Annotated in this window: 99 protein-coding genes, 1 tRNA gene and 1 riboswitch (1 of these 101 running past the window's edge); of the genes, 55 read left to right on the top strand and 45 right to left on the bottom strand. The window is 33.5% G+C overall.

All coding sequences use genetic code 11. The annotated features are described in order from the left end of the window. Positions 1 to 2,116, bottom strand: partial view of a PAS domain S-box protein gene (locus tag ACEN2F_RS00500; RefSeq protein ID WP_441734652.1) — the 5' portion only. 728 nt of this gene lie to the left of the window's left edge; only the first 2,116 of its 2,844 coding nucleotides appear in the window; it begins with the start codon at positions 2,114 to 2,116; its stop codon lies off the left edge, out of view. A 356-nt stretch (positions 2,117 to 2,472) separates the two neighbouring features. Between ACEN2F_RS00500 and ACEN2F_RS00495 the strand changes: the two genes are divergently transcribed. The 6 genes from ACEN2F_RS00495 (at position 2,473) to ACEN2F_RS00470 (ending at position 7,012) form a co-directional block, all read left to right on the top strand. Beyond that, positions 2,473 to 2,622, top strand: coding sequence for a hypothetical protein (locus ACEN2F_RS00495; RefSeq protein ID WP_441734650.1), 150 nt, complete (start codon positions 2,473 to 2,475; stop codon positions 2,620 to 2,622). Positions 2,623 to 2,637: 15 nt separating this feature from the next. After that, positions 2,638 to 2,880 (top strand): hypothetical protein, encoded by a 243-nt coding sequence (locus ACEN2F_RS00490; protein ID WP_441734648.1) that lies wholly within the window; start codon positions 2,638 to 2,640, stop codon positions 2,878 to 2,880. Between the two features lie 17 nt (positions 2,881 to 2,897). After that, entirely contained in the window at positions 2,898 to 3,281 is a 384-nt protein-coding gene (locus ACEN2F_RS00485) for a YchJ family protein (protein ID WP_441734645.1), read from the top strand. A 108-nt stretch (positions 3,282 to 3,389) separates the two neighbouring features. Next, entirely contained in the window at positions 3,390 to 4,508 is a 1,119-nt protein-coding gene (locus tag ACEN2F_RS00480; protein WP_441734643.1) for a vWA domain-containing protein, read from the top strand. A 145-nt stretch (positions 4,509 to 4,653) separates the two neighbouring features. Further along, positions 4,654 to 6,111: a magnesium chelatase gene (locus ACEN2F_RS00475; protein ID WP_441734641.1), complete on the top strand. Its 1,458-nt coding sequence runs from the start codon at positions 4,654 to 4,656 to the stop codon at positions 6,109 to 6,111. A gap of 307 nt (positions 6,112 to 6,418) precedes the next feature. Further along, positions 6,419 to 7,012, top strand: coding sequence for a 2OG-Fe(II) oxygenase (locus tag ACEN2F_RS00470; RefSeq protein WP_441734639.1), 594 nt, complete (start codon positions 6,419 to 6,421; stop codon positions 7,010 to 7,012). Positions 7,013 to 7,021: 9 nt separating this feature from the next. Here ACEN2F_RS00470 and ACEN2F_RS00465 read toward each other — a convergent pair whose 3' ends face one another. Further along, positions 7,022 to 8,017 carry a metal-dependent hydrolase gene (locus ACEN2F_RS00465; protein WP_441734637.1) on the bottom strand — a complete coding sequence of 332 codons (996 nt, stop codon included), beginning with the start codon at positions 8,015 to 8,017 and terminating at the stop codon, positions 7,022 to 7,024. 421 nt (positions 8,018 to 8,438) lie between these two features. On the opposite strand from ACEN2F_RS00465, the gene ACEN2F_RS00460 reads away from it, so the two are divergent. Continuing rightward, complete coding sequence (locus tag ACEN2F_RS00460) at positions 8,439 to 9,293, top strand: EamA family transporter (RefSeq protein WP_441734634.1); 855 nt, start codon at positions 8,439 to 8,441, stop codon at positions 9,291 to 9,293. Positions 9,294 to 9,426: 133 nt separating this feature from the next. Here the strand turns inward: ACEN2F_RS00460 and ACEN2F_RS00455 are convergent, their stop codons facing one another. Both ACEN2F_RS00455 and ACEN2F_RS00450 read right to left on the bottom strand, forming a co-directional pair. Beyond that, positions 9,427 to 10,578: a saccharopine dehydrogenase family protein gene (locus ACEN2F_RS00455; protein WP_441734632.1), complete on the bottom strand. Its 1,152-nt coding sequence runs from the start codon at positions 10,576 to 10,578 to the stop codon at positions 9,427 to 9,429. A 447-nt stretch (positions 10,579 to 11,025) separates the two neighbouring features. Next, the gene (locus ACEN2F_RS00450) at positions 11,026 to 12,198 is read right to left on the bottom strand and encodes a sodium:proton antiporter (protein WP_441734630.1); all 1,173 of its coding nucleotides are present in this window, start codon (positions 12,196 to 12,198) and stop codon (positions 11,026 to 11,028) included. A gap of 758 nt (positions 12,199 to 12,956) precedes the next feature. Here ACEN2F_RS00450 and ACEN2F_RS00445 point away from each other — a divergent pair. The 7 genes from ACEN2F_RS00445 (at position 12,957) to ACEN2F_RS00415 (ending at position 23,923) form a co-directional block, all read left to right on the top strand. Continuing rightward, positions 12,957 to 13,934 carry a FecR family protein gene (locus ACEN2F_RS00445; RefSeq protein WP_441734627.1) on the top strand — a complete coding sequence of 326 codons (978 nt, stop codon included), beginning with the start codon at positions 12,957 to 12,959 and terminating at the stop codon, positions 13,932 to 13,934. Continuing rightward, positions 13,924 to 14,532, top strand: a complete 609-nt coding sequence (locus ACEN2F_RS00440) for an RNA polymerase sigma factor (RefSeq protein WP_441734625.1) — start codon at positions 13,924 to 13,926, stop codon at positions 14,530 to 14,532. Before ACEN2F_RS00445 ends, ACEN2F_RS00440 begins: the two co-directional genes overlap by 11 nt. Positions 14,533 to 14,617: 85 nt before the next feature. After that, the gene (locus ACEN2F_RS00435; protein WP_441734622.1) at positions 14,618 to 18,007 is read left to right on the top strand and encodes a SusC/RagA family TonB-linked outer membrane protein; all 3,390 of its coding nucleotides are present in this window, start codon (positions 14,618 to 14,620) and stop codon (positions 18,005 to 18,007) included. Between the two features lie 11 nt (positions 18,008 to 18,018). Continuing rightward, entirely contained in the window at positions 18,019 to 19,683 is a 1,665-nt protein-coding gene (locus ACEN2F_RS00430) for a RagB/SusD family nutrient uptake outer membrane protein (protein ID WP_441735910.1), read from the top strand. 57 nt (positions 19,684 to 19,740) lie between these two features. Then, positions 19,741 to 21,003 carry a YdcF family protein gene (locus ACEN2F_RS00425; RefSeq protein ID WP_441734620.1) on the top strand — a complete coding sequence of 421 codons (1,263 nt, stop codon included), beginning with the start codon at positions 19,741 to 19,743 and terminating at the stop codon, positions 21,001 to 21,003. Positions 21,004 to 21,012: 9 nt separating this feature from the next. Continuing rightward, the gene (locus ACEN2F_RS00420) at positions 21,013 to 23,091 is read left to right on the top strand and encodes a glycoside hydrolase domain-containing protein (protein WP_441734618.1); all 2,079 of its coding nucleotides are present in this window, start codon (positions 21,013 to 21,015) and stop codon (positions 23,089 to 23,091) included. A 280-nt stretch (positions 23,092 to 23,371) separates the two neighbouring features. Further along, positions 23,372 to 23,923 (top strand): DUF1697 domain-containing protein, encoded by a 552-nt coding sequence (locus tag ACEN2F_RS00415; protein WP_441734617.1) that lies wholly within the window; start codon positions 23,372 to 23,374, stop codon positions 23,921 to 23,923. Between the two features lie 396 nt (positions 23,924 to 24,319). On the opposite strand, the gene ACEN2F_RS00410 is transcribed toward ACEN2F_RS00415, so the two are convergent. Further along, on the bottom strand, positions 24,320 to 25,066 hold the full coding sequence (locus ACEN2F_RS00410) for a diphthine--ammonia ligase (protein ID WP_441734615.1): 747 nt from the start codon (positions 25,064 to 25,066) through the stop codon (positions 24,320 to 24,322). Between the two features lie 103 nt (positions 25,067 to 25,169). Between ACEN2F_RS00410 and ACEN2F_RS00405 the strand changes: the two genes are divergently transcribed. Next, positions 25,170 to 27,233 carry a M1 family metallopeptidase gene (locus ACEN2F_RS00405; protein WP_441734612.1) on the top strand — a complete coding sequence of 688 codons (2,064 nt, stop codon included), beginning with the start codon at positions 25,170 to 25,172 and terminating at the stop codon, positions 27,231 to 27,233. Positions 27,234 to 27,332: 99 nt separating this feature from the next. On the opposite strand, the gene ACEN2F_RS00400 is transcribed toward ACEN2F_RS00405, so the two are convergent. Then, complete coding sequence (locus ACEN2F_RS00400) at positions 27,333 to 27,854, bottom strand: DUF7935 family protein (protein WP_441734610.1); 522 nt, start codon at positions 27,852 to 27,854, stop codon at positions 27,333 to 27,335. 131 nt (positions 27,855 to 27,985) lie between these two features. Here ACEN2F_RS00400 and ACEN2F_RS00395 point away from each other — a divergent pair, with 131 nt between their 5' ends. The 3 genes from ACEN2F_RS00395 (at position 27,986) to ACEN2F_RS00385 (ending at position 32,135) form a co-directional block, all read left to right on the top strand. Continuing rightward, positions 27,986 to 28,750: a sulfite exporter TauE/SafE family protein gene (locus ACEN2F_RS00395; RefSeq protein WP_441735907.1), complete on the top strand. Its 765-nt coding sequence runs from the start codon at positions 27,986 to 27,988 to the stop codon at positions 28,748 to 28,750. A gap of 341 nt (positions 28,751 to 29,091) precedes the next feature. Then, the gene (locus ACEN2F_RS00390) at positions 29,092 to 31,428 is read left to right on the top strand and encodes an ATP-dependent helicase (protein WP_441734608.1); all 2,337 of its coding nucleotides are present in this window, start codon (positions 29,092 to 29,094) and stop codon (positions 31,426 to 31,428) included. A gap of 86 nt (positions 31,429 to 31,514) precedes the next feature. After that, entirely contained in the window at positions 31,515 to 32,135 is a 621-nt protein-coding gene (locus ACEN2F_RS00385; protein ID WP_441734606.1) for an L-threonylcarbamoyladenylate synthase, read from the top strand. Between the two features lie 265 nt (positions 32,136 to 32,400). Here the strand turns inward: ACEN2F_RS00385 and ACEN2F_RS00380 are convergent, their stop codons facing one another. The 3 genes from ACEN2F_RS00380 to ACEN2F_RS00370 are packed head-to-tail and all read right to left on the bottom strand — an operon-like array spanning position 32,401 to position 34,758. Next, positions 32,401 to 33,234 (bottom strand): OmpA/MotB family protein, encoded by an 834-nt coding sequence (locus tag ACEN2F_RS00380; protein ID WP_441734603.1) that lies wholly within the window; start codon positions 33,232 to 33,234, stop codon positions 32,401 to 32,403. A gap of 52 nt (positions 33,235 to 33,286) precedes the next feature. Then, entirely contained in the window at positions 33,287 to 34,291 is a 1,005-nt protein-coding gene (locus ACEN2F_RS00375; protein ID WP_441735904.1) for a glycosyltransferase family 2 protein, read from the bottom strand. A gap of 11 nt (positions 34,292 to 34,302) precedes the next feature. Then, complete coding sequence (locus tag ACEN2F_RS00370; protein ID WP_441734602.1) at positions 34,303 to 34,758, bottom strand: type I restriction enzyme HsdR N-terminal domain-containing protein; 456 nt, start codon at positions 34,756 to 34,758, stop codon at positions 34,303 to 34,305. A gap of 91 nt (positions 34,759 to 34,849) precedes the next feature. Between ACEN2F_RS00370 and holA the strand changes: the two genes are divergently transcribed. From holA to ettA, 3 genes are all read left to right on the top strand, one after another. Further along, entirely contained in the window at positions 34,850 to 35,854 is a 1,005-nt protein-coding gene (holA, locus tag ACEN2F_RS00365) for a DNA polymerase III subunit delta (RefSeq protein WP_441734599.1), read from the top strand. A gap of 75 nt (positions 35,855 to 35,929) precedes the next feature. Beyond that, entirely contained in the window at positions 35,930 to 36,112 is a 183-nt protein-coding gene (locus ACEN2F_RS00360; RefSeq protein ID WP_066081961.1) for a CAL67264 family membrane protein, read from the top strand. A 44-nt stretch (positions 36,113 to 36,156) separates the two neighbouring features. Next, a complete protein-coding gene (gene ettA, locus ACEN2F_RS00355) occupies positions 36,157 to 37,851 on the top strand; it encodes an energy-dependent translational throttle protein EttA (RefSeq protein ID WP_441734597.1) in 1,695 nt (564 codons plus the stop codon). Positions 37,852 to 37,911: 60 nt separating this feature from the next. On the opposite strand, the gene ACEN2F_RS00350 is transcribed toward ettA, so the two are convergent. The 4 genes from ACEN2F_RS00350 to ACEN2F_RS00335 all read right to left on the bottom strand — a co-directional run bounded on the left by ACEN2F_RS00350 (position 37,912) and on the right by ACEN2F_RS00335 (position 41,231). Then, positions 37,912 to 38,037, bottom strand: a complete 126-nt coding sequence (locus tag ACEN2F_RS00350; RefSeq protein ID WP_441734595.1) for a hypothetical protein — start codon at positions 38,035 to 38,037, stop codon at positions 37,912 to 37,914. 76 nt (positions 38,038 to 38,113) lie between these two features. Continuing rightward, entirely contained in the window at positions 38,114 to 38,530 is a 417-nt protein-coding gene (locus tag ACEN2F_RS00345) for a thiol-disulfide oxidoreductase DCC family protein (RefSeq protein WP_441734592.1), read from the bottom strand. Between the two features lie 108 nt (positions 38,531 to 38,638). Further along, positions 38,639 to 39,001, bottom strand: coding sequence for a GIY-YIG nuclease family protein (locus ACEN2F_RS00340; RefSeq protein WP_441734590.1), 363 nt, complete (start codon positions 38,999 to 39,001; stop codon positions 38,639 to 38,641). 64 nt (positions 39,002 to 39,065) lie between these two features. After that, on the bottom strand, positions 39,066 to 41,231 hold the full coding sequence (locus ACEN2F_RS00335) for an endonuclease MutS2 (RefSeq protein ID WP_441734588.1): 2,166 nt from the start codon (positions 41,229 to 41,231) through the stop codon (positions 39,066 to 39,068). Between the two features lie 146 nt (positions 41,232 to 41,377). Between ACEN2F_RS00335 and ung the strand changes: the two genes are divergently transcribed. Further along, positions 41,378 to 42,058 carry a uracil-DNA glycosylase gene (gene ung, locus ACEN2F_RS00330; protein ID WP_441734586.1) on the top strand — a complete coding sequence of 227 codons (681 nt, stop codon included), beginning with the start codon at positions 41,378 to 41,380 and terminating at the stop codon, positions 42,056 to 42,058. A 468-nt stretch (positions 42,059 to 42,526) separates the two neighbouring features. Here the strand turns inward: ung and ACEN2F_RS00325 are convergent, their stop codons facing one another. The 5 genes from ACEN2F_RS00325 to ACEN2F_RS00305 all read right to left on the bottom strand — a co-directional run bounded on the left by ACEN2F_RS00325 (position 42,527) and on the right by ACEN2F_RS00305 (position 46,816). After that, positions 42,527 to 42,901: a DUF4258 domain-containing protein gene (locus ACEN2F_RS00325; protein ID WP_441734584.1), complete on the bottom strand. Its 375-nt coding sequence runs from the start codon at positions 42,899 to 42,901 to the stop codon at positions 42,527 to 42,529. Positions 42,902 to 42,936: 35 nt separating this feature from the next. Further along, positions 42,937 to 44,136 (bottom strand): alanine dehydrogenase, encoded by a 1,200-nt coding sequence (locus tag ACEN2F_RS00320; RefSeq protein WP_441734581.1) that lies wholly within the window; start codon positions 44,134 to 44,136, stop codon positions 42,937 to 42,939. A 94-nt stretch (positions 44,137 to 44,230) separates the two neighbouring features. Next, positions 44,231 to 44,704 (bottom strand): GNAT family N-acetyltransferase, encoded by a 474-nt coding sequence (locus ACEN2F_RS00315; protein ID WP_441734579.1) that lies wholly within the window; start codon positions 44,702 to 44,704, stop codon positions 44,231 to 44,233. An 8-nt stretch (positions 44,705 to 44,712) separates the two neighbouring features. Further along, on the bottom strand, positions 44,713 to 45,120 hold the full coding sequence (gene tsaE / locus ACEN2F_RS00310) for a tRNA (adenosine(37)-N6)-threonylcarbamoyltransferase complex ATPase subunit type 1 TsaE (RefSeq protein ID WP_441734577.1): 408 nt from the start codon (positions 45,118 to 45,120) through the stop codon (positions 44,713 to 44,715). A gap of 142 nt (positions 45,121 to 45,262) precedes the next feature. Continuing rightward, the gene (locus ACEN2F_RS00305; RefSeq protein WP_441734574.1) at positions 45,263 to 46,816 is read right to left on the bottom strand and encodes a PglZ domain-containing protein; all 1,554 of its coding nucleotides are present in this window, start codon (positions 46,814 to 46,816) and stop codon (positions 45,263 to 45,265) included. A gap of 898 nt (positions 46,817 to 47,714) precedes the next feature. On the opposite strand from ACEN2F_RS00305, the gene ACEN2F_RS00300 reads away from it, so the two are divergent. Genes ACEN2F_RS00300 through ACEN2F_RS00290 form a run of 3 tightly spaced genes read left to right on the top strand, consistent with a single transcriptional unit; the run spans position 47,715 to position 48,905 of the window. Beyond that, on the top strand, positions 47,715 to 47,996 hold the full coding sequence (locus ACEN2F_RS00300) for a hypothetical protein (RefSeq protein WP_441734571.1): 282 nt from the start codon (positions 47,715 to 47,717) through the stop codon (positions 47,994 to 47,996). A gap of 18 nt (positions 47,997 to 48,014) precedes the next feature. Then, positions 48,015 to 48,554, top strand: coding sequence for a GNAT family N-acetyltransferase (locus ACEN2F_RS00295; RefSeq protein WP_441734568.1), 540 nt, complete (start codon positions 48,015 to 48,017; stop codon positions 48,552 to 48,554). 24 nt (positions 48,555 to 48,578) lie between these two features. After that, positions 48,579 to 48,905 carry a hypothetical protein gene (locus ACEN2F_RS00290; RefSeq protein ID WP_441734566.1) on the top strand — a complete coding sequence of 109 codons (327 nt, stop codon included), beginning with the start codon at positions 48,579 to 48,581 and terminating at the stop codon, positions 48,903 to 48,905. A 106-nt stretch (positions 48,906 to 49,011) separates the two neighbouring features. On the opposite strand, the gene ACEN2F_RS00285 is transcribed toward ACEN2F_RS00290, so the two are convergent. From ACEN2F_RS00285 to ACEN2F_RS00270, 4 genes are read right to left on the bottom strand one after another with little or no spacing between them, the layout of a single operon-like run. Next, positions 49,012 to 50,424, bottom strand: a complete 1,413-nt coding sequence (locus ACEN2F_RS00285) for an efflux transporter outer membrane subunit (protein ID WP_441734564.1) — start codon at positions 50,422 to 50,424, stop codon at positions 49,012 to 49,014. Then, complete coding sequence (locus tag ACEN2F_RS00280; protein WP_441734561.1) at positions 50,414 to 53,584, bottom strand: efflux RND transporter permease subunit; 3,171 nt, start codon at positions 53,582 to 53,584, stop codon at positions 50,414 to 50,416. The genes ACEN2F_RS00285 and ACEN2F_RS00280 overlap by 11 nt, the downstream gene beginning before the upstream one ends. 33 nt (positions 53,585 to 53,617) lie before the next feature. Next, positions 53,618 to 54,724, bottom strand: a complete 1,107-nt coding sequence (locus ACEN2F_RS00275; protein WP_441734558.1) for an efflux RND transporter periplasmic adaptor subunit — start codon at positions 54,722 to 54,724, stop codon at positions 53,618 to 53,620. Positions 54,725 to 54,747: 23 nt separating this feature from the next. Continuing rightward, positions 54,748 to 55,248, bottom strand: a complete 501-nt coding sequence (locus tag ACEN2F_RS00270) for a GbsR/MarR family transcriptional regulator (protein ID WP_441734555.1) — start codon at positions 55,246 to 55,248, stop codon at positions 54,748 to 54,750. A gap of 240 nt (positions 55,249 to 55,488) precedes the next feature. On the opposite strand from ACEN2F_RS00270, the gene ACEN2F_RS00265 reads away from it, so the two are divergent. The 15 genes from ACEN2F_RS00265 to ACEN2F_RS00195 all read left to right on the top strand — a co-directional run bounded on the left by ACEN2F_RS00265 (position 55,489) and on the right by ACEN2F_RS00195 (position 71,165). Beyond that, entirely contained in the window at positions 55,489 to 56,283 is a 795-nt protein-coding gene (locus ACEN2F_RS00265) for a 3-keto-disaccharide hydrolase (protein ID WP_441734552.1), read from the top strand. A 121-nt stretch (positions 56,284 to 56,404) separates the two neighbouring features. Further along, positions 56,405 to 57,634, top strand: coding sequence for an HD domain-containing protein (locus ACEN2F_RS00260; RefSeq protein WP_441734550.1), 1,230 nt, complete (start codon positions 56,405 to 56,407; stop codon positions 57,632 to 57,634). A gap of 39 nt (positions 57,635 to 57,673) precedes the next feature. Continuing rightward, positions 57,674 to 58,717, top strand: a complete 1,044-nt coding sequence (lpxD, locus tag ACEN2F_RS00255; RefSeq protein ID WP_441734548.1) for a UDP-3-O-(3-hydroxymyristoyl)glucosamine N-acyltransferase — start codon at positions 57,674 to 57,676, stop codon at positions 58,715 to 58,717. Next, positions 58,710 to 60,098 (top strand): bifunctional UDP-3-O-[3-hydroxymyristoyl] N-acetylglucosamine deacetylase/3-hydroxyacyl-ACP dehydratase, encoded by a 1,389-nt coding sequence (locus tag ACEN2F_RS00250; protein ID WP_441735900.1) that lies wholly within the window; start codon positions 58,710 to 58,712, stop codon positions 60,096 to 60,098. The genes lpxD and ACEN2F_RS00250 overlap by 8 nt, the downstream gene beginning before the upstream one ends. A gap of 69 nt (positions 60,099 to 60,167) precedes the next feature. Beyond that, positions 60,168 to 60,953 (top strand): acyl-ACP--UDP-N-acetylglucosamine O-acyltransferase, encoded by a 786-nt coding sequence (gene lpxA, locus ACEN2F_RS00245; RefSeq protein ID WP_126451549.1) that lies wholly within the window; start codon positions 60,168 to 60,170, stop codon positions 60,951 to 60,953. An 86-nt stretch (positions 60,954 to 61,039) separates the two neighbouring features. Beyond that, positions 61,040 to 61,606 (top strand): elongation factor P, encoded by a 567-nt coding sequence (gene efp, locus ACEN2F_RS00240; RefSeq protein WP_441734546.1) that lies wholly within the window; start codon positions 61,040 to 61,042, stop codon positions 61,604 to 61,606. A gap of 69 nt (positions 61,607 to 61,675) precedes the next feature. Then, complete coding sequence (locus ACEN2F_RS00235; protein ID WP_441734544.1) at positions 61,676 to 62,605, top strand: UDP-3-O-(3-hydroxymyristoyl)glucosamine N-acyltransferase; 930 nt, start codon at positions 61,676 to 61,678, stop codon at positions 62,603 to 62,605. Between the two features lies 1 nt (position 62,606). Then, complete coding sequence (locus tag ACEN2F_RS00230) at positions 62,607 to 62,969, top strand: nuclear transport factor 2 family protein (RefSeq protein WP_441734542.1); 363 nt, start codon at positions 62,607 to 62,609, stop codon at positions 62,967 to 62,969. A gap of 95 nt (positions 62,970 to 63,064) precedes the next feature. Beyond that, complete coding sequence (gene sucD, locus ACEN2F_RS00225) at positions 63,065 to 63,937, top strand: succinate--CoA ligase subunit alpha (protein WP_441734539.1); 873 nt, start codon at positions 63,065 to 63,067, stop codon at positions 63,935 to 63,937. 215 nt (positions 63,938 to 64,152) lie between these two features. Then, complete coding sequence (locus tag ACEN2F_RS00220) at positions 64,153 to 64,575, top strand: hypothetical protein (RefSeq protein WP_441734536.1); 423 nt, start codon at positions 64,153 to 64,155, stop codon at positions 64,573 to 64,575. A gap of 127 nt (positions 64,576 to 64,702) precedes the next feature. Beyond that, positions 64,703 to 64,799: riboswitch (SAM-I-IV-variant riboswitch) on the top strand. A 54-nt stretch (positions 64,800 to 64,853) separates the two neighbouring features. Then, on the top strand, positions 64,854 to 66,176 hold the full coding sequence (locus tag ACEN2F_RS00215) for a Na+/H+ antiporter NhaC family protein (protein ID WP_441734534.1): 1,323 nt from the start codon (positions 64,854 to 64,856) through the stop codon (positions 66,174 to 66,176). Between the two features lie 183 nt (positions 66,177 to 66,359). Continuing rightward, complete coding sequence (gene fabG, locus ACEN2F_RS00210; RefSeq protein WP_441734531.1) at positions 66,360 to 67,106, top strand: 3-oxoacyl-[acyl-carrier-protein] reductase; 747 nt, start codon at positions 66,360 to 66,362, stop codon at positions 67,104 to 67,106. 67 nt (positions 67,107 to 67,173) lie between these two features. After that, the gene (locus tag ACEN2F_RS00205; protein WP_441734528.1) at positions 67,174 to 69,201 is read left to right on the top strand and encodes a hypothetical protein; all 2,028 of its coding nucleotides are present in this window, start codon (positions 67,174 to 67,176) and stop codon (positions 69,199 to 69,201) included. A gap of 14 nt (positions 69,202 to 69,215) precedes the next feature. Beyond that, positions 69,216 to 70,112 (top strand): LysR substrate-binding domain-containing protein, encoded by an 897-nt coding sequence (locus ACEN2F_RS00200; RefSeq protein ID WP_441734525.1) that lies wholly within the window; start codon positions 69,216 to 69,218, stop codon positions 70,110 to 70,112. A 96-nt stretch (positions 70,113 to 70,208) separates the two neighbouring features. Continuing rightward, the gene (locus ACEN2F_RS00195) at positions 70,209 to 71,165 is read left to right on the top strand and encodes a YeiH family protein (protein ID WP_441735898.1); all 957 of its coding nucleotides are present in this window, start codon (positions 70,209 to 70,211) and stop codon (positions 71,163 to 71,165) included. Here the strand turns inward: ACEN2F_RS00195 and ACEN2F_RS00190 are convergent. Beyond that, a complete protein-coding gene (locus ACEN2F_RS00190; RefSeq protein WP_441734522.1) occupies positions 71,149 to 71,898 on the bottom strand; it encodes a YoaK family protein in 750 nt (249 codons plus the stop codon). The genes ACEN2F_RS00195 and ACEN2F_RS00190 overlap by 17 nt on opposite strands. 97 nt (positions 71,899 to 71,995) lie before the next feature. Here ACEN2F_RS00190 and ACEN2F_RS00185 point away from each other — a divergent pair, with 97 nt between their 5' ends. Continuing rightward, positions 71,996 to 72,994 (top strand): zinc dependent phospholipase C family protein, encoded by a 999-nt coding sequence (locus ACEN2F_RS00185; RefSeq protein WP_441734520.1) that lies wholly within the window; start codon positions 71,996 to 71,998, stop codon positions 72,992 to 72,994. Between the two features lie 56 nt (positions 72,995 to 73,050). On the opposite strand, the gene ACEN2F_RS00180 is transcribed toward ACEN2F_RS00185, so the two are convergent. After that, positions 73,051 to 75,150, bottom strand: a complete 2,100-nt coding sequence (locus ACEN2F_RS00180) for an LTA synthase family protein (RefSeq protein ID WP_441734517.1) — start codon at positions 75,148 to 75,150, stop codon at positions 73,051 to 73,053. Between the two features lie 361 nt (positions 75,151 to 75,511). Between ACEN2F_RS00180 and kdsB the strand changes: the two genes are divergently transcribed. Beyond that, positions 75,512 to 76,237: a 3-deoxy-manno-octulosonate cytidylyltransferase gene (kdsB, locus tag ACEN2F_RS00175; RefSeq protein ID WP_441734514.1), complete on the top strand. Its 726-nt coding sequence runs from the start codon at positions 75,512 to 75,514 to the stop codon at positions 76,235 to 76,237. Between the two features lies 1 nt (position 76,238). Here the strand turns inward: kdsB and ACEN2F_RS00170 are convergent, their stop codons facing one another. After that, positions 76,239 to 76,949: a potassium channel family protein gene (locus ACEN2F_RS00170; protein ID WP_441734512.1), complete on the bottom strand. Its 711-nt coding sequence runs from the start codon at positions 76,947 to 76,949 to the stop codon at positions 76,239 to 76,241. Positions 76,950 to 77,271: 322 nt separating this feature from the next. Continuing rightward, positions 77,272 to 77,937, bottom strand: a complete 666-nt coding sequence (locus tag ACEN2F_RS00165; protein ID WP_441734509.1) for a spermidine synthase — start codon at positions 77,935 to 77,937, stop codon at positions 77,272 to 77,274. 62 nt (positions 77,938 to 77,999) lie between these two features. Between ACEN2F_RS00165 and ACEN2F_RS00160 the strand changes: the two genes are divergently transcribed. Beyond that, complete coding sequence (locus ACEN2F_RS00160) at positions 78,000 to 78,554, top strand: 1-acyl-sn-glycerol-3-phosphate acyltransferase (RefSeq protein WP_441734506.1); 555 nt, start codon at positions 78,000 to 78,002, stop codon at positions 78,552 to 78,554. Between the two features lie 298 nt (positions 78,555 to 78,852). Here ACEN2F_RS00160 and ACEN2F_RS00155 read toward each other — a convergent pair whose 3' ends face one another. Further along, positions 78,853 to 79,329, bottom strand: a complete 477-nt coding sequence (locus tag ACEN2F_RS00155; protein WP_441734503.1) for a helix-turn-helix transcriptional regulator — start codon at positions 79,327 to 79,329, stop codon at positions 78,853 to 78,855. A 311-nt stretch (positions 79,330 to 79,640) separates the two neighbouring features. Here ACEN2F_RS00155 and ACEN2F_RS00150 point away from each other — a divergent pair, with 311 nt between their 5' ends. The 4 genes from ACEN2F_RS00150 to ACEN2F_RS00135 all read left to right on the top strand — a co-directional run bounded on the left by ACEN2F_RS00150 (position 79,641) and on the right by ACEN2F_RS00135 (position 84,556). Then, entirely contained in the window at positions 79,641 to 80,795 is a 1,155-nt protein-coding gene (locus tag ACEN2F_RS00150; protein WP_441734500.1) for a M14 family metallopeptidase, read from the top strand. Positions 80,796 to 80,872: 77 nt separating this feature from the next. After that, the gene (locus tag ACEN2F_RS00145; protein WP_007139244.1) at positions 80,873 to 81,352 is read left to right on the top strand and encodes an Lrp/AsnC family transcriptional regulator; all 480 of its coding nucleotides are present in this window, start codon (positions 80,873 to 80,875) and stop codon (positions 81,350 to 81,352) included. Between the two features lie 91 nt (positions 81,353 to 81,443). Further along, positions 81,444 to 84,029 carry a phosphoenolpyruvate carboxylase gene (locus ACEN2F_RS00140; protein WP_441734497.1) on the top strand — a complete coding sequence of 862 codons (2,586 nt, stop codon included), beginning with the start codon at positions 81,444 to 81,446 and terminating at the stop codon, positions 84,027 to 84,029. Positions 84,030 to 84,040: 11 nt separating this feature from the next. Next, positions 84,041 to 84,556: a DinB family protein gene (locus ACEN2F_RS00135; RefSeq protein ID WP_441734494.1), complete on the top strand. Its 516-nt coding sequence runs from the start codon at positions 84,041 to 84,043 to the stop codon at positions 84,554 to 84,556. Between the two features lies 1 nt (position 84,557). Here ACEN2F_RS00135 and ACEN2F_RS00130 read toward each other — a convergent pair whose 3' ends face one another. From ACEN2F_RS00130 to aroB, 6 genes are all read right to left on the bottom strand, one after another. Next, complete coding sequence (locus ACEN2F_RS00130; RefSeq protein ID WP_441734491.1) at positions 84,558 to 85,034, bottom strand: DNA-deoxyinosine glycosylase; 477 nt, start codon at positions 85,032 to 85,034, stop codon at positions 84,558 to 84,560. Between the two features lie 9 nt (positions 85,035 to 85,043). Next, positions 85,044 to 87,155 carry a DNA helicase RecQ gene (gene recQ / locus ACEN2F_RS00125; RefSeq protein ID WP_441734488.1) on the bottom strand — a complete coding sequence of 704 codons (2,112 nt, stop codon included), beginning with the start codon at positions 87,153 to 87,155 and terminating at the stop codon, positions 85,044 to 85,046. Positions 87,156 to 87,241: 86 nt separating this feature from the next. Continuing rightward, on the bottom strand, positions 87,242 to 87,640 hold the full coding sequence (locus tag ACEN2F_RS00120; protein WP_441734485.1) for a DNA primase: 399 nt from the start codon (positions 87,638 to 87,640) through the stop codon (positions 87,242 to 87,244). Positions 87,641 to 87,649: 9 nt separating this feature from the next. Beyond that, positions 87,650 to 88,621, bottom strand: coding sequence for a deoxyhypusine synthase family protein (locus ACEN2F_RS00115; protein WP_441734482.1), 972 nt, complete (start codon positions 88,619 to 88,621; stop codon positions 87,650 to 87,652). Positions 88,622 to 88,714: 93 nt separating this feature from the next. After that, complete coding sequence (locus tag ACEN2F_RS00110) at positions 88,715 to 90,115, bottom strand: arginine decarboxylase (RefSeq protein ID WP_441734480.1); 1,401 nt, start codon at positions 90,113 to 90,115, stop codon at positions 88,715 to 88,717. A gap of 287 nt (positions 90,116 to 90,402) precedes the next feature. Next, the gene (gene aroB, locus ACEN2F_RS00105) at positions 90,403 to 91,470 is read right to left on the bottom strand and encodes a 3-dehydroquinate synthase (protein WP_441734477.1); all 1,068 of its coding nucleotides are present in this window, start codon (positions 91,468 to 91,470) and stop codon (positions 90,403 to 90,405) included. A gap of 92 nt (positions 91,471 to 91,562) precedes the next feature. Between aroB and ACEN2F_RS00100 the strand changes: the two genes are divergently transcribed. Then, positions 91,563 to 92,732, top strand: a complete 1,170-nt coding sequence (locus ACEN2F_RS00100) for a proline dehydrogenase family protein (protein ID WP_441734475.1) — start codon at positions 91,563 to 91,565, stop codon at positions 92,730 to 92,732. 90 nt (positions 92,733 to 92,822) lie between these two features. On the opposite strand, the gene ACEN2F_RS00095 is transcribed toward ACEN2F_RS00100, so the two are convergent. Continuing rightward, the gene (locus ACEN2F_RS00095) at positions 92,823 to 94,610 is read right to left on the bottom strand and encodes an ABC transporter ATP-binding protein (protein ID WP_441734473.1); all 1,788 of its coding nucleotides are present in this window, start codon (positions 94,608 to 94,610) and stop codon (positions 92,823 to 92,825) included. A gap of 211 nt (positions 94,611 to 94,821) precedes the next feature. On the opposite strand from ACEN2F_RS00095, the gene ACEN2F_RS00090 reads away from it, so the two are divergent. Next, positions 94,822 to 94,896: transfer RNA gene (locus ACEN2F_RS00090), tRNA-Val, on the top strand. 513 nt (positions 94,897 to 95,409) lie between these two features. Here ACEN2F_RS00090 and ACEN2F_RS00085 read toward each other — a convergent pair. The 9 genes from ACEN2F_RS00085 to ACEN2F_RS00045 all read right to left on the bottom strand — a co-directional run bounded on the left by ACEN2F_RS00085 (position 95,410) and on the right by ACEN2F_RS00045 (position 105,654). After that, entirely contained in the window at positions 95,410 to 96,825 is a 1,416-nt protein-coding gene (locus ACEN2F_RS00085) for an FAD-dependent oxidoreductase (RefSeq protein WP_441735896.1), read from the bottom strand. 362 nt (positions 96,826 to 97,187) lie between these two features. Then, complete coding sequence (locus tag ACEN2F_RS00080) at positions 97,188 to 99,449, bottom strand: acyl-CoA dehydrogenase family protein (RefSeq protein ID WP_441734470.1); 2,262 nt, start codon at positions 99,447 to 99,449, stop codon at positions 97,188 to 97,190. 138 nt (positions 99,450 to 99,587) lie between these two features. Then, positions 99,588 to 100,520, bottom strand: a complete 933-nt coding sequence (locus ACEN2F_RS00075; RefSeq protein WP_441734467.1) for a transglutaminase — start codon at positions 100,518 to 100,520, stop codon at positions 99,588 to 99,590. 21 nt (positions 100,521 to 100,541) lie between these two features. Then, a complete protein-coding gene (locus tag ACEN2F_RS00070) occupies positions 100,542 to 101,393 on the bottom strand; it encodes a substrate-binding domain-containing protein (RefSeq protein ID WP_441734466.1) in 852 nt (283 codons plus the stop codon). Beyond that, complete coding sequence (locus ACEN2F_RS00065) at positions 101,393 to 101,920, bottom strand: GNAT family N-acetyltransferase (RefSeq protein WP_441734464.1); 528 nt, start codon at positions 101,918 to 101,920, stop codon at positions 101,393 to 101,395. Before ACEN2F_RS00065 ends, ACEN2F_RS00070 begins: the two co-directional genes overlap by 1 nt. Positions 101,921 to 102,073: 153 nt before the next feature. Further along, positions 102,074 to 103,198 (bottom strand): SDR family oxidoreductase, encoded by a 1,125-nt coding sequence (locus ACEN2F_RS00060; protein WP_441734462.1) that lies wholly within the window; start codon positions 103,196 to 103,198, stop codon positions 102,074 to 102,076. A gap of 95 nt (positions 103,199 to 103,293) precedes the next feature. Next, the gene (locus tag ACEN2F_RS00055; RefSeq protein ID WP_441734459.1) at positions 103,294 to 104,163 is read right to left on the bottom strand and encodes a nucleoside phosphorylase; all 870 of its coding nucleotides are present in this window, start codon (positions 104,161 to 104,163) and stop codon (positions 103,294 to 103,296) included. A 73-nt stretch (positions 104,164 to 104,236) separates the two neighbouring features. Beyond that, positions 104,237 to 104,566: a translation initiation factor gene (locus tag ACEN2F_RS00050; RefSeq protein ID WP_441734456.1), complete on the bottom strand. Its 330-nt coding sequence runs from the start codon at positions 104,564 to 104,566 to the stop codon at positions 104,237 to 104,239. A 137-nt stretch (positions 104,567 to 104,703) separates the two neighbouring features. Next, positions 104,704 to 105,654 (bottom strand): isopenicillin N synthase family dioxygenase, encoded by a 951-nt coding sequence (locus tag ACEN2F_RS00045; RefSeq protein WP_441734454.1) that lies wholly within the window; start codon positions 105,652 to 105,654, stop codon positions 104,704 to 104,706. A gap of 170 nt (positions 105,655 to 105,824) precedes the next feature. Between ACEN2F_RS00045 and ACEN2F_RS00040 the strand changes: the two genes are divergently transcribed. After that, positions 105,825 to 107,801 carry an alpha-ketoacid dehydrogenase subunit alpha/beta gene (locus tag ACEN2F_RS00040; protein ID WP_441734451.1) on the top strand — a complete coding sequence of 659 codons (1,977 nt, stop codon included), beginning with the start codon at positions 105,825 to 105,827 and terminating at the stop codon, positions 107,799 to 107,801. Positions 107,802 to 108,013: 212 nt separating this feature from the next. Here ACEN2F_RS00040 and ACEN2F_RS00035 read toward each other — a convergent pair whose 3' ends face one another. Next, a complete protein-coding gene (locus tag ACEN2F_RS00035; protein ID WP_441734448.1) occupies positions 108,014 to 108,907 on the bottom strand; it encodes a LysR family transcriptional regulator in 894 nt (297 codons plus the stop codon). A gap of 96 nt (positions 108,908 to 109,003) precedes the next feature. On the opposite strand from ACEN2F_RS00035, the gene ACEN2F_RS00030 reads away from it, so the two are divergent. After that, the gene (locus ACEN2F_RS00030; RefSeq protein WP_441734446.1) at positions 109,004 to 109,597 is read left to right on the top strand and encodes an NAD(P)H-dependent oxidoreductase; all 594 of its coding nucleotides are present in this window, start codon (positions 109,004 to 109,006) and stop codon (positions 109,595 to 109,597) included. A gap of 2 nt (positions 109,598 to 109,599) precedes the next feature. Further along, entirely contained in the window at positions 109,600 to 109,890 is a 291-nt protein-coding gene (locus ACEN2F_RS00025; RefSeq protein WP_441734444.1) for a putative quinol monooxygenase, read from the top strand. A gap of 89 nt (positions 109,891 to 109,979) precedes the next feature. Here the strand turns inward: ACEN2F_RS00025 and ACEN2F_RS00020 are convergent, their stop codons facing one another. After that, positions 109,980 to 111,524 (bottom strand): hypothetical protein, encoded by a 1,545-nt coding sequence (locus ACEN2F_RS00020; protein ID WP_441734441.1) that lies wholly within the window; start codon positions 111,522 to 111,524, stop codon positions 109,980 to 109,982. Between the two features lie 154 nt (positions 111,525 to 111,678). Here ACEN2F_RS00020 and ACEN2F_RS00015 point away from each other — a divergent pair, with 154 nt between their 5' ends. From ACEN2F_RS00015 to ACEN2F_RS00005, 3 genes are all read left to right on the top strand, one after another. Next, complete coding sequence (locus ACEN2F_RS00015) at positions 111,679 to 112,854, top strand: 2-isopropylmalate synthase (RefSeq protein ID WP_441734438.1); 1,176 nt, start codon at positions 111,679 to 111,681, stop codon at positions 112,852 to 112,854. Between the two features lie 38 nt (positions 112,855 to 112,892). After that, positions 112,893 to 114,011 (top strand): 3-isopropylmalate dehydrogenase, encoded by a 1,119-nt coding sequence (gene leuB / locus ACEN2F_RS00010; RefSeq protein ID WP_441734436.1) that lies wholly within the window; start codon positions 112,893 to 112,895, stop codon positions 114,009 to 114,011. A 52-nt stretch (positions 114,012 to 114,063) separates the two neighbouring features. Beyond that, the coding region (locus tag ACEN2F_RS00005; RefSeq protein ID WP_441734433.1) for a dihydroxy-acid dehydratase domain-containing protein at positions 114,064 to 115,343 on the top strand (1,280 nt) is incomplete at its 3' end.

Here is a 115,343-nt window from a genome sequence, read left to right as displayed (position 1 = left end):
CAATCATTATACCGCGTAAATTAGCCACTTTTCCATTTTCAAAAACGATATTTACAATATCTCTCAGCCAGACAATTGAACCATTTTTAGCAATCATCCGATATTCAAAATCATGATCTAAATGTTCTTGTGTATTTAAATTGCAATAATTTATCGTCCATTCACGATCTTCTGGAAAGATGTGGTCCGCCCAAAAAGTCGAGCTGGAGAGCCATTCTTCAGAAGTGTATCCTAATATGTTTTCTACTTTTTGGCTAATGAAATTGAAGGAAAACGTTTGGGCATCGCATTCCCAAACAATTCCATCAATAGTATTTATCAACGATTCTACTTTTTGCTGTGAATTAAAAATTGTTTTTTCATACGTTTTTTGATCTGTAATGTCTTCGGTGGAAACAATGATCCGCCCTAATGTTTTTTCATATCCGCGTATTACATTCCATCGTAAATTTACATCACGGTATTCTCCATCTTTATTTTTAATTATTGTATCAAGAATAAGTTGTTTATTTCCCTGAGTTATGGCTATCATTTGGTTTGTAAAAGCAGTAACAGCATCTTTATCGCTAATTTGCGAAAGTCTGGAAATCAATTCATTTTTTGTTTCAACTTTATAGAGCTTCAAGCACATTGTATTCACATCAATAATTTTTAATAATGGAATACATTTGTGAACCACTTCGGGATTCATTTGTAAATAAAGAGCAACAGTTTCAGCACTTTCATCAATAAGATTTAATGTTTCAAGGTATTTTTTAATTTCAGAAAAATCTTTTTCCAATAACGGAATAGGAGAATCTTCAAACAGGCTTTTAAATCGTGTTTCACTTTTTCTAACCAATTGCTGCGCTTCTTTTTTAACTGAAATATTTTCAACAATAGCAATATTCGTTGTCACTTTTTTATTTTTTTTAAAAAGTGGCGACACCGTAAGATTGACCCAAACCACAGAACCTGATTTGGCGATATAACGTATTTCCATAGAATACGCTGAAATTGTACCATTACGGAGTTTTTCAAAATTCAATATGCTTTGTTCATAATCATCTGGATGTGTTAGTGACAGGAAATTTAGTTGCTTAATTTCTTGTTCAGAGTACTCTAATAACTGACAAAATTGATCGTTAATTTCAATAAAATTACCAGAAAACGAATCAATATGTGCCATGCCTACGGCTGCCTGATCAAAAATAGCTTCAAATTTTACTTCAGAATTTAGTAATTTTGTCGCCTGAATATTCACTAGTGATTGCAATTGCTTTGGTATTTTTAAAAGCATGAATATTAGAATACCAAAAATTGCAGCAAGAACAACTCCAATTATTCCAGGAATTAAAATTTGTGAATACAAGTAATTTTGGCGTTTAGATATGAGGTATAATTTCCAATCTCCATCTGGAATTGATGTTGAAATTGTATAATTTTTTGAAAAATTATTTTTAATTGGCAAGTAGAAAACTTCTTTTTGTTCAGCACTATTAAACTTGGAAAATTGGAAGTAATATTTAGAATCATCTATATCTTTTACACCTGAAGCTTCTAAAAAAGTTTCTAATTTGATGATCACAGCAGAAAATCCCCAAAATTTATTGTTTTGAAAAACAGGAAATCGCCCCACAATTCCCATACCGCCTTGTTTTAATTTCAAAGGCCCGGCAAAATACAATTTTTGGGTTATTATAGATTTTAAGGCTTCTTTTTTTTGATTTGGTGCTGTTAAAACATTTAAATTCAGTGCAGCTTCATTCCCTTTTAAAGGATAAATATACTTAATTATTCCCTTAGGAACCAGCTGAACCGTGCTAATGTTGGTGTTTGTTTCTACTAGCTTTTTACCTACATAATCAAAATTTACGGGAATTCCTTCGTCATTAATCGTGAGAGCCAATGTCAAAGTGGAGGTGTAGCAGTTTTTAAGGGACTGTTCAATATTTTGATGAACAACCTGCAAAATATTATTCATCTCGCGTTGCTCTCCTTCTTTAATCAATTTATATTGTTGCCAAACAATAAAACCCGCAAGATAACTCAAGAAGAGAAACGTGATAAATCCAGTTGTTTTTGGCCTTATTAGAAACCATTTGATGAATTCAGGCTGTTTTTTTTTTAACTTCATATACTGCGTCAGTAGGTTTCGGGCTAAGTTTTATTAAAAAATTAAATATATAAAAAAAAATGCAAATGCATCTTTTTTTTAATTGCCAAGCGCACTTTTAATTTTTGATACTTTTCCGCATAAAATAGGTTCACAGCTTATCTATAATCAGGAATTTATATAATTCCATGCGTAAAGGAGCACAATGAGCGCTAGGTTCCTAGACAAATATAAAGAATGTAAATCCAAAAAGCTGAATTGCAAGCAATACTAAAAAAACTATCAAAGCAAAATAAATTTAGTTTCAATAATTAAGCCGAACTTTGCCAAAGTAATTAAAACAAAGGATTTGATTGATTAAAATTCAAGTAAATAATATGAGTAGAAATAACGATCGAAATATCAAAAAACATAATGATAAGTTACATAAAGCACAAGACAAAGTCAAACAAGCTGAAATGTTACGCAAGGAAAAATTAAAACAAATCACTAAAAAGTTTAACGAAGTGAAAGCTTCAGAAAAATAAAGTAACAGTCAGAAAATGGATAAAAATAAATTTAATGATGTGAAAAGTGGCGTTCAAGAAATAATTGATTTTATTGCTGAAAAGAATGCTAAAGAAGCCAGTAATAAATTGGTAGACGTGAGTGCCGAATTAGATGAATTACTAGATTTTGCAGAAGAAGACGAAGATTTAATGGAAATAAGCCGTTATCAAGTCTTGTTGAATCAGTTACATCAAAGAATAGTGGGGCTTAACGGACAAGCAATGGGGTCAGTTTAACTATTTTTCATAACAAAATGATTTATAACAAATGTTATTGCGGTTCCAATAAAAACTTCCAAAATTGTTGCGAGCCAATTATCAAAGGTATTCAAAAAGCGCTTACAGCTGTATCCTTGATGCGTTCACGATATTCGGCTTATGTAGCGCATCAAGCGGATTATCTGTTAGCAACCACCCATATTTCAGAAAGAAAACAATATTCTAAAGCTGAAATCCTTCTTTGGGCAACCAGCAATCAATGGCTACAATTAGAGATTATAAAATATACAGAAATTACCGTTGAATTCAAGGCGCACTTCTTAGACAGCAACCTTCAAAAACAAATTCATCACGAACTTTCTACTTTCAAATTTGAAAATGAAAGTTGGTTTTACGTAAACGGACAATTTTTCAATTAATTTCTATTTTGTAAGAAAAAAATTAAAAAACAGTGTTGTAGTGTTTTTAACTAAAAATTAATAAACGTTTGTATTCAGTACATTTTTATTGATGTAATTTTATTGTCTATGAAAAATGATAATAAAAAAGGATTTTATTTCAAGCAATACGAAGCGCCTTTTCAGACTCCGTTTGATAAACTCTTTGGTATTTTCAAGGAATTAATCACACATACTTCGGGAGATTTTGATGAAGCAATCGACTGGCTGCGGGAATTAGACAAAGAATATAAACTCACCGATGAACAATATTCTATCGATGATTTTATCGAAGACTTAAAGAAAAAAGGGTACATCCGTGACGAACTCAAAGAAGATGGAACTTCAGGAATTGGTATTACTGCAAAAACAGAACGTGCAATCCGACAACAAGCCCTAGACAACATTTTTGGTAACTTAAAAAAATCAGGCAGCGGGAATCACAAATCTAAACATTCCGGGAACGGCGACGAACATACCGGAGAATTCAGGGAATTTCATTTTGGTGACGGCCTTGAAAGAATCTCTCTAACTGAAAGTTTGCGTAATGCTCAAATCAATAATGGAGTAGCTGATTTTATGTTGACTGAAAATGATCTAGTTGTCGAAGAAACGCAGTATAAATCACAAATGAGTACCGTTTTGATGATTGATATAAGCCACAGTATGATCTTGTATGGCGAAGATAGAATCACGCCTGCCAAGAAAGTTGCTATGGCTCTTGCTGAATTGATCACAACCCGCTATCCTAAAGATACTTTAGATATTTTGGTTTTTGGAAATGATGCTTGGACAATTGCAATTCGGGATTTACCCTATTTAAAAGTAGGACCGTACCACACCAATACCGTCGCCGGTTTACAATTAGCGATGGATATTTTGAGACGAAAACGAAATACCAACAAACAAATTTTCATGATTACCGATGGAAAACCAAGTTGCGTGCGCGAAAAAGATGGTTCCTATTATATGAATAGTAACGGTCTCGACGAATATATTGTAGATAAATGTTACAATCAAGCGCAACAAGCACGAAAATTGCACATTCCAATCACCACTTTTATGATTGCCAATGATCCATATTTGCAAAAATTCGTGAACAAATTTACCGAATCAAATCAAGGAAAAGCGTTCTACACTGGATTGAAAGGTTTGGGTGAAATGATATTTGAAGATTATGAAACTAATCGAAAAAAGAGAATAAAATAGTTTTTGGGCGTTACCACAAGGGTCGGGCTATCCGCTATATCTTTTGTTTCGCTATCGCTTCACAAAAGGATGTCGCTTCTATCCCTAACGCAAACCCTGCTAATATACCATTTACAATTTCAATAATAATTTCAATAAAAAATAAATGAATACTATAAAAACACTAGGCGAATTAAAAAAGTCAGGATATAAAAGCAAAAATATTAAAGATGAATTGCGATCCAACTTAAGAGAAAAAATAAAGTCAGGAAAACCAACTTTTGAAGGAGTATACGGCTTTGAAAACACGGTAATTCCAGAACTAGAACGCGCAATTTTATCGCGTCATAATATTAATTTGTTAGGTCTTCGTGGTCAAGCCAAAACTAGATTGGCGCGTAAAATGATCGAATTGTTAGATGAATACATTCCGTTTGTAACGGGTTCAGAGATTAATGATGATCCTTTGCAACCCATTTCACGATTTGCTAAGGACATTATCGAAACTAAAGGCGACGAAACTCCAATTTCGTGGTTGCACAGAAGCGATCGTTTCTTCGAAAAATTAGCTACGCCAGATGTAACCGTCGCTGATTTAATTGGTGATGTAGATCCCATAAAAGCAGCCAATTTAAAACTATCTTATGCGGATGATCGTGTTATTCATTTTGGTATGATTCCAAGAGCAAATCGTTGTATTTTTGTAATCAATGAATTACCTGATTTACAAGCTAGAATTCAAGTTGCGTTATTTAATATTTTACAGGAAGGTGATATTCAAATTCGTGGTTTCAAGTTGCGTATGCCACTAGATTTACAATTTGTTTTTACAGCTAATCCAGAGGATTATACCAATCGTGGAAGTATTGTAACACCATTGAAAGATAGAATTGGATCCCAAATCTTGACACATTACCCGGAAACCATTAAAATTGCCAGAACAATTACAGAACAAGAAGCAAAACTGGATGCAACACAAAATGATATGGTATATGTCCCTTCATTAGCACGGGATTTATTAGAACAAATCAGTTTTGAAGCGAGAGAAAGTGAGTATATTGACAACAAAAGTGGTGTTAGTGCCAGATTGAGTATCACCGCTTTCGAGAATTTATTAAGTACAGCAGAAAGAAGAGCTTTGAAATCAGGTGCTGAAAAAACAACTTTACGCTTATCTGACTTTATGGGAATTATACCTGCCATAACCGGAAAAGTAGAATTAGTTTACGAAGGAGAGCAGGAGGGAGCCGCCGCTGTAGCACAACATTTATTAGGAGATGCAATACATACGTTCTTCCCAGCATATTTTCCAAAAATTGAAAAACTAGAAAAAGAAGGAACTAAAAATGCCTATACGGATATCATTGAATGGTTTTTTGCCGAGAGCGGTTTTGAATTATTAGACGATTGTTCTGATGAAGAGTATGAAAGAATACTAGGAAGTATTGTTCCGCTTGAAATTTTAATTAAAAAATACCAACCGCAATTAGAAAAAGAAGATAAATTTTTCATGAAAGAATTTATTCTTTGGGCACTAGTAGAATACAAAAAACTAAGTAAAGATCGCTTTTCTGAAGGTTACCAGTTCAAGGATATTTACGGTAGCTTTATTAGTAAATTATAAAAGAATATTTTTTTTATCATATCAGTCATTTAAGAAATTACTCGTTTGTAGTTTCTTAAATGACTTTTTTTTTAATATAACCAGTTATTTACTATTGATTTACAATATCTAAAAAGTACATCAAGAAAGATCCTTTGATATAAAATAATTTGATTGAGAGTCTTAAATTCAAACATTTAAACTGTGTTTTTCTCACTAATGCTGTTAATTTCTCATTTAATTTTTTATTTATTTCAGAATCAGTATTTAACATATTTTATTAGTCTACCTTGGTACGTTAACCGTCTATTCGGTCAATTTAAAAGTAATGGAAAATAGCTTTGAAGAAATAATATCCTCTTATATTGAAAATAAAGTGGGTATATCTGAACATTTTTTAAGTGCTGATTTAGCCACTAATCTAAAACAAAATCTGATTGGTTTGAACCAAAAAAGTTTATTGATTGAAGCTGGAATTGGCAATGCAGAGAAGCTTTCGTATGATGGCGCAATACGAAGCGATTCAATTTATTGGCTGGATAAAAAACACAATAATGTCTTCGAAAATGAATTTTTTACCCAAATAGAAGCTTTTATTATTTATCTAAACCAAAGTTGTTACGCTGGAATCACGGGTTATGAATTTCATTATTCACTATATGAATCTGGTGACTTTTATTTAAAGCATTTAGATCAATTCAAAAATAATCCCAGCCGAAAATATTCAATGATTAGCTACTTGAATAGTAACTGGCAAGAAAGCGATGGCGGCGAATTACTAGTTCATCAAGTAAACAGCAGTCAGAAAATTGCACCTACTCAGGGTAAAACTATTTTTTTTAAAAGTGATGAATTAGTTCATGAGGTTTTAGTGACTCATAACACAAGAATGAGTATTACAGGCTGGCTGAAGAGTGATTGATGTAGTAACTCAATTGCCTTGTATTCGTTTCACTATTTTTTGAAGCAGTCGCTTTCCATCTTTTTTACTTTTTGAGACTTCAACTGCTTTCAATTTTGTGTTATTTGCCATAAATTGATAACTGAAAGCAAATTGCGGATTCTTTGGGCTGTCATTTAACAATCCAAAGCGCAAATCATTGAAATATAGAGTTTTATATTTTTGAGAAATGATGTACCAACCTTCACTGGCTTTTTTTAGTTTCTCAAAATCAGAATTGCCAATTAATTGTGATTCTAAAGTTTTATTTTTGCTGTAAGCAGTGAACGAAATAGGTTGTGTGTCAAAAAGAGAGTAGTCGCTCAACAAATAATTTTCAGTCGTGGCTACGTTAGCATTCCATAAAATAATATTAAAAGCGGTTGGTTTTACTATAATTTCTGAATACTGTATTCTTTGGTTTACCAATGCTTTTTCAAATTGGTTCAACGCATACAATTTTATAAAACAAGACAAAAGCAAATAAGAACTGCTGATCCATAATCCTCTAATTATGTATCTTTTACGAAGCACGATATTTTTTGTTTTCCAGACCATTATTAGAGATATGATGAGCGGAATTGTGTACAGCGGATCAATAACAAAAATGGTTTTAAGTGCAAATCGATGCTCTAAAGGCCATAAAATTTGTGTTCCCCATGACGTAAATAGATCTAATAGCACATGCGTAAACAAACACCAAAAAGACATTACAGTTGCCGGAAAAAATTTGATTTTATCTCTTTCTATTTTTGAAATAATCCAACCTAAAACAGGCGATAAAAATAGAAATAGGAAGAAGGAATGGCTTATGCCACGATGAATTAGAACTGCATCAACAGGATTTAAGAACAGTCCTATGACAACATCTAAATCTGGAATAGTGCCTAAAACAGCACCATAAAAAATTGTTTTATTCCTGATTTTTTTGCCTGAGCATACTTCGGCAACCGCAATTCCTAAAGCAATTTGAGTAAAAGAATCCATCTTACAAAAGTAGTAGAAATCAAAGTAAAACAGGAAAACACTACTACAAATATTTGTTTTGACCACTATTTTATTTTTAATGAGTCAACAAAATAATCTGGTTTTTGCTAGCATTTAACAACTTAAAATTTGAACAATATTTAGTTTTAGTTCGGAGATAAGCAATAAAAATAAAACAATGTTGCATTTTTTTTACCATATAAGTCATATAAGTTTAAGTTTAGATTGTGTTAGCCTTATGTAACTATCACAATCATAAGGTCATTTAAGGTTTAATTCTTACATGACTTATGTGTTAAATATTATTTCACTCCTTTTTTAGTAGGACATTAAATAGGTCCAACTACTTATATTTTTAAAATGAATAAAAAGAGTCTTAAGATTGACAATAAATAGTAATTTTGCCACTTAAAAATTTGCTATGCTCTTTCTGATTTTAAGTATTATTTGTAGTGTTACTGTAGGGGTGTTGTTTAAAATTTCACGCAGTTATGCCGTTAGTTCTATTCAAATTGTTGCTTGGAATTATGTATTTGCGCTTGTTTTTTGTTATTTTTTCTTCAGTCCTGATCTAACTAATTTAGGATCTGTAGCGCCATGGGTAATTTATGTACCAATTGGAATTTTGTTGCCTTCTATTTTTCTTTTTTTGGCAGCATCAATAAAACAGGTGGGGATTGTAAAAACAGATGCGGCCCAGAGACTTTCTCTTTTTATTCCAGTTTTAGCTGCATGGTTATTTTTTAAAGAAGATTTTAATGTATTGAAAATTTCAGCATTAGTCGTAGGATTTCCAGCGTTAGTACTTATTCTTGCAAAACCAGCTCAAAAAACAGAAAACAAATGGATTTATCCTACGGTAGTATTGCTTGGTTTTGGAATTATAGATATTTTGTTTAAACAAATTGCACTATACACTAGTTTGCCGTACACTACTTCATTATTTGTAGTTTTTGGAATTGCTTTAAGTATTATGGTCGGGGCGATGGTATATGATGTGATTGTAAATAAAGTGGCATTGAGTTTTAAGAATATTCTTTTTGGTAGTCTGGTGGGTGTATTTAACTTTGGAAATATTCTTTTTTATCTCAAAGCACATAAAGCTTTTTCTGAAAATCCATCAACAGTATTTGCAGGCATGAACATGGGGGTAATTTTAGTAGGTAGTCTTGTTGGTGTTTTTATTTTTAAAGAAAAACTAACAAAATTAAATTTAATAGGTTTATTTATGGCTCTTATTGCGATTGTATTAATTGTGTTGTCACAAATCCTTTAGAGTAGAGTATTCCGTATGTTGTAATTCAAATTTATTTTTAACGAAAGAGAAACATTCTTCTCTTATTTTGTCATTATACTATCTCCTTTTATTAAAGAAAACCGGAGCTATTTCATGTCTTGGCGCTGGTTTATCATACTTTTAAAACTGTACCGTAAACCGGAATAATATAATTTCCATTCAAAAAAGCAATCGGATCAATTTGACTTTGCAGAATAACACCGCTCAATGACGATTCAAGCAAAAGTTGGGCTGCTTGTACGAGCGGTGCTGCTGTAGTAATTTGAATTGCTCGTAACCGATGTTTTCCTACCATTTGTGGAATAATTCGCTTGGAAATTTCTCGTCTTTGCAAAATTCCAGCTGCATCTTCACCTTCTACGGCTGCGTACAAAATAATTTGGTCGTCTTCAACATGTGGAATACTCGCTTCCATTTCTTTTTGCAGACTCTCAATTGCATTAACTGTATTTGCTGTATTATTAATTTGTTTTTGTACCCACTCATAATGACCGGGATGACGTAATGTTTTATAATCAAGTGAACGTACTTTTCCTGCTAAAGCATCCGGTAAATCAGCAGCACCTCCTGAAGTCAGGTCTTCTTCATACATGATTCCATCAATAATGATGGATGCTCTTTCCGATAATGATGGCAGTTTTATTTTTTTGTAATTCCTTAGTACTATGGTGTTTTTAACATATTCGGTAGCCACACCAATAGGACTCCATGTAAAACCGTAATAATGTGGGGCAACAGCATGCTTGGTTAGCGCTCCTACTTTTAATTCAAGTTTATCCACTTGCTTCACTTCAAAGTCCAAACAAAATTGTTGAAAAAGACCATTAGCGAGCAAATCAATATATCCGGGCGCTAAACCTGTTTGAAGAATAAAACCCGTTTTGGCTTCTTTTGCCAAAGCTATAATCTCTTCGGTTTCTGTTACATATTCCGTAAGATTTGCATAATGTAAATTAAAATCTTTGGCAAACTGCGCAATCCTCGGCGCCTGATCACCCGGCAGACAATCCAGAATAATATCGCCTTGACGTAAAATAATTTTCATATCCTCCGTAATGCCTTTTTCAGCAAGATGAAAATCTTGAATTGATAATGACTTTGTTGTTCCTTCATGAATCCAACTTGCTACTTTTTTTGCTTTTGATTGGGATCTATCGCCAATAAAAAGAGTAGGAGTAATCATACTCCATTCCATTAGTAATAAACCAACAGCTTCTGCAATTCCGCCGGCTCCAGCTATAATAATAGTGTGATGCTTTTTCATATTTTAAAGATAATACTTTTATCAGTTAAAAATTTGAGTAGAGGTATAATTATATTTTTGTAAAACGGAGATTCTCTGCCAAAGATTTTCAGAGATTTTCAACCAATTGATCGTGCAAAATTTTAGTGTTTGAAGGAAAATAAAATCGAGCAAGAATGCCCCTTTTGCACCATATTAAATGAATGTACTTACACACTATATATAGAGTACTATCAGAAGCTATCATCAACAATTACTAGTCATGTAACCAAATTATAAAGTTGAAATAGTAGTCACTGCATTAGGAAGTCTTTACATTTTTTATACAAAACAGCACTATAATTGCAACTTAAAGACTGTTGATGATTATAAATGAACGCTTCTTTTATGTAAAATATAGCTTTAGGTTTTTGTGGTATAAAAATCCAGAACATACCAAAAATTATGTGCCGTAAGGTTACAAAGATATTATTTTTGGGGTTGCGGTTTTGCTACCATTAAACCTGCCATCATCAATACTGCAGTCAAAATAATTACTTGAATAATCAATGATTTATTAACAATCGAGATCTGATGGATCACAGGAATTGACAAAAAAAGTAGTATTGTAATCAATCCTCTTGGAGCCACAAAAAGTAAAGGCTGCATAGGTAATCGAGATAATTTTAGCTGTATTATTCTAAAGATAAAAATAAGAGATACAATTACAAAAGCCCAAGGCAGTGTTTTTAAATCGATAATTTCTGCTGTTTCAATTAGAAAGCCAAAAAGTAGAAAAAACAAGGCTCGTACTAGAAAAGCGGCTTCTATAGTCAGCTCTTTGAATTTTTGAACTTCTGTATTTAATTCGTCTGGTTTGAACTTTTGAATCCATTTAAATTGTTTCAGTTCGTCAAGATTACCAATAAACAATCCAAAAATTAAAATAAAAATAAGACCGGGAAGATGGTATATTTTTGAAACTTCATAAATCAATACAATAAGCAAAATGATTGGAACAAATTTCACGTGGTGTTCAATTTTATTAAGTAAAAAAGCCAATCCGATGGTCGCCGCAAACGAAATTGCAAAAATTATTACCAACTGAAAACCGAAATTGACAAAAGAATTAAAATTTATAACTTCGTTTAAGACAATAAAATTAAAAAGTATAACACCCAAAATATCAGATAAGCTACTTTCATAAATAACAAACTCTTTTGATGAAGCGGCAAGATTCGTCACGCTGGGAATTGCTACGGCACTGCTTATAATACAAAACGGAATTGCATTTGCTAAACTATCCTTAAAACCATAATTACCATAATAGTTGAACAAAAAGGCAAGTATAATTGCCAGTGTAATCATTGGGACAAGGGCACCAAGAAAAGATTTTTTAACAATTCCTATTTTAGATTTATTGAGTTCAACCTCCAGAGAACCTTCTAACACAATCAGAATTAGACCAATGGTTCCTAAAGCAGGTAAGATTGCAGTAAAATTGGGAGCATGAAAATCAAAAAAAGTAATCACCTGTCTTGCAATCCAACCCAAAAATAATAAAAGAATTACGGATGGAATTTTTGTTACAGAAGAGGTCAAATCAAATAAGTAAGCAATGAGTAATAAAACACATAATGCTATTATTATAGTTACAGTCATTTTTTATTTGTATTCTTTTTAAGGTTTTGTTACTGTAATAGAGTCCATATTTAGTAGTAGATTTTCAATCATAAAACACAAAAATTTATAATTGTCATTTAAGCAACAAAAAAATTCAGCATCAGTATTTTAGAAAACAACAAGAAATAGAACAGAAACATGGGTAAATGTAACTGGATTTTAAAGAAATATAATTTTTTTTTTAGAAAAATTACACTTTCAAGTTGTTCAATATTTTTGTCGTAGTGCCCACAGCGTAAGATAATCAGCATCGGCTAAAATTTAATGTTGAATTTTAATTAAGCTTTTAATCTCTTTATCAAAGATTATCCTAGTTTGATAAGTCACTTTTTTATCTAATTCTAAAAATATTGTGATCCCTTGTTGGCTGTGGCAAAAACATTTTTTAATAATTGAGACATCATATATTTCTAACTGCTTACTTTCAAAACAGAATTTTTTTAGTGTCAGTTTAGTAACACTTCATTTTTATTTAAACTAAACGTCAAACGGATCTTTACTAAGATACTTATTTATCGTTTATGGTGTTAAATTATACCTCTTGTTACCTAACTATTCTGTTAAAAAAATTAAATATTGGTCAAAAATTTCTTTTAAAGACAAATTAATAAAAACAAACATATTAGCCGTATAATATATCCATTAACAATTCATTAACAATATCGTGTTTATTTGATGGTATTGAAAACTAGGGGTATTTCTCTTATTTTGACTCCTATAAGCAAAGGGAAATATTTATGTTGAATATAAGTCAGAAGGAAAAAAAATGTGTGCGATATCTTGCTAATGAAATGTCAAAAGCAGAGCGATCTGTATTTGAAATCGAATTGTCTTTAGACGATAATTTACTTGCTATTTTTGAAAATTTTCAAACCATTTGGATCAGTTATCCCAATAATGAATTACCAAAGCAAACTATTTCTTTTGAAAGAATTCTTGCTAGATCCAGCAAATCAGAGAGAGTTACATCTGTAAAAGTTTCCATAAAAAGAAAGGCAATTCTTTCTATAGCATTCCTAGTAGTTTTTTGTTTAGGTTTCTATTTCATTGGAAACACACAATCTGAATACACCAATCATAAAATTGCACCAAAAGGACAGCGACTTACTTTCATTTTACCGGATAGTAGTACTGTTACTTTAAATGCGGGCAGTGAAGTCAAATATTCCAGTGATTTTGGAAAACAAAGAAGTATTTGGTTGAAAGGAGAAGCTTTTTTTAAAGTTACGAAAAATATCAATTCTCCTTTTATTGTCCGGACTAACGATTTTAAAATAAAAGTTTTAGGAACAGAATTTAATGTTAATAGCAACACTATTAATCAAACGATCTCCTTAACAAAAGGAAAGGTAAATGTAGTACTCAAGGAGAGTAAGGATGAAATTAACCTTTTGCCAAATGAAGAATTAGTGTGGAATTCTAAAACCAAATTAGTGATCAAAAGAAATTTTGATGTGAATAAGGTTTCTGCTTGGAAAGACAATATTCTCCTTTTAGATAATGAGAAATTTGAAGATGCACTTCCAAAAATTAATCAATTCTATGGAGTTAATTTTATTATTAAGGATTCTGCCATTGCTAATCAGCATATAAAAGGTGCTTTTAAAAGTCAGACAATAGATGAATTTATAACTTCTTTAGAGTTTATTTCAGATGTCAGGATAACAAAAATCACACAAAATAACATCGAAATAAGCAAGTATCATGAAAATTAATCTAACAAAAATGGGCAATAGCGATTGCTTTTCAGATGATTATTTATTTCAGCAAATTAGAAATGGTCAATACGAGGCAATGGAACTTTTCTTTAATAGGTATTATACGCCTTTGTGTCGTTTTGGAATGAGTTATGAATCGAACTCTTGTCTTGTCGAAGAAAAAGTGGCTGATATCTTTATTCAGTTGTGGACCAATAGAAATATTCTTGATAAAATTAAAAACCCTAAATCTTATATCTATGTAATAGTGAAAAACAGTTTAAAAACAGCACGCAAATCAGAACAGTTTTACCAGCAAATTGATGAAACTAAACCTATAAATTCTATGTTTTCGCCAAGTCGAGAACAAGAAATTATTGAAAATGAACAAAAAGAAATGAAAACCAGTTTGATACGTGAAATATTAGATATCATTCCTAAAAAATCACGTCAGGCTTTTGAACTCAGTAGAATTGACGGATTAAAATACAAAGAAATTGCTGAAATTTTAAATGTCACACCTAAAACGGTTGAAAATCATATCGCTATTGCACTCAAATATATTAGCAGAGCAATGGAATCCTACAAAAAAAGAGGGTTTCTTAACTCCATCTGATAATCGTAGAAAAATCAACTTTTTTAAATCAGCTTTAGTTTTTTAAAACCACCAATAAATAATCACAGATAAAATGAAACAAAAAATGATGTTAACCGTATCCTTATTGCTGCTGTTTGGTAATGGGATATCGTATTCGAATCCTTCAACAATAACTACTGTAGAAGAAAAAGTAATTAAAAGTGAAAAGATAAATTTAAACCTAAAAGACGTTTCCATTAAGCAAACCTTTACGCTTATAGAACGACAAATAAACAGCAAATTTATCTATAGGTCAGACCAAAATTTTCTTCAAAAGAAAATTTCTATTACTATAAATAACCAAGATTTAAGTCAAGTTTTAGCTGTTTTGAAAACTAAAGTGAGTCTTGATTTTAAGATTACTAAAAATGGAGTTTTAGTAAAAGAACTGATTGGGGTTACTACAAATAGCAGTGTTAAAAAGGATCAACAGAACCGGAAAATAACGGGTGTAGTATTAGATGAATCTAATTTGCCTATTCCAGGGGCTTCTGTTTTTGTAGCAGGAACCACGATAGCAACAACGACTAATTTTGATGGAAAATTTACGATTAATGTTCCTGAAAATACAATGGTTTTATCAGTGAGTTACATCGGATTTGAGACTAAAATAATCAACATTGAAAACCAGACTGAAATTAAAGTAATGCTTTCTGAATCCGCTTCTCAATTAGACGAAGTTGTAGTTATGGGTTATGGAACAGAACAAAGACGAAATGTTACCGGTTCTGTATCGTCGGTAAAAATGAAGGAGATTGTATCACAACCTAAAGCAAATGTGACCGAAATGCTGGAAGGTCGTTTGCCAGGGGTTCAAATCATGAGTGATAACAGCCCGGGAGGAGGATCTTCAATTCGTGTACGCGGTTTTAGTACAATTAACAACAATGATCCGTTAGTGATTATTGATGGAGTTCCTGCGTCGAATGGTTTAAATGGCATCAATCCATCCGATATAGAAACCCTTCAAGTGTTAAAGGATGCTGCTTCGTCTTCAATTTATGGTTCCCGAGCCGCAAATGGTGTTGTTGTTATAACTACTAAAAAAGGAGGCAAAAGTGGTAAAACGGAAGTGCAATTTGATGGGTATTCCGGTGTTCAATCAGCTTTTAATTTACCTACAATGTTGAATGCACAGCAATATGGAGATTTACTTTGGCAAGCCACTAAGAATGACGGTAAAGTTCCATCGAGTGGTATTTATGGCAATAATCCCAATTCCCCAACAATTCCCGCATTTCTTAATGCTGCCAATACAATTCCTAGTGGTAATGTAAAATGGATTGATGAAATTATGCGACCTGCAGCGGTTCATTCTTATAATTTGTCCTTGTCAAAAGGAGATGAAAAAAGTCAACATGCTTTTACACTTGGCTATTTTAATCAGGAAGGAATTATAAAACACACTGGATTTGAGCGTTATTCGGCACGATTTAATTCTAGTTACAAGATAAAAGATTTTCTGACTTTTGGCGAAAACTTTACGGCTTCTTATTCGGAGCAAGTTGCAACTGGAACTAATAGCTCTCTGGGAAGTATTGTTTACAATGCCCTACAATTTCCTTCGATTGTTCCGGTGTATGATATAAACGGAAATTTTGCGGGAAACCCAATCAACGATATTTCGAATCCATTAGGAAGTTTAACGCGTGCCAAAGACAATAAACAAAAGCGAATTCAGGCTTTAGGAAATGTATTTGCCAGTGTAAAAATTAGTGATTTTACTTTTAAAACTTCTTTGGGATTGGATTTTCAAAGTTTTAATTACAGAGATTTTTCACCGGTTTTTAATGAGATTCTTTCGCAAAACGTAAAAAATGCGTTAACGACAAGCAACAATTTTAATTATCAACTTACAATATCTAATACTTTAAATTATCAAAAGCAATTTGGTCAACACAATCTGGATGTTCTTTTAGGACAAGAAGCGATTAAATATTATTACGAAGGTTTTGGTGCTTCTCGCCAAAATTTCCTTTATGAAGATCCTAATTTCAGATATTTAAGTTACGGAACTGAAAATCAATTAAACACGGGGACTGCAAATGAATGGGCTTTAAACTCCTATTTTGGTAGAGTAAATTACAATTTCAATCAGAAATATATTCTGAGTGCTACGGTGAGAAGAGATGGAACTTCAAGATTAGCCAATAATAACTGGGGCACTTTTCCAGCAGTTTCTGCAGGATGGAGAGTAGATAAGGAAGAATTTTTTGATTTTGGAAATACGTTTACTTCCTTTTTACTTCGTGCCAGTTGGGGACAAACAGGGAACCAACAATTACCTTCGTATTCTACGGTTGATAGTTATTCCAATAACAATAATTACTCTGATTATGCCATTGGAGGTCAGAATGTGATTGCAACAGGATTAACACAAACGCGAGTTTCTAATGCAAATTTATCTTGGGAGACTACTACTCAACAAACAATTGGCTTGGATCTTGGTTTTTTCAATAATAAATTGAATGTAACGGCAGAATATTACAACAAAGAGACTAATGATATTCTGGTCTATAATGTTATTCCATTAACCTATGGAGGTACAAATGATGGACAGTGGATTAATGACGGACAAATGAAAAACCGTGGTTTTGAATTGGATTTAAATTATGCCGATAAAATCAGTGATTTCTCTTATGATCTTGCTTTAAATTTGACGGGATACAAAAATGAATTGACTGCCTTGAATAGTGTAGCTTATTTAGGAATTCCTAGTTCGTCTTTGCATACTGTGAATTTTGGTCAGGAAATATCCAGAAGTGCCGTTGGACAGCCTATTGGATCTTTTTATGGATTTGTTTCCGAAGGTCTGTTTCGCAGTCAACAAGAAGTTACGGATTATGGGATGCAACCTAATGCACAAGCGGGAGATTTGAAGTTTAAAGATGTAAACGGTGATGGAGTAATTGATAGTAATGACAGAGCTTTTATCGGTTCTCCACATCCAGATATCATGTTAGGTTTTAATATCAATTTGAAATACAAACAGTTTGATATGGGAATGTTTTTTAATGGAAGTTTTGGAAACGATATTTACAATCTGACAAAATACAAAACTAATTTCTTTAATCAGGCAGCATACAATAAAGACAGTGCTTTATTAGGAGCCTGGACAGTTGATAATCCAAATTCTTCTATTCCAAGATTGTCCTTAGATGATAGAAATAATAATATCCGACCTTCATCCTATTATGTTGAAGATGGTTCTTATTTTAAATTAAATAATTTACAGTTGGGGTATACTTTTAATCCAGATATTCTGGCTGGAATGAAATTGCGTTTGTATGGACAAGCGAGTAATGTATTTACCATAACAAAATATAGTGGTTTAACACCCCAAATAGGGTTACAGAGTTACACTTCAAGCAACCGAAATCTTGACATAGGTATCGATAGAGGAATTTATCCCACTTCAAGAACATTTACTTTTGGTTGTAATTTAAACTTTTAAATTTAAAAATGATGCGAATAAAAAACACAATAAAAATAGTAGCTTTTTTAGCTTTAGGACTTCAAATGAGTTCTTGTTCTGATACCTTTCTGGAGGAAGTTACCTATGGCGAGGTCGATCCATCTGAGATGACAAAGCCAGCTAATGTAGAACGCGCCATTATATCAGCTTACAGCGTTTTAAACGGACAAATTGACGGAGCTACGAATGCCCTTAATTCTCCAAGTTCAAATTGGAGTTTTGGAGATGTCACCTCGGACGATAGTTACAAAGGCGGCGGTGGAACTGGAGATCAGAACAATATTCACCAAATGGAGATTTACAATGAAAATTCAACCACGCTGGATATAGAACGCAAATGGGTGGCACTTTACGAAGGGGTGAAACGAGCAAATGAAGCCATGCGATTATTAAATGCATCGTCTGATTTTGAAGCTAGTTTGAAAGTCAAACGAATGGCAGAATTACGATTTTTGAGAGGTCATTTTTATTTTGAGTTGAAAAAAATATACAATCGTATTCCGTATATTGATGAAACGGCAACTACAGTGGCTGATTATGCTAAATCAAATACGACATTAAGCTCTGAAGAATTATGGACTAAAATCGAAGCTGATTTTCAATTGGCTTATGCTGATTTGCCAGCTACACAAGTAGAATTAGGCCGGCCAACTAAAATTGCAGCTAAATCTTATCTGGTTAAATGTTATGTTTTTCAAAACAAATGGCAATTGGCTTATGATGCCACGACTGAAATAATGAGTAGTAATTATGGCTTATTAGCTGATTTTCAGCAAATATTTTTACCGGAAAATGACAACAATAAGGAAGTTATTTTTGCTGTTCAACTTTCTGTAAAAGATGGTCAACCTAGTTCCTACAACGGAAGTATAGGAGATCGTTTGTCAGCACCCGGAGGCCCATTTTATTCTCAATATGGTTTTCACCGTCCTACGCAGAATCTTGTAAATGCCTTTAAAACGGATGCCAACGGTTTGCCGTTAGAAAATAACATCAATGTTGTATCCAGTGATAATGTAGATCCACGTATCGATATCACAATAGGACGTCCGGGAATTCCTTACAAGGATTTGGGTGTTTTATACCAAGACAGCTGGGCGAGAGATTTGGCAACTTACGGCGCCTTTGCTCCTAAAAAGCGAATTGTTTCGGCTAAATCTGCTTTTCATGTTACCGTTTGGCCGTATGTAAATGCTTTAAATTATTACATTCTGCGTTATGCGGAGGTTGTTTTATGGAGAGCAGAAGCAGCAGTCGAAATTGGAAAAATTGATGAAGCTCGAACGTTAGTGAACCAAATTAGGAATCGTGCCGCTAACTCTACTTATGTGAAAACATTAGATGGAAGTGCAAATGCCGCAAATTACAGTATTAAACCGTATGGCACTACCTGGAACAATCCAGTTGCCGCAAGAGCAGCAGTGCATTTAGAAACTCGTTTAGAACTAGCTATGGAAGGTCACCGTTTCTTTAATTTAGTTCGATGGGGAGAAGCAGATGCTGTTATCAATACCTATCTGACCGTCGAAAAAACGAGAAGAACGCATTTGACCAATGCCGTATTTACCACAGGGAAAAATGAATATTTCCCCATACCGCAGCGGTATATTGACGCACTGCCAGCAGGAACAGTAACCCAGAACAGTGGTTTTTAAAAAATTAAAAATAAATTGGGCAATCGAAACGGTTGCCCAATTTTTTATTAAAAAAAGATGAAAAAAATAATTTACATACTCGTTGCGCTTGTATTTGTTTCAAGCTATAGCCAAAAAGGGAAAGGATTTGAACTGGATTATTCCTCTTCGAAATCGGGTTCAATGATTCAGGATAAGAATTTTTATTTGTTGACAGCAATTCAAAATGAAAAAGCCGTCAGTGAATTAATGGAGAACAATGTTGTTTTTAAAACCATTTTTAAGAATCAGCAACAAGAGATTGGTTCCAAACTAAAGTCTTGCAAAGACAGTCTTTCCTGCTTGGTTAATGGGTATCAATTTAAGGAAAATGAACTCGTTAGTATTGAAGAGGAACTTCGTATTTTGATGAAAGATAAAAAGGAGTTGCAAAATTTTGTAAAAAATAATTTGCGCCCTTCTGGAAAATACGAGAATTTTAAAAACAGTAGCGATACCGAATTGCTCGTAAAAGCATGGCAACTTTGTGCTCAAGGAATGAATCGCATTATGAAGGTTTATGGTCTTGGCGAAAGGGCCCAATATGCAACAATAGATTCTGTTTCTTATGATGTTCATTCTCAATTTTATAAAGGTTCTGTTTTTATGTGGTCGGATTTTCTTCACAATAAAAAGCCTAGAGCGAATGCGTTGTTTTTTCAGGAAAGCCTGGATTTCAGTTTATCGCTTTTGTACATGAACCATCGGGATGAAGTGGCTCGCTACGAACCTTTGGAGGAAAAGGAGAATAAGAAAGCAATCGCTCATATAAAAAAAATTAATTTTAATGCTTTTGATTATGCTTCTGTTCTAATTTTAGGTAACGGACCGGAAAATTATCAAGACCGATTGTCCGCCATTGGAAAACTAAACTTGCAATTGGGAGTATTAGAATATGAAGCCAAGAAAGCACCGCTAATTATTGTTTCTGGAGGTCATGCCCATCCTTTTAGAGCGGCGTATTGTGAGGCTATTGAAATGAAAAAAGAATTAATGAACATCTACAATATTCCCGAAGAAAATATCCTTATTGATCCTTTTGCCCGGCACACCACAACCAATTTGCGCAATGCAACCAGATTGATGATTGCATATCAAATGCCAGTTGACAAAAAAAGTATCGTCGTTACAAATGTGAGCCATAGCGACTATGTAGGAAATCCAAATTTTAATGCCCGTTGTATGGAAGAATTGGGTTATTTGCCTGCAATTATTTTAAAAAGACTACATTCGACAGCATTAGAATTCGTTCCAAAAATAGAATCGCTGCATCAAAATCCAATTGATCCCTTAGATCCATAAATCTATACCATGAAAAAAATTATCGTTTCAAGTCTTGCTTTGTTAATAATTGCCTGCCAGCCTTTAAAAAATAATGTTGCTAATGACAAATTAGCAGTAGAAAAAGTGAATGTCTTTTTGGGTACTTCTGGCGATCACGGCCAAATGTCCCCAGCTGCTTCGTCCCCTTTTAATATGATGAGTATTGGCCCGCAAACCTATCCTCATATTCATTCTGGTTACGAGCATCTGGCAAAAGAATTTCGGGGATTTACACACAGCCGTATCGAAGGAGTGGGCTGTTTAGGAAGTGGAGGAAATCTTTTGATCAAACCTATTTTGGATGGGGATGCCGAAACGCTATTGCTCAAAAAACAAGAATCAGCTAGCCCAGGTGTTTATAAAGTCGCTTTCGAAAATGGAATTCAGGCTCAAATGAGTGTCAAACATAATTTTGGAATACATCAGTACAAATTTCCAAGAAAAGGAGCAGGGCTTCATATTGATTTATCCCACGCTTTCGTCAATCGCTTTGTTGCCGAAGCGCATGAAATTGGCACCAAAAGCATTAGCGGTTGGATTGATACCCAAACTACTTGTGATAAGGGAATTTACCGTATTTATTACGAGTTGGAATTCTCTAATTTAGCAACAATAACAAAAACTGCAGATCATCAGTATCAAATTGGAGCCCTTGAAGATGCAACTGAAATGGAAGTTCGTGTTGGTTTTTCTTCCGTGAGTACGGCTTTCGCCAAAGCAAAAATAGAAACGATATCCATAAACGACTTGTCTGTGCAAACCACTGCTGTATGGAATCATCATTTGAACAGAATTGAAGTTAATGGTGAAAAGGATCGGGAAGATTTATTCTATTCCCTTTTATATCGAGGTTTACAAGCGCCGTTTTTAGTTTCGGAAACTGATGGCACTTACAAAGCTATTGATGGTTCCATTCAAAAAGCTACAAGTCCTACATACAACGGTTGGGCCATTTGGGATAATTATCGCGAGCAATTACCCATGCTTTCGCTGGCTTATCCGGAGCGTTTTGGACCTATAGTAAAATCTATTGCTAATTTATATCCGTATGGGAAAAATAATTGGGCAACAAAACACGAATCCTCTCCTACAGTCCGAACGGAACATGCGATTGTCGTTTTATTAGACGGTTACAAAAAAGGATATCCTATCGATTTTAATGCGATAAAAGATTCTTTGATTGCAGAAGTAGATCGTTTAGAATACAACTCACCAGATAAGGCTTTGGAATCTTCTTATGACAATTGGGCGCTTTCTGAAATCCTAAAAATCACCAAAGACTCTGTATTGAGTACCAAATATTTGAATAAAGCAAAAGAATATAAGCGCTATTGGGAAAAAGATTTTGCCGATTTATCCCAAAAAGATATTGATAAAATGCCTGCTCGCGGGATGTATCAAGGTACGGTTTGGCAGTATCGCTGGTTTGTACCTTTTGATGTTTCGGGATTAAAAAAATTAGTTGGTGGGGAAGTTTCCTTTTTAAAGCAGTTGGATCAATTCTTTGCCGAGGACAATTACAATCATGCAAATCAGCCAGATTTACAAGTTCCGGGAATGTATAATGCGAGTTCCCAACCTTGGAAATCACAAAAACTATTTCGAAATATTATGTTGGATACCGTGGTTCAAGCTTATTTTAATGACAACAGCAAAGGCATTGATTCCTATATTGGAAAAATCTATAAGAACGAACCCCAAGCGTATATTCGCACTATGGATGATGATGCTGGAACCATGTCGTCTTGGTTTGTGATGCGAAGTATAGGGCTGTCTCCTGCAAACATTGGAAGCCCGATTTACTATTTGACGGCCCCAATCTTTGAGTCTGTAAAATTAAATTGGGAAAACGGAAAATCATTTCAAATTCGAGTGAGCAATTACGATAAAGAGCATTTCTATGTTCAATCGGTTCAATTAAACGGTCAGTCTTTAAATCGAAATTGGTTGACGCAGGAAGAAATCAGTAATGGCGGAACCCTAATCATTGAAACGGGAGCATCACCGAATAAAAAGTGGGGAATGGAGAATCAGTGGATTTCAAAAGTAGAGTTAACAACGGATTAAATCGTATATTTTGTATTATTAAAGAAAAGAAAATAAAGAATTTTATTGTAAAAATAGTTTTTGCTTTAAAATGATATGATGCCAAATTGATCCAGAACTGATATTTATTTCTAAAATAAAATATTGATTATGCACAACAGAAAATGATATTCTTAAAATGAAATTATAAATCAAAACGATTGCACATGAATCACAAGCTGGTACTGAATTCATTTCACCAATAAGTAAATCTAAAATCTCCTTTATTCTCAATACCTTCGCAAAAATAAAAAGCTTAAAAATGACAACTCATCTCGCATTACTTCGTGGTATCAATGTTTCCGGTCACAGTATGATAAAAATGGAAGCCCTAAAAACAACGTTGGAAGCCATTGGCTTTCAAAATGTGCAAACGTACATTCAATCTGGAAATGTTTTTGTGGATACCGAAGAAGAAAATGCAGCAGCAGTTGGTTTCAAAATCAAGCAGGAAATTTTCAAGTCTTTTGGTCATGAAGTGCCTGTTGTGGTGATTGGTTCCGCAGATTTAGAAGCCTGTTTAAAGAATAATCCTTTCCTGAAGGAAAAAGATGTTGATACCAAAAAGTTATATGTGGCTTTCATTTCGACCACGTTGCAAAGTAGTAGTATGAATGATTTGAAAATTAGCCAATTCAAACCTGATGAAGCGAGTATTGACGGCAACAAAATTTTTATTAAATACGCTGTTGGAGCAGGTAAAACAAGATTCGACCAAAAATACATCGAGAAAAAACTAAACGTTATTGCAACAATACGAAATTGGAATACGGTGATTCAATTGCTAAAAATTTATAACGATAGATTAGTATAACTCTTCAAAAATGAAAACCTAGCCACAGATTCACAGATTTTTTTAATCAGTGAATTTGTGGCTATTTAATTAGAAGTGATTGTAAAAATGTGAATTGTATCAGTTTAACGATGTCTGTTGTCTAGAAAAAAACAGTTATGATTTAAAGCAACTTTTTAAAAGAAAAATCATCTAAAAACTAGCTGTTTAAACAAAGTCGCAGGCTATTTTTTCGATTAATGGTGAAAAATATATTACAAATTTTTTAAAATACATTTTCAAAAGGTTTAGTTTCTTAATTACGGAGTGCTTTATCAAAAGAACATCGAGGTTTTTAAAAAACTTTGGTTACGTCATTTCTACTTTAAACAAAAATTATAAAAATGAAGCCATTTGAAATGATGAATTTAGTATCAATTAAATCGATTTTTTTTCAACCAAATCACAATACCAAAATCCAAAAGCAAAGGCGTCAGAGGCACTTGTATCGCAGGCGGTATCGGATGAATCTTCTTTTTCGGGTTTTTCATATTTTCGATACACGACTTCACCAATTTCAAAATCAATTGGTTTCGAAAAAATAGGTCCGTCAAATGTGAAGGTGTGGAATTCACCGTTTTCGCCACAAACATCTACATTTTCAGGTAATTCATTGATGAAATTCTGGTCAATAACACGACCAACAAAGCTTTTATCCAAAAAACGTTCATTGACACAAACTACAATTGTTTTAAAACCTAAACTGATAAACTCTTGAATAATTTCATGAGTTGGGATCTTCCAAAGCGGAAAAACACCTTCAAAACCTATTTCGGCTAATTTATCTTCACGGTATTTACGTAAATCTTCCAGAAAAATATCGCCAAAAATAGAATAGGTTACACCTTGGCTTTTTAGTTTGGCCAATGTTTCTCGCATAACTTTTTCATAGACTTCCATGGTTGGCATTTCGGGAATTTGCATGATTTCAAGTGCTAAGCCAATGCTTTCTGCTTGTTGTTGCAATAATTCCACTCGCACACCATGCATCGAAATACGTTGATGTTGTTGATTTACACTAGTTAGTAAACAGGTGATTTCAATTTCTGAATTTTGTAGGGTTTTATATAAGGCCAGTGCAGAATCTTTGCCGCTGCTCCAATTAAATAAGGCTTTCTTTTTCAAAGTAATTTTCTTGTGATTTTCTGGAGGTAAACTTACAAAATTAGTCGGATTAGTTTGGGAAACCTTTGTAACTTTGAAAATCGAAGCATTAAATACCTTCCTAATGAAATACCTATTTTTTTTTATTTCTACGTTCATCTTTGCCCAACAAACCCAATTTGTTGATTTTAAATCGGTTTTGGGAAAAATTTCCATAAATCCAATTGAAAAAACAGTTTCCGGTGCTGTGGATTATGATTTTAATATTTTAAAACCTACTGATACCATTAAAATTGATGCACAGAACATGGAGTTTTCAAATTTGAAACTCAACGGAAAATTGGTCAATTATATTAATACAGAAAAACAATTACAACTTATTTTTCCGTTTAAAAAAGGGAAAAACAAGCTGACTTTTCAGTATTTGGCTAAGCCAAAACAAACAATGTATTTCGTTGGCTCAAAAGCAAATGATAATTTACAAATTTGGACGCAGGGACAAGGAAAATATACCAGTCATTGGTTTCCCAGTTTTGATGATGTCAATGAGAAAGTGGTGTTCAATTTGAATGTTGTATATAATAAAGACTATCAGGTAATTTCAAATGGAATTTTGAAATTTAAATCAGGACTTGATGGAGTTTCGGTTTGGCAATACCAAATGCAAAAACCAATGAGTTCATATTTATTGATGCTTGCTATCGGAAAATTTGAAAAAATCAGTCAAAAATCTAAATCCGGAATTCCTTTAGAAATGTATTTGGAATCAAAAGACGGTGGCAAATTTGAACCAACCTATAGAGATTCAAAACGGATGTTTGATTTTTTAGAAAAGGAAATAGGAGTGAAGTACCCTTGGGGAATTTACAAACAAGCGCCAGTTCGGGATTTCTTGTATGCTGGAATGGAAAATACATCAGCAACGCTTTTCAACGCGCGTTATGTAGTCGATTCGACCGGTTTTGAGGACAGAAGTTATACAAATGTCAACGCACATGAATTAGCGCATCAGTGGTTTGGGAATTTAGTCACTGCCGAAAGCGGAAAACATCATTGGTTGCAAGAAGGTTTTGCGACTTATTATGCATTGCTGGCCGAAAAGGAAATCTATGGAGAAGATTATTTTTATTCCAAATTATATGAGTCGGCATCACAATTGAAATTTGCTTCCCGAACGGATACCATTCCTGTTTTGAATGCCAAAGCCAGTTCGTTGACTTTCTATCAAAAAGGAGCTTGGGCACTTTTTGTTTTACATGAAGAAATAGGAGATAAAGCGTTTAAAAAAGCGGTGAAAAACTATTTGAAAAAACATGCATTTCAGAATGTAAATACACAAGATTTCTTTGCTGAAATCAAAAAATCATCAAATTATGATATAGATAATTTTAGTAAAGTATGGCTTGAAACTACTACTTTCAATACGCAACAAGCCAACAGTTTATTGCTAAAAAATAAAGTAATTCAGATGCTGTTTGAAGTTAATAAATTAAAAAATATACCGTTATCGGAGAAAAGTAATTTTATGGAAAAAACAATGCAATCTGAGGTTTATTTTTCGGTAAAAGAAGCGATTCTGAATCAATTGAAAAATGAAAAATGGGAAGATAAAAAGAGTCTTTTTATTTTAGCTTTAGCAACTAAAAATGTGCAATTACGTCAAACAGTTGCTGCAGTATTGAATGAAATTCCGGAGAGTTTCAGAACGCAATATGAAACTTTCTTAGAGGATAAATCATATCAAACACAAGAACTGGCGCTCTATAATTTATGGAATAATTTTCCAGAGCAACGCATTCAGTATTTGAATAAATCAAAATCCTGGATGGGTTTCAATGATTATAATTTGAGAACTTTGTGGCTGTCTTTAGCACTTACAACTCCAAATTACCCTCTTGACAAACAAGCTTTGGAAACCGAATTAATGCAATATTCATCAATTGATTATGAAGCAAATACTCGGCAAAATGCTTTGGAGAAATTGCTTGCTTTCAAAATAATAAATGATATTGTTTTGAAAAACCTTGTAAATGCTACCACGCATCACATGTGGCAATTCACTAAATTTGGGAGAGATAACATTAGAAAACTACTTAAAAATCCTGAAATGAGAGTTTCTTTCGAAAAAATTGTCCCATATTTAAATGAAGCCGAACAATTTCAATTGAATAGATTGTTGAAAGAATAAGTTTAGAATCAATACGGATTTTGCAACCTCTAATTCACTAGTTTTAGAAGAATAATCCTGTATAAAGTAGTGAATTATATTTTTTATAACGACATATGTTTACCACATTTGGCTCACTTCATTTTTGATATAAGCTAAAGCTGTATTACTAGGAGATTGTTTTTCCATCAAATCATTCAAAAGTACTTCCCGTAATTTATCAGCACTGTTTACACGATCGCTAATATTTGCTTTCCGAATCATCTGAATAGTGCTGTTTTTTGCCGTGACAATGATCGTCCAGCATTCGTCTGACATATATATTTGCTGCGTTAAATTATGCTCAAATTCCTGTTCGATTTGCGAAATAATCAAATTTTCGTAATCGTCTTTATCATTAGAAACAGGAACAATCCTAATCAGTAATTTAGTAGGATTGATACGTTCCATATATAAAACCATGCGTTCGTAGGCCTGTAAACGCAATGGTAAAGCCTCTTTTTGAGCTTCTTTTTGTAATAACCAGCGTCTTGTATTTTGTTGGTCGTTAAAATAAGAGTTGAACAAATAATAAGCCACTCCTCCGGTGATTAATGAAGGTATAGTATAGGCCAGAATTTCTATGATTTTTGTTGAGTCCATCTTGTTCTAAAAATTAAAAGAGCAAAAATATACTTTTTTGAGTACAAATCAATTTCTATTTAATAGCAATAAATGAAACCGAATAGTATTTTTGCTACTCGTAATAGCATTACTTAAAATTGAATATCATAATGGAGACTTATGTTCTTGTTTTACTTTGTTTAGCGGCCTTTGCTGCAGGATTTATTGACGCAATTGTGGGTGGTGGCGGATTAATTCAAACACCAATGGGATTGATTTTGTTACCCAATCTTCCTGTTTCAACGGTAATTGGAACATTGAAAGTTCCTGCTTTTAGTGGTACTTCCTTTGCAGCATATCAATATCTGAAAAAGGTAGAAATGAACTGGAAACTATTGTCCATTATGATGCTTTTGGCCTTTCCATCGGCATTTTTGGGATCTACTTTATTGACGTATGTCAGTAATGATTTCATGAAACCGTTATTGTTGGTGGTTCTTTCATTCTTAGTGATTTATACCTATGCGAAGAAAAATTTCGGGCAACACATTGAAAAAAATCATTCTCCGAGAACTCAGATTTTTAATGCAATTGGAATTAGTTTTATAGTCGGTTTGTACGATGGATTTATAGGTCCTGGAACAGGAAGTTTTTTAGTTGTAGCATTTATTTCTATCATGGGTTTCGATTTTTTACATGCTTCCGCAAATGCCAAGATGGTGAATCTGGCGACAAATTTTGGTTCTATATGTTTGTTTATTTTAAAAGGGAAAATCATTTGGGCAATAGCACTGCCCATGGCTGCCAGTAATGCATTAGGCGGTTGGATGGGTGCAAAACTAGCCATCAATAAAGGCAATAGTTTTATTCGGATTTTCTTTTTGGTTGTGGTTGTAGGGACTTTAGTCCGTTTTGCGTACGATGTGTTTTATTAATGAATATAGGTGTTAAACATATAAGTCATATAAGTTTTTAGTTTGAATTAAAGCAATTAAAATCACTTTTCATTTAGGTAAAACAAAACTTCGCAAAGGGCGATTTAGCCTATATTCGTAATACTATTAATTATATGAAAAATAAATTTCTTTAACCTATATGACTTATATGTTTAGAATTAAATTCTGTTTATTATAAAATATAGTGCTAAAAAAGTGCATAAACGAACTGATATTCCTTATCCGGTTCAACTAATAAAGAATGGTTTTTTAGCTTCATATAAAAGTATAATTTTACATCTTTAATGCTTATTTTTGCATAGAATACTATAAAAATTTACATGCACAAATATATCGATCAACTTAATGAAGCCCAACGCGAACCCGTTCTCCAAAAAGACGGCCCAATGATAATTATTGCGGGTGCAGGTTCCGGTAAAACGAGGGTGTTGACTATTAGAATTGCTTATTTGATGAGTCAGGGTATCGATGCTTTTAGTATCTTATCACTGACTTTTACCAACAAAGCAGCTCGAGAAATGAAAAAACGTATCTCGGATATTGTAGGTGCAGGCGAAGCAAAAAATCTTTGGATGGGAACATTTCACTCGGTTTTTGCTCGAATATTACGCTCCGAAGCGGAACATCTTGGCTATCCTTCCAATTTTACCATATATGATTCTCAGGATTCGTTGCGCGCCATTTCTGGTATCATCAAAGAAATGCAATTGGACCGAGATGTGTACAAACCAAAACAGGTTTTAAGTCGGATTTCAAATTTCAAAAATAGTTTGATTACCGTTAAAGCCTATTTCAATAATCCCGATCTGCAAGAAGCGGATGCGATGTCTAAAAAGCCTCGAATGGGTGAAATTTATCAAAATTATGTGGACCGTTGTTTCAAAGCAGGTGCGATGGATTTTGATGATTTATTATTAAAAACCAACGAACTATTGACTCGTTTTCCAGAAATTCTGGCTAAATATCAAAACCGTTTTCGCTATATTTTGGTAGATGAGTACCAAGATACCAATCATTCACAATATTTAATTGTTAGAGCTCTATCAGATAAATTTCAGAATATTTGTGTTGTAGGTGATGATGCGCAGAGTATTTATGCGTTTCGTGGTGCCAACATCAATAATATTTTGAACTTCCAGAAAGATTATGAAGGCGTAAAAACCTTTAGACTGGAACAAAATTATCGTTCGACAAAAAATATCGTTGAAGCTGCAAATACGATTATTGATAAAAATAAAGTAAAATTGGACAAAATAGTTTGGACTGCAAATGATTTTGGTCCAAAAATAAAAGTTCATCGTAGTTTAACAGACAATGAAGAAGGTCGTTTTGTGGCGAGCACCATTTGGGAACAAAAAATGCAAAATCAAATGCCTAATGGCGCATTTGCAATTTTGTATCGTACCAATGCACAATCTCGTGCGATGGAAGATGCACTGAGAAAAAGAGATATTCCGTATCGAATATATGGAGGACTTTCTTTTTACCAAAGAAAAGAAGTGAAAGATGTTTTGTGTTATTTGCGATTAGTTATTAATCCAAAAGATGAAGAAGCGTTGGTTCGGGTGATTAATTATCCGGCACGTGGAATTGGGAATACTACGATCGAAAAACTGACTATTGCAGCCAATCACTACAAGCGTTCGATTTTTGAAGTGATGCAAAACATAGAACGAATTGATTTAAAACTGAATTCTGGAACCAAACAAAAACTACTCGATTTTGTTACAATGATTCAAAGTTTTCAGGCTATTAACGAAAATCAGGATGCGTTCTATCTTGCTGATCATGTTGCCAAAAAAACTGGATTGATTCAGGAATTAAAAAAAGATGCTACTCCCGAAGGAATGGCTAAAATTCAAAATATTGAGGAATTATTAAACGGGATCAAAGATTTTACCGACGGCCAAAAAGAAGTAGATGGAGCCCGTGGCGCTTTATCTGAATTTATGGAAGATGTGGCTCTAGCGACCGATTTAGACAAAGATACCAGTGATGAAGATCGTGTAGCATTAATGACGATTCACTTGGCCAAAGGGTTAGAATTTTCTCATGTGTTTGTAGTAGGAATGGAAGAAGATTTGTTCCCGAGTGCCATGAGTATGAGTACGAGAAGCGAACTTGAGGAAGAACGACGTTTGTTTTATGTAGCTTTAACCCGTGCGGAGCATCAAGCGTATCTGACCTATGCACAATCACGATACCGTTGGGGAAAGTTAACAGATAGCGAACCTTCGCGTTTTGTTGAGGAAATCGACAGTCAATATTTAGAATATATGACTCCTCCTGAAAATAATTACAGGTACAAACCTATGATTGATAGCGATATTTTTGGAGATGTGGATAAGTCCAAATTGAGATTGGCAAAGCCAGCTAATGGAACTCCGCCAGCTAAATCTACGAATGATAATGAACCCAAATCAGCTGTAAATATTCGGAAATTGAAGCCGGTCAGCAATAATGCTGCTTCAGGAAGTGCTAATCTATTTGATAATAAACTGGCTGCTGGAAATATAGTAATGCACGAGCGTTTTGGAAAAGGCGAAGTTTTAAACCTAGAAGGAGTGGGAGCTGACAAAAAAGCTGAAATCAAATTTGAAGTTGGTGGAATCAAAAAATTATTGTTGCGCTTTGCGAAACTGGATATTATAGGCTAAAAATTTGTTTCAAGTTTAAGGTTTAAAGTTGTTGGTTAAAACAACTTTGAGCCTTAAACATTTTAAACTTTAAACTAAAAAATGAAATGGCTCAATTTATAAAAATATACGAGGACAAACCAAATGAAGCTGCAATTGCTAAAGTGGTTAAGGTTTTGAAAGAAGGTGGTTTGGTGATTTATCCAACGGATACGGTGTACGGTTTGGGTTGTGATATTACCAATACGAAAGCGTTGGAACGAATTGCAAAGATCAAAGGAGTGAAGCTCGACAAAGCTAATTTTTCCTTCGTTTGCCATGATTTAAGTAACATCTCTGATTATGTGAGACAAATTGACACAACCACTTTTAAAATCTTAAAAAGAGCGCTACCAGGACCATATACCTTTATTTTACCGGGAAATAATAACTTACCCAAGGAATTCAAAAAGAAAACAACTGTGGGAATCAGGGTTCCTGATAATGCTATTGCTTTAGAAATTGTAAAGTTGCTGGGGAATCCTATTGTTTCTACATCGATTCATGATGATGATGATGTGATAGAATACACCACTGATCCGGAACTTATTTTTGAGAAATGGCAAAACTTGGTTGATTTGGTAATTGACGGTGGATATGGTAATAATGTTGGATCTACAATTATTGATTTATCTGGTGACGAACCAATTGTAGTAAGAGAAGGAAAAGGAAGTTTAGATGTTTTGTAAAATTTAAATTTTTGGCAAAATATTTGCATATTTAATATAAATTTTTAAATTTACGTATATTTTACGTTTTATTTATTACAATATAATAATATGTTATTCTTAATTATATTTAATTGGTTGTTAAAGAAAAATTGAGGATACATTAAGGCAGGTCAATTGACCTGCTTTTTTTATTTGTACACCATCGTTCATCTAAAGATAAAAAAGTTAAGCATAAAAAAAACGCCTCATTTTGAGGCGTTTACTTTTGAATATAAAGACAAAATTATTGTCTTTGTTTTTTCATTTCTGTTTCAATCATTTCATAGAATTGATCAATTTTTGGTAAAACTACAATACGTGTTCTTCTGTTACGTGATCTGTTTTCTGCTGAATCATTTGACACAAGAGGAACGTAAGAGCTTCTTCCTGCTGCAATTAATTGCTCTGGTTTAACACCTAATTGATTCGTTAATACACGAATAATAGATGTAGAACGTTTTACACTTAAATCCCAGTTGTCTAACAATACTCCTGAACCGTTATAGGGAACGCTATCAGTATGTCCTTCAACCATGCATTCAAAATCAGGTTTGTCATTAACTACTTTGGCTACTTTAGCTAACACCGTTTTAGCTCTATCAGTCACTTCGTAGCTTCCACTTTTAAATAATAGCTTGTCAGCGATAGAGATAAATACAACCCCTTTTTCAACATTTATTTCAATATCTGGATCAGATATTCCAACTGAACTTTTTAAACTAGTTACTAAAGCAAGGGTTACACTGTCTTTTTTAGTCAAAGCATCTTGCATTCTGCTAATTTTCAAGTCTTTCTCTTTTAGAGATTCCAAAGCTTTTTCAATATTTTCAGCTCCTTTGGTAGACAAAATAGTCATGTCCTTAGAAGTGCTGATAAGACCTTGATTTTGCTCTTTCAAACCACTAACAGTAGCCATAAGACCCGCTTTATCCTCTAAACAAGAGTTTAATTTTACGGTCGCAGTATTTAATAAATCTTGAGTTTCTTTGTTTCTAGATTCTAAATCAGTGTATTTTTTCTTTGATACACATGATGATAGTACCGCTAATACAGATAAGGCAATTACTATTTTTTTCATAAATTGTTAAAGTTTAGTTTAAATGATAAAGACAAATTTAGTTTTTTTATATTCATTTTAGTCTAAATAAATCGTTAAAAACAGTTATATTCTTAACAAAGTATTTAAAAACGATACTTTTTGTATTGTAGTATTTTTGGTTTTGAAAAAGATCTCTTTTTTTACATTGCAATGAAAAGAGTCCATAAAAGGAGCCATGTGCTTTTAGTATTGCAACAAAATGTTTAAATTTTCCCTTAGAAATAAACTGCAATCCTGCAATTCCGTCTAACACCATTCGAACAAAGAGAATCCGAAACAGTTTATCTTTTGGGACATTTTTTGTCAACATCAACAATGAATTTCTAAAATTCAAAAAGGTTTTCTTAGGATTTCCTTGTTCTAAAGTTGCTCCTCCAACATGATAAACCACGGATTCAAAGTTGTATTTTATTTTAAATCCCTTGTTAAAGGCACGCCAACATAAATCAATCTCTTCCTGATGTGCAAAAAAATCACCGTCAAAGCCATTTAATTCTTTGTACACGGCACTTCGAATAAAAAAACAAGCTCCAGACGCCCAGAATATTTCAGCGTTGTTATCATATTGGCCATGGTCTTTTTCGAGAGTGTCAAAAATTCGACCACGACAATACGGATATCCATACTGATCAATGAATCCGCCGGCTGCACCTGCATATTCAAAATATTCTTTACGTTTAAAATCTAATATTTTAGGCTGAATGATGGCTGTTTCAGGTTCTTTTTTAAAAGTTGTAAGAATTGGTTGTAACCAATTTTCGGTAACCTCAATATCAGAGTTTACCAAAGCATAGAATTCTGCATCAATATTTTTTAGGGCTTCATTATAACCTCCGGCAAAACCGAGATTGCTTTCGTTTTTAATTATTTTAATTGATGGAAAAAAAGCTTTTATAAAAGAAATAGAATCATCTGTAGAGGCGTTATCAGCAACGTAAATACTAGCTTGGGGAGAATATTTGACGACCGAAGGCAAAAATTTTTCCAACAATAATATTCCGTTCCAATTAAGTATGACAACTGCTATTCTCATTATGAGGTTTTGTTTTATAGAAGGTTTTGTTTGTAATCCGGTAATTCATTTAGAAAATGATATTTTTCATTCTCAAAATCCATTTGGCAAAAGTAATGATTCAAACCATTGGTTACCATCAAAAAACTAGCTTTCATGGTCATGTTGTATCGGGCAATTTGGTCAAAAGTCGCTTGTGCAATTTTAATTTCCGGTGCTTTGCATTCGATTAAAATGAAAATAGAACCATCTGGATTAAAAACGACAACATCGTATCTTTTGCGCAAGCCGTTGACTTTAAGTACTTTTTCGACATTAATTAAAGAGTGCGGATATTTTTTCTCTTCCAATAAAAACTGGACTACATGCTGACGAACCCATTCTTCAGGGGTAAGAATGATAAATTTTTTCCTTATTGCATCAAAAATGGAGACTTTATTTTCGCTATTTTTGAACCGAAAGTTATAAAGTTGAAAATTGAGTTTTTGCATGAAGCAAAAGTATTAAATAAGTTTAATTTTTAAAGTCTAAAGTTTCATTCGAAACAACAAACTTTGATCGTCAAACTTTAAACAAAAAAGAATGGACCAGGTTATAAAAATTGTAAATGATATAAAAAGCGGAAATATTAAACCAATCTATTTTTTGATGGGCGAAGAACCGTATTATATTGATAAATTAGCGGCTTATATTGAGGAAAAAGTATTGACAGAAGAAGAAAAAGGCTTTAATCAAACCGTTTTATACGGACGAGACGTGACAATTGAAGACATTATTTCGACCGCAAAACGATATCCCATGATGGCGGAGCGACAGGTAGTCATTATAAAAGAAGCTCAGGATTTAATTCGAACGATAGACAAATTAGAAAATTACGCAGAAAACCCAATGGCAACAACGGTTTTAGTTTTTTGTTATAAATACAAAACACTTGATAAACGCAAAAAAGTAACTAAATTATTAGCTAAAAATGGCGTAGTTTACGAAAGTAAAAAACTTTATGAAAACCAAGTTGGAGATTGGATTAAACGGGTTTTGTCAGGCAAAAAATATGCTATTGAGCCTAAAGCAACTGCTATGTTAGTAGAATTTTTAGGAACGGATTTAAGCAAAATAAACAACGAACTTGAAAAATTACAAATTATTTTGCCTGCTGGAAGTACCATAACACCCAAACATATTGAGGAGAATATAGGTTTTAGCAAAGATTTTAATGTATTTGAACTGCGAAAAGCAATTGGGGAACGCAACCAGTTGAAAGCCTATACAATTGCTGAAAACTTTGCTCAAAATCCAAAAGATAATCCGATAGTGGTCACTACAAGTTTGGTTTTTGGATTTTTTATCCAATTGTTAAAATACCACGGATTGAAAGATAGAAATCCAAAGAATGTTGCTGCAGTGTTAAGTGTAAATCCATTCTTTTTGAAAGAATATGATGTGGCTTTGAAAAATTATCCCATGAAAAAAGTGAGTCAAATTGTGGGAGCTTTAAGAGATATTGATGTAAAAAGCAAGGGAGTTGGAGCTAACGCTCTGCCACAATCTGATTTATTAAAAGAAATGCTTTATAAAATATTTAATTAAAGGACAAAAATTTCCGATATTTGCAGACCTAATCCTGAGGCTAAATAGTAGGATTTAATGACAAATAACGTAATTATGGCAATGAATAAAAATACGATTCTTGGTTGGGCCACGCTGATAATGATTATTATGGGTTTATTGCTAATTGCATTAGGCGCTTTTAGATATGATGACGTGGCAGGTTGGGGTTTTGCCGCAGTAGGAGTTGGTTTTCTAGCTAATGCATGGGTATTTAGTTCGCTTAAAGGCAGACTTTAGTAATTATTTTAAATGTTGAATTTTAAATTTTAAATTAAAATAGAATGGCAGACGATAAAAAAGTGATATTCTCAATGTCAAAATTGAGTAAAACCTATCAAGGAGCAGATAAACCAGTACTTAAAAATATTTATTTGAGTTTCTTTTATGGCGCTAAGATTGGTATTTTAGGTTTAAATGGTTCTGGAAAATCTTCCTTATTAAAAATTATTGCCGGTGTTGACAAAAACTACCAAGGTGATGTAGTGTTTGCACCAGGTTACACAGTAGGTTATTTAGAACAAGAACCTATTTTAGATGATAGCAAAACAGTTATCGAAATTGTACGAGAAGGAGTTGCGGAGACGATGGCCGTTCTGGAAGAATTCAATAAGATAAATGACAGTTTTGGTTTGCCTGAAGTCTATGAAAATGCGGATAAAATGGAGCAATTGATGGATCGTCAAGCGCTTTTACAAGACAAAATTGATGCATTAGGCGCATGGGAAATTGATACAAAACTAGAGATTGCCATGGACGCTTTGCGTACGCCAGAAGGTGATACGCCAATCAAGAATTTATCTGGAGGAGAACGTCGTCGTGTAGCTTTGTGTCGTTTGTTGTTGCAACAACCTGACGTATTGCTTCTGGATGAGCCTACGAATCACTTAGATGCCGAAAGTGTACTTTGGTTAGAACAACATTTAGCACAATATTCTGGAACTGTAATCGCAGTAACTCACGATAGATATTTCTTGGATAATGTTGCCGGTTGGATTCTTGAATTGGATAGAGGTGAAGGAATTCCTTGGAAAGGAAATTATTCTTCTTGGTTGGACCAAAAATCAAGCCGTATGGCATTAGAAGAGAAAACAGCTTCTAAGCGAAGAAAGAATTTAGAACGTGAGTTGGACTGGGTTCGACAAGGTGCCAAAGGACGTCAAACGAAACAAAAAGCGCGTTTGCAGAACTATGATAAATTACTAAATGAAGACCAAAAACAATTGGATGAAAATTTGGAAATTTATATTCCAAATGGTCCTCGTTTAGGAACCAATGTAATTGAAGCTAAAAATGTTGCTAAAGCATTTGGAGATAAATTATTGTATGATAATTTAAATTTTACTTTGCCACAGGCAGGAATTGTTGGAATTATTGGGCCAAATGGTGCTGGTAAATCAACTATTTTCAAAATGATTATGGGTGAAGAAAAGCCAGATTCAGGAGAGTTCTTAATAGGAGATACTGTAAAAATTGCTTACGTAGATCAAGCACACTCTAACATAGATCCTAATAAATCTATTTGGGAAAACTTTGCTGACGGTCAGGAATTAATCATGATGGGTGGCCGACAAGTGAATTCAAGAGCTTACTTATCTCGTTTTAATTTTGGAGGTGGAGAACAAAACAAGAAAGTTTCTATGCTTTCCGGGGGGGAACGTAACCGTTTGCACCTTGCAATGACCTTAAAAGAAGAAGGAAACGTATTACTGCTGGATGAACCGACTAATGATTTAGACATCAATACATTGAGAGCTCTAGAAGAAGGTTTGGAAAATTTTGCAGGCTGTGCGGTTGTTATTTCACACGACAGATGGTTCTTAGATAGAATATGTACACATATTTTAGCATTCGAAGGAGACTCTGAAGTGTATTGTTTTGAAGGTGGTTTTTCTGAATATGAAGAAAATAAGAAAAAACGTTTAGGTGGTGATTTAACGCCAAAACGACTGAAATACAGAAAGTTAATTAGAAATTAGTCTAATTATGTTGATATCAGCAAGAGGATGTTCCTTAAGACATCCTCTTTTTTTGTGCTGCTATTTCTTTTTATCGGTATTCATCATAATGAAAACGGCTGAAATGATTCCAATGATCACCAAACCAAAAACGACAACCATGATAATAGTTCCGTTATCCCAAGAAAAAAGTGTAGTGTCTTTCATGATCTATTTATTTTAAGATTGGTCAAATGTATTGTTCTTTCAAAATAAAAGGCATGATAAATATCATAATTATTATTTAATCCAAAAATTTTGCTTGCTGCTCTTTTGAAGGAATCATACAATTTTCCTTTTTTCCGAACCATTTATATCGGTTTTTGGCAATATAATCATAAATAAAATTATTGAATGCTGTGGGTAATATTGAGAATAGTGAGGCAAAATAAAATATTCCTCCCAAAATCTTTGCAATTTCTAAAGCAGCTTCAGATTTATAATAATAAGCAAAACCAGGCCGATAGAGAATAATACTATCTGTTTTTTTTGTGTCAATTCCCAAGTGTTTGATCATTTTTTGACCTAAATCAGACTGCAAAGCAACGTATCGGAAAACATCTTTAGTGTCATGCTTAATAATCATTTGTACTGCCGAATCACACAGATTGCAAATGCCGTCAAAGAGGATTATTTTTTTGTCTTTAGGAATATTGAGCATTTTTTGTTTTGTTTTTTCATTGTGACTAACGAAGCAATCGCATTAAGGTAATCTATTTTTCAGCTGTTAGTGCGATTGCTTCGTTCCTCGCAATGAATTATTTTAGACTTATTCCGTCATTATATCTTTAATATCTTCAAATAAATCGTTCCAAGTTGGGTTTAAAGCCCGAATTAATTCGTTTTTTGCTTCTCTTGAACCTGCTTTTATTTGCTTTTCTCTAGCTATAGCATCACCAATCCATTGAAATTGCTCATAATAAACTAATATATTCACATTATAACGAGCAGAAAATGAATTAGGATATCGTTTCTCTTTATGTTCTAAAATTCTTTGTGGAAGGTTTGAAGTTGCACCTGGGTAAACTACTGTTTGGTATTTATTAGTGATAATATAGATAAATCCAGATTTCATAGTTTTATTTGTATTTGTCATTGCGAGGAACGAAGCAATCGCATTTAGTGTATCCATCTTAAAGTACTCCTATAGTTTCTCATGCTAGTGTGATTGCTTCGTTCCTCGCAATGACTTTTGCCTATTTTTTCCCTGCTTCTACAAACTCGAGCGCTTCCAGACTGACTTTTGAAGTAAATACGCCATAGTTTACTGTAACTTTGTTTTTTTCAATATTATCAATAGTTCCAACTGCTTTTCCGTCAAACATTCGCACGCGATCACCTACTTTTAGAAGAGGTTTTGGCTTTTCAACCACGACTTTCAATTTCTTCTCTTTCTTTTCTTTTCTTATTTCTTCAACCTGTACCGTAACTTCTTGAATGACTTCTTTTTTCTTTTCTATCAGTGCTTTAGATTCTTTTGTTGTAGCTTTTCTGCGCTTTGAATTTTCAATTTCAATTATTTTTAAAAATTCACCAAGCAGTTCTTTTTTGTTCTTGTTATTAAAATATTTCTCCGAGATGTCTTCAATTTTTTGTCCAATATAAATTGTTTTCTGGTTGCTGTCATACAATTCCTGATAGCTCTCCAGTTTTTGTTTGATTTTTACATTTATAGTTTCCATTTTCTTGCCTTCTTCGCGCGCTTTTGTTTCCTCTTCTTTTAGCGTTTGCGAGGTTTTTTCCATCTTAGAACGCTCTTTCTGAAGGGTTGCAATGGTTTTGTCAAATCGTACTTTTCCAACTTCAATTTTCTTTTTGGCCCGATTGATTAAGCTGAAAGGGATTCCGTTTTTTAAAGCGACTTCAAATGTAAATGAACTTCCAGCCTGACCTAAAGCTAATTTGTACATAGGTTCCAATGATTTTTCATCAAAAAGCATATTGGCATTGGTGGCAAAAGGCAATTCGTTAGCCAGAATTTTTAAATTAGAATAGTGCGTTGTAATAATGCCAAAGGCTTCCCGATGGTAGAATTCTTCTAAGAAAATTTCAGCTAAAGCGCCTCCTAATTCTGGATCAGAACCAGTACCAAACTCATCAATAAGAAACATGGTTTTTCTATTACACTTCTTTAGGAAGTAGTTCATGTTCTTTAATCGGTAACTGTATGTACTCAAATGATTTTCAATAGATTGATTGTCTCCAATATCTGTCATTATGCGATCAAATAAAAATGTTTCGCTACGTTCGTGTACCGGAATTAACATTCCGGACTGCAACATTAATTGAAGCAAGCCAACAGTTTTCAACGAAATCGTTTTCCCTCCTGCATTAGGACCAGAAATCACAATGATTCTGTTTTCTTGATCCAATTCAATGGTTTGCGGATGCGTAATCGCATTTTTTAGTTTGTTGTTCAAAAACAAAATCGGATGATAGGCATCTCTAAAATAAAGGCGGCGATTTTCAGTAATTGTTGGCAAAATTCCGTTGATTTTGTTCGCATATTTTGCCTTTGCGGCAATAACATCGATGTCACTAAGAAAATCTTGGTATTTTATTAAAAGCGGCAAAAATGGACGAATATAATTAGACAACTGTTTTAATATTCGGGTGATTTCCTCTTTTTCTTCGTATTCAAGATTACTCAATTCGCGAGAGTATTGTAAAGTAGCTTCAGGTTCAATATAAGCAATACTTCCTGTTTTAGAACTGCCCATAATTGACCCTTTTACTTTTCGTCGGTACATCGCTAAAACTGCAAGAACACGCCTGTTTTGGACAAAACTTTCTTTAATATCATCCAAATATCCTAAGGAATTGTATTGTGTCAGTGCAGTACCAAAACTTTGATTCACCTTGCCACGAACCGCATTCATGCTCCTGCGAATGTTTAATAAATCTGGAGACGCATTGTCTTTTATTTCGCCATATTTATCAACTACTTCATCGACCATCGTAATGATTTCTTTGGTCAGTTCGACTTGATTAGCTCTTGCGTTTATATTTGGATAATAATCCTCGAATTTTCTCAAAAAAGTCAAAAGGAAATTGACCGTTGAAGAAATGGTAGCGATTTTTCTAAAACTGCCCACTTCCAAAAAGCTGTCTTCAATGGCCAGAAACTTTATTTCATGCGTAATAGCATCAAAACCATGATTAGGAATGGCATTGTTATTTTGGAAAGACGAAACATATTCAGATGTTTGCATTAATGCTTGCATCAACGTTTCCTTGTCTTTAAAAGGGGTAATTTCTAATGCTTTTTGTTTTCCAATATCTGTGTTACAAATTGTAGAAATCGTTTCGAGAACAGTTGGAAATTGTAAATCTTGTAATGTTTTTTCAGTGATGGATATCATTTATCGTATAATTCTTTTCAACACAAAAATAGCTAATAGTTAAGACTATTTAACAGACTTTCACAAAGAATTAATGAATGTTTATTATCCTTTTTATGATTCAAAAAAAATATTCTCTCTGTATCTTTGCTTTTTAATATTTAACTATGCAGATCAATCTCAATCCCACTTGGCAATCCATTTTATCTGATGAAATCCGTAAAACCTATTTTCAGGAATTAATGGAAACTGTTGATGAGGAATATAAAAGTCATACCTGTTATCCTCCGAAAGAATTGATTTTTGCTGCGTTTAATTATTGCAGTTTCAAAGATGTAAAAGTGGTTATTATTGGTCAAGATCCGTATCACGGCAAGGGCGAAGCCAATGGTTTGTGTTTCTCTGTGAATGATGGTGTTCGAATTCCGCCTTCGTTACGTAATATTTTCAGGGAAATGAGTGAGGATTTGGCAACTATTTTCATGCCCACTTCCGGTAATTTAGAAGCTTGGGCAAAGCAGGGTGTTTTATTGTTAAATACCTCGCTGACGGTTAGAGAAGACAATGCGAATAGTCATAAACACTTAAAATGGAATCTTTTTACGGATGCAGTTATCCAAAAAATTTCGGAAGAAAAAGAGCATGTTGTTTTCTTGCTTTGGGGGAATTTCGCCCATAAAAAAGGACTCAAAATAGATCGAACAAAACATCTGGTTCTAGAGTCAGGACATCCATCGCCAATGAGTGCAAATCAAGGAAAGTGGTTTGGTAACAAGCATTTCAGCAAAACAAATGTTTATCTACAGCAAAACGGATTAAAATTAATAAACTGGATTTCAGTTGATTAAAGGAAATACTTGCACTGGCTTTAAATTCTAACTAAACTTTTTGTCAGTTCGTGTGGTTTTGCTACAGAATTGGTCCTGAAGCAAGAAAGGTTTTAATTCAAACTAATATTTGATGCCAGTCGCGGCGAATGAAGAGCGAATTAGAAAGTTTTATTCTGGTTAATTCCTCAAAAACAACGGATTTTATTTTTTTTAAATACGAAGTTTCAATTACGCGGTTTTGAGCAATATTATTCCTTTTTTTCTACAAAAATAAATTAAATTGATATTTTTGATAAATGTAATTACTGAATTAAATGAAGTATTGAAAGATGTATATTGTTGTTTTATAATCGTTTGCGTGAGTGATGGAAGTGGAGCTCTTTTTTAAGAGGCGTTTTAGCCTTTCTGAAAAAAGCGGGAACGTACAGCACGACCCGAAGTTTTCACGAAGGGTCACGCCCAAAATAAAATTATGATATTATAACGTTAATTTTTTATAATATCCTCTAAAACGGCTCTGTCTGCGTAATTGATTACTTTTAAAATAACTTCTTGCTTTTTGATCGTTTGACCTTCAATAATGTACAGCTTTCCTTTTTTTAGATCGGTATTACTTTGGTCAAAATCCACATCGCCAAACTTTAAAGTATTTTTTATATCGGCAGTGTCAATCCATTTTTCGGCTAAAATCACCGAAGCTTTATCTGAATAATAAAAGGGTTTGTTTCTTAAATCATTTAGCACTCTTGCGTTTGGAAAATAATTACAGCGGGTGTCTTTGCCACTAAAAACTAATGCTACAAAAAACAGACCTATTACTAAACCTACCAAATAGTAGGCAAAACGATTTATAAAATTCATAAATTAAATTTTTGCAAAGGTAGCTGAAAGTTTTCTTAAAAAACAATTAAATTGATATCGTTATAAGGCAAGTCAAACCAGTCACCAATTGCGCTGTTTGTCAAAATTCCGTGGTACATATAGACGCCATTTTTTAGGCCTTTGTCGCAGCGGATTGCAATTTCGATTCCACCATCTTCGGCAATTTTCATCAAATAGGGCGATATAATGTTGCTTATTGAGAGTGATGCAGTTTTTGAATATCGAGATGGAATATTGGGCACGCAATAATGCAAAACATTGTTTTTGATGAATGTTGGTTTTTCGTGGGACGTGACTTCTGAAGTTTCAAAACAACCTCCGGTATCAATGCTTACATCAACTATTACAGCACCAATTTTCATGTGTTCTACCATTGATTCTGTTACAATAACAGGACAACGATCTTTTCCTCGCATAGCACCAATGGCAACGTCACAACGTCTTAAAGCCTTTAATAAAGCCTTTGGCTGTATAGTAGAAGTAAAAATTCGTTGATTCAAATTATTCTGCAAACGACGTAATTTAGTAATAGAATTATCAAAAACTTTGACACTAGCACCTAAACCAATAGCGGTTTTAGCTGCAAATTCTCCAACAGTTCCTGCTCCCAGGATAACCACATCAGTGGGAGGGACGCCAGTAATATTGCCAAATAATAATCCTTTTCCGAACTCATTAGTGATCATTAACTCGGCCGCGATCAATATCGATGCTGTTCCTGCAATTTCGCTTAAGGATTTTACTGCGGGATAGGTTCCGTCCTCGTCTTTTATATATTCAAAAGCGAGCGCCGTAATTTTCTTTTTGGCTAGAGCCTCAAAATAAGTTTTCTTACGGGTTTTTAATTGAATTGCCGAAAGAAGAATCGTTTGTGGACTCATCATTTCTATTTCCGCAAGTGTGGCTGGTTCTACTTTTAGAATCATTGGGCAACTGAATACTTTTTTAGTATCACTAGTAATTTCAGCACCTGCATCACTATATTCTTTGTCAGAATAACTGGAACTCAATCCCGCACCCGCCTCAATCATCACCCGATGGCCATGATACGTGATGGCGGTAACAGCATCTGGTGTTAGGCAAATTCGGCGTTCTTGATGACTGGTTTCTTTAGGAATACCAATAAAAAGTTCACTTTTTTGTCTTGCAATCTCCAGTTTTTCCTCTTGAGGTAAAAGCTGCTGTTTAGTAAATGGAGTTATGGTTATTGACATTGATGTTGTTAAATTAAGTGTACAATTTACGTAAAAAGTTTTATAAACGGCGCAAATTCAATCTTGATAAATTCGTGTCAAACACGACTAAATCTTAGTGAATCATTCGTTCCATTTTTATATCGGCTCGCTCATAAATGCCGTTTTCCAAAGCGACTTCTACGAAACCAAATTTTTTATATAGATAAATAGCTGAAAGTAATTTTCGGTTTGAATATAAAATTAATTTTGCTATTCCTTTTGCTTCGGCAACAGCAAGACAATGCAACATTAGTTTTTTACCAATTCCCAATCCTTGCACACCAGCTGTTACAGCCATTTTGCTCAACTCGAAAGTGGTGTTGTCGATTTTTATTAATGAAACTGTGCCTACGATTTCATCTTTATATTTCGCATAAAAAATCATTCCGCCTTTATCTATTATCTGACCTTGAGGGTCCGAAAGTACAAGTTCATCTTTGGGTTCAACCCTGAAATGTTTTTGCAACCATTCCAGATTTAATGTTTTTATTGAAGTTGTAAAATCCGTTGAAAATGGAATGATTACAACCATATTATCTGTTTTCATAATGACTTTTAGCTTAGCGTTAAAGACCGTTTACCATCAGCAAGCAGCGAAATATTGATAACCGAATGCATAAGTGGAATTAGATTTGGAATCTTTTCCGCCCATTCTATAAAGCACCAATTACCGGAATACAAATAATCATCAATTCCCATATCTAAAGCTTCTTCTTCTTTATTTAATCTATAAAAATCAAAATGATAAACCAACTGATTGTCATCAGCTTCGTATTCATTAACTAAAGAAAAGGTTGGACTGCTTGTAGGACCAGTTACTCCCAACGTTTTGCACAATTGCTTGATTAATGTTGTTTTTCCAACACCCATTTCCCCATGAAAAAGCATCACTTTTTTGGGGTTATTCGCTATGATTTTTTGCGCAACTTCCTCGAGTTGGTCAATAGAAAAAATGATGTTCATGATTTAAGTGTTTATTAATCTGCAGTTAATATGTCATTGCGAGGAACGAAGCAATCGCACTAAAAAGGGAAGAAGTTGAGCAACTTAATGTGATTGCTTCGTTCCTCGCAATGAACAATAAAAACTGAGACTGACTACTTTATTATTTCGGATTAAAAACTAAAAACGGAATAATCATTTCTTCCAATGAAATTCCACCGTGCTGATATGTGTTTTTGTAATAACTCACATAATGATTGTAATTGTTGACATACGCCAAGAACAAATCATTTTTTGCAAAAATATAAGAACTACTCATATTTATGGTAGGCAAACCGATATTTTTTGGCTCTTTCACTGCATAAACATCTTTGTGTTCGTAGGTCAAACTACGTCCGGTTTTGTATCGTAAGTTTAAACTCGTGTTTTTGTCACCCACCACTTTCGATGGATTTTTCACATTTATTGTACCGTGATCCGTGGTTAAAATCAACTTGAAACCCATTTTTTGGGCCTGTTGAATGATTTCTAATAGGGGGGAATTCTTAAACCAGCTCAACGTCAATGATCGGTACGCTTTATCATCTGAGGCTAGTTCTTTCACGACGTCCATCTCCGTTTTGGCATGGGAAAGCATATCTACAAAATTATAGACTACGGTAACTAAATCATTATCTTTTAAAGATTTAAAACCCTCTGCTAATTTTTTTCCCGCGGCAAGACTGGTTATTTTAAAATAATCTTCCTTGATATTTAACCCCAATCGTTTTAATTGTGCTTTCAAAAATTCTGCTTCAAAAAGGTTTTTTCCGCCTTCTTCGGGGTCATTTTTCCAGTATTTTGGAAACTGTTTTTCCATTTCTAGTGGCGTTAAACCAGAGAAAATAGCGTTTCTCGCATACTGCGTCGCCGTAGGAAGAATAGAGTAGTAGGGTACCTCTTTTTCTAATTTATAGTAATTTCCAACGACACTTTCAAAAGTTTTCCACTGGTCGTAACGCAGGTTGTCAATAACGACAAACAAAATAGGCTTGTCCTTTTTCTTGAGTTCAGGAAGTACTAATTCTTTGAATAACGTGTGCGATTGAACCGGTTTATCGGCTTTTGGTGCAAACCAATCCTCGTAATTGCGCTCAATGAATTTGCCAAATTGTGAATTGGCTTCTGTTTTCTGGGATTCTAGAATTTCAACCATACTCTGATCATTGATGTTTTCCAGTTCCAGCTCCCAAAAAATCAATTTTTTATACAATTCAATCCAGTCTTCATAGGAATTAACCATAGCCATTTCCATCGTGATTTTTCTAAATTCCTTCTGATAATCAAGCGTTGTTTTTTGCGAAATCAATCGGGAATGATCTAGATTTTTTTTCAAACTCAACAAAATCTGGTTCGGATTTACGGGTTTGATCAAATAATCAGCAATTTTAGAACCTATGGCTTCCTCCATGATATCTTCTTCCTCGCTTTTTGTAATCATAATCATTGGAACCGAAGATTTTTTTTCCTTCATTTCTGACAGTGTTTCCAAACCGCTCATTCCAGGCATATTTTCATCTAAAAAAACAATATCAAAATTATTTTTTTCAAAAATTACAATCGCATCTAATCCATTATTACAGGTCGTTACCTCGTAATTTTTTTTTTCCAGAAATAATATATGTGGTTTCAAAAGGTCGATTTCATCATCAACCCAAAGTATTTTTATTTTGTCCATAAGTTGCAGTTCCAAGAGTTTGAAAGTACTCAATTAAAAAGCCAAATTACATTTTTTTGCAACGGCTACCTGCTAATATTATTATAATTTTTTAACAGCTTAAAACTTTGATTTTTGTTCCCTGAGATAGCTTTTTTTATTTCAAATTTTTTACGGGCGTGTCCCGTACTCCGTAAACTACTTCCGGGGCGGGCTGTCCGCTGTATCCACGCTAAAAAGCGTGGGATGCCGCTTCCATCCCTCACGCAGTGCCACTAATCATTGAAGTATATCATTCTAATTTAGGTATCAAAAACGCAATGGTTATAAATAATTGATTCATCATAATAGTACTGACAGCTTTATAAATAAACAAATCAAAAACAATTAGAATAATTTTTGAAGGTAAAAAAAGAATCAATTCCTTATAAATAGCAGCAGTAGTTAAGAATAAACAGCTTCATGCGTCTAAGAAGCAAAAAGTATTTACCGTCACAACTATCAACACGAGTTTATACAACAGATAGAAGAATGAAAAAAAATTTTAAGCATTGCAACAAAGTAATCCGTACAAATCATTGAAATCTATAATATAGAAATTAGATGGTTGTCGTAATTACGCCATTAAATTTTAGCCATTACTTTACTTCGAAATGCTACAAACTTACAATCTTTAAGTCTGTCAATAAAAAACTATGAATTTTATGCAAGCTGTTGTGTGTTCCTTAAAGGAAAAATAAAGATAGTCCGATGAAGCGAATTAAAAGATAGTCAAACAAAGTAAAAAATTAATATAAAATTGGCAGTAACAAAGTGCGAAGATTTTATTTTTGTATGTAGTATAAAAGCGAATAAAATTGAATCCATTTTTGATTTGCAATTGTATTTAAATGTAGTAGTAATTAAAATTTAAACAAGTATGACCGAAGATTTTATAAACATAGACAAAGAAGCTATCGCAACGCTTAAATTTCCTAAAACCGATGTTTTAAAAGAAGTCGAGGAAATAAAAATTAGAACCGGTGAGATCAACAGAGCTTTAGCACTGGGTAATTTAGAGCATTCGAAACTTAAAATTTTCTTTGAAGACAACGAATCCAAGAAAGTTGTAGATACTACTGTTTGGGCTGTTACGGACAAAAATGTTATCTTGAAGCAAGGTGTGATGATTCCTATTCACAGAATATATAAACTGTTTTAGTATTATAAGAAACAAAAAATGAACAACCTAATTCTCAAAACAGAACGATTAATACTAAGACCAATCACGCTATTGGATTTGGATTATATTCACGAATTACATTCTTTGAAAGAAACTGATGAGTTCAATACTTTAGGAATTCCGGAAAATATTGAAGAAACAAAACTGGTTTTAGAAAAGTGGATTTTTGAAAATAATAAAGACCTTACGACCTATTTTACTTTTGTGGTCGAATTAAATACCGGAAACCAAATTATAGGGTTAATTGGAATCAATTTGGGGAAAGTAAAATATAAAAATGCTGAAGTTTGGTTTAAATTCCACAAAGACCATTGGAACAAAGGGTATGCTACAGAATCTTTAAAAGAAATTCTCCGTTTTGGTTTCAATAAACTTACTCTGCATAGGATTGAAGCGGGTTGTGCTATTGGGAATGTTGGTTCCATACATGTTTTAGAAAAAACAGGAATGACCAGAGAAGCTCATACCCGAAAATTATTGCCGTTATCATCCGGCTGGTCCGATAATTACGGTTACGCTATTTTAGCAACTGATTAGTAAAATTAAACTAAAAACCACACTATGAAATTTACCACAATCAATCTTGGAAACAATAAAATTGAAGTTTTTAATTCTTTTATCGGAAGAGAAACGATAGTACTCAACGGAAAAGTAGTCTCGGAGAAAAATTCGATTACTGGAGCAACACATCATTTTAAAATAATTGAAAATGATCAAGAAGTAGCGTGTAAATTTATTTTTGGTTATGGACTAAACGGAGTGGTAATGAGTTTATACAAAGACAACAAACCAGTAATTGAGTCCGAAAAAAGTATGTTCTTTGGATTTGTATTTCTGATGCTGATTGCGTTTGGATTTATATCTATTTACAACTTGATTCTTAACTAAGAAATTAAAAAACAAGATTTTAGATTAAATAACAAAACCACTGCCGGTACAAAGAGCAGTGGTTTTGAAGAAACAGGAATTAATAATATTTAGTCAAGCAATTATATTATTGCCAGCCACCTCCAAGGGCTCTGTACAATTGAATTATTGCTTTATATTGTTGGAATCTATTATCTATTAAGTTTAGTTCGGCATTTAATGCGTTGTCTTTTACAGTCAAAACTTCTAAATAATTAGCTAAACCGTATGTCAATAATTCATCTGAATAATCGGTGGCTTTGTTCAAAGCATCGACTTGTTTTTCTCTAACGGTAAGTTTATACGTCTCATTATTGTATTGCGCCAATGCATCCGATACTTCCTTTCCGGCGGTCAACAAAGACTGCTCAAACTGAAGATAGGCTTTTTCCTGATTGGTTTTTGCAATTTCGAACCTCGTTTTAATTTGTCGTTGATTAAAAATAGGTTGTGTCAGTCCTGAAATTACAGTTGCAAAAAGCGAATTAGCACTGAACCATTCTTTTAAATCAATGCTCTGAAGTCCACCCGTCGCTGTTAGTTTAAATGTTGGATAAAAATTACTTTTAGCAACATTGGTTTGTTCAAAACTTGAAATAAAATTGTATTCTGCTGCAATTACGTCAGGTCGGTTTCTTAGTAATGTTGCAGGTACGCCAAGTGTAATAGTAGGTTGAACGGATTGTGTTTCAAAAGTGCTTCTCTCAATTTTGGCAGAAGCTTCGCCCATAAGAATACTCATCATATTTTCAAGAATGATACCATTATTCTTGAGATCAGCAATGATAATTTCGGTGGCATATTTCTGTGCTTCGGTTTGCTTCACACCAACTTCAGTTACATTTCCTGCTTCTTTTAATGCTATAATTGTTTCAATACTTTGATTTCTATTGATCAAGGTGCGCTCCGCTAGTTTAATTTGCGCATCAACCGAAAGCAATTGGTAATAGATAGCTGCAAGGTTCGCAATCAATTGTGTTTTGACCACTTGATTGGCTGCTGTGGTTTGCATGTAAACTGCATTTGCTGCACGCTTATTACTTCTTATTTTTCCCCAAATATCTGCTTCCCAAGACAGATTTCCTGTAAACTGATATTGGTCCACATTCGTTGAACCACCGCCACCACTGATCAAGGCGCCAAATTGACTATTTTTAGAAAGTTCCTGATGTGTCCAATCTGCTCCCAAGGAAAAAGTTGGGAAATATCCGGCTTTCCCTTGTTTCATAGAAGCTTCGGCTGCTTGGATATTCTGCATTGCAATTCTGATATCAAGATTGTTTTTTAGTCCTTTTTTGATATAACCTTGTAGAAGTGGATCCGTGAAAACGGCATCCCAGGCAACATTAGCAAGTGAAGTACTGTCTTTTGAAACAATTTCAGTTCTATAAAGATTTTCGGTTTTTAATTCTGGCCTGTCATATTTTTTAGCAACAAAGCACGACTGCATTACTGTAGCAGATACAATAAGTATTGCTATTTTATTTAACTTATTCTTCATTTTCTTTGTTTAAAAGTGCAACATCTGAATCTTGGTTTACTGATGGAAGTGGTTTTGTAGAAATTTTTTCCTGTAAGGTTTGGAAAACGATAAATAAGACCGGTATTACAAAAATTCCAAAAATGGTTCCTATTAACATTCCGCCAATTGCCCCAGTACCAATAGAATTGTTTCCAACAGCTCCAGCTCCTTTGGCTAGCATCAAGGGTAACAATCCAAAAATAAATGCAAATGATGTCATCAATATAGGACGCAAACGTGCAACCGCACCAGTAATAGCAGCTTGAGCAATACTCATTCCTTTTTTTCTTGAATCTACAGAAAACTCGACTATCAAAATTGCATTCTTAGCGAGCAAGCCAATAAGCATAATAAGTGTTATTTGTAAATAAATATTATCAGTTACATCGAATAAATAAGCAAATAAGTATGCTCCTGCTAAACCAATTGGTAATGAAATCAGTACCGCAAAAGGCAACATATAGCTTTCATATTGAGCAGCTAACAAGAAATATACAAAAACTAAACACAGTAGAAAAATATACAACGTTTGATCGCCTGCACTTATTTCCTCGCGAGTCATCCCTGAAAACTCATACCCGTAACCAACAGGTAAAATTTCACTTGCCACTTCTTGAACCGCTTTTATGGCGTCACCTGAACTAAATCCTTCATTTGGAGCACCTGTGACTTTTACAGAAGTGAATAAATTGAAACGTTCTATTGCCTGAGGGCCAAATACTTTTACTAAAGTCACAAATTGTGAAATGGGGGCCATCTGACCTGCATTGTTTCTGACCAATACTTTATTTAATGATTCAGGATTATTCCTAAATTCAGGTTCAGCTTGGTAAACCACTCGAAATTGTTTTCCAAACTTATTAAAATTAGAGGCATAAACGCCACCATAATATCCTTGCATGGTTCCTAAAACGTCAGTAACACTCAAGCCTGCTTTTTTTATAGTAGCAACATTCAAATCAATTCGATATTGCGGATAATTTGGAGAAAAAGAGGTCGTCGCATATTTGATTTCGGGACGGCTGTTTAAAGCTCCTAAAAACTTATTGTTTACTTCACTTAACTCCTCAATTGTTCCTCCTTTTTGATCTTGTAATTGAAACTCAAAACCATTGGTATAACCAAAACCAACAAGTGTAGGACGAGCAAAATATAAGACTTTTGCATCTTTGACAGAAGCGGTTCGCTTAAATAATTCCTGTACAACTCCATTTATTTCCTGATTAGCCTCTTTACGTTCATCCCAAGTCTTTAACTTGACAATTATCATTCCGTAGTTACTACCAGTTCCGCTTATTAAACTACGACCTGAAATTCGAAGTACTTCTTTTATTTCAGGAATGTCTTTAACTTTATTTTCAATTTGTAACAAAACCTCCTCCGTTCTTTCCAAGGAAGTACCTGGTGGAAGTGAAACATCTGAAAGAATTGCCCCTGTATCCTCACCCGGAACAAAAGCTTTTGGTGTAATATTTAATAATAGGATAAAAATCCCTGCAAAGATGGCAATTCCTAAAAAAGCCAACCATTTACGTTTTATAAAAAATTCGACAGATCTTTTGTATTTAGCGGTTGTTGTTTCAAATCCAACATTAAATGCAGTATAAAAACGTTCTGCAAAACCTTTTTTCTTTGCACTTTTATTATGTTCTTTTAGAAAAATGGCACATAAAGCAGGCGAAAGTGTAAGGGCGTTAATAGCTGATAATACAATTGCAACTGCCAAAGTTATTCCAAACTGTTTGTAGAAAACTCCTGCTGATCCACTGATAAACGAAACAGGAATAAATACAGCCGACATTACAAGCGTAATGGAAATAATTGCGCTACTGATGTCCTGCATAGCACTGTGAGCTGCTTTTTTTGGATCATGTTCTCCAGCTTCCATTTTAGCATGGACGGCTTCAACCACGACAATGGCATCATCAACCACAATTCCCACAGCCAGTACTAAGGCAAAAAGCGTTAATAAATTAATGGTAAAGCCAAATAAACTTAGGAAAAAGAACGTTCCCACAATAGCAACCGGTACTGATATTGCAGGTATAAGGGTAGATCTCCAGTCTTGCAAGAAGATAAAAACGACTATAAACACTAATAAAAAGGCTTCAATTAAGGTATGAATTACTTTAGTTATAGATTCATCTAAGAAGTCGTTTGCATTAATTAATGTTGCATATTTTACCCCTTTTGGAAAACTTACTTCCGCTTCATCTAATACTTTTAAAGATCCTTCAATTACTTCTTGTGCATTAGATCCCGCGGTTTGTGCAATTGCAATCGCAATTGATTTGTTTCCATTTGTTAATGCATTACTGGCATAATTTACAGCTCCCAATTCAATTCTTGCAACATCGCCTAACTTGAGGATTTCTCCATTTTCGGTGGAACGAACAATAATTTCCTCGAATTCTTTTACATCTTGTAAACGTCCTTTATATTTTAATGCATATTGAAAAGATTGGTCTCCGCTTTCACCTAACTGACCCGGCGCTGCTTCAATATTTTGCTCAGCCAATAAAGCTGTTATATCAGAAGGGACAAGTCCATAAGCTCCCATTACATCTGGCTTTAGCCAAATACGCATCGAGTAGTCTTTTTGTCCAAAAATCATTGCTTCTCCAACTCCGGCTACACGTTTTATTTTTGGTAAAATATTGATGTTAGCATAATTTTGAAGAAAAGTATCATCATAATCTGGATTTTCACTGTATAATGATAAAATCAATATATTATCACTTTGCCTCTTTGAAGTTGTGACACCAGCCTTTGTAACTTCTTGAGGCAACAAAGGTGTAGCACGTGAAACTCGATTTTGCACATTCACAGCTGCAAAATCTGGATTTGTACCTAATTTAAAGAAAATATTAATGGCCGCCGAACCATCATTATTTGATGTCGAAGTCATATAAGTCATGTCTTCAACACCGTTAATTTGTTCTTCTAATGGGATTACTACCGAGCTCATTACGACTTCGGCACTTGCTCCTTGATAATTTGCTGATACAGTAACCGTGGGTGGCGCTATTTCTGGATATTGTGAAACTGGAAGTGAGATTAACCCTAAAACTCCCAAAATTACGATGATAATAGATATCACTGTTGACAATACAGGTCTGTCAATGAATTTTGAAAACATATTTTATTATTTATTCAATAGTTAATTTGTGAATTATTTTTTTGTTGGATTGATTATAGTCTTATAATCAACAACTTCTGGGGTAATAAGTGTTCCTTGAGTCACTATTCCAACTCCTTCGACAAGTATTTTATCGTTTATATTTAATCCGCTATCAACTACATAAAATTTACCTCCAGGAATTGCGCGAACTTCAATAGGAATCGCTTGTACTTTGTTGTTTTTATCCACAACAAGTGCAATGCGCTTATCTTGCAATTCTAATGTTACATTTTGCGGGATAATAATAATATCTTCTAAGTGGGTTGGGATTTGAATAGTTCCACTTGCTCCGGAACGCAATAATTTCTCCCCGTTAGCAAAACGTGCTCGCACATTAAACGACCCGGTTTGTGAATTGGCTTGTCCGCTAAAAGTTTCGATTTTACCCTTTTGCTCATATTGCATGCCGTTGCTTAGGATTAAATTGACCGCTTCCATTTTGTTTATTTTTTCTTGAAATGACTTTCCTGTCGCATTCAGCATGATATCCAATTGTTCTTTTTCATTTACTGAAAAATAGGCATAAATAGTGCTTACATCTGAAATTCGGGTTAAAGGCTCAGCAGTTTGACTGCTGACATAGCTCCCTAGTCTTAAGGGTAAAGTCCCTACAATTCCGTTAACCGGACTTTTAATAGTGGCATAATTAATTCTTGCAACGATACTCTGATAAGTGCTTTTGGCACTAGCTAAATTTGCTTTAGCAGCTTCCAATTGAACATCACTGATAATGTTGCGTTCTACTAAAGGAATTAAACGATTTACCTCCACTTGAGCCCCACTAATTTTTGCTTTTGCAGCTCCCGCTTCTTGGGTTGCTGTTTGTGTCTCTAATTTAAAAAGTAATTGCCCTTTTTTTACTTCTTGACCTTCTTTTACATAAATTTTTTCAATATATCCGTCTACTTTTGCACGAATGTCTATATCGGTAACACCTTCTAAACTGGTAGGATATTCAGCTAATAAAGTAGTATTCGATGTTTCTATCATGACCACTTTATAAGACATTGCAGGAGGAGCCTTTTGATCGGTTTCTTTTTTGCAGGAAAGCAAGCTTATTGATAACAAAATTACACTTATAAAATATTTCTTTTTCATACGGGACTATTTACTACTATTGATTAATTATTATTCTTACTATTATTGATTTCTATTTCTTTGAATTTTTCGATGGTTTTAATCAGTAGTTCTTCTACTTCACAAACATGGGCTTTATAGGCTTTTACATTTTCCATATTGCATTGTTCTTCTGGGCATGAAATCGTTTTTTCACGATACGCCTGAAGTTTATCAATTATTTGTTTTTCAAAGTCTAGTATTTTTAGATAATTAGTTAGTCTTTCACTAAACGGGCTGGACCTGAAATATTTTTTTCGATCACCAGTCAAGGTGTAATAGTTGATTTTGTCCATTTTTAGCAATAGGTTCAAATTGGTAGAAACGGAACTTTTACTGGCGCCTAATTTATCAACTATTTCTTCAAAAGTTAATCCTTTCTTACAGCCATCAATTATTAATAACCCCAATATTCTGGAACCAAGCGGGGACAAATTGTACATTAACTCAAAATGAATTCCGAACATTTCTATGAGTTCTTCTCTCTCTTTAGGTATATTGTTCATTTTATTTTTTTTGCAAAAGTAAACCTTAGTTCGGTAATTACCGAACTAAACGAACTTAAAATTATGTTAATTTTTTAACATAAAAAACACTGTTAGATAAACTTTTATTAGTGTTATGTAGGTATCATCAGTTGTTACTTTTTTTGTCAATAAAGCTTAAATTTAATAAAAAATGCTTATTATTGAAAAGTCAACTGTTACCCAATACTTATATTTTTATTAAACCAACCGAATTTAACTATGAAATCTAAAAACTTTAAGAACTCTTTTTTAATGATGGCCTTATTTTCTGCTACTGTAGCTATGGCGCAACACAAGTATGTAAATACTCCGCCAGAGGTTTCCCCAATGCCAATGAAACCTGAAATGACCGAGATTTGGGAACCAGAAGTCAAAGTTATTATGCCAGCTAAAACCATTGGAAATGCACCTTCTGATGCAATTATCTTATTTGATGGTAAAAACTTAGATCAGTGGGTGAGCCAGAAGGATATAAATAAACCTGCTGAATGGAAAATTATTGATAAAGACTATATGGAAGTTGTTCCCGGATCTGGCGCTATTCAAACCAAAATGACTTTTGGGGATTGTCAGTTACACTTAGAATGGAGTGCGCCAGATGTTGTTTTAGATGGAGGACAAGCAAGGGGCAATAGTGGTGTGTTTTTTCAAAATAGATATGAATTACAAATATTAGATTCCTATAATAACAGAACCTATAACAATGGTCAGGCTGGTAGTATTTACAAAGACCATCCACCATTAGTAAACGCGGTAAAAACACCATTAGAATGGAATGCCTACGATGTAATTTACACGGCGCCAAGGTTTAAAGTAGACGGAAAAATTGATGCACCGGCCAGAATAACCGTATTTTTGAATGGTGTTTTAGTACAAAATAATACTACCATCAACGGACTTACATTATACATAGGATTACATAATTATCCTTCGGCTCATGGTGATGATTTTATTTCGCTTCAAGATCATGATTCTAAAAATCAATTTAGAAATATCTGGATTAGAAAACTTTAAAACAATACTTACGGGGTGCTAAAAACACTCCGTTTTTTTTTTGACTTTAAATCCCAAAGTCGATTTTCCTGTTTTTAAAACTAATTTACTTACATTTGTTGACCCTAAAAAATACGTAATAGTGAGTCAAATCAATAAACTAAAAATATTCAATGATCCCATTTATGGGTTTATTACCATCCCAAATGCGTTAATTTACGATTTAATACAGCATCCTTATTTTCAACGTTTGCGTCGAATTTCTCAAATGGGATTGTCTTATTTAGTGTATCCTGGAGCAAATCATACTCGCTTTCATCATGCTTTAGGCTGTTTGCATTTAATGCAAAAAGCGGTTGATGTATTGCGTTTTAAAGGAATTTCACTCTCAAAAGAAGAAGAAAATGCGCTTTACATTGCCATTTTACTGCACGACATCGGTCATGGTCCTTTCTCACATGCAATGGAAAGAAGCATAGTCGAGGATGTGCATCACGAAGAAATTTCCTTATTATTCATGAATCAGTTAAACGTTGAGTTCAACGGGCAATTGAGTTTAGCCATTCAGGTTTTTAAAGGAGATTACGATCGAATATTTATGCTGCAACTCATTTCAAGTCAACTGGATATGGATCGAATGGATTATTTGAAACGAGACAGCTTTTATTCTGGTGTTTCAGAAGGGAATGTCAATTCAGAACGATTGATCCAAATGATGAATGTAGTGGATGATGTTTTGGTTATTGAAGAAAAGGGAATCTATTCTGTTGAAAAATTTTTAATGTCCAGACGGTTAATGTACTGGCAGGTCTATTTACATAAAACCAGTTTAGTGGCAGAGTTAATTTTGACGAAAGTCCTAAAAAGAGCTAAAGAATTGACCTTAAAAGGAATAAAATTACCTTGCAGCAAGCCTTTGTCTTTTTTTATGGAAAATAAAGTTACCATGGAAACCTTTGATGCTCAAACGCTAGATTTATTTGCTCAATTAGATGATTTTGATATTATTGGTGCTTTAAAAGCTTGGCAAAAAGAGGATGATTTTATTCTGTCGTCTTTGAGTAAAATGATTGTCAACCGTGATTTATTAAAAATAAAATTAACCAGCGAAAAAGTGGCTATTGAAGAATTACAGCCGCTCAAAGAGCGTTTTGCTTTAGAAAATAGTATTTCATTGCTGGAAACGAACTATTTTATTTTTAGAGGAAAGATAAAAAATCAGGCCTACAGTAAAAATGCAGAACCAATACGAATTTTGAATAAAGACAAAACAATTGAAGACGTTGTGGATGCCTCTGACCAATTGAATTTGAAATCATTATCTAAATCGGTAACTAAATATTACCTATGTTTTCCAAAACAACTGTTATAAATTCAGTATTTAAAACCTATTTTTTATATTTTTGTCGGGATGAAATTTACAGCAGAACAAATAGCAGGGATTTTAGAAGGTGAAGTTGTAGGGAATCCCATGGCTGAAGTTTCTAGATTATCAAAAATCGAAGAAGGCACGGAAGGATCTCTTACTTTCTTGTCAAACCCAAAATATCAGAATTATATTTACTCAACTAAAGCATCAGTAACAATTGTTAATGATACCTTCATAGCTGATGCACCACTTACTACAACCTTAATTAAAGTGAATGATGCTTATTCCGCATTTTCTAAATTATTAGAATTTTACAATAAGGTAAAATTAAATAAAAGCGGTATTGAGCAGCCCTCTTTCCTTTCGGAGAATGCTAAATACGGAGCTGGTTTGTATTTAGGAAGTTTTAGTTATGTAGGACAAAATGTAGTTTTAGGAGAAAACGTAAAAATTTATCCCAATTGTTTTTTGGGTGACAATGTGGTCGTAGGAGATAATGTGATTTTATTTGCTGGCGCAAAAATATATTCGGAAACAATTATAGGGAACAATTGCACCATACATTCTGGTGCTATAATCGGTTCAGATGGTTTTGGTTTTGCACCAAATCCGGACGGAACGTATACCAAAATTCCACAAATTGGAAATGTTATAATTGAAGATAATGTTGATATTGGGTCTTGTACCACAATCGACAGAGCTACAATGGGCTCCACTATAATAAGAAAAGGAGTTAAGCTGGACAACCAAATTCAAATTGCCCACAATGTTGAAATTGGAGAGAATACGGTAATCGCCGCACAAACAGGGGTTGCGGGTTCGACTAAAATAGGTAAAAACGGAATGATTGGTGGTCAGGTTGGAATTGCAGGACATTTGACCATTGGTAATAATATACGCATTCAAGCACAATGTGGCGTAGGAAGGAATATTAAAGATAATGAAATCCTACAAGGAAGTCCCGCATTTGGTTATAATGATTTTAGTAAATCGTACGTTCACTTTAAGAATTTACCTAAAATTGTTGCAGAAATTGAAGAATTAAAAAAACAAATATTAAACCAAAAAAATGGAAACAATGGTTAAACAGAAGACCATCAAAACAGAAATCTCTCTGACTGGAGTTGGATTACACACCGGTAAAGAAGTGAAAATGACTTTTAAACCGGCTCCAATCAATAAAGGTTTTACTTTTGTTCGAGTAGATCTTGAGGGACAACCTATTGTTGAAGCTGATGCAAATTATGTTGTAAACACACAAAGAGGAACAAATCTAGAAAAATTAGGAGTAAAGATTCAAACACCCGAACATGTTTTAGCAGCATTAACAGGTTGTGATCTAGATAATGTTATTATAGAATTAAACGCTTCGGAACTTCCTATAATGGATGGCTCCTCTAAGTATTTCGTTGAAGCTCTTGAAAAAGCAGGAATTGAGGAACAAAGCGCAAAAAGAAATGTATATGTTGTAAAAGAAGTCATTTCTTTTATAGACGAAGCCACAGGCAGCGAAATTTTAATCATGCCAAGTGATCATTACTGTGTTACGGCAATGGTCGATTTTGGGACTAAAATTTTAGGGACCCAAAATGCAACAATGAAAAATATTTCTGATTTCAAAACTGAAATATCAGAATCCAGAACATTCAGTTTTTTGCATGAATTAGAATCTCTTTTAGAGAACGGTTTAATAAAAGGTGGTGATTTGAATAATGCTATTGTTTACGTTGATAAAGAAATATCTAATGCTACAATGGAAAATTTGAAACTCGCTTTTGGAAAAGATCAAATTACGGTCAAACCAAATGGTATTTTAGATAATCTAACGTTACACTATCCAAATGAAGCAGCCCGACATAAATTACTAGATGTAGTAGGCGATTTAGCGTTAATAGGAACTAAGATACAGGGGAAGGTAATAGCTAACAAACCAGGACATTTTGTGAACACACAATTTGCAAAAAAAATGGCTAAAATTATAAAAATTGAACAAAGAAATTATGTTCCAGTTTATGATTTAAACCAAGAACCATTGATGGATATTCATAAAATCATGGCAGTTTTACCGCATAGACCACCATTTTTACTGATTGACAGGATTATCGAAATGTCTGAAACTCATGTTGTGGGAATGAAAAACGTAACCATGAACGAAAATTTCTTTGTCGGACATTTTCCAGAAGCTCCAGTAATGCCTGGTGTTCTAATAGTGGAGGCGATGGCGCAAACAGGAGGAATTCTTGTTTTAAGTACGGTTCCTGATCCCGAAAATTATTTGACTTATTTTATGAAAATAGATAATGTTAAATTCAAACATAAAGTATTACCAGGTGATACTTTAATTTTTAAATGTGATTTAATAACACCTATTAGACGAGGAATTTGTCACATGCAAGCAAACGCTTACGCAAATGGAAAACTAGTGGCCGAAGCAGAATTAATGGCACAAATTGCTAAAAAACAGTAATTTTTTTTTGATTTGATTAATCGTGTACACGGTTAATCGATCAAACAGTTAAACGATTAAACAAAGAATATGAATCAACCACTAGCCTATGTTCATCCTGGCGCTAAAATAGCCAAGAATGTTGTAATCGAACCGTTTACAACCATTCATAATAATGTAGTTATAGGTGACGGAACTTGGATAGGTTCTAATGTTACCATAATGGAAGGCGCAAGAATAGGAAAAAATTGTAATATTTTTCCGGGTGCAGTAATTTCAGCAGTTCCTCAGGATTTGAAATTTGGTGGAGAAGATTCGTTAGCAATAATTGGAGACAATTGTACGATTAGAGAATGTGTAACCATCAATAGAGGAACAATAGCTTCGGGACAAACTACATTAGGCAATAATTGTTTAGTAATGGCTACAGCGCACATTGCACATGATTGTCACATTGGGGATAATGCTATTATAGTAAATGGAGTTGCTCTAGCAGGGCATGTAACAGTTGGCAAATATGCAGTTATTGGCGGATTAGCAGCAATTCATCAATTTATACACATAGGAGACCACGCGATGATATCTGGAGGTTCTTTGGTACGAAAAGATGTTCCGCCATTTACAAAAGCAGCAAAAGAACCCTTATCGTATGTTGGAATCAACTCTGTGGGATTACGTCGTCGCGGTTTTACAACAGAAAAAATTAGAGAGATACAGGATATTTACAGAATTTTATATCAAAAAAATTACAACACTACTCAAGCTTTAGGAATTATTGAAGCGGAGATGGAAGCAACACCGGAAAGAGATGAAATTATAGACTTCATTCGGAATTCATCACGAGGAGTAATGAAAGGATATTCTGGAAATTATTAAGAATATGTTGGCTAATCGTTTATTTGCGTAAACGATTAAATAAATAGATGATAAAAAAAATTAGCGGATAAACAAAAAAAGAAAAAATGGCATCTACATCAGATATTAAAAACGGATTGTGTATTAAATACAACAACGACATTTACAAAATTATTGAGTTTCTTCACGTAAAGCCAGGAAAAGGCCCTGCTTTTGTTAGAACCAAATTGAGAAGTTTAACTAACGGAAAAGTATTGGATAATACCTTTTCTGCGGGTCACAAAATCGAAGAAGTAAGGGTTGAAAACCATAAATTTCAGTTTTTGTATCCTGAAGGAGAAGATTTTCATTTTATGAACACAGAGACTTTCGAACAAATTACGTTGAATAAAAATATTTTAGATTCACCTGATTTGTTGAAAGAAGGAGAAAACGTAATGGTAAGTATTAATACTGAAACTGATTTACCTCTTTCTGTAGATATGCCGGCATCTGTTATACTTGAAGTTACTTATGCGGAGCCCGGAATTAAAGGAAATACAGCAACTAATGCAACGAAATCAGCAACTGTTGAAACAGGTGCAACGGTAAATGTACCTTTGTTTATCAATGAAGGGGATAAAATTAAAATTGATACTGCTTCCGGAAATTACATGGAAAGAGTTAAAGAATAGTTTGCAGTAATCAGTGTTCAGCAATTAAATATACTGGACACTGATTACTGAATACTGAATACTAAATAAATGAAATTCCAAAAAGTATACACTTTAGAAGAAATTGCCCGTATTATCGACTGCGAATACGTTGGTGATGCTACTTTTCCAGTTTCAGGAATGAATGAAATTCATGTAGTTGAAGCTGGAGATATTGTATTTGTGGATCATCCTAAATATTATGATAAAGCATTAAATTCTGCAGCAACTATTGTTTTAATTAATAAAATGGTAGCTTGTCCAGATGGAAAAGCCTTATTGATTTCTGAAGATCCTTTTAGAGATTTTAATAAATTGACAAACTATTTCAAGCCATTTCAATTTTCAAATGTTTCAATTGCTACTTCAGCTTTAATAGGTGAAGGAACTGTGATACAGCCAAATACATTTATTGGAAATCATGTTGTTATTGGCAATAATTGCTTGATTCATTCTAATGTTTCCATTTATGATTGTACCGTAATTGGAGATAATGTTATTATTCACGCAGGGACTGTTCTGGGTACCGATGCTTTTTATTACAAAAAACGTCCTGAAGGATATGATCAGTTGCTTTCGGGAGGGCGAGTTGTTATTAAAGATAATGTAGCAATAGGGGCGCTTTGTACTATTGATAAAGGAGTTACTGGCGATACCATCATTGGCGAAGGCACAAAAATTGACAATCAGGTTCATGTGGGTCATGACACCGTTATTGGAAAAAAATGTTTAATTGCTTCACAAACCGGAATAGCTGGTTGCGTAATTATTGAAGATGAAGTTACAATTTGGGGACAAGTTGGCACTACAAGCGGGATAACAATAGGAGCAAAGGCTGTTATTTTGGGTCAAACTGGCGTAACAAAATCAGTAGAAGGTGGTAAATCATATTTTGGTACTCCAATTGAAGAATCAAGAGAAAAATTGAAACAACTGGCCAATATCAAGAAGATTCCAGAAATACTAAATAAACTAAAATAATATGTCTGCTAAAGAAATCGTTCAGCAATTTTACAAATCAGATGCCCTTATTGATAGCGAAGTCATTAAAGACTTTTTGCATCCTGAGGTCCTCGTTGAATGGAACAGTAGTAAAGGATTCATAAAACTTGATTATAACTCTTTACTAAATTTATCCTCTGAATTAAGCAAAGCCTACGTGCGATCTAAAGTTAGAATAAGTCATATTATTGGAGAAAATGATCTGATTTCAGTACGATATTCTCATTTTGTGAAAACGATTGAGAACCCAAGAGAAGAGATGTTATTGGCGCATTTTATTGTTATTTGGGAAATAAAAGACAATAAACTATTTCGAGGGTATCAAATGAGCCAATTATCCTAATTTAGTGTCAAAAAACTGAATGCTGAAGATTGATTAGTGCTTACTATTTTATACTTTTGCATAACGATTTAAAAAAACTATATAAAAAATATATCATGAGTGTTTTAGTTAATAAGGATTCCAAAATAATTGTTCAAGGTTTTACAGGAAGCGAAGGAACTTTCCATGCTTCTCAAATGATTGAGTACGGTACTAACGTTGTTGGTGGTGTAACTCCTGGAAAAGGAGGAACAACTCACTTAGACAGACCCGTTTTTAATACTGTAAAAGATGCTGTAGAACAAGCAGGAGCTGACACAACTATCATTTTTGTACCACCAGCTTTTGCTGCTGATGCAATAATGGAAGCTGCAGATGCAGGGATAAAAGTAATTATTGCAATTACTGAAGGTATTCCTGTTGCTGACATGATAAAAGCAAACAGTTATGTTAAAGAAAGAAATTCTAGATTAATAGGTCCTAACTGTCCAGGTGTAATTACTCCGGGTGAAGCTAAAGTTGGAATTATGCCAGGTTTTGTTTTTGAAAAAGGAACTGTTGGGATTGTTTCTAAATCGGGAACTTTAACTTACGAAGCTGCGGATCAAGTGGTAAAACAAGGATTAGGAATCACTACTGCAATTGGTATTGGTGGAGACCCAATCATTGGAACTACTACGAAAGAAGCCGTTGAATTGTTGATGAACGATCCAGAAACAGAATGTATTGTAATGATTGGTGAAATTGGTGGACAATTAGAAGCTGATGCTGCTCATTGGATCAAAGCTGATGGTAACCGTAAACCAGTTGTAGGATTCATTGCAGGAGTTACTGCTCCAGCAGGACGTACAATGGGACATGCAGGTGCAATCGTTGGTGGATCTGACGATACTGCCGAAGCTAAAAAACAAATCATGAGAGAATGTGGAATTCACGTAGTAGATTCTCCCGCTGAAATTGGTAAAAAAGTAAAAGAAGTTTTAGGATAATCTAAACTCTAATTAAATATTTTAAAAGCCTCACAATTTGTGGGGCTTTTTTATTATAAATTCAATTAAAGAAATATCTTTGCACTTTATTAAATAGCTCTGTTTTTCAGATTTAAAAATAATAAAAACAAACATAAACGAATGGTTTATAATGACCCTCACGGTTTTGTGGGGTATTTTTTTGCCGAAGCCAATTCAAATTAAAAATAAATAAAATGTATAAAGAGTTAAAAAAATTCAAAGTTACCAATCAGTTTTCCTTTACGACAGAAGATAGTTTAGCTGAAGTTTGCAACGCATCAGAAGGATCAGGAGTATTTCTAGTATATTCAGTTGGGGATGAAAAAGAGTTAATTATGGTTGGTTCTACTGGAACTGTTCAAAATAACGGAACTTTGAAAATTAAAAATGGTGGCTTGAAAGAAAAAATTGTAGAAGGACACCAATTTGCAAAAACAGGAAGAAAATATTCTTGGCCAGCACAAATGAAAATCGAAGATATTAGTACATTAGAAGTAGTTTGGTATGAAACATTCAATGATAAAACTAAAGCAATTCCAACATTTGTAGAAGGACAAGTTTTACAAAACTTCCTTGATGAAAATGGAAGATTGCCAAAATGGAACGTAGCTTTCTAAAAAGTTAACAACTGTTTTTCAGTATATTAAATAAAATTGCACTACATTTTTATGTAGTGCTTTTTTTTGTATTATTATTTTTTTGAATTAAACTTGAAATATTTCACAAATAATTAGTTACTTTTGCAACCGTTATCACGAATCCTGCACTAGGATAGCAACCTGCAACAACAAGCAAGGTGCTAAAACGATAAGCCAAATCCTTTGGAAAAAATGTTGTTTACATTCCCATTTTTAGCTTTGTTTTTCGTCATAATTTTAAATTCTAAATTATTTTTATGACTTTATTTTCAAAAGACAAGGGAAGTGCCTTTGCATTAATTCCGCTGTTTGTTTTTATTCTTACCTTTTTAGGAGCAGGAATCATTTTGAATGATTTTTATGCTTTTCCATCGCCAGTAGCGGTTGTAGTTGGTATCATTGCAGCTTTTTTACTATTCAAAGCCTCAACGGAGGATAAAGTTGCTACGTTAATTGCAGGTTGTGGTGAAAGTAAAATCATGACCATGTGTTTAATTTACTTATTAGCGGGAGCATTTGCAGTGGTGAGTAAAGCGATGGGTGGTGTTGATGCTGTTGTAAATCTTGGAATAAATACTATTGATGTTGCTTATTTTCCGTTGGGGATTTTCTTGATAGCTTCTTTTTTATCAACAGCAACGGGTACTTCAGTAGGTGCAATTGTAGCTATTGGCCCAATAGCAGTAGCTTTAGCTGATAGAAGTGGCGCTTCATTGCCGTTGATCGCTGGTGCTTTGTTGGGAGGATCGATGTTAGGAGACAATCTTTCTATGATTTCTGATACTACAATCGCTGCGACGCAATCATTAGGGTGTGAATTAAAAGACAAATTCAAAATAAACTTATTTATCGCTTTTCCTGCTGCAATTTTGACAATTCTTGTTTTCTTCTATCTTGGTTTAAACTCCGATATTGTGACCGTTGCCATCGAAAAAAATGATTTTTCATGGATTGCAATTGTGCCTTATCTTTTAGTAATAGTATTGGCCGTTGTAGGTGTTAATGTTTTTTCAACATTGCTTATTGGTACTTTATTAGCTGGAATCATTGGGTATTTTGGTGGTTCCTTTACACTAATGGAGTTCACTCAAAAAATATATGAGGGTTTTACCAGTATGACTGATATTTTCTTATTGTCAATGCTTACGGGAGGTTTAGCCGCTATGGTAGATAAAGCAGGTGGAATAACGTATTTATTAGTTCAAATTAAAAAAAGAATTAAAAGTAAGAAATCTGCACAAGCTGGAATTGGCGCTTTGGTAGGTTTTGCTAATTTAGCAATAGCCAATAACACCGTTTCTATTGTCATTACGGGACCAATTGCTAAAGAAATTAATGATGAGTATGATTTAAATCCTAAAAAAACAGCTGCAATTTTGGATATTTTTTCGTGCATTGTTCAAGGAGTTTTACCTTATGGGGCTCAAATATTACTAATATTGAGTTTTTCTAATGGTAAATTAGATTTCTTTGATTTAATTAGTAATGCATGGTATCATTTGTTTTTATTAGTTTTTACCTTGGTGGCAATTTACAGTTCATCTTGGGATAAACTAGTAAAGCAATTCTTAAAAATTTAAAAACAAAATATTGATGGTTCTTGCTTTTGAAATTTTTTTTAAAAAGAGAATTATTCTATATTTGACGAGTGTAAGATAGCCCTGATAGTAGTGAAAATCCTTTTATGTAAGCGATAGCGGTCATAAAAGATTGTAGCGGATAGCAGGAATAGCTCCAAATAAAATTTAAATTAATTACTGAAAATGAAATTACTAGAAGGAAAAGTTGCCATAATTACTGGTGCGAGTCGCGGAATTGGAAAAGGAATTGCTGAAGTTTTTGCAAAACAGGGAGCAAATGTTGCTTTTACGTATAGTTCATCAGTAGAATCAGCTTTGGCTCTTGAAAATGAGTTGAATGCTCTGGGTATTAAAGCCAAAGGATACCAATCGAATGCCGCTGATTTTAATGAAGCTCAAACTCTGGTAGACGCGGTTTTGGCTGAATTTGGAACGGTTGATATTCTAATAAACAACGCCGGAATTACTAAAGACAATCTATTGATGCGTATGTCAGAAGGCGATTTTGATCAAGTAATTGATGTTAATTTGAAATCGGTTTTTAATATGACTAAAGCTATTCAACGTACTTTCTTGAAGCAACGTTCTGGTTCAATTATCAATATGAGTTCAGTAGTAGGAGTAAAAGGAAATGCCGGGCAAACGAATTATGCAGCTTCTAAAGCGGGAGTAATTGGTTTTTCTAAATCTGTAGCATTAGAATTAGGATCTCGTAATATTCGTTGTAATGTAATTGCTCCTGGATTTATAGAAACGGAAATGACGGCTAAATTAAACGAAGATGTTGTAAAAGGATGGAGAGACGGAATTCCGTTGAAACGTGGCGGAACGACAGAAGATGTTGCTAATGCGTGTCTTTTCTTTGCTTCGGATATGAGCGCGTATGTAACTGGACAGGTTATGAATGTTTGTGGAGGAATGCTTACTTAAAAAGTTGGCAGTTTCCAGTAATCAGGAAGCTGAGAACTGAATACTGAACACTGAACACTGCTAAAATATGACAACAAACACGCTACTATTATTACTGCTTTCATTACTAATAGCTGGTGGTTTGTCGTTTTTTCAATATCTCTATAAAGCCAAAAACAAATCGAAAGTCGGTTGGTTTTTGGCTTTTTTGCGTTTTTTATCCATTTTTGGAATTTTATTATTGTTGATTAATCCAATAATAAATAAAAATACGCTTGAAACGATAAGAACTCCTTTGCCAATTGTTGTTGATAATTCCAGTTCTATCTCTTTTTTGAATGCCAATGAAAAAGCATTAGAATTGTATAAAAAAATAAAGTCGAACTCTGATTTACAAGCAAAATTTGATGTTCAATCGTATCAGTTCTCCTATGATTTTGAACCTACTGAAACATTTGATTTTAATGGAACCCAAAGTAATATTGATGTTGTTGCCAAAAATCTAAAAAGCATTTATAAAAATATAACGTATCCAACAGTTTTAATTACTGACGGAAATCAAACCTCCGGGAATGACTACGTTTATAGTTTTGATGCTGTAAATAAAGTGTATCCAGTAATTGTAGGCGATACAATGACTTTTTTAGATTTCAAAATCAATCAACTAAACGTTAATAAATACGCTTTTCATAAGAATAAATATCCTGTAGAAGCTTTTTTACAGTATTCAGGAACCAAAAGTATAACTGCTGATTTTGTTATTTCGCAAGGCAATTCGGTATTCAGTAAACAATCGATTTCCTTTTCACCTTCCAAGAAAACAGCAACTGTAAACGTACTTTTACCAGCTGATAAAATAGGATTACAGGTTTTTAAAGCTACAATATCATCAAAAGAAAAAGAAAAAAATAAGTACAATAACACTAAAAATTTTGCGGTTGAAGTCATTGACCAAAAAACAAATATTGCTATCGTATCTGCTATTAATCATCCTGATTTAGGTGCGATGAAAAGAGCAATTGAATCGAATGTACAGCGTAAAGTAACGATTTTTAAACCAAAAGAAATCAGAACAGTACAAGATTATAATGTTTTGATTTTATACCAACCAACATCCGAGTTTAAAACCATTTTTGAGAATAATAAAGCTGCCGGAATCAATACGTTTATCATTACAGGAAGCAACACTGATTTCAATTTTCTGAATCAGCAGCAGGATAATTTGAGCTTTAAAATGAGCGGACAAAAAGAAGATTATTTGTCGGTTTTTAACGGGCAGTTTAATTTATTTGCAGCTGATAATATCGGTTTTGAAAATTTACCGCCTTTGCAAAATGCATTTGGAACCGTTACTACAAAAGGAGCGGTGTCTGTTTTACTTTCATCCAAAATCAGAGCTATAGATACCAATTCACCTTTGTTGGCTTTTGTCGAAAATCAGGGGAAACGAGCCGCTTATCTTTTAGGGGAAAATAGTTGGAAATGGCGTTTGCAAACCCATTACGAAAACCAATCTTTTAAAAAATATGATGTTTTCATCGATAAGATTATTCAATTTTTGGCTTCTAATAATTCTAAAAAATCACTAGTGATTGAACATGAAAGCTTCTTTAATTCAGGTGAAGCTATTGAAATAACCGCTCAATTTTTTAATAAAAATTATGAGTTTGATGAGAAAGCCCGTTTGACAATTGCAGTAACTAATACAAAAACGAAGCAAACTAAAAATTACGATTTATTAAAAGGAAATAATTCCTATAAAGTCAATCTTGACGGATTGAAAGCTGGTTCTTATGCGTTTACAGTAAAAGAATTGAATTCTAAAACTAACTATTCCAGTAGTTTTGAAATTCTTGATTTTGATATCGAAAAGCAATTCGTCAATCCTGATGTGGAGAAATTGACACAATTAGCCACGCAAACACAAGGAAAAGCTTTTTTCCCGGATCAAGTAGATGTGTTGATTAAAACGCTTTTAGAAAATGAGGAATATAAAGCAATCGAGAAAAACGTTGTTACAAAAACTCCTTTGATAGATTGGATTTGGTTATTGGTTTTAATTTCAGTTTTGCTGGCAACCGAGTGGTTTGTTCGAAAATACAACGGATTACTGTAACACAATCAAATAACATGGATTTTAGACTGAAAGTATTTTATACTGTTGCCAATCGTTTGAGTTTTACAAGAGCTGCAACCGAATTATTCATTACGCAACCTGCGATTTCCAAACATATTCAAGAGTTAGAAGAGCAATATAAAATCAAATTGTTTGACAGGAATGGTTCCAAAATCGCATTGACACCTGCAGGTGAAGTGCTATTAAAACATACCAAAAACATTTTCGAACTTTATAGAGAAATCGATTTTGATATGAGCACTCTTATTAATCAACGTTCCGGATTGTTGCGATTAGGCGCCAGTACAACGATTTCTCAGTATATTATTCCGCCACTTTTAGCTCGTTTCCACCAAAAATTACAAGATGTAAAAGTGAGTTTACTCAATGGAAATACCGAACAAATAGAAAATGCTTTACTAAACCAGGAAATTGAAATAGGAATTGTTGAAGGGCAATCAAAAAATAAATCTATTAAATATACTGAGTTTTTAAAAGATGAATTGGTACTAGTTTGTAAGAGTTCCAATCCGTTAGTAAGTCTTGATGAAGTAACTCAGGATGAGCTTAAAAAGATGTATTTTTTAATGAGGGAACAGGGTTCAGGAACACTTGAAGTTATTGAACATGCGTTAAAACCATTTGACATTAAACTTTCTGAACTACAAATTGAAATGCAATTAGGAAGTACTGAAAGCATAAAATCCTACTTAATGAACTCTGATTGTGTGGCTTTTATATCCATTCATGCGATAAAAAAAGAACTTCAAAACAATGAATTGGCTATATTAGATATTAAAGATTTAGTTATAGAACGTTACTTTTACGTCATTACGTTACAAGGAAAAATAGATTCGCTATCGGATTTGTTTATCCAAAACATTTCCAATCATTATAATTTAAAGTTATAGCGGATTATAATTTGCGATTGGCTTAAATAGATTTATCGTTCCACCTTTGTACTGTACTAATTCAACAACTTTACATTGGAAACGCATCAAAAAGTGATTCAAAAAGAATCCTTTATTTTTTTTAAAGTAAATGCCCCTTTGAAGCAACTTATTTTTGTTGTCTTGCTATTGTTTTGTACCACTATTTATGTTTCTCCGCCAATTGCCTTAGTATTAGGATTGATTGTAGCCAATCTTTTTGGACATCCTTTTCTAGAATTGAATCATAAAGCTACTAATTATCTATTGCAGTTTTCAGTGGTTGGTTTAGGATTTGGAATGAATGTTCACAGTGCGGTATCTGCAGGAAAAGAAGGTTTTGTGTTTACGATTATTTCTATTGTAAGCACTTTAGTTTTGGGAACTTGTCTTGGAAAATGGTTTAAAACCGATAAGAAAACATCGCATTTAATTTCTTGTGGAACTGCAATTTGTGGAGGAAGTGCCATTGCCGCAATTGCTCCAATAATCAAATCCAATGAAAAACAAACTTCAATTGCATTAGGAGTAATTTTTATTCTGAATTCAGTTGCACTGTTTTTATTTCCTGCAGTAGGTCATTGGTTGGATCTAACTCAAAAAGAGTTTGGATTATGGTGCGCCATTGCTATTCACGACACGAGTTCTGTGGTAGGAGCAGCGAGTAAATTTGGCCCCGAAGCCTTACAAATTGCTACAACGGTAAAATTGGCCCGTGCGTTATGGATTATTCCTGTTGCACTGATTACGGCATTTATTTTTAAAAATAAATCCGGAAAAATAAAAATTCCCTATTTTATCGGATTGTTTGTTTTAGCGATGATTGCCAACACTTATCTGCCAAAAATGGAAATAGTAGGAGCATTGCTGGTTTCGATTGCCAAAATAGGTCTGACAATAACTTTGTTCCTAATTGGAGCAGGATTAAATAGTACTATTTTAAAAACGGTGGGTTTAAAACCGCTTTTGCAGGGAGTTTTACTTTGGATATTTATAGCAACAGCTACTTTGTTGGCAATTATTTATTTGGAATAACTTTATGTGTAAATTTCTTTCGTTTAATGACATGAAATTGCAAACGTAAATAATCATACAAAAGTGCGTACAATAAGAACATAGCTGCAATAAAAAGTGTCTTCATTTTCATTGTATCATACAAAAAACCTCCTAAAATACAACCCATGAAAAAGAAAATAATGATAGATAATCTCAAATAAATACTGATTTTTAATTTTTTGTTTTCTTCTGGTTTTTTATAAAAGAACAATTGCGATAATTCAATACCTAAATCAGTAAAAAGTCCGGTTAAATGGGTTGTTCGAACGGTAGCTTGAGAAATTTTAGTCACCAATGAGTTTTGAATTCCCATTGCAAAAAGCATCGAAAAAGCAATCCATTTTCCTTCAGAACTGGATAATGCAGACTGAACTCCAAAAAGCCCAATACTTATCAAAATAACCATTTCAAGCGAAATAGGAATCACGTGAGATAAATCAGGATGTTTTTTTGAAATCAATTCTGCTAAGAAATTAGAAGTGAAAGCACCCAACAAAAAGAAAATCGTGAATACAAAGAAAGTAATAGCGGCTCGATAATCTCGTTTCATTATTTCTTCCGCAAAAAAGGCGAAATGACCAGTAACATTTGTTGTTAGTGTTTTTACCGATAAAACTCCCGTAACATTTACAATTCCAGCAACAAAAGATAATAAAGTGGCTAAACGAAGATTATGAATAAAAGTTCTATTTTTCCCTTGGTGTCGAAACATATTTGTAGTTTTCTTTTTAAATTAATAAAATCTTAAACCGATTTTTTTTTAATAACGATGTAATGAAATACATTTGTACTTCAAAAAAATAAATTTAATGAAAAATTTTAAAATTAGACCTACGCTTATCGCTTTATCTACGCTTGGCGTTGCTTTTTTTCTTCTGTCATGGGGAGTAATTGGACACGAGCGAATCAATAGGGCAGCAGTAATGGCACTCCCAAAACCATTGCAAACCTTTTTTTACAATCATATTGATTTCCTTACACAAGAATCTACAGTTCCGGATTTGAGAAGAAATGTTTTGAATGATAAAGCAGAACCACCACGTCATTATTTTGATATGGAAAATTTTGGCGCTGTGGAGACATTTCCTAAAACAATGGAAGAAGCAAAACTAAAATACGATGAGAAGTTTTTGAATAAAAATGGAATATTACCATGGTACATTCAGGATATGATGGTCAAGCTGACTAAAGCTTTCAAAGATAAAAGAAAAAACGAAATACTATTTATTGCGGGTGATTTAGGACATTATATTGCAGATGCGCACATGCCATTGCATACATCAGACAATCATGACGGACAAAACACGAATCAAAAAGGAATTCATTCCTTATGGGAAAGCCGTCTGCCTGAATTATTTGCCAAAGATTATAAATTGAATGTCGCGCAAGGAATTTATTTAGATAATGTGGAGAAAGCTACTTGGGAAATGATCTTAGACACCCATAGTTTAGTAGAGCCGTTGTTAGCAGCCGATAAAAAACTTAGAATTACAACTGCTGAAAACAAAATGTACGTAACCGATGCAGCAGGAAATGTTGTCAAGAATAAATATGGTGGAATGTTATATTCAGATGAGTATGCAGGAAAATTGCACGCTGATTTAAATGGAATGGTAGAAAAACAAATGAAAAAAGCGATCACAGTAACAGCAAGTTTTTGGTATACCGCTTGGGTCAATGCAGGAAAACCTGATTTAAGTAATCTGGATACTGCTGAACTTACGAAACGTAACAGTAAAACTTTAAAAAAGGATCTAAAAACTTTTGAAAAAGGAAATCTTTTTGGTTTAACAAACGAAAAAGAATAACGATATATTTCCAATTAAAAAACGGGTGAAATTAGACTTTCATCCGTTTTTTTATGCTAATTAATTTTCTGATAATTCTTTTTCTTTAACATATCCGAAGCCGTTTGATAGTATGAAATTGTTTCGTTTACCAAATCCGTTCTTTGTTTAGTGAGCGGTATTTGATCAAAAAAAATCTGAAAATCCGGAGCTACTTTTTGATTAGGTTTCAAAGTCAATTGAAATTGTTTTACGGTTTGTTTAGGAGAAATAATCGTTAGAATATTGTCTTTAATTAATCCTAAATCCTGATAGGTAGCAATTAATGCTCTGGGTTTATAATCTGGTTTTAAAACATCCTGACCAAAGAATTTACTTTGGTAATCAAAATTTAATAACCCAAATAGTGTTGGCATAACATCCATTTGTGACATCAAATTGGTATATTTTTTTGGTTCAACAAAACCTGGACTGTAAATCATTGCCGGAATTCTGTATTTATCAGCTGGAAGTTCTGTCTTGCCTGCACTAGAAGCACAATGATCAGCAAGAATGACAAAAACAGTATTAGCAAACCAAGGCTGTTTCTTAGCTAAATCAAAGAATTTCTTCATTGCATAATCCGTATATTTTACACCACCGTCACGAGACTTTGCATCAGCAGGAATATCAATTTTTCCATTTGGATATGTAAATGGTCTGTGATTACTCACGGTCATAATATGATTGAAAAATGGCTTATTTGTCGTTGCTTCCTTATTCATTTCTTTGATGGCTTTAATGTACATATCCTCATCACAAACACCCCAAATATTAGAAAAAGTAATTTCGTTGGGTTTAAATGCTTTTTTGTCTACAATTTCATATCCATTTCCTGTAAAAAAATCACCCATGTTATCAAAGAAGGAATCGCCGCCATACATGAATTTTACTACATAGCCTTTTTGCTTAAAGACACTTCCAGTTGAGAATTTATTTTTATTGTCTTCCCGTTTTACTACACTCTCTCCAGGAGTTGGAGGAAAGCATAAAGTAACGGCTTCAAGACCGCGAACAGTTCTATTTCCAACGGCATAAAGATTGGTGAAAACTAAACTTTTAGTTGCTAAACTATCTAAAAATGGAGTATTATTTTTTTCATTTCCATACATTCTCATAAATTCTGCACTATAACTTTCGATGGTAATCAGAACTACATTTTTGTGATTTTCAACTGCCTCATTTTTTATTTCTCTTAAAGTTGTTGTGCCTGAAATGGCAGTAATTTGCTGCTTTAATTGCGTAAATGCTTCTTGATTGGGTACTGTTTTATAGAATTTAAAATAATCTAATTCACTTTTCATAAATGCAGTATAAAATTTAAACAGACCATTGGACTGTAATTCATTAGCAAACATATTTTGAGAATTTTCTTTAGCAGATAAAGCTGGAATTGCCAATAATGAAAATCCTACAAGTAGCAGATAAACTGCTGAAATTTTCATTTTTTGTCCAAAAGAAGGAATATTTTCAATGTAATTTTTCGATCTTTTTACAATAAAATAAGTTACTAATCCTGCAAGAGCAAACAGCGCTGAAAACAACGGAATAACAGGATAGGATTCCATTATATTTCCGATAACTTCATTGGTATAAACCAAATAATTGACTGCAATGAAATTATATCTAACTCCAAATTCATTCCAAAAAAAGTATTCACTGATCGAGTTTTGCAAAATTAAAACTACATAAAAAAAGATGACAAAGGAAAATAACCAAAACCGAATTTGGTTTCTATATTTTGGTAAAAAAAGTAATAATCCAAATAAAATTGTTTTTATAGAAAGGAAAGCTGTCGCAATTTTGGGTAATACACTACCATATTCGTTAAGTATTGTGTTTCCTAAAGAAACGTGCAATAATAAGAGGATCAGTAATCCAAAAATTAAATATCCATAGGGTTTGTAATATTTAGAATTGGAAATAAAAATAAGATACAGCCACAAAAAACTACTGATTAGGATAAAAACAAAAATATCGGATAAAAATCCAAGGATAAAAATATAAAACAAGTCAATCCCTGCAAAGGACGCTTGCGTTATGGGATGAAATAAAAGTATAGCACGGATAATTATATTTAAACCGATGTAAAACAACAGCAAATAAAAAAATGGGGAGACTTTTTTAAAGATCTTCATAACTTTTTTTTAACAAATATAACCTCAATTACGAAAATTTATTTTAAGATTTACTTAAAATTTACATTGAGTTAATATTCACTTTATCAATAAATTATGATTTTTTATTTGAATAATTCTGATTAATTATAACAAATATAAATTTCTTTACCTACTATATAAAAGAGATTAGAACATTGTTTTCAGGGTTTAAAACAGAAACGTTATGAAAGAGAATTAACAACTTTTTTTCTAATTCATAAAAACAGACTAACTTTGTAGCTTTTAGCAAGGTCATCAAAGTTTTGCTTAAAATTGAGTAAGAATGATCTGCTGTAAAAGTCTCATTTTACAGCAATAAAGACAATAAAAACAAAAAATAATGAAAATAATAGCAGTTATTCCAGCCCGATATGCATCGACACGATTTCCAGCTAAATTAATGCAGGATTTAGGTGGAAAAACTGTGATCTTACGCACTTATGAAGCGGCTGTTGCCACGCACTTATTTGACGATGTATTTGTGGTAACTGATTCCGATTTAATTTATAATGAAATTATTTCTCATGGTGGAAAAGCCATTCTAAGCATCAAAGAACACGAGTCGGGGAGTGATCGCATTGCAGAAGCTGTACTGAATATTGACGTTGATATTGTAATTAATGTTCAAGGAGATGAGCCGTTCATCAATGCGGAACCTTTAGCGAAAGTCATTGAAATTTTTAAAAATGATTTGAACAACAAAGTAGATTTGGCTTCTTTAATGCGCGAAATTACCAATGAGGAAGATATTAATAATCCTAATAATGTAAAAGTAGTTGTAGACCAAAACGGATTTGCTTTGTACTTTTCACGATCAATAATTCCGTATCCAAGGGAGAAAAATGTGGGTGTGAGATACATGCAACATATCGGGATTTATGCATTTAGAAAACAAGCCTTATTAGATTTTTATAGTTTACCAATGCAATCTTTGGAAGCATCCGAAAAACTGGAGCAACTGCGGTATCTTGAATTTGGAAAACGAATCAAAATGGTGGAAACATCTCATGTTGGAATCGGAATTGACACTCCGGAAGATTTAGAAAAAGCCAGGAAAATGATCTGATTTATTCTAGATTTTCATGATCAAAATAGCCTTTGGTTTTGACTTTGGTGGAAAAGAAATTCAAGAAAAGCACAATAAAAAACAGAAACAATAACGCCTGTGTGGTAACTAAAAATTTACCTATTGTAGTGACTGGGTGATAATCGCCATATCCAATAGAGGAGGAGGTTACGATGCTAAAATAAACCGAATCAAACCAGTGAAAAAAAGGTTTATTCAGGTAATTTCCAACAGAATAAAAAACAGCATACGCAAATGCAATTTCTAAATAATTTAAAAAAAGTAACAACATGGATCTTTTGTACGATCGCGGTTTTGAAAATAAATCAGAAGCAAAAATCAGTGTTGGAATATAAAAAACAGTTTCTAAAAACACATAGACTAGAATCAAAATAAGCCATTGATGACTTTGCCAATGATTAACTAAAATCACTATTGGAAACACTACTTTAAGCAAAACATAAAAATCTAATGCCAAATCCTGATAGGCTACTCCTTTCTTGCTGGCCCAATATTTAATATAAATACCGGGAAAAAGTAGTTGAGAAGAGGCTAAAATTAATCGTACAATTTTTTCAATTCCATTGTCTTCCTGATGATCGTTATTCCAAATGGATTGAATATTTTGTATCCGTTTTTGAAGAGGATTACATTTGGGTTGAACAGCTTGCGATGTTTTTCCCAAAAACAGTTTTTTTATAATTTTTTTCATTCAAACATGATCTAAAATAGCGCTGTGTAAGATTACAAAATTTATTCCGTTGCTAAAACTTTTGTATACCTATTTTTATAAAGAATCGTTTTTGAATGCAATTATAAAAAAATTAGTTTTAGTGTTTTTTTGTTTCGTAAAACGAAACAAAACTTTTCAATATACTTCACACTTGAAATAAAGCATGCAGAACAATCTTTTTAATAAAATTTAAATTGATATTACTAAGATCCAGTCATAAAAAGAGAGTACTTAAACGGACAAAAATCAATATGAAATACAACTTATTACTAATGAATTGCAGAACAATTTAAAATATTTTTTAGGATAAATTTTCGATAATAATTATCTCATTATGCACTTCAATTCTTGGAATAGTTTTTATTCTAAAATGGTTTTTGTAAAACTCATTGACATATTTTCTATTTCTTTGATTTTGTTTTTCGTTTAATAACATCGTGTTAAAGAGAATAAAACCATGACTTTTCAATAGAAAGCAAACGCGATTAGTAAAAAAAGGTTCAAATAAAAAATTGGGCATAGTAGTATCCTGAAAAACATCAATAATAATTAAATCGTATTTATTTCGCGTTTTCAAAACATATTCAAAGGCATCATCTATGATAATAGTAAGATTTTTAACTTCATTTAATTGAAAATAGGCATCAGCAATTTTAATTATCTCTGGGTCAATTTCTACTCCTGTAATTTCTCCTTTGAATTTTATTTCCTCTACTAATGTTTTTATTACGCTTCCGCCAGCAACTCCTAAAACTAAAATTTGCTCCATGGCAAGAATTTTGTCAAAACCAATATTTTTTAATCCTAACCTTAATATGCGTTGCAAACTTCCGTATGAATAATTTGCGTTTTGTGAATCTAGAACAAGTTGCCCATTAGTCCAAGTCACTTCAATCGATTTGCTTAAAACTGATTTAGTTTGGTAAATTTTTAAAGGAAGTATATAACTGAATATTTTTTTTAGCATTAGTAGCGGTTTTATCCAAAAATAAGATTTTAATTATTTATTTTGTACCAAAGAAAGTAATAATGAAGAAACAATTGTACAAATGGATCTTTTTCAGTTTGATGGGATGGAAAGTTGTAGGCCATATTGATCCAAAAATAAAAAAATGTGTCATGATGGTGATGCCACACACAAGTGCGCATGACTTTTATTTAGGAATTTTTATCCGCGGAATAACTGGTTTAGAGATGAATTGGGTGGGCAAAAAGGAATTATTTCGCTTTCCTTTAGGACTTTATTTTCGATATATGGGAGGCGAGCCGCTGGATCGGTCCGGAAAATTAAATAAAGTTGACACCATTGCAGCTATTTTCCAGCGAAAGGAGATTTTCCGATTGGCAGTTGCTCCAGAAGGAACTCGCAATAAAGTGAGCACCCTTAAAACTGGATTTTATTATATCGCTTTAAAAGCAAATGTTCCCATAATTCCCGTTGCTTTTGATTTTGGAAAAAAAGAAATTAATTTGGGAAATCCTATTTTACCATCGGGTGATATCGAAAATGATATGATTATTTTGAATAAACATTTTATAAATGTAAAAGGTAAAATCCCGGAAAAGGGATATTTTTTTGAATAAATAATGTGTTGTTATTAGAAAATAAAAGAGACGGATAACTTTAGATATAAATTTATCCGTCTTTTTATTTTTACACGCTAAATTTTATTGTTTACTGTTATAAAATGCCAAAATCATAGTATCCTAATTTATTCCAATTCTAAATTTTTTTGTCTCAAATTTGCTATGCTTCTTCTACCCTGAGCTTCACTTTGTCCTCTGTTATTTCCAAACTGCGACAAAAATGCAACTTATTATTTTCAAGCAGATATCTTTTTTAGTTCTAAATATCTAATTTATAAATTGGAAGTATTTCGTTTTAATCTGGGATATAACTTTTAAAAGTTCCGTTTTTATAAAAAATAACGATTTTATCAATTTCAGAAACAACAGATTCTTTTTTAATCATAGGTATTTCTATTTTTTTAGTTTCCAATGTATCGCTTTGATCTGTGCTCTTAACATTCGAAAATAAATTCTCATCGCTGATTAAATTTGCGGCAGCAACAGAACTATTTTGTTCTTCTATTTGCTGTACTATTTTTTCTTTTCGATGCAACTGATCAAAATCTTTTGGAAAAGTTCCTTGTCCATTTAAGATCCAATACAAATCAACATCTGGATAAACTGCAATAATTTTCAATATAAAATCCAGACTAGGCTTGTTCCTTCCTGACAGAAGATGAGACAAACTGGAACGCTGTACACCAATCTTATCCGCAAAAGAGGAAGCATTCAAACTGTAATATTCCAATATGATTTCTAATCTTTTTGTAAAATTCTCTATGTTTACCATTGTAAATTATTGATGTGAATTTGCTATTTACAAATGTAATCAAAATGGATTCAAATACCAAAATTACAAGTATAAATCAAATTTAATAGTTCAAATTAATTAAAGTTAAAATTTATGTAATATACATTAAAGTACAGAAATATAGCATTTTAATATTAATTTATTAAATCAGTAACAATTGTCAATTATAGGGTGTGTGAACATTCCATTTTTACCTAAAAATATGTTTACAGTATTGAAAAATACGTTCTTTTTATTGTTTACAATTGTAAATATAAAGATGTTTACTTTTGTAAATTAAATAAAACAGCATGAATTTAGAACAAGTTTTCAAACAATATAAAGAAGAATCTATTCACGGACGGTATATTACCTTAGCTTTAATTGAGCCGTTATTACACAAACTAAACACGAATAAGCAACTTAAAATTATAGGAAAATCAGTTTTAGGCAAGCCAATTTATTCGTATACCATAGGAAAAGGTAAAACTAAAATTTTTCTTTGGTCACAAATGCATGGAAATGAAAGTACGACTACAAAAGCATTATTTGATTTTTTGAATGTGCTGCAAGGTGATTCTGAAATTGCACAACAATTATTAAGTTCATTTACTTTTTGTGCCATCCCGATGTTGAATCCTGACGGCGCTACTTTATATACAAGAGAAAATGCGAATAAAGTAGATTTAAATCGTGATTCGCAAGAGTTGTCACAGCCGGAAAGTAAGCTATTGAGAGCTACCTTTGAATCTTTCAGCCCTGATTATTGTTTTAATCTACATGATCAACGAACTATTTTTGGCTTAAGCGAGACTGGAAAACCAGCTACATTGTCATTTTTGGCACCCTCATATAATGAGAAACGAGAAATAAATGAATCCAGGTTAAAAGCAATTAACCTAATTGCGATGATTAATGAGAAATTGCAACCTTATTTGCCTGATCAAATAGGGCGTTTTGATGATTCGTTTAATATTAATTGTATTGGAGATACCTTTCAATATTTAGGAGTGCCTACTTTATTATTTGAGGCAGGTCATTTTAGTAACGATTATCAGCGAGAAGAAACTCGGAAATATGTTTTTATGAGCTTAATTTTAAGTTTCAAGATACTCTTCGAAAACGATATAGTTGTTAATGGAATTGATAAATATTTGAGTATTTCTCAAAATAAAGTCATTTTTTATGATTTTATGTATAAAAACATCAAAATAAATTATGATGGTATTGAAATTATCACCAATTTTGCAGCACAATACAAAGAAGAGTTAATTGAAAATCAAGTCTGTTTTATAGCCTATATTTCACAAATAGGGGATTTAGAGGATAAATTAGGACATTTAGAATATGATGCGAAAGGAGCTTTATACAAAGATGATTTTGATAATATTCCTAAATTAGATCAAAAAGCTGATTTTTATTTAGATAATAACGTGAAATTTGTTAACGGAATGATAAAAATATAATATTTAAGTCTTTTTGTTGTTTTTTATGTATATTTTTATACTTTGTAATAGCAATTAATAATGTTAATTTAAGAATTATGAGTAAGTTTCGTTTAGATGAAGTAGATCACCAGATTTTAGATATGTTGATAGACAACACAAGAGTTCCATTTACGGATATTGCAAAAAAATTATTGATTTCTGCAGGAACAGTGCATGTTAGAGTAAAAAAAATGGAAGATGCAGGGATCATAATGGGATCCTCTTTAGTTCTTGATTATGACAAATTAGGATACTCTTTTATTGCTTACGTTGGTGTTTTTTTAAACAATACCTCTCAAACAAAATTTGTTTTGCAACGTATCAACGAAATTCCATTCGTAACTGTAGCTTCGGTGACTACAGGAAAGTTTAATATTTTTTGTAAAATTAGAGCTAAAGATACTAAACATGCTAAAGATGTAATCTTTATGATTGATGATATTGACGGCGTTTATAGAACCGAAACAATGATCTCGTTAGAGGAAAGCATAAATGACAAAAAAAGATTGATGCATACTATTTTCAAAAATATGTAATACTCTTGATTGCGCTATATATAATTATAACCTCAAGTTTATTCTTGGGGTTTTTTTATGAAAAATTAACTAAACCAACTACAGCTAAATTATGTACACACTGCCTAAAATTGAACGATTCAATCAAGATGTTCTCTCTAAATACCATATTTACAATAGTGTTTTTATCACGTTGCCATTTCACTCGATAGACAATACCGGTGCTCTACTTCCTTTGTTTACAGATATATGCGACACAGGATTTAAAAAGCAAGAGACTCCAAAAGAGATTGTTGATTTTTTTGCCAATAGATATTTGCACAATACCTCTGAGTCAGAGAAAATTGATATTATGTTTCGTTTTATACAATATATCGAACGCCAAATTGTATTATTTGATGCTATTGAAGATGCCGCATTTCCTGTGATCAACAACATGGAAGGGATAGGTTCATTAAGAGACATTAAAGAAAAATCAGATGCAATAGATAAGAAAGATGAATTAATTGATTTTTTGGAGGATTTCAATGTGAGAACGGTTTTGACAGCGCATCCAACACAATTTTATCCTGGTGCTGTTCTAGGAATTATCAATGATTTGACTGAAGCAATTCGAGAAAATAATTTGTTAGATATTAAACAATTACTGGCTCAATTAGGTAAAACTCCTTTTATTCAAAACGAAAAGCCTAACCCATTTGATGAAGCTGTAAGTTTGATTTGGTATCTCGAGAATGTATTTTATCAAACTTCTGGTGCAATGGTGCAATACCTGCAGAAGAATATTTTTAATGGAAATTCTATAAAAAACCCTCTAATTAAACTTGGATTTTGGCCTGGAGGCGATCGGGATGGTAATCCATTTGTGACAACTGAAATAACTTTGAAAGTGGCAGAACGCTTGCGAACTTCAATTTTGAAATGTTATTATGTCGAAATTAGAAACTTAAAAAGGAAGTTAACCTTCTCAGGAGTAGATACTTTAGTTACTGAACTGGAACAAAAACTTTACAGGTCCGTTTTTTATTCTAAGGGAGAAATTTTCATCACTTTAGAGGAATTTAAATCACAGTTAAGTAAGATTAAACAGATAATTATAGATAAGCATCAATCGTTATATTTAGATGAATTGGATGCGCTATTGATAAAAGTTAATTTATTTGGTTTTCATTTTGCTTCACTAGACATTCGTCAGAATAGTAAAATTCATGATGCGGTGTTTAAAGATATAGTAGATTTTTACTTAAAAGCAGATCCTTCTGTTTTTCCTAAAAATTATTTTGAATTATCCGAAGAGGATAAATTTTCTGTATTGTCTAGTGCAAGCGGAAATCTAGATCCTACCGTATTTTCAAATGAAATGACACGTTTGACAATCGAATCTATACAAGCGATTAAGACAATTCAGGAAAATAATGGTGAATTTGGTGCCAACCGATACATTATTAGTAACAATGAAAGTGCCCTAAATGTGATGGAGACTTTTGCATTATTCCGTTTGAGTAATTGGGAAAATCCTCCAGTTGATGTTGTTCCGCTTTTCGAATCGGTTGATGATTTGCAACAGGCACATGAAATCATGGAGAAATTATACACGAATCCTGCCTATGCCGCACATTTGACAAATAGAAATAACAAGCAAACCATTATGCTTGGTTTCTCTGATGGGACTAAAGATGGTGGTTATTTAATGGCAAATTGGAGTATTTACAGGGCTAAAGAAGAACTTACTGCAATTTCGAGAAAATACGGTATAAAAGTAATTTTCTTTGATGGTCGTGGAGGACCGCCTGCCCGTGGAGGTGGAAAAACTCATAAATTTTATGCATCCTTAGGTCCAAATATTGAAAATAATGAAATTCAGGTTACCGTACAAGGACAGACTATTAGCTCGAATTTTGGAACCTTAGACTCCTGCCGTTATAATTTAGAGAATTTGTTAAGTGCCGGTGTAACCAATCAGGTTTTTAGTAAAGGGCAGAATGAATTGACTTCAGACGAAAAAAATATATTGGATCAACTGGCCGGTTTTGGTTATGAAAAGTACCTAAGCTTTAAAAATCATCCAAAATTTATTCCTTATTTGGAACAAATGAGCACGTTGAAATATTATGCCAAAACGAATATTGGGAGCCGACCATCCAAAAGAAGTAAATCGGAACATTTAGATTTTGCTGATTTACGTGCGATTCCTTTTGTAGGTTCGTGGAGTCAGTTGAAACAAAATGTACCTGGATTTTTTGGGGTAGGTACAGCGCTGAAACATTTTGAAGATACGAATCAGTGGGACAAGGTTCAAGGTTTATACGACCATTCTTTGTTTTTTAAAACCCTACTGGAAAACAGTATGATGTCATTGGCAAAATCATTTTTTCCTTTGACAGCTTACATGAGAAAAGATCCTCAATTTGGAGCTTTTTGGCAAATTATATATGATGAGTTTTTAGAAACGAAACGATTGCTTTTGAAAATTGCTGGTCATAAAGAGCTGATGGAAAATTATCCTGACGGTAAAGCATCTATACAAGTAAGAGAACGTATTGTGTTGCCTTTGTTAACGATACAGCAATATGCTTTATTGCGAATTAATGAGTTAAACAAAGAAGATAAACCAGATGAAGCATTGATAAAAGTATACGAAAAAATAGTAACCCGTTCTCTTTTTGGAAATACAAATGCCAGCAGAAACTCGGCTTAAACATAAAAAAAATGAAATCAACACAATTGCCCACAAACGAATATGCCCCTTTTTATACTCCTTATCTGAATGCTTTAGGAGATGTGAATTTGATAGAAGAATTAGAAATTTCATTGCATGATTTTATCCACTTTGTACAAAACATTCCAATGGATAAATTTGATTATCGATATGCACAAGGGAAGTGGAATATCAAGGAAATTATTCAACACGTAATTGACACAGAGCGCATTTTTGCCTATCGTGCGTTACGAATTTCCAGAAATGACCAAACGCCTTTGCCTGGTTTTGATGAAAATGATTATATTGAAAATACACAATCAGCCAATAGAAGTATTCAGGATTTGCTAACTGAATTTTCGGCGGTGAGACATTCAAATTTGTTTCTTTTCAAAAGCTTATCTGAAGAACAATTAAAGAGAATGGGAGTTGCTTCGAATGCAGCTGTATCAGTTCGAGCGATTGGTTTTATTATGATTGGTCATCAAAAACACCATCAAAAAGTATTCGAAGAAAGGTATTTATAATTTATTGAAAACCTGCTGACCAAATTTTTAGTTTATTTTCAAATGACGTTGTATTTGCAGGACTAGTGGAAGGCATCACATAATAAGTGATGCCTTTTATTTGTCCAAATTTTTTTTGAAAGTATTTATGACTTTCTTTTCCGTTAAAAATGATGGTAGTGATTCTGGGAAATTTTTTAAACAATGTTTCAAAATCATTCTCTTTTTGATTTTTGATATGGATGTCTAAACTTCCTTTTCTTTCACAATTTTCTAAAACATCCCAAAGTCCAATTTTATTCGCTTGAAGTAATTGTATCTTTTCTTCAAAGATTTCAGCTATTGGTAAATTATTCAACAACGTATACATTATTTTCCAGAAATGATTTCTTTTGTGTGCATAATATTCCTGTTTTTCTAATGAAGCAATTCCAGGCATTGTTCCTAAAATTAAAATTTCAGTCTGAGAATTTACGAAAGGTGTAAAAGATTGGATCATTTAAAGTTTTTAAAGTACTATATTTTCTTTTTCTAATATTGCCAATGCTAACCGAATTTTTCCGTAATCAATTTTTTCTTCAAAATAATCAAAATACGGTTTTAAGGCATTTGGTGCTTCCAGTTTTATTTGCGCTTCGGCAATTTGAGAAACTTCTTCTTTTGAAATAAAGGAATCCAAATCAATGTCCGCTCCGTCAACGTACAATTTAGCTAAGTGAGACATAATTGTACTTAATCCTAATTTTCTTTTTTGGGCAATTTCTTCAACAGAGAATCCGTTTTTATAAAGTTCTAACGTTTCTTTGTAGGTAGTGGTTTCTTTCTTTTTTTTGACAACTTTAGAATTTTGAAAATCAATTATAGTTTTAATAAAGACATCACCATATTTTTCCAGTTTTGCTTTTCCAACTCCATCAATAGCTAGCAATTCAGTATCGCTCATCGGTCTTTCGGCTTCCATTTGGCGCAAAGCCGCATCACTAAATATTACATAAGCAGGCACTAATTCTTCTTTGGAGATAGCATAACGCAATTTTCTGAGGGTTTCAAAAAGTGAATTTGCGACTGATTTAGTTTTCGTTTCTTTTGCTTCTTGTTTTTCAAAATTAATTTTCTGAACTATGGTCAGCTGTACTTTTTCACCTTCAAACAATACCTTTTTAGCAAGAGTGGTTAATCTAATTTTGTTTTGTTTATGAAAAGCAATTTCACAATACCCTAAATTGATGAGTTGTATCAAATATTGATTCCAATCAAACCATGAAAGATCAGCACCAACACCGTATGTTTTTAAGTTTTGGTATTCATTTTCAACGATGTAAGCATTTTTAGAACCGCGTAAAAAATCAATAATTACAGGTAAAGGTTCCATCTCCTGCAACCGAATAATTGCTGATAATGCTTTTTGAGCAATCACAGTTCCATCAAAAAATAATGGCGGATTTTTGCAAATATCACAATTTCCGCAGTTCTCTGTAACGAGTTCACCAAAATAGGACAGCAATATTTTTCTACGACAACTTAATGCGTCGGCATATTGTTTCATTCGCTCCAGTTTGGCTAGTTGTACTTCGGCATTTAAACCTTGTGAAGCAAATTTTTGCAATTGAATCACATCACCATAACTTTCGAATAATACGGTTTCAGAGGGCAAACCATCGCGACCGGCACGACCAATTTCTTGATAATAACCTTCTATGTTTTTAGGTAAATTGTAGTGGATCACCCAGCGAACATTAGATTTGTCAATTCCCATCCCAAAAGCGATAGTTGCACAAACTACTTTGCAATCATCATTGATAAATTCATCTTGCGTTTTCGAGCGGATTTTATTGTCTAAACCAGCGTGATATGCCTTAGCGCTAATACCTGTTTTTTGTAATTTTTCAGCCAGTTCTTCGGTTGTTTTTCTGCTTAGACAATAAATAATTCCAGATTCATTTGGTTTTTCTTGGATAAAATCTATAATTTGTTTTACTCTGTCTAAAGCAGGTCGCACTTCTAAACTTAAATTTTTTCTATCAAAAGAGGCAACAAATATTTTAGGATTTACTAAGTTTAATTGTTGGCTAATATCCTTACGAGTAGCTTTATCAGCGGTTGCAGTTAAAGCTAAGATTGGAGTAGAGGGAAAGCGCTTTTTTAGATACCCTAAGTTTGTATACGCGGGTCGGAAATCATGTCCCCAAGCCGAAATACAATGTGCTTCATCAATTGCAATAAGACTAATGGTTAATCTATTAAAAAGATTATCTAAAAAAGACAAACTTTCCGGAGCGATATAAACGAGCTTAATTGTGTTTGATTTTAGGCTTTCAATATAAAATTGTCTTTCGTCTTCGGTTTGGCTGCTATTGATAAAACAGGCTTCAATTCCATTGGCTTTAAGTCCATCCACCTGATCTTTCATTAATGCGATCAATGGAGAAATTACAATTGTGATGCCAGGGAAGAGCAACGCTGGTAATTGAAAGCAAATCGATTTTCCGCCACCGGTGGGCATTATTGCCAATGTATCTAGACCGGAAAGGACACAATTTATTATTTCTTCTTGGTTGGGTCTGAATTTTTCAAAACCGAAGTTTTCCTTGAGTTTGGTGTATAAAATTTCATTTGTCATTTTTGGCGTATATTTCACTTCTAAAGTAATAAAAAAAGGAACTCATCACGAGTTCCTTTTATAAATGTTTTGAAAACAAGAATTAATTATTCGTCGTCATCGTCATCTGAAAAATCTTTTTCATCAGCATCTTCATCATCCTCATCGTCTCCTAAATCTGAATCTGGCTTATCAGTAATATCATCCTCCTCGTCATCGTCATCGATATCATCATCTAAGTCAATACCTTTAATTGGTTCAACTTCTTCATCAATGATAATTTCATCATCTTCATCATAATTTTCAATGCGATCAGCAAGTTTAGTACTCACTTTTACTAAATAAATAGTATCGTCAGTTCGTACTTCAACGGCTTCCACTAATTCGTTTTTAGCATTTCTAAAACTGATAATATTTGAATCATCATAACCGTCTGGAAATTTATCAACCAATAGGTTTAAAATTTCATTGGTAAGTTTTGCGTAATCAACAATCACTCTTTTCATAAAAATATTCTAAAGATCTAATAAATAAGCGAAGATTAAAGGTGCCACAATAGTCGCATCTGACTCAATAATAAACTTAGGTGTTTTGATATCTAATTTACCCCAAGTAATTTTTTCATTTGGAACTGCTCCAGAATAAGAACCATAACTGGTTGTCGAATCTGAAATTTGACAAAAATAACTCCAGAAAGGAACGTCATGCATTTCCATATCTTGGTACAACATTGGCACCACACATATTGGAAAATCTCCAGCAATACCGCCACCAATTTGGAAAAATCCTACTCCTTTAGAACTATTTTTTGGATACCAATCAGATAGGTACACCATATATTCAATACCGGATTTCATTGTAGAAGCTTTTAAATCTCCTTTTATGACGTACGATGCAAATATATTTCCCATTGTACTATCTTCCCATCCAGGCACAATTATTGGTAAATTTTTCTCAGCGGCTGCGTACATCCAGCTGTCTTTAAGATCAATTTCGTAATACTCTTCAAGAACACCTGAAAGCAACATTTTATACATAAATTCATGCGGAAAATAACGTTCGCCTTTGTCGTCAGCTTCTTTCCAGATTTTGTAAATATGTTTCTGCAAACGACGGAATGCTTCATGCTCTGGTATGCAAGTATCGGTTACTCGATTTAGCCCTCTTTCTAGTAAATCCCATTCATCTTGTGCTGTCAAATCGCGGTAATGTGGTACTCTTTCATAGTGAGAATGAGCTACTAAATTCATTACGTCTTCTTCTAGATTTGCACCAGTACATGAAATAATATGCACTTTGTCCTGACGAATTATTTCAGAAAAGATCTTTCCAATTTCGGCAGTACTCATAGCTCCAGCCATGCTCACCATCATTTTTGCACCATTGTCTAATTGTTGTTCGTATGCCTTAGCGGCGTCAACTAAAGATGCAGAATTAAAATGCAAATAATGCTTTTCGATAAACTGACTGATTGGTCCTTTGCTCATTTTTTAAAATTTAAATACTTAGAAATCAATACGTTAAAAATAGTGTTTCAAATTTAACGAATTTTTATATTGTATAATTGAATAATTGTAAATTTATTTTTTTTCGTACCCTAATATTTTTAAAACATCCTCAGAGGTTTGTTGTTCTGAAAACACTTCGGTTGCTAAAATACCGTTTTCGTCTCTATCAATCAATATATGTTTTGGCTGCGGAATCAAACAGTGATGTAATCCGCCGTATCCACCAATCGTTTCTTGATAAGCTCCGGTATTGAAAAACCCAATATAGAGTGGTTTTTCTTTATTGTATTTAGGTAAATAAATAGCATTCATATTTTGTTCCGAGTTATAGTAATCATCGCTATCGCACGTTAAACCACCCAACAAAACCCGCTCGTAAGTATCGTTCCAGCGATTAATTGCCAGCATGATAAATCGTTTGTTAATTGCCCAAGTATCAGGCAAAGTCGTAATAAAAGAGGAATCAATCATATTCCATTTTTCTCTATCATTTTGCTGCTTTTGATACAAAATCTGATATATCGCTCCACCGCTTTCTCCTACGGTGTAGGAACCAAACTCCGTAAAAATATTTGGAACATCAACTTCTGCTTCATCACAAGCAATTTTTATCTGATTGATGATTTCGTCTATCATATATTGATAGTCATACTCAAATGCTAGTGAGTTTTTTATAGGAAAACCACCACCAATATTCAATCCGTCAAGTGTAGGACATTCTTTTTTTAGAGCGACATAAACCTTGATACATTTTACTAATTCGTTCCAGTAATAGGCATTGTCATTAATCCCGGTATTGATAAAAAAGTGCAACATTTTGAGTTCCAATTTCTTATTTTCCTTGATTTCCTTTTTGTAAAACGGGACAATATTTTTGTAGCCAATCCCTAGTCTTGAAGTATAAAACTCAAATTTAGGATCTTCTTCTGCAGCAATACGGATTCCAATTTTGAATTTGTTTTTGATCTTTCCTTGCAGTAAATCTAATTCTTCGTAATTGTCAATAATCGGAATGGCGTTTTTATGACCATTATTAATCAGTCGTGCTATATTTTCAATATATTGGTCTCTTTTGAAACCATTACAAATCACATACGTACTTTTATTAATTTTGCCATTTGCTAATAAATTTTCAACAATATTAATATCAAAAGCAGATGATGTTTCAATATGAATATTATTTTTAAAAGCTTCATTCATAATAAATTCAAAATGAGAACTTTTAGTACAATAGCAGTAAAAATATTTTGCCTCATATTTGTTTTTTTCCATCGATTTACGAAACCAGCTTTTGGCTTTGTTGATGTTGTTAGAAATTTGAGGTAAATAGGTGAATTTTAAAGGCGTACCATATTGTTCAACCAATTTCATCAAATCGATATTGTGAAATTGAAGATTATCTTTGTTTAATGTAAATTCTTCTTGCGGAAAATAGTAAGTTTGATTGATTAAATCAGAATATTTTGTATTCATTAGATGTCTTTCTTATAGGTTATAAAAGTAAAAAATAAAGGAACCTATAATTCAAACCCGAATATTTGCATAAATAATTTGAAGCTTTTCGTGATCTGCTTTCATGTATTGAAAAACATCAAAACTAAAATTTCCCTTTATCGAATAAAATCGCTTCAAAATTCTTAAAAAAGAAAAATTGTTTCGAGCTTTATTGGAACTATAATTTTGTTTGTTTGGAGTTTTTTTCATTGCTGCAAATGTAAAAAATATTATATACGTAATGCAATCCTTTTTGTAAAAAATAATTAAGATTTATAATCCAAAAATGCTCTAAGAATTAATTCATTTTCAACTGATTGATTGATTTTGATTTTTCCAATGCCATCAATCAATGCAAACTGAATGTTACCGTACTCATTTTTCTTGTCGTGAATGAGTAATTCCACGATAGGTTCAATGTCCTTTTCATCAAAAAGGATGTCGTCATATATAGATTTAATACAAGATTTTATTTCAGAATATTCTTCTTTATTGATTAGTTTTTTATCCAATGAAATGAAACTTTCTAGTAGCATCCCAACGGCTATTGCTTCTCCGTGCAGCAAAGTAGTTTTATTTTCATTTTCTAGAAAATAGCTTTCAATGGCGTGGCCTAAAGTATGACCAAAATTCAATGCTTTTCGGATATTTTTTTCAGTAGGATCTTGAATGACAATTTCATTTTTTATTTCAACCGAACGGTAAATTAACATATCAAAATCAGCAAAATCTATAGCTTTTAAATCTAAAAATTGCTCCCAATATTCTTTATCATATATCAAACCGTGTTTCAGCATTTCGGCAAGACCGGAACGCATTTCGTTTTGTGGCACCGTTTCTAAATATCGAGTGTCGATAAGCACCATTTTTGGTACATTGATAACACCTATTTGGTTTTTTAAATTTCCTAAATCCACTCCGTTTTTGCCTCCTACAGAAGCGTCCACCATTGATAGTAATGTGGTAGGAACATGAATAAAATCAACTCCACGCTTGAATGTTGAAGCAACAAATCCGCCTAAATCAGTCACAACGCCACCACCTAGATTTATGATCAGACTTTTTCTGTCGGCACCAAGTTCCGTGAGTACTTTCCAAATTTGGACGCAAGTCTCAATATTTTTATTTTCTTCACCCGCATCAAATTCAATGATTTCAATAGCGAGATCTGTTTCTAGATAAGGGAGAAAATGAGGCAAGCAAAACTCATTAGTATTGCTGTCGACAATTATAAATAGGTTAGAATATTTATTTTCTTTTAAATGAAAATTTAATGCTTGATTTCCTTTTTCGTTAAAATGTATCGGATAACTATTGGCTTGAATTGACTGCATCGGTTTGGATTAATTGAAACCGCAAAATAAGGCAATTTTTGCTAAATAATATTCAAAACTCTGTCTATATTTGTACAAAAATTTAACAAATAATGGAAAAAATATTCAATAATACACAAGTTGCCTTTTCATTAAAAAGTGATACGGAACTTGATAGAGCTTATTTTCTTTTCAAAATGATTGCTAATCAGCCACTGGTTCGCATTGGAACAGCAGTTACAAATTTTGCCTTGAAAGCTCATCTTCCTGTTGAAGGTTTGATTCGTGCTACTGTATTTGATCATTTTTGCGGAGGTGTGAATGAGGTCGATTGCCTTTCTGTGGTAGATAAAATGTACACTAAAGGTGTTTCATCTGTTTTAGATTATTCTGTAGAAGGAAAAGAACAGGAGGATCAATTTGATGCTGCGCTTGAAATGACTTTAAAAACAATCGAATTTGCAAAAGAACATCAAGCAATTCCTTTTGCTGTTTTTAAACCTACCGGTTTTGGTCGTTTTGAATTGTATGAAAAATTAGGAGAAAAACAAACATTAACTGATATAGAGCAAGCGGAATGGAATAGAGTAGTGGAACGTTTTGATTTGGTTTGCAAAGATGCCCATTCTAAAAATGTTGCCCTATTAATTGATGGCGAAGAGAGTTGGATGCAAGACGCCGCTGACGAACTGGTGACTGAAATGATGCGCAAATACAACAAAGAAAAAGCGATAGTTTTTAATACTTTGCAAATGTATCGTTGGGATCGTTTGGATTATTTGAAAAAATTGCATCAACAAGCCAAAAACGAAGGATTTCTTATTGGAATGAAATTAGTTCGTGGTGCTTACATGGAAAAAGAAATTGTTCGTGCAAATGAAAAAGGATATCCATCTCCAATATGCGCTTCAAAACAAGCCACAGATGAAAATTATGATGCAGCAGTGCTTTATATGATTGAGCATTTAGATGCGATGTCACTTTTTGCAGGAACACACAATGAATCTAGTACGTATACTTTGATGGAATTAATGCAGCAAAAAGGAATTAAAACAAGTGCGCATGGTGTTTGGTTTGGTCAATTATATGGAATGAGTGATAATATTAGTTACAATCTAGCTGATCATGGGTATAATGTTGCTAAATATTTGCCTTTTGGTCCTGTCAAAGATGTGATGCCGTACTTGATTCGTCGAGCTGAAGAAAACACTTCTGTAGCAGGACAAACCAGCCGAGAATTAGAAATGATCAAAGCAGAGCGCAATCGAAGAAAAGAAAAATAGAATAAGCATTCAGTTATTGATATTCAATTACAAAAAAACTCCATTCAATAAGCTGAATGGAGTTTTTTTTATGTCAAAATAGGAATAGATTTAAGAATTACTGAATTGTAAATTGCTTAAATTTTTATAAATACCATTTTCTAAAACTATTAGTTCTTGATGTGTTCCTTGCTCTACAATTATTCCTTTATCTAAAACTAAAATTTGATCGGCACTGCGAATAGTCGAAAGACGGTGTGCAATAATAATACTAGTTCGTCCTTGCATTAAAATTTCGAGTGCTTCCTGAACTAATTTTTCACTTTCACTATCTAATGATGATGTGGCTTCGTCTAGGATCAAAATACTTGGATTTTTTAATAACGCTCTTGCAATGGCAATACGTTGTCGTTGACCTCCGGAAAGTTTAATTCCGCGTTCACCCACAATGGTTTCAAATTTTTCAGGAAAACTTTCTATAAAATTGTAGGCATTCGCTTGTTTCGAAGCAGTAATAATTTCTTCTTCGGTGGCATTTGGTTTTCCATAAGCAATATTTTCTCTGATGGTTCCACCAAATAATATCACGTCCTGTGGCACAATACTCATATTTCCTCGAAGGTTTTCTAAATCAAAATCATAAATATTTTTTCCGTCAACCAATATCTCTCCTTCATCTATATTATAAAAGCGTAATAAAAGTGAAGCAATAGTTGATTTTCCGGTTCCACTAGGACCTACAATTGCTATTTTTTGACCAAAATTGGCCGTAAAACTAACATCTTTCAAGACTTTGATTTCTTTTCTAGAATGATAACTAAACGCTACATTTTTGAAGGTAACATTTCCTTTTATCTTTTGGCTTTTATCAACATCTTGAACTGAATTAATTTTTTCAGGAGTTTCATCTAATAATTCAAAAACACGTTCTGTTGCGCCAATCGCTTTTTGGATTTGAGCATATAGCTCCGCAATTCCGCCAAAAGAAGCTCCAACGAAAGTAGAATACAGCACAAAAGAGATCAATTGTCCTACGCTCATTTCGCCGCTGATACTCAATCGAACACCAAACCAAACAACGGCTACAATGGCTCCAAAAAGACAGAAAATTATAAACGAAGCAAAATAACCTCGATACTTTCCGCCTTTGATGGCTATAGTAACGACTTCTTTTATTTTCCCATTGTAACGGGCAATTTCGTACCACTCATTGGCGAAAGCCTTAACGATACTAATACCTTGCATTGTTTCTTCAACGATTACTTGACTTTCGGCTACTTTATCTTGAACACTTTTTGAATATTTTCTGATGAATCGACCAAATATAACAGCAGCAACGGCAACAAGCGGAACTACAGATAACATTAATAATGTTAATTTAATACTTTCGTTTGCCAATAAAAGTACGCCACCAATAATTAGAATAAATTGTCTCAAGAATTCAGCAATTGTAGACGTTAAAGTGTCTTGAATTTGGGTTATATCAGAACTGATGCGGCTGTTTAATTCTCCAACACGCTTCTGCGAGAAGAAAGACATTGGCAGCTTTACCAAATTGCTGTAAAGTGCTGCTCTAAGATTAGCCAAGGTATTTTCAGTAAAATTGACAAATAAATACAATCTAAAAAACGAAAATATAGATTGAAGAAATAAAATTACAAGTAATCCTCCTGCAATCATATTGGCTTGCGAATTATCTTTGTTTTTGACACAATCGATAAGCATCCCCATCAATTTAGGAAAAGCTAAAGCGGTTGCTCCAGTAAATAATAGAAATATTAAACCCACATAAAATTTCCAACGATGATTTCCTGCATATTGAAATATTACAGTTGCTTTGTGGAGTGAACTTGCAGTAATTTTTGATTTTGGTAAATCGTTTTCTTTGAACCTGGCCATTATTTATTGTTTAAAGTGCAAATGTATGACTATAACAAAACAATACAAAAAAATAGCAGTGTTTCATTGTGAAGATAAAGTACTATAAGAGAGCGGAAAAGGAAATAATCTCAATTTTTTATTGATTTTTTTTTCAATTTTGCTTGCAGATACGATTTCTAGCCCTATATTTGCACTCGCAATAAGGAAATGAAATTGACCAAGTTGTTTAGGGCAATTAGCTCAGCTGGTTCAGAGCACCTCGTTTACACCGAGGGGGTCGGGGGTTCGAACCCCTCATTGCCCACAAAAAACTCCATTATAAATAATGGAGTTTTTTTTATGTCTAATGGTTTATGATCAATCCCAAAACCTGTGGAGCGGCAAAAACTACTTATAAATAGTTTGTGGAACACGGCACTTAAATCCTTTTTAGCAGATTTAAAAATAGATATTATATTGGTTACACTTCTAAATTTAGAAGATTGCATTATTCGTCACAATCAAAAAAGCAAAGGTTTTACTAGCAATGTAAATGATTGGAAAGTTGTTTATCTCGAAAAACATGAAACAAAAAATTAGCTCAACAAAGAGATTTACAAATAAAATCTTGGAAAAGTAGGTTTAAAATTCTAGAATTAATCTCAAAAAAAGAATGGTTCAGCTGTTTCAGAGTATTCCGATTCTATCGGAAGTGGTCGGGGGTTCAAATCCTGCATTGCCCAAAAAAAAAATGAATCAATGACTAAATGAATTCATTGTAAATTTTACAACAGGGCTATCGAACCTTTACAGTATTTTTTCATTTTTGGGTTACTAGTCATTTATTCCCAAAAAGCCTTCCCCGTGGAGCATCGCCTTCATAAAGCACTATTTCTGAATGTAGAAAAACTGCCGCAGCCGCTGAATCTTTAACTTTTATGGCACTACGTTCTATCATTTCTGCTTCAAATGCCATTAACACATTTTTTCTTATTCCCGTTTTTCGCCATTCCGATAAAGGTCGGCATCCTCTTGATATTTCTCTGGCTAGCGCAAGCGCGTCTAATAACGCTTGATTTGCACCTTGTCCTTTGAATGGGCTCATGGGGTGTGCTGCATCTCCAAGGAGAGTTGCTGGTCCAACTTTTAGCAACATTTCTGATTGGAGAAGTGCTCGATCATACACGGGATATCCTGAAATCTGGGTTTCCTGAGTCGCAGCTAAAATCTGCGGAATAGGGTCGTGCCACTGCGTTCTGCGACAAGCTTCTTCCTTGAGTGCCTGAGTTCCTCGAGCACTCAACGCCTTAGCTTCATCTTCGTGCATTGGAAAACTTAGTTGCCACATCACTGAGTCTGCCTTATAAGGCATTATGTAAATCCGTTCATTACCATTAGCGGTTTGAAATACGGTGGCCGAGTCCAGTAGAGAACTGTTCAGTCCCCCAAGAGCACTCAAAGGACAAATACCCAGTATCACAATACAATCCAGATAACGTAAAGGGGTGATATCTTCCCCAATCAGCAATCTGCGCACTGAACTGCGAATTCCATCGGCTCCAACTACAATATCTGCCTTGCAGCTTTTCATCTGCCCATCTACGTTAAAGATTAAGTCAACACTTTCATCTTTACATTTCTTGAAATCTATTAATTGATGTCCCCATTGTACCATGTCATGTCCACCGAGCTGCTCCAGCAGTGCTAAACGTAAAGATTGTCGTGCGATATGTACGTTAGAATTTTTTGGGGACGTTCTCGCTTCTAACTGCATCCATTTTCTCATTCCCCATTCCCCAATCACTTTTCCTTCTGTGGTATGTACCAAATGTCTTGTTGAAGTCACTCCTTCTTTTAACGAGAAAATACCAAATCCTTCAATCGCTTTGCTAGCTTGTTGTAAAGTAAGCCCATATCCCTGTGACCTAGCTTCGAAATTATCATCGCGCTCATAAAGGGTAAAAGGAATTCCGCGGTGTAAACAAGCCACAGCAAGAGCCACGCCTCCAATACCTCCGCCAATAATAGCAACATGAGGGTAGTTGTCTTTATCTGCTATTGGGGGTCTGGACGAACGAAGCAGCCCAGATCCGGAACATTTCGGGCAGGAGTGAAGGTGACCTTTAGGAGGTATCGGGGTGTTCCCTTCACTATTCTCCATTTTAAATTGCTCTAGTGCTATCTGGTAGAGGAGTCGCGCTTTTTTAGTTAGTCCTCGACTTTTCTTGCCTCTTCCTTGACATTCTAGGCACATAGTCCAGCTTGATTCCTTATTTTCCAATTTTTTTACTTCCTGTTTTATTTAAACTTAATTATTACTATTTTCTTAAAAAACTAGCCGATACTATTAATACTCTATTTAATAATAATTCATTTATTATTGGTTCATTATTTCCATATATAAACATGAGAATTTACTACTATAAAATAAATTATAGTTTTTAGCGGTTGCATCATTTTAAGGCAAAATAATAACGCTGCAAAATTACCTCTTTCAGTTTAAAAGAAAAAGGATTTCTGAGCGCTAATTATTCAAAATTTCTTTACAGAATTATTAAAATATTTTCAAAAGAAATTCTTTTGAATTTTTAAATCCTTTTTATAATAAAGCTTACATCAATCTAAAGCAATTGGAGCTGCAAGGCAACTATCCGGAATGTCAAAGGCTTTTACTAATGAAACAGCATCCGGCCTGATTTCCCAGCAAAGTTGATTCACCATCTTACGGATCCCTTTTGTTTTCGCAGCTTCCATATAACCATCTTCAAGATACCATCCTTTATTTTTCTCCATTTGTGAAAGCGCATACAATTGACACAATTGAGTCATTATTTCCTTACTTTTTTTGTCCTCCACGGTTCGTATCGCTTTTTGAAATTGCTCCAGAACAATTCGTTCGAGATAGGCTTGAGCTACATCAATCATTTGGTGTTGCACTACATTAAAGGCATCATAAGGTTCAAGTCCGTTATCAATTAGCTTTTTCAATCGCTTTGCTGCCGATGCCAATATTGTTTTCTCTCGATATTGGAAAGCGCTCAAGTGAAATTCATCGTCTATTAAATGGGATTCATCGGTTTTGCGCGTTACAATTGGATTTTTTTCAGAAATAGCTGTTTTTGCATTTTCAAAAACGTAATTAATTATTCCCATTGCATCCAATTCGCCAAATTCCTTGCGAAATTCTGATAAGCGATTTTTAGCAACTAATTGCATTAATACGGTATTGTCACCTTCAAAAGTAGTGTAGATTTCGGTATCATTTTTCAACGCATCGATTCTATTTTCTGATAGATATCCTTTACCACCGCAGGCTTCGCGACATTCTTGTAAAGCATGTGTGGTGTTCCAGGTTGAGTAGGCTTTCATTCCTGCAGCCAAGGCTTCAATTTCTGGCATTTCCGATTCTGTTCTATCAATAAAGCGATTCGTCACATATTGTAAAGCAAAATGAATGGCATACGTTTTTGCCAGCAATGGAATCAATCTTCGTTGATGCATTCGATAATTCAATATTGGTACTTCTGAGCCTCCTTCGGGTCCAAATTGCCTGCGTTTGTCGCTATATTGGATCGCTATTGTCAATCCTGATTTGGCTGCAGCCAAAGCGGATCTTGGAATCCCAATTCGACCACCTACCAAAGTTCCTAACATTGTAAAAAAACGGCGATTATCACTTGGAATCGGACTTTCAAATTTTCCTTCTTCGTTCACAGAGGCAAATCGATCCAGCATATTTTCTTTTGGAATAACAACATTATCAAAACGAATGGTCCCGTTATCAACACCATTAAGTCCCATTTTATGTCCACAATCACCAATAGTGATGCCTTTCAGGATTTTGCTGTTAGGATCTCGAATTGGAACAATAAAAGCATTCACACCGTAATCTATTTCATCAATAATTAATTTAGCAAAAACCGTAGCCATCTGACCATGAACTGCTGCGTTACCAATGTATTCTTTCTGCGCCTTTTCATGCGGTGTATTTATGGTAAAAGTTTGGTCATTATGGCTGTAAGTTGCCGTTGTTTCTAATCCTTTTACATTCGAACCATGATTGGTTTCAGTCATGGCAAAACACCCAGGTAACTGAAGTGAACCAATGTCATTTAAGTATTTACTATAGTGTTTTTCGGTTCCAAGTGAATGGATACTCATTCCCCAAAGTCCAAATTGTACACCAAATTTGATTACCAAACTTAAATCGTGATAGCTCAGCGTTTCCATGATGGCAAAATAATCTGCTATGTTTTCGCCACCGCCGTATTGCTTAGGATACGCCATGTTTCCCAAGTTCTCTTTTGCAAGTATTTTACACCAGTCGTACACTTTTTCACGATATAGGGCCGTATCAGTTGATGTTTCATAAGCAAATTCAGGTCGGCTGATGACCGCTTTTACTTTCTTAATAATATCGGACTGTTTTCCATCCAGAATTTGCGTCATTTTATCAATTTCAAATGTGTGTTCAGATTGATAATTTGAAGTAAATGTCTTTGATCTTATTTTAAAATTTCCAATTGCTTCTTCGCCTAAAATCCCCAAATCATTTTCCAGCTGAATGAAATCAGGTGCAAGATTTTTGATAAAGGAATCATTTTCGGCCAGCACTATCGAAACATCAAATATAGACTTGAGCAAGGGATTATAGTGAATAGCAGAATCTATTTCAGTTTTCCAATCAGCAAGCAGTGTTCGGGAAGGTGGAACAGAAATGGCTATTTTTGAAAGAAGAAATTCTTGTTCGTTTTTGGAAATCCAATTTTGGGAATGGATAAAATCCTGAAGCGTAATAAATTCTTTTTGTGTTAAAAGGTCATCGGACCAAACAAGATAAAAAAATGGGATAAAGGCTTTTAATTTTGAATTTTCCATAGTAAACTTTAATTAAAATAATAATTTTAGTTTGGTTAAGATAGAAAAAAATTTACGACTAAGAATAAGTAATATTGGTAAACTTATAAATTTGTTGGAAAAACAGAACTCAATTTTGTCAATAATGATAATATGAAATTAATCTAAAGTCAAGGCTCCTAAAATTTCTTCTGACATAAAAGGCCCACCGGGGTAGGTGGCTGTATAATCCAGATTCATCCAGATTTGGCCACGCTCATCCACGTGATACTGTAGTTTCTTTTCGTTACTTTCATTGACAAATAGCATATTTTTGATTAGAAAATTGACTTTTTCTAAATCAGTTTGAGAGCCAATTAGTATTTCAGGATAAATATGTCCCGTGGTATGAATTAATCGGGGAGTACCACCAATAGATTTAATCGCAGCAGCCATAAGTATCGAATGATCATCACAATCTCCTGATAAATATAGCAGCGATTCAGTGGCTGTAGCGATATAATCACGTGCTTTAGGGTCACTTACGTAATTCCATCTGCTATTTATTTCCTTAAAAACAGCAAAGCACTGAATGATGGTTCTATAATCAGAATATCCTTTTATATCTTTAAAATGTTTAGTGGTAGCCATTACTGCAAAATTCCTAATTTTAGGATTTTGGTATTCTATGGCATTGATAATTTTTGATTTATTGGGAAACGGAAGCAACTTAGCAATAATAATATCTTGCGGATAAGGATTGTCAGACATCGTGTACATTATAGAATTATAATCCTCAAAAACGCTGTTAAATCCATAGTTGCCAATAGTGGAACCGTACACTAAAACCAAAAAATACAAGATGATACAAAAGAGAATAATTGTTCTCAAAAATCGCAGGATGATTTGAATAACAACAATCATCACTAAAAACAAGACGACTCTGTCAATATTCAGAAACCAATTAGGATTAATCAAATTCTGATGTAATATGATAAATAGGGGGATAGCAATTAAGATGTTCAGGACAAAAATCACAACATCATCCCAAGGTTTTTTGACCTGGAATACCTGTTTAATACCCTGAAAATTAATTTCTTTTATTTTTATCATAGAAAAAATAGAAACAGTACGCTAGACTGTTTGCACAATATCCTCAAAAGTACCTTTTTTCTCGATAATTTTAAGTTGAAAAAGCTGATTTTGAACTTTGTTTAACATTTCAGCCGATAAAGTTTTTTGTGACCACTCCGTTATAGATAGCCATTCTTGAATATCTTCAATTTTTTGATGGTAATTTAGAGCTAGCGTTTTGTCAATACTGGGGATTTCTTTAAAATCTTCAATGGTTTTATTAATAATCCCTAGAATTTTTGAAATAACAACTGGATTATTTTCCAAAACTTCTTCTCGAACTGCAATTACAAAACAGGGCCAAGGCGTTGGGCAATCAGCAATTCGTCGGAAAACACCTTTGTCAACTAATGGTTTGGTCATGAAGCGTTCCCACATGAAATAATCAGCCGTTCCATTTGTCAAGGCTTCAACAGCGCCGTCGATAGTATTTACAATTTCAAATTCCAGATTATCAGTTTTCCATCCTTGATTATTGGCATTTACATAAGCCATTAATTGCGAACCGGAACCCAATCTGGAAATGGCAACTTTTTTGTTTTCTAAGTCGGCTAATGTCTTATAATTGGATTTTTCAGCTACATGAATCCCCCAAATCAAGGGACTTTCTACATAAACTTGAACTATTTTACTTGAGTTTCCGGCAACAATATCTTTCACGATACCTTCGGTAAGGATTACGGCGATATCAGTTTCGCCATCACGAAGCATTTGACACATTTTTCCGGTTCCCTCGGGAACATCGGTCCATTGTAAATCTATATTTTCTTTTTGGAAATCTCCACTTTCTATCGCTAAATGCCATGGGAGATTGAAATGTTCCGGAACTCCGGCTATTTTTATTGTTTTCATTATAGGTTGGGATTTTTTAATTCGTACCAATTCCAAGAAATGCTATCCTCAAAGTATTGTTTAGTCATTTCTAGTCCAATTTTTTGTAATATTCTGTTTGATGCGATATTATCTGTGTGTGCTGCTGCTTCCATAATTTCTACTTTCATTGCATTAAAACCATAATCCAACCAAGCAAAACTGGCCTCACTAGCATATCCTTTTCCCCAGAATTTCTCGTTTAGTCGATAGCCAATATCGTAGAAATAAATTTTATTATTGACCATTTCGGTATTGTATTTCAATCCTGCCCAACCAATTAATTGATCGGTTTCTTTCAAAATAACAACAAATCTTCCAATTTTATTTTGAACATACTGCGTTCTTACAGATTTTACGTATGAATGTACTTCGCTAATATCCGTTAAAGGTTTGTTCCAAAGATATTGATGAACTTTAGGATTACTGTCCATTTCAAATAAAGCTTCGTCATCTGAAAACAGCATTTCCCTTAAAATTAATCGGTCGGTTTCTAAAATAAGATTCATGTTTTTATTAGAAATATCATGGTTAACGATTTAGCCCTGATAGCAGTCATATTCTGTCATTGCGAGGAACGAAGCAATCACATCATGAGATTGCTTCGTTCCTCGCAATGACACTCACTAAAAAAGATACAGTGCGGGAAATAGCTCCTAAAATTATACATTAATATCTTTGAAATTATTCAATTTTGCATACCGAATCATATTGGTGAAGGCTTCTTGATCCAGTTTGGGTATTTCCAGAATGGAGTTCAGCAAAGTGGTATCATACTCATTAGGAGCTGTTGTAAAGTATGGGTTTAAATGTTTTCCAATACTTTCATAATACAATTTTTCGATCGTATTTTTGTAGGTAAAGTCTAACGAATTCTGTATCAAAGTAAAATTAGAATAACCAACTTCCTTCATAATCAACCGCAATCCATTTACCATATTGAAACTTGTATTGTGAACAATATTAAGTTGTTGTACATCGTCTCTTTCAAATGTGTTTACAATCACTTTTGCGACATAATCGACAGGAATAATATTCAAAACGGTGTCATCATTGACGATAAAACGCACATTTTCTTGATCTCCTTTTCGTTGGGAAGTGAAGTGAAAGAATTTAGCCAAAAGATAAAAAACCATATATTTTGAAATAAAATAGGGATTTTCTGTTCCTAACATTTTACCTCCAATCACACTTGGACGTAAAATTTGAAAAGGCAAACCAATTTTTTTACATTCTTGGGCTATAAAATTTTCCGAGTGGAATTTAGCATTCTCATATGCATTGCGATGCTCTGGTTGGAATCCTAAACTATGAAAATCATTGTCAATTAATCCTTTTCGGTTTCCCGATGAAAAAGCAGTTCCGATGTAAATAAACTTTTTTATAAAAGGATGAAAAAGATTGAAAAGCGATTTTGTGATTTTGGTATTTTCGTCAAAAATCTTTTCGCGTTGTTCTTCATCGGTAGATAAATTTACGAATCCAGCTGAATGAATGAAATAAGCATTTTTTATTTGGCTTGAAAAAGTGTCTTGAATAACAGCCAAATCCGTATCGATGATTTCAATGTATTCGTGCAGTTTTGCGATGCCTTTGTCTTTTATGATTTTTGGTGTATAACTGCTGGATAAAAGTTCATTTATGCGATCTAAAGCAGATTTTTTGCCTTTATTTCGTGCAATTATGAAGAGTTTTCCATCCATTTTACCATTGATGAAAAGCTCTAGAATTTCATACATAATATGAGATCCAAGAACTCCTGTTGCACCTGTAAGTATTATTTTCATTAGCGTTTTGTTCTAAAAAACAAATGTAGTTTTAAAAAAATTAAACAGCACTTTTTTAAAACTACAAATGGAGAAGATTTTGAAAATTAATTTCTTTATCCTACAGCAATTTTTTCTAATGTATATGCAATCAATTCATCAACGGCTTTATAGGGATCTTCACTAAAAGTTCCTGAGGCACGGTTGGCAATGATGGCGTTTAATGATAATGCTTGATGTCCTAAAAGAGCTGAAAGACCATAAATTGCGCTGGTTTCCATTTCTAAGTTGGTAATTTGATTGTCACCAAATTCAAAATTATCCATTTTAGCATTCAATGCTTCATCTTGAATATTCAAACGCAGCACACGACCTTGCGGACCATAAAAACCTCCGGCTGTTGCCGTAATTCCTTTGTGCATTTTATCGCTTTCTATGATTTTTTCTAATTTTTCAGAACAAGCAATCACGTATGGTTTTCCTTTTCGTAAATCCCAATTGGTATGTTTTACAAAAGCATCTTCCATCTCAAGATTCGAAACTTCGTCAATCAAATAGGAGCGAAGCATGTTGTCCAATCCTAATCCGAATTTTGATAGTACAAAACTGTCCACAGGAATATCAGCCTGCAAAGAACCCGAAGTCCCAATTCGGATGATGTTTAATGAAGTCAAATTTTCTTTTGGCTGACGGGTTTCCAAATCAATATTGACTAAAGCATCCAGTTCGTTGATAACGATATCAATATTGTCAGGACCAATTCCCGTAGACATTACTGTAATTCGCTTGCCTTTGAAAATCCCGGTTTGGGTTTTGAATTCTCTTTTTTGTGTCGAAAATTCAATGCTGTCAAAAAATTGAGTGATTTTCTCCACGCGATTTTGATCGCCTACAAAGATGATATCGTGTGCAATATGTTCTGGTTTTAAATTCAAATGGTATACGCTACCGTCTGGATTTAATATTAATTCTGATGATTGTATCATTTGTTTTTTTGTTTAATGTTTAAGGTTTCAAGTTGCTCAACTGAATACTAATAACTGAACACTGATCACTTTTCTATCCTCCAACTCGTTTTACTTTAAAGCCTTTTTCTTTTAAAATAATCATTATTTTATCGCGATAATCACCTTGAATAATGATAGCATCGTCTTTGAAAGTGCCGCCAACGCTCAATTTGGTTTTGATTTCTTTGGCAAGAATTTTAAAATCCTCATCAGTTCCTTCATAACCCTCAATTATGGTAGTTGCTTTTCCTTTTCGCTTTTCGAATTTGCAAATCATAGGCTCTTTTTGAACGTATAATTCGTGTGCCGCTTCTTCAATAGTTTCTTCGGGCGATGGTTCGTGATCTGGAAAAAGGTTTTTTAATTGATCTTGTAAGTCCATTTTTTTAAAATTAATTGATTATTAAACCATTAAGAAAATTAAGTTTTTACGGATTTTAATGCCCCATACTTTGTTAATGGTAAAAAACAAAAAGACATCAAGCGAACTCGATGTCTTCCTTGAACTATAAATAAGAATTATTTTTTGATTAACCCTAAATCTACTAAACGCTCATATAAATATGCACCTGCGGTAATATCTTCGAATTTTTTGGGATTCTCTGTGTCAACACAGTTTTCCAAACAATCCAATTTCATATCGCTCACCGGATGCATAAAAAACGGAATAGAATAACGTGAAGTACCCCATAATTCTCTTGGTGGATTTACCACTTGATGAATGGTCGATTTCAATTTGTTATTCGTAAGACGTGATAACATATCGCCCACATTGATGACTAATTCATCCGCTTCAGCAATGGCATCAATCCATTCTCCATTGTGATTTTGTACTTGCAATCCTTTTCCTTGTGCACCCATCAACAAAGTAATCAAATTGATATCACCATGAGCAGCGGCACGAATTGCATTTGCAGGTTCAGACGTAATTGGTGGGTAATGGATAGGTCTCAAGATTGAATTCCCGTCTTTGGCATATTGGTCAAAATAAAATTCATCCAAACCAAGGTGAATGGCTAAAGCTCTTAAAACATAAACGCCCGTTTTTTCTAGCATTTGATAAGCCTCCTTACCCGCTACATTAAAACGCGGAAATTCTTTTACTTCGACATTTTCAGGATATTCAGATGCGTATTTTGAACCTTCAGATACATACTGTCCAAAATGCCAAAATTCTTTTAAATCACCTTCTTTTCTGCCTTTGGCATGCTCTGTCCCAAAAGAAATATACCCTCTTTGTCCGCCAATTCCAGGAATTTCATAACCGTGTTTTGTTTCTAAAGGTAAAGAGAAAAAATTTTTGATTTCTCCATACAATTCATCAACTAATTGGTCGTCTAAAAAATGCCCTTTGAGTGCTACGAAGCCAATATCTTCAAATGCACTTCCGATTTCATTTACAAATTTTTGTTTACGTTTCGGGTCCTCCGAAAGGAAATCACGCAAGTCAACACTAGGAATGTTTTGCATACTTTTAAATATTTTTTAATAATTGAAGGTCAAAAACCTTGCAGATACAAATGTAAAGAATAATTTTAGATCTTAATTTTAAAACGTACAAACAATATAAAAAAATATAACAAAATAACACTAAACTGTTATATTTTTTTATCTTTGAACCATACAATAAAACCGAAAAAATGACCTTTGACAGAAAAAATCTTACGGACAATCAATTATTAGATTTATATAAAAGAATCCTCAAGCCAAGACTGATAGAAGAGAAAATGCTGATTCTTATTCGTCAAGGAAAAGTATCCAAATGGTTTTCTGGAATTGGTCAAGAAGCAATTTCTGTGGGTGTTACCGCAGTTTTAGATTCGGATGAATACATTTTGCCAATGCATAGAAATCTGGGAGTTTTCACCGGAAGAGACATTCCGTTGTACCGTCTTTTTTCACAATGGCAAGGCAAAGCCAATGGTTTTACCAAAGGTCGTGATCGAAGTTTCCACTTTGGAACCCAACAATACAAGATTATAGGTATGATTTCGCATTTAGGTCCGCAATTGGGTGTGGCTGACGGAATCGCTTTGGCCAATAAACTCAAAAAAAACGGAAAAATTACTGCAGTTTTTACTGGTGAAGGAGCAACAAGTGAAGGCGATTTTCATGAAGCGTTGAATATTGCTTCGGTTTGGGAATTGCCCATAATGTTTGTCATCGAAAATAATGGCTATGGATTATCAACTCCTACAAATGAGCAATACCGCTGCGAAAACCTTGCTGATAAAGGGAAAGGCTACGGAATGGAAAGTCATATTGTTGATGGAAATAATATACTGGAAGTGTTTAATTTATTATCTGAATTGAAGGCTTCGATGAAAGAAAAACCACGTCCTGTTTTATTGGAATTCAAAACTTTCAGAATGCGCGGGCATGAAGAGGCGAGTGGTACTAAATACGTTCCACAGGAATTAATGGACATGTGGGCAATTAAGGATCCAGTAGAAAATTATAGAAAGTATTTGGCCGAAAGCGGAGTTCTTACTGAAGATTTTGATGCGACTTTACATGCTGAAATAAAGAAGGATATTGATGAAAGTCTGGCTATTGCCAATGCTGAACCGGAGATAGAAGCATCATTAAGTGAAGAGTTAAATGATGTTTATAAACCGTATGCATTTGAACACGTTAAACCATCTGAAGAAAAAGAAAATATTCGTTTTATAGATGCGATTTCTACCAGTTTGAGGCAATCAATGGAACGACATGAAAACTCCGTAATCATGGGTCAGGATATTGCTGAGTATGGTGGTGCTTTCAAAATCACGGATGGATTTGTAGCACAATTTGGCAAAGAGCGTGTCATCAATACGCCAATTTGTGAAAGTGCAGTCGTTTCGGCAGGAATGGGATTATCAATCAATGGATACAAAGCGATTGTGGAAATGCAGTTTGCCGATTTTGTTTCAACAGGATTCAATCCCATTGTAAATTTATTAGCTAAATCTCATTACCGTTGGTTAGAAAAAGCAGATGTTGTAATTAGAATGCCTTGTGGCGGCGGAACACAAGCAGGGCCTTTTCATTCGCAAACCAATGAAGCTTGGTTCACCAAAACGCCAGGTTTAAAAGTAGTATATCCGGCGTTTCCTTATGATGCGAAAGGATTGTTGAATACTTCTATAAACGATCCAAATCCTATTCTATTTTTTGAACATAAGCAACTATACAGAAGCATTTACCAAAATGTTCCTACAGACTATTATACGATTCCATTAGGAAAAGCGGCTTTGTTGAAAGAAGGAAATCAGGTTACAATTATCTCTTTTGGTGCGGCAGTGCATTGGGCTTTGGATACTTTAGCAAAAAATCCTGATATTTCTGCTGATTTGTTGGATTTGAGAACTTTACAACCATTAGATACCGAAGCTATTTTTGCTTCGGTAAAGAAAACGGGAAGAGTAATTATTTATCAGGAAGACAGCATGTTTGGAGGAATTTCCAGCGATATTTCAGCAATGATAATGGAAAACTGTTTCAAATACCTAGATGCGCCGGTAAAACGAGTGGCAAGTTTAGACACTCCGATTCCGTTTACAAAAGCATTGGAAGATCAGTATTTGCCGAAAGGCAGATTCGAAAATGATCTGAAAGAACTCTTGGCATATTAATATTTGAACTTCTAATTAGGTTATTTTTGGAGTTTTAATTCTAAAAATAACCTAATATCCAATAGATAATAATAAAAATTAGAATTGTGCCAAAACAGCCTCCGCCGAGTTTCTTAGCTCCGTAGCCTGCTAATATTGTCTTGAAAAATCCATTCATAAGTTAAAAATTTAAGGACTTATAAAATTAAACTATATTTTTAAATTAACAAATTTTAGTTTAAATCGATGAAAATTTTCTTAATCAAAGCGATTTCTTCCTCATACATTGTTTTTTTTCTAGTTGCAAAATAGAGCGTATTTTTTAGTGGTATTTTCCCTTCCCAAATCAGTTTTATCGTTCCATTATCAATTTCTTTACGGCATAAAAAATCAGGAACCACAGCTAATCCTTTGCCGCTACTCAAACAGCGTACAATAGAATTTAGATTTGGAACAATATAATTAGGTCTGAAATCAGGATGTTTATTGAAATTTAATTGCCAAAAACGGCGCAAATGTTCCATATCTCCGGTAGTTCCATACCATTTTTGTTGCTTTAACCAAAGTTCAACTGCTTGAATACTTTCGTTTTTTTCGATTAAATTGAATTGTGAATTATCAATTTCGCTTCCACCCACAAGTACGATAGTTTCTGAAGAAAATGCCTGATATTCAATTGCATTTTTTACGACCATTTGTGGCGTGATAATCAAATCAAGAATTCCTTTTTCTAAATTTTCTACCATTTCCGGATATTCACCAAACTGAATGATAACATTAAATGGTAACGTAGAAATATACTGTTCCAGTGTGATTTGGAATGTTTCAAAACACATTCCAACACTTATTGTTGGTGTATTCTTCTCGGTACTGCGTTGAAAATTTTTCTCGGCCTCTTCCAGTTTGGTTAGTGCTTCAATGATGAAATTGTACAATACTTTTCCTTTTTCGGTAGGTACCATTTTTCTTTTTGTTCGGTCAAATAATTTATAGCCTACATAAGTTTCCAAGGAACTCAAGTGCAGACTCACACCAGGTTGCGAAATAAATAATACTTCTGCAGCACTAGTCAATGTTCCTGTTTTATAAACTGCTTTAAAGGTGCGATACCATTCTAAATTTACCATAACTATTATAATTATGATACAAAAGTATAAATTAAGTTATTTTAATAATAGACTTTATCATTTTAACTTTGCACTATCAAATTAAAAATAAAAATTATGACAAAAGTATTTATAATCAATGGCGGACAAAAGTTTGGCCATTCCGGCGGACGATTTAATGAAACCATTTCGAATGAAACTTTGAATTTTTTCAAAAGCAATAGTGATTTTGAAGTACAAATAACCAATATCAATGATGAATACAATCCAGTTGCTGAAGTGGAGAAATTTGTTTGGGCAGATGTAATTATTTATCACACCCCAATATGGTGGTTTCAGTTGCCACATGGATTTAAAAAATACATTGATGTCGTTTTTACTGAAGGTCATGCCAAAGGGATATACAAAAGTGACGGTCGTTCCGCAGAAAATCCAACCATTAATTACGGAACCGGAGGAATGCTTCATGGCAAAAAATATATGTTGACTACCTCTTGGAATGCTCCAAAAGAAGCTTTTACTTTACCGGGAGAATTTTTCAATCAGCACAGTGTGGATGAAGGACCATTATTTGGTTTTCACCGAATGAATGCTTTTACGGGCATGCAACCGTTACAAAGTATTCATTTTCATGATATTGAAAAAAATGCAAATGTTGAAAATGATCTTAAAGTGTATCAAAACCATTTAACACAACTATTTTTAAATTAATTATGGCAATCAATCTAACAGTTATCCTAAAAAGTAAACCTGAAAACACAGCAATAGTAAAATCGCTATTACTGGAATTAGTTGAAAAATCAACTCAAGAAGCAGCTTGTAAACAATATGACTTGTATCAAAATTGTGATGATGCCAATACTTTTATTTTTCATGAGATTTGGGAAAATCAAAGCGGTTTGGACAGCCACAATCAGCAATCTTACATTCAATCTTTTTTTGAAAAGGCTAATACATTGTTGCAAGAAACTCCAATTGTTTTTAGAACGGACAAATTAGCGTAATAATTGAGGTATTATTATTCGATATTTCAATTTTAAAAAAATAAAAGTTAACAAAAAGGAGGTTTAACCTCCTTTCGTCAAATAAAGTGCTACCGATTAATCAATTTTGCTTTCTCCTTAATGATAGTACTGATTTTTCGGTTTTCAATTTTGCTTTCAAGCCAAGAAATAATATCGAGATAGAGGAAAGCTCTTTTTTCATATTTGTTTTTTTCTAATTCGATAAATCGCAACCTCATTCTGACAAATTCCTTTTTGATATCTGTTGGATAAATAGAATTCAAATTCTTCAAAAACCGAATGATTTCTTTTTGTACTTCGTGTAAATCGTTCATTTTCAAAAGGAATTTATAGGTGTTTTTTAACTGATTTTCCATGTTATAATCCCTTCCTAACTCATAATGTGCTATCAAACAGAGTATTCTTGAAAAACACAACAAATCTTCTCTCATGGTCAGATTTTTATTGTTTATGATTTTTTCTAAATAAAAAATACAGTCTGCATATTTTTCATTTCCAAAATAAATAGAAGCAAATTTATAGTAAAACAACATTTCGTGATGTTCATCAAGATGATCCGTGTGTATTTTTAACTTACCTAAAACTTCAGGAATTAAGTATTCGCCTTCTGCAAACGTACCTTCTAGTATATGATAATTCAATTTATTATTATACAAATACAAAAATGATAAGGACGCAATATTATCATTGACAGGAAAATGGGAATCTTTTATGGTCTTTTCTAGCAGAACTAAATATTTTTTGAATTTTGATTTATATTTCAACATAAAAAGCGACTCTAATAAATACTGATTTCCTTTTAGAAAAAACACAGGATTCAAATGAATCATACTTGGATTATCATAAAAAAGGGTTACCCATTTTAAAGCATATTTATAACAAGATAAAAAATCCTGAACTAAAAAGCTTCGCCAAAGATTAGCATTGTAAAACCAATATTTCTCTCTAAAACCAAACTTTTTCTCGTCGAATTTTGAAATGTGTTTGTTGAAATAATCGTCTATATAAGTATACTCCTCATCACTTTTTACGTAGCCGGTTTTAAGCATAATACCATACAATTGCAAGGATAAATTAGATAATTTACTGGAAATGGTATTGCGATAATTCAGTTCTTTGGCCTGAATGACTAATTCATCAGCACGACCTTGAATACTTCGGGTTATGTATTGCGATTCAATAAGTTTTTCAAATTCTACAATTTCATACGCCATCAGTTTTTCGTCATTTTCCAAAGCTAAAATCTTTGTTTTATCCAAAATTTTTAAACTTTGTTTGTACAACCCTTTGTTGTATAAGATGGCAGCAAAATCAATTTGTTCACGTAATTGATACCGAATATTCTGACTTGGAATATTCAATCGGATGCTCACCAAAATTTGTTTGTACAAATACGACTTAAGATTAGATAGTTGTACTTTTTTGATAATACCATTTTTTAAAATAAGCTTCTCATCATACATTTCAGATTTATCTAAAATATTGAATAATTCGATAAATTTTGTATTAGAACTGGTCTCTAATCGGCTTGCAAAAATCTTAAACTGTCTTTTTTCGGATTTTGAAAGTGATTTAATTAATACAAACAAGAAATCTTTTTGATGGTTAGCCATTGTAGAATAGTGTAGCTTAATATTATGTAATTCAGGTATTTACAAAGTTTTTAATTGCTTTATAAACAGTATATTTCATTATATTGAGTTTTATATTAATGTAATGAAAGATATTTTTGTTATCAAGTTGTGAAATTACATTAAATAAATGAAAATGAATAGAGAGAAAGTTCAAATTTTTGATACCACTCTGAGAGATGGCGAACAAGTTCCAGGATGTAAATTAGATACCAAACAAAAACTCGTTATTGCGAACCGACTGGATGAAATGGGTGTTGACATAATAGAAGCTGGTTTTCCAGTGTCTAGTCCAGGCGATTTTTTATCTGTTTCAGAAATAAGTAAAATTGTTAAAAATGCTGTTGTTTGTGGATTAACCAGAGCGGTTAAAAATGATATAGATGTTGCGGCACAAGCGCTTAAATACGCAAAAAGACCACGTATACACACTGGAATAGGCACTTCGGAATCACACATAGTTCACAAATTAAATACAACCAGAGAAGATATTATTGCCCGCGCAAAATTTGCTGTTTCACATGCTAAATCGTATGTAGAAGATGTGGAATTCTACGCAGAGGACGCTGGAAGAACAGACAATGAATTCCTAGCACGAGTCTGTGAAGAAGCGATAAAATCAGGAGCAACTGTGCTAAACATTCCAGATACAACGGGGTATTGTTTACCAGAAGAATATGGTGCAAAAATTAAGTATTTAAAGGAAAATGTCAAGGGAATTGAAAACGTAATCCTGTCCTGTCACTGTCATAATGATTTAGGAATGGCGACTGCCAATTCTATTGCAGGAGCGGTAAATGGAGCCCGACAAATTGAGTGTACCATAAACGGAATAGGCGAAAGAGCAGGAAACACTGCACTTGAGGAAGTGGTAATGATTTTTAAACAACATCCGTATTTGAATTTGGATACCAATATCAATACCCGTCAGTTGAACGAAATGAGCCGCTTAGTATCCGAAAGTATGGGAATGATTGTGCAACCTAATAAAGCAATAGTTGGTGCAAATGCCTTTGCGCACAGCTCCGGAATACACCAAGATGGAGTGATCAAAAACAGATCGACTTATGAAATCATGGATCCGTTTGAAGTTGGCGTCAATGAATCATCAATTGTCCTTACGGCTAGAAGTGGTAGAGCAGCATTGGCCTACAGAGCTAAAAAAGTAGGGTACGAACTTTCAAAAGTGCAATTAGATGTTGTCTATATTGAATTTTTAAGATTTGCTGATATCAAAAAAGAGGTGTTGGACAATGATATTCATCAAATAATTGAAGCGTGTAAAATCAACAAGGAATTAATCCTTTCTTAAAATATTTTAGTTTTCGTCAAAATTTAAATCTTACTATTATGAATTTAAAAATAGCAGTGCTTTCAGGAGACGGAATTGGTCCCGAAGTAATTTTACAAGCAAAAAAAGCGTTGTATGCAATAGGTGTTGTTTTTGATCATGAGTTTGTATTTGAAGACGCGCTGATTGGTGCTGTTGCTATTGAAAAAACAGGAAATCCATTGCCAGAACAAACATTGAATCTTTGTTTAAATACAGATGCAGTACTCTTTGGAGCAGTTGGAAATATAAAATATGATAGTCACAGTGATCCAAAATTACGTCCAGTAGGAGGATTATTAAGACTAAGACAAGCACTAGGATTGTATGCCAACGTAAGACCCATAAAACCCTATAAAGATTTATTAGATTTGTCTCCTTTGAAAAGAAAAATTATTGAAGATACTGATTTTGTAGTTTTTAGAGAACTTTCTGGGGGTTCGTATTACAGCGAAAAAAAGATAAATGAACAAGGTACATTAGCCTCTGATTTATGTGAATATTCTGAAGAAGAAATTATCCGAATTACTCATTTGGCATTTAAAATGGCTCAAAAAAGACGAAAAGTAGTGACTTTAGTTGATAAAGCCAGTATTTTAGAAACCTCACGATTATGGCGAAAAGTAGTCCAAGAAGTAAGCTTAGATTACGCTGACGTAACTTTAGAATTTCTTCTTGTTGATAATGCTGCGATGCAAATTATTATTAATCCAAAACAATTTGACGTCATTTTGACCGAAAATTTATTTGGTGATATTTTATCGGATGAAGCCAGCGTTATTACTGGCGCCATTGGTTTGTTACCTTCCGCTTCATTAGGTGCCTCTAGTGCTCTTTTTGAACCGATACACGGTACTTTTTCTCAGGCAAAAGGCAAGAATACGGCTAATCCTGTTGCTTCAATATTATCTGCTGCTATGCTTTTAGAACATTTTGGACTTCAATTAGAGGCCCAAAAAGTGTATGAAGCTGTAGAAAAAGCAATAGAATTAAACGTAGTTACGGCAGATTTGAATCCGTATTCAAAATTTGGAACCAATGAAGTAGGAGATTTTATATCCAATTATATTCTTAATAAAGATGAGTTATTGTATTTCAATAATGACAATGTTTATATAGGACAATCAACCATCGTTTAATTAAAATACATGATTTATACATTTTAAATCAAATCATACAAAAAAACACAAAATGGAATTAAATAAATACAGCAAGACCATAACACAAGATGAAACACAACCAGCTGCTCAGGCAATGTTGTACGGAATTGGTTTAACTGAAGAAGATTTAAACAAAGCACAAGTTGGGATCGTAAGCATGGGTTACGAAGGAAATACGTGCAACATGCACTTAAATGATCTTGCAAAAGAGGTAAAACAAGGCGTTAAGAATGCTGATTTAGTGGGTTTAATTTTTAACACAATTGGTGTCAGTGACGGAATTTCAAATGGTACTGAAGGAATGCGTTTTTCTTTAGTTTCCAGAGATGTAATTGCGGATTCTATCGAAACAGTAATGGGAGCACAATGGTATGATAGTTTGATAGCCATTCCGGGTTGTGACAAGAATATGCCAGGCGCAATAATCGCAATGGGAAGAGTAAATCGTCCTGCAATGATGGTATATGGAGGTTCTATTCATTCCGGGAAATGGAAAGGAGAATCTTTAAATATTGTTTCTGCCTTTGAAGCTCTGGGAAAAAAATTCAACAATACAATAACGGAAGAGGATTTTAAGGGAGTAATTCAAAATTCTTGTCCAGGTCCTGGCGCTTGTGGTGGGATGTACACCGCCAATACAATGTCATCAGCAATTGAAGCGCTAGGAATGAGTTTACCTTACAGTTCTTCGAATCCCGCCTTAAGCGCAGAAAAAAAACAAGAATGTCTTGATGCTGGAAAAGCCATCAGAATACTATTGGAAAATGATATTAAACCAAAAGATATCATGACCCGTAAAGCTTTTGAAAATGCAATTACAATAGTGGCAGTTTTAGGCGGGTCAACGAATGCCGTAATGCATTTGATTGCGATGGCTCATTCCGTTGATATTGAAATTACATTAAAAGATTTTCAGGATATTAGTGATAAAACGCCCGTTTTAGCTGATTTAAAACCTAGCGGAAAATACATGATGGAAGATTTACACGCCGTTGGTGGTGTTCCTGCGGTTATGAAATACTTATTAAAAGAAGGTTTGCTTCACGGAGATTGCCTGACTGTTACTGGAAAAACAATAGCAGAAAATCTAGCGGTACTTCCTGATTTAAATGATGGTCAAGAAGTGATTCACCAGATTCAGAAAGCATTAAAACCAACAGGCAATATTCAAATTTTGTACGGTAACTTGGCTTCAGAAGGTTGTGTGGCTAAAATTAGTGGAAATGAAGGAGATTTTTTTGAAGGACCTGCAATAGTTTTTGAAAGTGAATTTACGGTTATTCCCGGTATTCAAAGTGGATTAGTTAAACC

Origin of the sequence: Flavobacterium sp. W20_MBD1_R3, from assembly GCF_052119725.1 — a bacterium.
Lineage (GTDB): Bacteria > Bacteroidota > Bacteroidia > Flavobacteriales > Flavobacteriaceae > Flavobacterium.
Note: the sequence above shows the minus strand (reverse complement) of the source record. Positions and strands in the feature narration are given on the sequence as shown.

Coding starts and splice junctions, on each gene's coding strand:
- ACEN2F_RS00495 (WP_441734650.1), top strand. CDS start 2,473: ATGAGTAGAAATAACGATCGAAATATCAAAAAACATAATGATAAGTTA.
- ACEN2F_RS00490 (WP_441734648.1), top strand. CDS start 2,638: ATGGATAAAAATAAATTTAATGATGTGAAAAGTGGCGTTCAAGAAATA.
- ACEN2F_RS00485 (WP_441734645.1), top strand. CDS start 2,898: ATGATTTATAACAAATGTTATTGCGGTTCCAATAAAAACTTCCAAAAT.
- ACEN2F_RS00480 (WP_441734643.1), top strand. CDS start 3,390: ATGAAAAATGATAATAAAAAAGGATTTTATTTCAAGCAATACGAAGCG.
- ACEN2F_RS00475 (WP_441734641.1), top strand. CDS start 4,654: ATGAATACTATAAAAACACTAGGCGAATTAAAAAAGTCAGGATATAAA.
- ACEN2F_RS00470 (WP_441734639.1), top strand. CDS start 6,419: ATGGAAAATAGCTTTGAAGAAATAATATCCTCTTATATTGAAAATAAA.
- ACEN2F_RS00465 (WP_441734637.1), bottom strand. CDS start 8,017: ATGGATTCTTTTACTCAAATTGCTTTAGGAATTGCGGTTGCCGAAGTA.
- ACEN2F_RS00460 (WP_441734634.1), top strand. CDS start 8,439: ATGCTCTTTCTGATTTTAAGTATTATTTGTAGTGTTACTGTAGGGGTG.
- ACEN2F_RS00455 (WP_441734632.1), bottom strand. CDS start 10,578: ATGAAAAAGCATCACACTATTATTATAGCTGGAGCCGGCGGAATTGCA.
- ACEN2F_RS00450 (WP_441734630.1), bottom strand. CDS start 12,198: ATGACTGTAACTATAATAATAGCATTATGTGTTTTATTACTCATTGCT.
- ACEN2F_RS00445 (WP_441734627.1), top strand. CDS start 12,957: ATGTTGAATATAAGTCAGAAGGAAAAAAAATGTGTGCGATATCTTGCT.
- ACEN2F_RS00440 (WP_441734625.1), top strand. CDS start 13,924: ATGAAAATTAATCTAACAAAAATGGGCAATAGCGATTGCTTTTCAGAT.
- ACEN2F_RS00435 (WP_441734622.1), top strand. CDS start 14,618: ATGATGTTAACCGTATCCTTATTGCTGCTGTTTGGTAATGGGATATCG.
- ACEN2F_RS00430 (WP_441735910.1), top strand. CDS start 18,019: ATGCGAATAAAAAACACAATAAAAATAGTAGCTTTTTTAGCTTTAGGA.
- ACEN2F_RS00425 (WP_441734620.1), top strand. CDS start 19,741: ATGAAAAAAATAATTTACATACTCGTTGCGCTTGTATTTGTTTCAAGC.
- ACEN2F_RS00420 (WP_441734618.1), top strand. CDS start 21,013: ATGAAAAAAATTATCGTTTCAAGTCTTGCTTTGTTAATAATTGCCTGC.
- ACEN2F_RS00415 (WP_441734617.1), top strand. CDS start 23,372: ATGACAACTCATCTCGCATTACTTCGTGGTATCAATGTTTCCGGTCAC.
- ACEN2F_RS00405 (WP_441734612.1), top strand. CDS start 25,170: ATGAAATACCTATTTTTTTTTATTTCTACGTTCATCTTTGCCCAACAA.
- ACEN2F_RS00400 (WP_441734610.1), bottom strand. CDS start 27,854: ATGGACTCAACAAAAATCATAGAAATTCTGGCCTATACTATACCTTCA.
- ACEN2F_RS00395 (WP_441735907.1), top strand. CDS start 27,986: ATGGAGACTTATGTTCTTGTTTTACTTTGTTTAGCGGCCTTTGCTGCA.
- ACEN2F_RS00390 (WP_441734608.1), top strand. CDS start 29,092: ATGCACAAATATATCGATCAACTTAATGAAGCCCAACGCGAACCCGTT.
- ACEN2F_RS00385 (WP_441734606.1), top strand. CDS start 31,515: ATGGCTCAATTTATAAAAATATACGAGGACAAACCAAATGAAGCTGCA.
- ACEN2F_RS00380 (WP_441734603.1), bottom strand. CDS start 33,234: ATGAAAAAAATAGTAATTGCCTTATCTGTATTAGCGGTACTATCATCA.
- ACEN2F_RS00370 (WP_441734602.1), bottom strand. CDS start 34,758: ATGCAAAAACTCAATTTTCAACTTTATAACTTTCGGTTCAAAAATAGC.
- holA (WP_441734599.1), top strand. CDS start 34,850: ATGGACCAGGTTATAAAAATTGTAAATGATATAAAAAGCGGAAATATT.
- ACEN2F_RS00360 (WP_066081961.1), top strand. CDS start 35,930: ATGGCAATGAATAAAAATACGATTCTTGGTTGGGCCACGCTGATAATG.
- ettA (WP_441734597.1), top strand. CDS start 36,157: ATGGCAGACGATAAAAAAGTGATATTCTCAATGTCAAAATTGAGTAAA.
- ACEN2F_RS00350 (WP_441734595.1), bottom strand. CDS start 38,037: ATGAAAGACACTACACTTTTTTCTTGGGATAACGGAACTATTATCATG.
- ACEN2F_RS00345 (WP_441734592.1), bottom strand. CDS start 38,530: ATGCTCAATATTCCTAAAGACAAAAAAATAATCCTCTTTGACGGCATT.
- ACEN2F_RS00340 (WP_441734590.1), bottom strand. CDS start 39,001: ATGGATACACTAAATGCGATTGCTTCGTTCCTCGCAATGACAAATACA.
- ACEN2F_RS00335 (WP_441734588.1), bottom strand. CDS start 41,231: ATGATATCCATCACTGAAAAAACATTACAAGATTTACAATTTCCAACT.
- ung (WP_441734586.1), top strand. CDS start 41,378: ATGCAGATCAATCTCAATCCCACTTGGCAATCCATTTTATCTGATGAA.
- ACEN2F_RS00325 (WP_441734584.1), bottom strand. CDS start 42,901: ATGAATTTTATAAATCGTTTTGCCTACTATTTGGTAGGTTTAGTAATA.
- ACEN2F_RS00320 (WP_441734581.1), bottom strand. CDS start 44,136: ATGTCAATAACCATAACTCCATTTACTAAACAGCAGCTTTTACCTCAA.
- ACEN2F_RS00315 (WP_441734579.1), bottom strand. CDS start 44,704: ATGAAAACAGATAATATGGTTGTAATCATTCCATTTTCAACGGATTTT.
- tsaE (WP_441734577.1), bottom strand. CDS start 45,120: ATGAACATCATTTTTTCTATTGACCAACTCGAGGAAGTTGCGCAAAAA.
- ACEN2F_RS00305 (WP_441734574.1), bottom strand. CDS start 46,816: ATGGACAAAATAAAAATACTTTGGGTTGATGATGAAATCGACCTTTTG.
- ACEN2F_RS00300 (WP_441734571.1), top strand. CDS start 47,715: ATGACCGAAGATTTTATAAACATAGACAAAGAAGCTATCGCAACGCTT.
- ACEN2F_RS00295 (WP_441734568.1), top strand. CDS start 48,015: ATGAACAACCTAATTCTCAAAACAGAACGATTAATACTAAGACCAATC.
- ACEN2F_RS00290 (WP_441734566.1), top strand. CDS start 48,579: ATGAAATTTACCACAATCAATCTTGGAAACAATAAAATTGAAGTTTTT.
- ACEN2F_RS00285 (WP_441734564.1), bottom strand. CDS start 50,424: ATGAAGAATAAGTTAAATAAAATAGCAATACTTATTGTATCTGCTACA.
- ACEN2F_RS00280 (WP_441734561.1), bottom strand. CDS start 53,584: ATGTTTTCAAAATTCATTGACAGACCTGTATTGTCAACAGTGATATCT.
- ACEN2F_RS00275 (WP_441734558.1), bottom strand. CDS start 54,724: ATGAAAAAGAAATATTTTATAAGTGTAATTTTGTTATCAATAAGCTTG.
- ACEN2F_RS00270 (WP_441734555.1), bottom strand. CDS start 55,248: ATGAACAATATACCTAAAGAGAGAGAAGAACTCATAGAAATGTTCGGA.
- ACEN2F_RS00265 (WP_441734552.1), top strand. CDS start 55,489: ATGAAATCTAAAAACTTTAAGAACTCTTTTTTAATGATGGCCTTATTT.
- lpxD (WP_441734548.1), top strand. CDS start 57,674: ATGAAATTTACAGCAGAACAAATAGCAGGGATTTTAGAAGGTGAAGTT.
- ACEN2F_RS00250 (WP_441735900.1), top strand. CDS start 58,710: ATGGTTAAACAGAAGACCATCAAAACAGAAATCTCTCTGACTGGAGTT.
- lpxA (WP_126451549.1), top strand. CDS start 60,168: ATGAATCAACCACTAGCCTATGTTCATCCTGGCGCTAAAATAGCCAAG.
- efp (WP_441734546.1), top strand. CDS start 61,040: ATGGCATCTACATCAGATATTAAAAACGGATTGTGTATTAAATACAAC.
- ACEN2F_RS00235 (WP_441734544.1), top strand. CDS start 61,676: ATGAAATTCCAAAAAGTATACACTTTAGAAGAAATTGCCCGTATTATC.
- ACEN2F_RS00230 (WP_441734542.1), top strand. CDS start 62,607: ATGTCTGCTAAAGAAATCGTTCAGCAATTTTACAAATCAGATGCCCTT.
- sucD (WP_441734539.1), top strand. CDS start 63,065: ATGAGTGTTTTAGTTAATAAGGATTCCAAAATAATTGTTCAAGGTTTT.
- ACEN2F_RS00220 (WP_441734536.1), top strand. CDS start 64,153: ATGTATAAAGAGTTAAAAAAATTCAAAGTTACCAATCAGTTTTCCTTT.
- ACEN2F_RS00215 (WP_441734534.1), top strand. CDS start 64,854: ATGACTTTATTTTCAAAAGACAAGGGAAGTGCCTTTGCATTAATTCCG.
- fabG (WP_441734531.1), top strand. CDS start 66,360: ATGAAATTACTAGAAGGAAAAGTTGCCATAATTACTGGTGCGAGTCGC.
- ACEN2F_RS00205 (WP_441734528.1), top strand. CDS start 67,174: ATGACAACAAACACGCTACTATTATTACTGCTTTCATTACTAATAGCT.
- ACEN2F_RS00200 (WP_441734525.1), top strand. CDS start 69,216: ATGGATTTTAGACTGAAAGTATTTTATACTGTTGCCAATCGTTTGAGT.
- ACEN2F_RS00190 (WP_441734522.1), bottom strand. CDS start 71,898: ATGTTTCGACACCAAGGGAAAAATAGAACTTTTATTCATAATCTTCGT.
- ACEN2F_RS00185 (WP_441734520.1), top strand. CDS start 71,996: ATGAAAAATTTTAAAATTAGACCTACGCTTATCGCTTTATCTACGCTT.
- ACEN2F_RS00180 (WP_441734517.1), bottom strand. CDS start 75,150: ATGAAGATCTTTAAAAAAGTCTCCCCATTTTTTTATTTGCTGTTGTTT.
- kdsB (WP_441734514.1), top strand. CDS start 75,512: ATGAAAATAATAGCAGTTATTCCAGCCCGATATGCATCGACACGATTT.
- ACEN2F_RS00170 (WP_441734512.1), bottom strand. CDS start 76,949: ATGAAAAAAATTATAAAAAAACTGTTTTTGGGAAAAACATCGCAAGCT.
- ACEN2F_RS00165 (WP_441734509.1), bottom strand. CDS start 77,937: ATGCTAAAAAAAATATTCAGTTATATACTTCCTTTAAAAATTTACCAA.
- ACEN2F_RS00160 (WP_441734506.1), top strand. CDS start 78,000: ATGAAGAAACAATTGTACAAATGGATCTTTTTCAGTTTGATGGGATGG.
- ACEN2F_RS00155 (WP_441734503.1), bottom strand. CDS start 79,329: ATGGTAAACATAGAGAATTTTACAAAAAGATTAGAAATCATATTGGAA.
- ACEN2F_RS00150 (WP_441734500.1), top strand. CDS start 79,641: ATGAATTTAGAACAAGTTTTCAAACAATATAAAGAAGAATCTATTCAC.
- ACEN2F_RS00145 (WP_007139244.1), top strand. CDS start 80,873: ATGAGTAAGTTTCGTTTAGATGAAGTAGATCACCAGATTTTAGATATG.
- ACEN2F_RS00140 (WP_441734497.1), top strand. CDS start 81,444: ATGTACACACTGCCTAAAATTGAACGATTCAATCAAGATGTTCTCTCT.
- ACEN2F_RS00135 (WP_441734494.1), top strand. CDS start 84,041: ATGAAATCAACACAATTGCCCACAAACGAATATGCCCCTTTTTATACT.
- ACEN2F_RS00130 (WP_441734491.1), bottom strand. CDS start 85,034: ATGATCCAATCTTTTACACCTTTCGTAAATTCTCAGACTGAAATTTTA.
- recQ (WP_441734488.1), bottom strand. CDS start 87,155: ATGACAAATGAAATTTTATACACCAAACTCAAGGAAAACTTCGGTTTT.
- ACEN2F_RS00120 (WP_441734485.1), bottom strand. CDS start 87,640: ATGAAAAGAGTGATTGTTGATTACGCAAAACTTACCAATGAAATTTTA.
- ACEN2F_RS00115 (WP_441734482.1), bottom strand. CDS start 88,621: ATGAGCAAAGGACCAATCAGTCAGTTTATCGAAAAGCATTATTTGCAT.
- ACEN2F_RS00110 (WP_441734480.1), bottom strand. CDS start 90,115: ATGAATACAAAATATTCTGATTTAATCAATCAAACTTACTATTTTCCG.
- aroB (WP_441734477.1), bottom strand. CDS start 91,470: ATGCAGTCAATTCAAGCCAATAGTTATCCGATACATTTTAACGAAAAA.
- ACEN2F_RS00100 (WP_441734475.1), top strand. CDS start 91,563: ATGGAAAAAATATTCAATAATACACAAGTTGCCTTTTCATTAAAAAGT.
- ACEN2F_RS00095 (WP_441734473.1), bottom strand. CDS start 94,610: ATGGCCAGGTTCAAAGAAAACGATTTACCAAAATCAAAAATTACTGCA.
- ACEN2F_RS00085 (WP_441735896.1), bottom strand. CDS start 96,825: ATGTGCCTAGAATGTCAAGGAAGAGGCAAGAAAAGTCGAGGACTAACT.
- ACEN2F_RS00080 (WP_441734470.1), bottom strand. CDS start 99,449: ATGGAAAATTCAAAATTAAAAGCCTTTATCCCATTTTTTTATCTTGTT.
- ACEN2F_RS00075 (WP_441734467.1), bottom strand. CDS start 100,520: ATGATAAAAATAAAAGAAATTAATTTTCAGGGTATTAAACAGGTATTC.
- ACEN2F_RS00070 (WP_441734466.1), bottom strand. CDS start 101,393: ATGAAAACAATAAAAATAGCCGGAGTTCCGGAACATTTCAATCTCCCA.
- ACEN2F_RS00065 (WP_441734464.1), bottom strand. CDS start 101,920: ATGAATCTTATTTTAGAAACCGACCGATTAATTTTAAGGGAAATGCTG.
- ACEN2F_RS00060 (WP_441734462.1), bottom strand. CDS start 103,198: ATGAAAATAATACTTACAGGTGCAACAGGAGTTCTTGGATCTCATATT.
- ACEN2F_RS00055 (WP_441734459.1), bottom strand. CDS start 104,163: ATGATACAATCATCAGAATTAATATTAAATCCAGACGGTAGCGTATAC.
- ACEN2F_RS00050 (WP_441734456.1), bottom strand. CDS start 104,566: ATGGACTTACAAGATCAATTAAAAAACCTTTTTCCAGATCACGAACCA.
- ACEN2F_RS00045 (WP_441734454.1), bottom strand. CDS start 105,654: ATGCAAAACATTCCTAGTGTTGACTTGCGTGATTTCCTTTCGGAGGAC.
- ACEN2F_RS00040 (WP_441734451.1), top strand. CDS start 105,825: ATGACCTTTGACAGAAAAAATCTTACGGACAATCAATTATTAGATTTA.
- ACEN2F_RS00035 (WP_441734448.1), bottom strand. CDS start 108,907: ATGGTAAATTTAGAATGGTATCGCACCTTTAAAGCAGTTTATAAAACA.
- ACEN2F_RS00030 (WP_441734446.1), top strand. CDS start 109,004: ATGACAAAAGTATTTATAATCAATGGCGGACAAAAGTTTGGCCATTCC.
- ACEN2F_RS00025 (WP_441734444.1), top strand. CDS start 109,600: ATGGCAATCAATCTAACAGTTATCCTAAAAAGTAAACCTGAAAACACA.
- ACEN2F_RS00020 (WP_441734441.1), bottom strand. CDS start 111,524: ATGGCTAACCATCAAAAAGATTTCTTGTTTGTATTAATTAAATCACTT.
- ACEN2F_RS00015 (WP_441734438.1), top strand. CDS start 111,679: ATGAATAGAGAGAAAGTTCAAATTTTTGATACCACTCTGAGAGATGGC.
- leuB (WP_441734436.1), top strand. CDS start 112,893: ATGAATTTAAAAATAGCAGTGCTTTCAGGAGACGGAATTGGTCCCGAA.